The following is an 81,088-nucleotide window of genomic DNA, read 5'->3' as shown; positions in this document are numbered from 1 at the left end:
GGCCCGAGGCGATATTGATGATCACCCCGCCGCCGTTGTCCTTCATCGGCCCGCGCACTGCCTTCATGCCCAGAAACGAGCCGATGATGTTCACGTCGAGCATCCGGCGCATGAACGCAACGTCGGTGTTGTCGAAGGTGTCGGACTTGGTGAGGCCCGCATTGTTGACCAGAATGTCGATCTTTCCGAAGGTTGCCAGCGCCGTTTCGGTCACGCGGGTCCAGCCCGCTTCGTCCGCCACGTCATGTTCGATCGCGATGGCAGCGGGGCCGATTTCGGCGGCTAGTTGGCGGCACGCATCGCCGACGATGTCAGTGATGACCACCTTTGCGCCCTCTGCGGCAAACATGCGGGCTTCTTGAGCCCCCATGCCGCTGCCCGCGCCGGTGATGATCGCAACTTTGCCTGCAAGCTTCATTCCGGTGAACCTCTAATTGAGCGTGGCGTGCGAGCCGCCATCGACGCGGTAATTCGTGCCGGTGATGTACGAGGCGTGCGTGCTGGCGACGAAGCAGATCACGGCAGCGATTTCCTCGACCCGCCCGGTGCGGCTGACCAGGCTGCGCCACTGTTTGGCAAAGCGGCGTTCGAGCGCGGCCACATCGGTTTCTTCCCAGCCGTTGGCCTTGCCGATTATCGGCAGGTTGGAACGAAGCGCCTCGGTCAAGACATTGCCGGGACTGACCGTGTTCACGGTGATTCCGGTGTCAGCGAGCGATTTGGCAAGACCCACCGACAGGTTGACCAGCGCGGCCTTGGACGGGCCGTATGTCGGAAATTCGGGCGGCGGTTCGGTGTAGGCACCGCTCGCAATATTGATGATCCGCCCCCAGCCAGCAGCCTTCATGCCTTCCACACTGGCGCGGATCGTGCGCACTGCGGCGATGACATTGGCATCGTAAGTCGCGGCCCATTGTTCTGGCGTGGCGTCGGTCCACACCGGGGCGAAGGGTTCATACTGGCCAAGATTGTTGACCAGAATGTCGATCCCCCCGAACGCACCGTGGGCGGCATTCATAACCGCCTCAGCACCTTCATCGGTGGCAAGATCGCCCAGCGCGATGGCTGCCGCGCCGCCTGCTGCCATGATGGCACTGCGCACCTCCTCGGCCCGTTCGGCGTTGCGGCCGTTGATGATCACGGACACGCCCTCGGCTGCAAGCATCTTCACCGTTGCGGCACCGATGCCAGATGTGCTGCCGGTCACCAGCGCGCGTTTGCCTGCGATCCCCAGATCCATTCTGTCGTCCCAAAACTGCGGTTGCAAACAAGCGTGGTGGGATGTGAGCGCGTCTACGCCTATCCTTGGGCTGGCGGCCCTACTGCGCTGCGGTTCGGGCGGCCTCGGCATCGTTTGCGGCAGCTTCGGAAACGGCGGCGAGATGCTTGCACAGCGCTTCCTGTTCGCCGAACTGCACGATCTTCTTCGCGCCGCTTTCCATCACTTCCTGCTGCTGCACCAGCGCGAGATTGTCTTCCATCAGCGTATCGCGGTTGAGCGCGAGCGAATACTGCACCGCAAACTGGTTGCGCAGGGATTGCGGACGTTCAAAGTGGTAGACCGCTTCCCAATAGCACTTGTCGGATGCAATCGGCCAGAAGCGGTGCAGCCACCAGCCGCCCAGCGACATATGAAAGATGAAGTGCGGGTAGAGCACATACTGGTCGTTGCCCCAGACGTTCGACCGGATCGGGTTGATGTCGGGATGGCTTGCGAATGTCTCTTCCGGTTTTTCCTGCGCGCCGGTGTCGGCAATCACCATCTGCTGCGCATTCATGAACGAGAACGCCTGCACCAGCTTTTCAGGCGATAACGCGAAGTCCGGGTTGCGCGGAACCGAGTTCATCCGGTGCGCGCCAAGGAATTCCGTGTGCAGAGGATGAACATAGGGGTTTTCGGCCGAAGACAACATTTTGGAAACGGTGCGGGAATGGAGCGCGCGTACATGATACGCCTCGCACTGCGCCTCGATCGCCAGCTTCCAGTTTGCGTCAATCATCGACCCGACGCGCGCGGTATAGGGATAGCTGCCGAACGGCACGTCCTTCAGCCGCTGTGCCACCGGGCCAAGGAAGTCTGCCAGCGTCTGTGTGCCCTGCGCGTCAAGATTGACGAAGATCATGCCTTCCCAAGTGTCGCACCGCACCGGGGTGAGGCCGCTGGCCTGTTTGTCGACATGGGGGAAACAGCCTTCGTCGGGAATATGGCGGAGGTCGCCTGCGGAATCGAACATCCACGCGTGATATGGGCACGAGAATTTCCCTCCCCGCCCCTTGTCGTCCCACACCAGCTTCATGCCCCGGTGCGAACAGATATTGTGGAAGGCTCGGATGACCATGTCCTTGCCGCGCACGATCAGGATGGAGGAGGAGCGGACTTTCACATCGCGCACGACCCAATCACCCGCATTCGGGATTTCCGATGCTTCGGCGATGTTGAGCCACACGCGGCCAAAGATTTCGCGCTCTGCATCGAAGCGCTCCTTCGAGGTGTAGACCGTTAAATCGACCTGGCCGGTTTCCATGATGAAGGAATCGGGCATCAACGGGCCGGACCCGAGATCGAACGATTGCAGGGCTGATTGCTCCATACCCATCGAAATGCTCTCCAAAATACGCCACGTGCAGGGTGCATTCCCCAATGCGGGCAGCAAAGCACAAGCCTGCACCATTCTATGCATGGTTTCGTAGCGACCCGCGCATGATCTGCCCAACGATCAGCGTTGACGCGGCGTCAAACAGGAAACGGGAAAGGGAGCCTGGACAATCAGACCATGCCTTCTCCTGGCCGCCCCGCACGTTTCGTCAGCTGTGCGGTGTCGAAATACTCATCCCCGCGAATGATCAGGCCATCCTTGATCCGCGCGATGAAACAATAGGGCGACGAGATGGCCGTACCATCCAGAATGCCAGTCATCGTCGCCTGCAGCACGAAGCCATCTTCGGTGACGGTTATCTGCGCGTTTTCGTTCTTCTGGTTCTTGAACATCGCATGGGCAGATTTCAGCGTCTCGATAAATTCGGCGCGGGTCCGGTCTTGCGGATCGAAATTGTACCACATGACGAAATCATCGTGCAGCACGGTCTGGAATTTGTCCGTGTCGTGCTCTTCCGAAACAGTCGCCCAGAAGTGCCCAAGGCGCAACGCGTCTTCGCGATCAACAGCCACCATACGCTCCACTTTGTTGTTATAATTCGGTGGAACGAAGCTTCGATTGCAGCGCTGCGCCCGGCACCTTTCGCCGGACAGGTCAGCCGTTTCAGCCTTGCCCCGTCATGTCTGCGGCACGCTTGCGCGCCATGTCGATCCCGCGTGAAAGAGCCGTGGTATTGCCCGCTCCGGCGTAGAACAGCATCAGCAGTTTCATTTCTTCAAACTGCTCGTCAGTGATTTCATCGTTGAGGATAGCGCCCGCGATCTGGATTTCCAGCAGATCGGCGCGGCCCAGCATCGTCGTCGCGCCAATCACCATCAGGCGCTTGTCACGCATCGATAGCGCGCTGGTTGCCCATATGTCGCCAAACAGATGTTCCACTGTCTCATTCAAATACGGCGAACGCGGGGCCGATTCGACCATTGCCGACGATCCCTTGCCGTAAACGGCATCGAATACCTCGATACCCTTCGCCCACTTGTCGGTCATTCATACATCTCCCGTAAACGGCCTGACGGATCGGAGCACAAACCCCTGCACGATAGCCTCATTGCGCATCACTTCGTTCTATCAACCGCAATCGCCCCTGTCGAAAGATGGGTTTGTGCAGGGCCGTCCTTTCGTACCACTGCCATCGCAGCCACTGACGGGCGTTTGCGGAATTTGGATTATGCATGAAATGACGCATTGGCACGATCGTGCGCAACACAGCAGCAAAATTCGGCGAGCGCGATTGCTGTTTCGCGACGGTCAATGGCAGGATGCCGACAGTGTTCCACATGCACGATCACGCATCATCTCATTATGATCAAAGTTTCGGCATAGCATGTCTTAGAAACGGCGCAGACGGGGTTTGAGGTTTCTGTCCAACAGGCCTCTACGTCTGCCCAAATAAACTGCCGGACACACAATGTCCGTGCGAAAAATGGGAGGGAATATCATGAAGCGATTTTCGACTTTTAACCGAATTCTTCTGGCTACTGCAGCACCGGTTGCAGCTTTTGCGTTTTCTGGTGCAGCGCTGGCACAAGACAGTGCGCAGACACAGACCGACAGCGATCAAGCCAGCTCCGGCCTTGCCGACATCGTCGTTACCGCACGTCGTACCAGTGAAAACATCCAGACGGTCCCGGTTGCCGTTACCGCGTTGAGCGCAGAAACGCTGCAGCAACGTCAGGTACTGCAAGTCACCGACCTGGCACGCACAGCGCCAAGCCTTTCGATCGGCACCGGCGGCACCGGTCCTGCCACCATCGTTTACCTCGCCATTCGTGGTCAGGCGCAGAACAGCCCGAACTCGTATTCGGACGCTGCAGTCGGCATTTACATCGACGGCGTCTATGTGGCCCGTCCGATGGTCGGCAACCTTGGCTTCCTTGACGCTGCAGGCGCTGAAGTGCTTCGCGGCCCACAAGGCACACTGTTCGGCCGCAACACCACCGGTGGTGCGCTCAACCTGACCACCATGCAGCCACAACTGGATGCGACGGAAGGTTACCTCAAGGTCGGTTTCGGCAACTATTCGCAGAAGGTCACCGAAGGCGTTCTGAACGTGCCTTTGACCGACGAACTGGGCGTGCGCGTTGCTGGTCGTTACAACGATCGCAGCGGCTACTTCCCCAATCTCTCGACCGGCGGCGCCAACGGCGGAATCAAGGGCGAATACTACGCTCGTGGCTCGCTCAAGTGGGCACCAAATTCGGTTCCGCTGACGCTGAACCTGTCGGGCGACTACATGAACTATCGCGACACCGGCAACCCGGTTGCTGTTGCCGCAATCAACCCAGCTGGGCCGAACGCAGCGTTTTACGGCATTTCGCAGGGCGTTCGTTCGGGTGCCATTCCCGGCTCGGCTCTGATCCCGTTGTCAGCTACGGTCTCGGTGCCTGCTTCGCTTTTCACGAACTTCTCGAAAGGCCCGATCGGCCCGATCACGCAGTATCTGAACACCGAGTTCGCCACCGATGCACAGCAGGCTTCGCTGCTTTCGCGTGACTGGAGGGTCAACTACTCCGCACCATTCACTGGCGATCGTGCTATCGATGATAGCGGCACGTTCAACGAGGCCTACTCGCTGTCGGGCAACCTCTCGGTCGATGTTGGCGACATCACGATCAAGTCGATCACTGGCTATCGTAACTCCAACACCACCAGCAACCTCGATCTGCTGGGCACCAACACTGGCGCAGGCGCTTTCATCAGCACCTACAAGCAGCACCAGTTCAGCGAAGAACTGCAGTTCTCCGGTAATGCCGGCAAATTGCAGTACATCTTCGGCGGCATCTATTTCCGTGAATCTGGTACTGAACAGTCACGGTCGCAGATCTTCTATGCTTCGCCGGCCGCAAGCGGTGGCGATAACACCTTTGGCTCGTTCGTATCGACCTCAAAGGGTGTGTTCGCCCAGCTCTACTACAACGTGAACGACAACATCCGTCTTACCGGCGGCCTGCGTTACACGTGGGATACGCGCGAAATTGATCGTCAGGGCACCACGCCAAATGTGCCTCGTCCAGGCCAAGCTATCACTTGCCAGGCAGGCGTGAACCAGGGCAAGCCATCGCCAACCGGCCTTGCTGCTCCTAACAGCGGATGCCATGACGTCGGCACAGCAAAGTTCAAGTATCCAGCTTGGACTGCCGGTATCGACGTGAAGCTTACGCCTGACGTGTTCGTCTATCTGAAGACCAGCGGTGCTTCCAACTCGGGCGGCTTCAATGCACGCCCGGTTCCACCACCGAACTCCAGCTCGTTCAAGCCAGAAGACGTGCGTGACGTGGAAGGCGGCATCAAGGGCCAGTTCTTCAACAATCGCTTGCGTACCAATCTTGCCGTGTTCCACGCTTGGCAGTTTGACGTTCAGCGCATCATCAACACCACCTTCGTTGATGGCACGGGTGCTACGCGTCTGACGCAGTTCAACACCAATGCCGGCAAGGCCAAGACCTATGGCTTCGAATTCGAAGGCACCGTCATCCCCACGGATGGTCTGGAAATTGGCGGTAGTGTTGCTTACCTCAACGCGTCCTATGTCAAGGGCAGCCGTATTGAAGCGCAGTTGGTCAACGGCCAGATTGTCCAGGTCGATCGCTCGGGTGAACCGATCACTCAGGCACCGAAGTGGACAGCCAACGCTTCGATCACACAGACCTTCGAAATGGAAACCGGGAAACTGGTACTGCACGGCGATTATTCCTACATCGCTTCGCGCTACTTCGATTTCTTCACGACAGGAAATCCAGCGCTGGCGGCTGCAACGGCAATCGCCAACGAGGCGTCGCGCGTCCGTGCCTACGGTTTGATCAACCTTCAGGCGAGCTACACATTCAACGATCCTGCGATCGAAGTCACTGTGTGGGGCCGCAACGTCGGCAACAAGGCGAACTTCACCAACGTGTTCAACAGCTACACTGGCCTTGGTGCTACGGTGCAGTTCCAGGGTGCCCCGCGCACTTATGGTGCAACGGTCAAGTACAGCTTCTGATCTGAACGCACATAACTTCGAAGGACGGCGGTTGCGTAAAGCAGCCGCCGTTTTTTGTGTTTGTGTGACACGCGCATATTTGAAGCGTGCCGACCCAACAAAAAAAGGAGCCACCTTGCGGCGGCCCCTTTGGCATGGCGTCCGTTTTAAGGCGAGACGCGATCAGTGCGTGATTTGCGCTTTCATTGTTTTGGCGTCGGTCACGTAGGAAACCATTTCAAGGAAGCTGTACCACTTGCCGTCAACGCGGCGCATGCAATCGCTTTGCCGCAGGGCGACATTGCGCTTCGAACCGTCCTTCATCGTCAAGGTCAACTTCTGCGTATCGATCTGCACGCCGAACGAACCGTCGGAATCAACCTCGAACATTGGCATCGTCAGCGAGATCCCGGTATAGCTGCCCATGATCGGTGCATAGAAATCGGCGATTTCCTTTTTACCGATCACCGCTCTGGGGCTGAACGCATCATAAAGCAGGGTGTCATCGCCCGGCCCATAATAGTTCATCAGCTTTTCCAGCCCGACCGAAGCGCCGCCCACGTCCATGAACTCCTTGATTTCGGCCTTCGCCTTTTCAGGTGTGGTCGAAACCGGGGCGAGAGGCTGGGCCGACCATGTGATCGTGCGCGGCTGGATCGGTGCATTGGTCAGCGCGTTCATTGTCGCGGGATCGACCGGGAACGACAGATGCTGCTGCACCACGCGCCATTTGCCATCGATCTTCTTGAATGCATCGAGCACGCGCACGTTCATGGCAAACTTGGTGCCGTCCTTCATCTCGGTTTGATAGGCAACCTGGCTGGCGGCGCAGCCAAACGTGCCGTTGGTGGCCACGATCATTTCGGGCGTCGTCTTTTCCATCGACTTTATCGCACCCAGCTGCGGCGCAAACCCGGCGCGGATTTCCGCCTTCCCCCGGAACACTCCGGGAGCAAACAGATCGAGGACCGTGGCATCGTCGGCGTAGTGCGGCAGTATCTTGTCGACGTCGAGTTCGGTGGCGAGGATTTCCTCGACCTCCATGATGGCCGCCACGTCTGCGGGCGCATTGAAGGTGGTGTTTGGCGCAGTCTGCGCACAAGCACCCGTTGCTGCGATCATCGCCAAGCCTGCCGCCGTGGACAGGAACCGGATAGCTTTCATGGTGCGTTCTCTTTCACTGTCAGGAATTTGGGCCAATCAATGATAGGCCTGCATGAAGCCGCCATCGGCGACGATGTATTGACCCGCGATATAGCCAGCGTCCTGCGAACACAGAAACGCGACAAGCGAGCCAACTTCTTCGGGCTTGCCGAACCGGTTCGCAGGAATCCGGCGCAGAAACGCCTCCATGAAGGGTTCAAACTCCATACCCGCATCGGCGGCGCACTGTTCGAAGAACGCGCCATAGGCCTTGCCAGTATCGATGAAGCCGGGCGCCACGGTGTTGACGGTAATGCCGAACGGACCAAGTTCGTCGGCCAGACTGCGGCTGAGACCAAGGCCCGCTGGCCGCACGACATTGGCCAGCACATAATCGAAATTGAGCACCGATGCGCGTGCAGGCGATTTGGCCGCACCCGAGCCGATGGTCACGATCCGGCCCCAGCGGCGCTCTTTCATCGCCGGAACCACGGCGCGAGCGAAATGGCGGAAGGCCTTGACGATGTTGGCATAGGCCTCGTCGAAATCATTGTCGTCAAACGCATCAAACCCGCCTGAAGGCGGTGCAACTGGCGTGAAAATTGCGATGTCGGGTGCGGCGAATGCCTTGGCCGCTTCGGCGGCGATATAGGCGTAGGCTCCCAGATCGGTGAGATCGGCGCTGACGCCAACGGCCTCTCCGCCCTTGGCCACAATTGCGCCAACGGTGGCATCAAGCCCCGCTTGCCCGCGTGCGACGACGACCACTTTGGCACCATTTTCACCCAGCCGTTCGGCAACAACCCGGCCCATGCCCATCGTGCCACCGGTAACCAGCGCCACTTTGCCTTTGATTCCAAGATCCATCGCTTTGCTCACTTTTACAACGCGCGTTGTTCGCGCTTCATGGGCTGGCGGGCGCAGGCCCTTCGCTGCGCCCGCCCCAAGGACTTCAAGCGAAGGCCAGCGCAGGATCGCCCACGCGGTCCATCCGGCCATCAAGTAGCGGCTCTACCTTCATAAGCGCGAGGTGATCCTCTGCAGCGTCTGGCCCGGCGATGATCAGACACTGGCGCAGCAGGCGGCGGTGCATCAGGCGCAGCAGTTCGGCATCACGCTCTGGCCCGGCCGTGCGGATGAGATCTACCAGCAGCTTGTCGGCCTCGATCAGATCGGCGGGGCGCTTGCCCAGCACCACTGCGAGTTCATCAAGATCTGTGTCTTCGGCCCAGCGGCGGTAGCGCGCCTGATTCAGGAGGTATTCGGGCACGCTGGCAAGGATGCCCCGCTGCCAACTGGCGAAAGTCTCGCTTAACGGCAGGCGGTGGAGATCGGCGGCGAGCTTGCTCAGCGCCATTTCCTCAAGCGGTGACGGGCGCGGATCGGGCAGGGTCAGCTCGTCCAGCGCGATGCCTTCCACTTCAGCCAGCGCTTCGAGCATACGCCGCCCGATGAACGCGCATTGCACGGCGGCTTCCACCCAATCGCCACCGGCATCGGTGCGTGAAAGAGCGAACAGCGGGCCGAAGTAGCCGACGCCGAGGAACGCGACGGTGTGATAGGCGATCACGCCCAAGTCTAGCGGCTCGCCCAGCGCCTTTTCATAGTGGCGGAACAGCGATGGAAGATCGCCCATGTTTTCAACAGGATGCCGCCCACGGAAGCAGGCAAGATCGTGCAGGTGATCGCCCAAATGCCCGATTTCCACGTCGATCACGCACGTCAGATCAGGTCCGTCGGACAAGAACTGGCCGCAATCGCCGGTGACCAGCGATATGCGGCTGCGGTGCATCGGCACGTTGCGGCGCAGCCAGCGCGTGGCAAATTCCATCGGCGGATCGACGATGCCCTGTTCATCATACATCGCCTGAAAGCGTTCGTAGTGCTGCAGCGCCAGTTCGGTGGGGCCTTCGGGCTTGCTGCAACCGATGGCTTCCAGCGCTGGCACCGGAATTTTGTGCATGGCGGCCAGTTGCGCCATGTATTGCAGCGAAGCCGACCAGCGATCCGGCGTCATCGTCGATGCGGTTTCCACCGCTTCCATGACAAGGCCCGGATCGCGGCCACCACGCACCCAGTCCATCACGATGGCGGGCGGGTCATTGCAGAACCCACGCTGCGGCGGCACCGGAATATCGTGCGCAGCCAGCACGTTGAGCAGGTTCATTTCGTGGACATGGAGATAGGGATGCGCTGCCCAAACGCGATCAGCCTTGAACAGGTATTCGCGCTCCTGCCCGGCATCTTCCATGCTTACGCGCCACACCGGACGCCAGCGGCGCTGCCGTTCAACCCGCGTGACTTTGCCGCCAAGGTTGGCTTCGGCCCACAAGGTGATGCGTTCGAGTTGGTCGGCGCTTTCTGATGCGCCGCGATTTGTTGGATCTTGCGATTCAGCCATCATGCTCTCCATCATGTGGTGCCGGGCGGGATGTGTCGTCTCCCTGTCGGGCCGGAACCATCGTTATGACAAAGGGATACGCATGGTGGCCATGTGCGCTTCCTACCAAAGGGCGGGACATCGGCCCCAACCGGCGTGCCTTATTCAAAGCCGAGCGGATAATCTGCCCGACGCTGAAAACGGGCCGACCGGATTGGGAGAAACCTGATGGTGCCGAAATTTTGCCGCATGGCCTGGCGCGTTGACGATATGGGCAGCTTCACGCAGGAGATGGGCGCGCTGCTTGGTCTGAAATTCTTCACGCCGGGGATCATTGCCGAAATCTACCCCGACGCCGGGTTCAAGGTGATGTTCGGCGAACACGGGGTGGAGCCGATCCAGCCTGGTCCGGAAGGGCTGCCCTTCGCCGAGGGCGATCCGCTAATCGAAATCGCGATCGACGTGGCAGATGCAGAATCGGTGCTCGCGCGGATGACCGCAGCAGGGCATTTGCCGATCGCTACCAGCTATTTGCCGGTGCCCAAGGTCAACGAATACCTGTTCGGCCCCGATTTTCACGGCATCAAGTTCCTTGCCTGCACCGAAGGGGTGAACGAGGCGCAAGTACGGTCCGAACTGCCGTTCGACGCGCTTGACGACGCTGCCCCGCCCAAGATCGGCTGCATGACCGTGGTTTCCGCCAATATCGACGCGCTGGCCGCCGACCTGAACCGGTTCTTTGACATGGAATTTCAGGAAACCGATCCGGCAGGGCTTGGCGCGCGGGCGCTGTGCGGCACGCACCGCGTTCGCCTGATCGAAGGGCCGACCGCGCTGCTCGATGGCACCGAGGGCGCGCTGGCCTCGGTCGATATGATGCATGATGACGTAGAAGGCGCGCGCGCACGGCTGGAGGCGTCAGGATTTGCGGTGCGTCACACCCGCGCGCTCAAAACTGGCGGACACGCCTATTACTTCGGGCCGACAGTCGCGGGCCTCCCGCTCACGCTTTATCCAGAAGCGGCGGATGCGGAAATGCTCGGTCTGGCGTGACTGGCCGTGATCGGTAGAGCCTGGCGATCCAGACCGCCCGGCTCTGCCCCCATCAGAACACTTCGTGCGCCGAATAGACGTGAACGCGCGCCGCATTGGCGCGGGGCGATTGTTCCAGAAGGAACAGCACCGCGCCTGCAATATCGTCGGGGTCAAGCGCGGGGATATAGGTGTCCCACGCCGCCTTGCCATCGGCCTTCATCGGCTCGAAAATCTCGGTACTGGTGGTGCCCGGCGCAACCAGCCCGACTTTCACGCCGGTGCCGGCCAGCTCGATCCGCAGCGCATCGGTGAACATCTCCAACGCCTTTTTCAGCCCGCCATAGATGCCCGTGCCCACTGCCGTGATATTCGCGCCAAGGCTGGAAATGTTGACGATGTGGCCGCGACCTGCCGCCTTCATCGCGCGCGCAAACAGATAGCAACTGCGCACCACCGATTCGTAATTAATCGCGATCATCGGCTGAAGATGGGCAAGATCAAACTCGTCGATTGAACCCACATGCAGCACGGCCGCATTATGGACTACGATGTCCGGCGTGCCATAATGTGCCGTGACATGATCAAGCAGCGCCTGCGGGGCATCGGGCACCGCAAGGTCAATGGCGAAATATCCGGTTTTTCCGCCAAGCTGCTGTGCCAGTGCCGCAAGCCGGTCTTCGCGCCGCGCGGCCAGCACCACCGTGGCACCAGCAGCGGCAAGTCTGCGGGCAATCGCCTCGCCAATTCCGGCAGACGCACCGGTTACCACCGCAATCTTTCCGTCAAGCGATCCCATGTTTCCTGCCTCTCCGACTATCAGCCGCGCTTCACGCAGCGATGTCGGTAGACCACCAGCACAGGCTATCCACACCTTCCGAAATGCGGGCGAAGGCAGCATTTCTGGCCAGCGCGAACACCGCGGGATTCATTCCCAACCCGGCGAATGTGCAGGCCAGCATCTCGTCAATATAGGCACGCGGCGCTTCTGGCGCGCGGAGAAGGCGGCGGCGCGCCTCGACGGTCATCCCCACGATCAGATCCACCGCGACATCAAGCGAACCAAAGCGCATCTGACCGCTATCGCGCGCGGCGCACAAGGCATCGCGGACCAGCGTGTCCAGCGCGCTGGCCCGGGCGAAGTAATCGACATAATCCACGCGACATGTGAACCCGCCCCAGCGCGGATCGTGCCACGCCCGCAGCATGGTCATCGCCGAGCCACCGATAGCCAGCACCGCCGGATCGGGTTCTGCCGCGAACAAAGCTCGGAAATCGGCGACCATGCCACCCGCAAGGCTCTCTCCCAAAGCATCGACCGCCTGCTCGATCGAAGTGAAATACTTGTAGAACGTGCCGCGCGAAACACCGGCTGCACGGATCACATCATCGATCACCAGCGCGGCGCTATCGCGGCCCGGCTGATAGAGTTCGAGCACCGTTTCAAGCAGCCGCACCCGCATGCGATCCCGGCGTTCGGCGGCCACGCGCAGACGCCCGTTTGCGGGGCCTTGTAATGAACCGGTTGTCACGCCGCGCTGGCCCACGCCGGAACAGGGCTGATATCGGGCAATAGCCGCAGATTTGAAGGCTGGCCCGTAAGCGCGCGGCCATAGAGTTCGGTCGACAGGTGGCTGCTCAGCGCATTGTGGCGGCTGCCGACATTAAGGTCGCGCCAGAACCGCTGGAGCGGATTGTTGAGCGCAAAAGCGCCCGGCCCCGCCACGTCGAGCAGGCGGTTTCCGGCGGTGCGGAGCAAGCCCATCGCAAAACCGCAATCAGCCTGAATCTGCGCCTTGTCGAAGCCGGTCAGCGCGCGTTGATTGGCGGTATCGTCCATCATACCCACAGCGCGGCGAATGTGCATCCAAGCCGAATCGATTTCCAGCGCCGATTGCCCGATCATTGCGCTAAGCGTCTCTGACGAAGCCTGCGTCCCATAAGTCCAGCCGACCACGGGCCGAACGCCCGCCGAGCGCACGACTGCGTGCAGGATCGCGGTGGCAGCGCCGAGCATCGGAGGCAGCACGCCAAGCGGAAACAGCGATTCCATCGGCCAAAGATCGCGCGGCTCGAGGCCGGGGATGGTCAGCAACACTTCGGCAGGCGGCGTCTGCGCCGTGTGCAGGATCAGGGCTTCGGGCACGAACAGATCGTCCGCCACGATGGTGTTGCTGCCCGATCCGGCCATCCCCGCCACTTGCCAGTCGTCAAGAATCGCACAGGCGGGATCGCGCAAGTCGATGAATGCCATCGCCATTTCACTGACCGCGCCTGCTGCATCCAACAGCATGACGCCGTTCAACACCCAGTCTGCGTGGCAGCAACCCGAACCATAGCCCCATTTTCCGGTCACGCGGTAGCCGCCCGGCACCGGTGTTGCCTTGGCAGTCGGGGCAGAAGCGCTGCACAGCAGTTCATTGCCGGTGCGGAACACGATGTCGGTAACCGCCGCTGGAAAGCCGAGTACGGTGCCGGTGACGCCCGACAGCAGGCAATAGGCCCACGCCGTTCCGACGCAACCTTGCGCCAGTTGCGCCACCGTTTCGACGTGAGTGAGCAGCGTGCCGCCAGGTCCGCCAGCACGTTGTGGCGCGGTGATGTGGAACAGACCGGCGTCACGCAACGCGGCCATAACCGGGGGCTGAATTCGGCCTTCGCGTTCACATGCCTCGGCATGGGCAGACAGCAGCGGGACCAGCGATGTAGCTACCGGTACCGGGTTGGCAGTGCACGATACGGTGGCGCGGGTAACAAAATCAGCGTTCGATTGCATGGCGTTCTCTCTCCGGTCGTCAGGTTCCCCTACGATGAAATGACAATAATGTCATCCGAAGAGTTTTACAGCTGATCAGAGCTTTCAAGCATGGGCAGGCGCGCGGCTCGCAGCAATCAGGATGATCGCCGCGACAACTTCCGAGACGATCGATGCGGTCAGCAACGGATCGTATCCGTCCATCGCGATCGACACGATGCGGCCTGCGACGAAGCCAGCGAAGATCACGCCTACGGCCATCAGCACGGTCTGCCGGACGCGGGCATTGGCGAGTGCATAAAGGATCAGCCCGCCCATCGCCCAGAACGACCCGGCGTAGATCGACCTTGCCTCGTTCAGGCCAGCAACGCCCTGGGGCGCAAGGCCGGTCATGGCGGTTACGGTGGTGGTGGCGTAGATTGCGTAGAAGCCAAACGCGATCAGCGATATGCCGATCAGGCCGGAAAATCCCACCAGCAATTTGTTCATGCGATCTCTCCAATGTGTTCGCTGACTTGTGTGGTAGCCTTACAGACTTCGACCGGGATCCCGTTGAGCACGGCATTGCCGGAAATAGCATCGACGAGCATGCCCGGGCTGAGGACATTGGTATTCGTACCGGGGTGCGCCTGTGCCACCGCCATCCGTGTCTGCGGATCGGCATGGCCCCAGCCATGCGGCATCGAGACGACGCCGGGACGGATATCGTCGTCGATCTCAACCGGCACTTCGATCGTGCCCGACGCTGACGTTACCGCGACCAGATCGCCGCCCGTCAGCCCGCGCGCCAATGCATCGATGCTGTGCATCTGCAGTGTGCAGCGGTCCTTGCCCTTCACAAGCGTATCCACATTGTGCATCCAGCTGTTCATCGAGCGCAGATGGCGGCGACTGACCAGCACGAGCGCGGGATCGGCAGCGGCCATCGCTTGTTTAAGCCGGGGAATGTCCGACAAGATCAGTGCCGGAGCAATTTCGATCCTGCCTGAAGCGGTTGCAAAGCCTTCGTGTGCGCGCGGAATGGCAGGGCCGATGATCACGCCGTCGGACTTGCCTTCAAAGCTGGCAAGTGTCAGCCCGCCCTCGACAGCACCGAACCTGTCGCCGAAAGGCCCCGCGCGGATGGCAAGGTCGAGAATGCGCGCCGGGCCGCGTCCGGGCAGCGCGGAAATAGCGGTTTCGGCATCAATCCCACGACCCGTTGCCAGAGCACGGAAATAGCCGTCGTCCATCGCATCGATATCCGCATCCGGCATACCGCCGATGATCGCGCCGACGCGAGCGACGATGCGCCAGTGCTCGGGCCGGTCGGTCAGCGGAAATATGGCGGGCGAATAGTGGCCACCGCTGGTCAGACAGAAAATCCAGGACCACATGTCGTAATGCGCGCTTTCAAGGAAAGACGGGCTGGGCAGGATGACATGAGCGTGGCGCGTGGTTTCGTTGATATAGTTATCAAGGCTGACCATGCATTCCAGCAACGGCAGCGCCTGCGCCAGCTTGCCGGAATCCGGCGCGCTGAGTGCGGGATTGGCGGCGAAAGTCACCAGCCCCTTGATCTGTCCGGGGCCGGGCGTGGCGATTTCCTCGGCCATGCACGATGCGGGAAACTGCCCGAGCACCGCCGGCACGCCGCGCACCCGGCTTTTGCCCATGACCACCGGCATCCCATCAGGCAGCGTTGCCAGCATATCGACCAGCGATGCAACCGGGCGGCTCCACATGCTGCCGCCCCGCCTATCGAGATTGCCGGTCAGGATCGCCAGCACATCGATCATCCACGATGCCAGCGTGCCGAAGCTTTGCGTGCAAGTGCCGATGCGGCCATAGATCGCCGAACGGTCGGTGCGGATCAGTTCGTCGGCAAGGCCTTCGATAACTGCCGCTTCAATCCCGCAAAACGGCGCAACGGCCTGCGGGCTGAACCCGACTGCGACTTCGCGCAAAGGCCCAAGCCCTTCGATCAGACCGTCCAGATGGCGCAGCCGCACCATATCGCGGGCAAACAGAACATGGGCCACGCCCAACATGAACGCCGCGTCGGTTCCGGGCTTGAGGCCGATCCACTGGTCCGCCGCCTGCGCGGTTCTGGTGCGCACCGGATCGATCACGATAACCCGGCCACCCCGCGCGCGCAGATCGCGCATCGCGCCCATCACGTCGCGGTGCGAAAAGATGCTGCCCTTCGACGCCGCCGGATTGCCGCCGAAAATCACGAACAGATCGGTATTGTCGAGGTCGGGAATGGGTATTTTCCATTCGTTGCCGAACATCAGCATCGCCGAAAGGTTCTTCGGGTGCTGATCGACCGTGCCCGACGAATAGACTTGCTGGATGCCCGAAGTGGCCAGCATCAACCCCGAATAGCGCGATAACGTGGCGTCCTTGCCCGCCATGTTGCCGCCATAGGCCGCAAAGGCATGCGGGCCGTGGCGATCGCGCACGCCTTGCGCCAGTTCCTCCAACCGCTCCAGCGCTGCGTCCCATGAGGCCGATTTCCATTCGCTACCATCGCGCACCATTGCCGTGCGAAGCCGGTCGGGATCGTCATGGAGTGCGCCCAGCGTGGTGCCTTTGGGGCAAATGTGCCCAAGGCTCCAAACATCCTGCCGATTGGGGCGGACGGTGGCCACCTTCCCGCCTTCGACCGCCACGGTGACGCCGCACATCCCTTCGCACAAGGGGCAGGTGCGCTGATGAAGGCCATCGCGAAGCATCGCAGAACTCCTCATTTTGCAGTCCATCCGCCGTCAATCGGCAGGTTGTGGCCCGTGACCATTGCGGCATCGTCCGAACACAGCCAAACGATCCCAGCCGCCTGCTCATCGCAACCGATGGCGCGCTTTATCGGCTGGAACACCACTTGTTCGCCGATCAGAACCTTGGCGTAATCATCCCCAAACTTGTAATAGGCGCGGGTGGGCGTGACGCCGGGCGCAATGCAGTTCACGCGGATGCCGCGATCAGCATAGCTGACCGCGGCAAACTTGGTCAGCCGGATTACAGCCGCCTTGCCCGCGCCATAGCCGGCCCCGCCAAAGCCGTTGTAGATCATGCCCGCAAGCGACGTCACATTGCAGATCGCGCCGCCGCCATTTTCGACCATGTGCGCGATCTCGTGCTTCATGCAAAGGAACGTGGTGCGCAGGCACATGGTGATCGTGTGATCGAACGCCTCAACGGGCTGGTTGTGAAAGTCAGGCCCTGCTGAATCGGGGTGGGCATCGCCCACGACATTGGCAGCCAGATGCAATCCGCCGAACTGTTCGACGGTGTAGCGGACCAGCGCAGCCACTTGCGCTTCGTCGGTTGCGTCGGCGTGGATGTAGCGCGCCTGAAAACCTTCGGCGCGCAAGGCTTCCGCCCGTTCTTCGCCCAGCGCATCGTTGATGTCCGCCAAAACAACGCTGGCACCCTCGCTGGCAAAGGCGAGTGCGGTGGCGGCACCGATCCCGTCCGCGCCTGCGGTGACCAGCGCAACCTTCCCTGCAAAGCGTCCGGCCATATCCTGTCCCTCACGTTTTTGTCCGACCAAGCAATAATGCGTCGCGCATGTGGGCAACCGGCCAGTCGATAGGGGCCGCCGACAATCGCGCGCGGCAGCATTGCCGCTAGATCGAAAGGAATAGCGCGATGGCCAGCGGAACTTTGAGCCTGTTTGCCGTGGGTGACCTGCAACTGATGACCCGCGAACCGCCGGCCGATCTGTTCACGGCAGTGACGCCGGTGCTGACAGCCGCTGACGTGACGTTCGGCAATTGCGAATGGCCCTATGCCGAGGAGGCGGGCGATACCCACCCGGTCGAAGCGCACATCAACGATGATTTCGACCTTGGCGATCTGTTCGCGCCGGGCGCGCCTGAAAGCATCGCGATGATGGGCGCGGCGGGGTTCGACGTCATGTCCGTGGCCAACAACCACACCATGCACGGTGGCTATCGCGCGTTCCTGCGCACCATCGCGCTGCTGGAGGAATCGGGTATTGCCCCTGTCGGCGGCGGTGACACCATCGCTACCGCGCGCCAACCTGCCATTGTCGAACGGGGCGATCACAAGATCGGGTTCCTGGCCTGCACATCAAGCTTCCTGCCCGGAGCGCATGCCGGACGCCGCACGCCGGGAATCGTGCCACTTCGCCGACACACATATGCCGAAAACAACAGCTGGCACGATTGGGGGGTGGAGCCGGACACGCGCACGCTGATCAATCGCGATGATCTGGCCGCGATGATCGAAAGCATCACCGCATTGAAGGCACAGGTCGATGTGGTGGTGTTGAGCTGCCATTGGGGCATTCTGGAGCACGAATCCGCCATCGCGGACTATCAGCGCGAGGCTGCGCGGGCCATGATTGACGCGGGCGTTGACCTGATCGTCAGCCAGGGACCGCTACCGATCAAGGGTTTCGAAGTCTATCGTGGCAAGGCAATCCTGTATTGCATGGGCAAGTTCGCGATGATCTCGCCGTGGTCGCGCGATGAGACACCCTCGGGCATTTCAGCGCCGCTGCTCGATGAAACCAGCCGGGGCCTTGGCGCATCGGTGACGATCACCGACGGCGCGATCACCGGGGTGCAGATCGTGCCGGTCTATCTGGGCAGCAGCGGACGGCCGCAGATCCTGAACCCGGGCGAGCCGCACTATGACGCCATCCTTGGCGTGGTGGCTGAACGCACGATTGCAGCGAAGCTGAACGGTGCGATGGATGCCCAAGGCCGGATTGTGCTGGGCTAAGCTATGACCGAGGCAAACCCTACCATCCGCACAGACGATACTGCACAGCGCCTTGGTCCCTGGCTTTCGGCGCAGCTGCCCGGAGCGCCTCTGGTCACCATTACCGATGCGGTGGAACCGGCGCAGGGCTTTTCCAGCAGGACCATCCTGTTCACCGCGCGCTGGAAGGAAGAGGACAAGCCCATAGAGCGCCGCCTCGTTGCCCGGATCCAGCGTGATGTCGCCGTGCCAATGCTGTCAGACGTGTTCCATCAATACCGCGTGATGCGGGCCATTGCCGCCAATTCATCGGTAAAGGTGCCCAATATCGACTTCGCGGAAAGCGATCCAACAGTACTGGGCGCGCCGTTTTTCCTGATGGATCGGATCGACGGGCGGGTTCCGCCAGATTTCCCGAGCTACCATCAGGAAGGCTGGGTGGCCGAGCTTTCCACAGCCGATCGCACGCGCTGCTGGTGGAACGGCATTGAGGAAATGGCGCGGCTGCACCGGATCGACTGGCGTTGCTTTTCGTTTCTGGCCGACGGCACACGCAGGGCACCCGACGCAGTGTTCTACCTCGACCGGTTCGTAGGAAAGTGGTTCGACTGGGCGCGTAATGGCCAGTCGTTCCCGGTCATCACCCAAGCGCTGGCCACGCTGAAGGCGCATGCTCCGATTGCGATGCAGTCCGGGCTGGTATGGAACGATGCGCGGCTGGGGAATACGATGTACCATACGCAGAACGTGGAAGTCGCCTCACTGTTCGATTTCGAGGTGGCGACGCTCGGCCCTCCTGAAGTCGATTTGGCGCATTGGGTCTATCTTGACGAGGTGTTCAGCGAAAACTTTGGCGTGCCGCGCATCGACGGATTGCCGCGCGGGGCCGAAGCGGTGGCGGGATTCGAGCGGATATATGGCCGGCGAATGCCACATTTCAGCTACTACATGGCGGTGGCCGCGCTGAAAATCCTGATCCTGTCAGTCCGCAACTACGGCAATGACAAGGACACGGGCGCGCCTGCCGCGCTGCCCGATTTTCTGGTGAGCCGGTTGGCGCACTATCTTGCGGAATTCGAGGCGGGACGCTGAATTCACCAGCGTCCCGCCCTTGCATCAATCCTGCTTCAGCATCCCTGCCGATGAAAGCTTCATCACATCGGCAAACGGCGCTGCGTGCGACGTCATCCCGCCGTCAACCGCAAGCGTTGCGCCGGTGATGAACCGCGCAGTGTCGGACACAAGGAACGCAACCGGCCCGGCAATATCCTGGGGATCGGCAACGTAGGGCGTCAGGTGATGCGCGGTGAACAGCTCGATCATTTCTGGGCTGATCGAGGCCGCCAGCGGCGGGGTCATTACCATACCCACGACCACTGAATTGGCGCGAATGCCCTGCTTGCCGTACTGCGTGGCGACATTGAGTGCGAGGTTGATCAGCGCCGCCTTGGATGCGCCATAGGCCGGCATTCCCAGATCGCCCTGCACGCCGCGCCCTGATGCCACCATGACTATCGATCCGCCGCCGCGCGCGATCATGTGCGGGATCGCTGCCTTGCACAGCAGCGCTGGCGCAATCGTATTGACCCGCAGTGTGCGCTCCCACGTGGCCGCGTCCATATCGGCAATGTTGGCGTCCTTGGCAAGGGTGGCGGCATCGGTCACGGCTGCGTTGTTGATCAGGATGTCGACCCCGCCGAACGCTGCGATGGCGGCATCGACCAGCACTTGGGCGGTTGCCGGATCGGCCAGATCACCGAACGCCGAGGCAACTTGTCCGCCTGCGTCGCGTATCGATTGCGTGGTGCCCGCTGCGCTTTCTGCGCGGCTGGCACAGACAAGAACCCTGGCACCCTGCCGCGCCAGTTCATGCGCGATCTCGGCACCGATGCCTGAACCGGCCCCGGTCACGATCGCCACTTTTCCGTCCAGTCCGCCCATATTCATCTCTCTTTTCGCAATTTTATGGCGCCAGACTTTCATCGCTTTGCGCACAAGCGAGCCTATCGCTTTATAGGTGCCGGGTTTGCCTGACACATTCTCTGTGAGCCGCAAGAGTTCAGGAGAGAAACATGACCAAGCCCCTCGCCGACCGCGTCGCCATTGTCACTGGTGCGGGGCAAGGAATCGGTGCCGAAGTTGCCGCCGTGCTGGGGACGCGCGGCGCAACGGTGATCCTCAACGATATCATGGCCGACCGCGTGGAAGAAACCGCTGCCGCCCTGCGCACGCAAGGCTTCCGCGCCGAAGCATCGGTGTTCGACCTGACCGACGAGGATGACATCGCCCGCGCGGTTGGTGAAATTGCGGCGCGCCACGGCCGGATCGACATAGTCCACAATAACGCCGCATTTCAGACCAACGAACAGCGCGCGCGCGATCTCGACGTGATCAACCTGCCAGCCGATGCGTGGGACAAGGCCTTCGCGGTGAACGCACGCGGGCCTATGCTATTGTGCAAGCACGTCCTGCCCACGATGATCGCGGGCGGCGGCGGGTCGATCATCCATTCGGCCTCGGGCTTCGGCCTGCTGGGTGAAATGACGCTGACGGCCTATGGCGCGTCCAAGGCGGCCTTGATCAACCTTGGCCGGTTTATAGCTACCCAGTACGGCAAACAGGGTGTGCGGTCGAACGTGATCGCCATTGGCTTTGTGCTGAGCGAAAACGCGATCGAATCCACCCCGCAGGTGGTCAAGGATGTGCTGCTGGCGCACCACCTCAACCCTGAACTTGGCAGCCCGCGCGACATTGCCAACGTCGTCGCGTTTCTGGCGTCGGACGAATCCCGCTTTATCAATGGCGCGCTGATCCCGGTTGATGGCGGATTCACCGCGCATCAGGCCAGCATGGTCGACTTCCAGCGTCTGTTTGCGGAAGCTGGCAGCAACCAGCTTTAGTCCGCCGCTTCTTCCACCGGCGTCAGGTTGCGCATGAAATCACGGAAGTCACTCCCCAGCTCGGGCAGTGGCAGCCCGAGCTTCTCGGCAATATACAACGTCATCAGGTTGTTGTCGGCAGACGTGTTGGTCGCCTCGATATTGCCCAGCGACACCTGCCGATCAAACGCGCCCACGGCCACCAATGCCATCCGCAGGGCAACCACGACATCGTAGTAGTCCAGATTGCCGACTTTCCGTCCCGCCGCCTGCTCATAGATCGCCACGGTTTCATCGCGCGTCGGCAGGCCTTCTAGGCGGGTCACGCCAAAGCGGCGGCTGAACAGGTCATCGAAATAGAGCCACCACGCCAGATCCAGTTCGCGCGGGCCAAGTGCCGCCAGTTCCCAATCGATCAGTGCAGCAACGCTGCCATCGGGCCGCCACATCACGTTGGACGGCGTCGGATCGCCCCACAGCACGCAAGTATCAATATTGTCGGGGCGGTTTTCGAGCACCCACTGCATCGCGGTATCGACAATCGGCAGCTTGCGCCCCTGCCCGCGCGCGGCGTGCCAATCCACCAGATAGCCAAGATATTGCTCAAGCCCCGGCGCGCCCCGGTCAGGGCGGTTCAGGAAAGTGAAGCCATCCTGCCAATCAACCTCGTGCAGTTTTGCCAGTGCGGTCAGCGCGTTGGTGAAATGCACCATGCGTTCAGCAGGGCTGCGCTGCGTCAACCAGCCTTCGAGGTTGTAGTTCGGGCGCTGCGTTGCTGCCTGCCCGTCTACCCGGCCCATCACCAGAAACGGCGCGCCAAGGATCGACGGGTCGTCTTCCTTGCCCACCCACGGCGGTACCGGCAGATCGCCCCGCGCATCAAGCGCGGCCATCATATTGGCCTGAAGCTTCAGATCGCTTTCGAACACCACTTCAAACGTCTGTGGCTGGCGGCGCACCACCAGCGTGCGGTGATGGTGCTGGCCCTCCTCGGTGTAATCGACATCGACGAAGAAGATCTCGGCCGAAAAGCCGGACCCCAACACAACGTCCATAGGCGCGACGGTCAGCCCCTGCCACGAAGGTTTGATATGGCCCAGCCACGCAGTCAACCGATCGTGGACCGTCTTTGCGTCCAGCTTGACCGACATTTCCATTCTTCTCCTGTCAATTCCCTTCCCCAAGACGATGGCTTGCCCGTGCCATGACCTGTCTTCCGGAAGGAGCGCCGAAAAACCGACTGTCGCCATGATGCGGCAACGGCTGGTTTGCGCATGTCCGCATTCTGCCGAATGGAGGGCTTTAAGTGACCGAGGAAGCAGATGTCGTCATCGTTGGCGCAGGGCACAACGGCATGGCCGCAGCGGGCTATCTTAGCCGTGCCGGAAAGAGCGTGATCGTGGTCGAGCGGATGGCGAAAGTCGGCGGCATGACCAGTTCGGGCTACATGATCCCCGAAGCACCAAGCCATCTTGTCACCCCTTGCGCCGTCGAATTGCTGTTCGTGCGCGGCAGCGGGTTGATCGAGGAACTGGAGCTTGAAAAGCACGGGTTGCGCTGGGTAGACCCCGACCCGACGTATGCCTATCTCGATCCATCGGGTGCCAGCGTGTGCCTGTTCCGCGATCCGCAGCGCACTGCCGACGACATGAGCCGGCTGAACAAGCAGGATGGCAAGAACTACCTCAAGTTTCTTGAACTGCTCAACGCGCTGATGGACATTGGCTTCCCGATCATGAAGGCCGAACCGGGCCGCCCTGACCTGAAGAACGCGGGCAAACTGGGTCTCAGCCTGATCCGCAATGCCCGCCTCAAGAACGAATTGCAGATCCTTGCAGCGGGCACCGCCGACCAGATCGCGAGCGAATGGTTTCAACACCCCGCCAACATTGCGCTGCTGACCAACACCGCCGCAGGCGCAGGCCCGGTGGACGATGACGGCAACGGCGCTGCTTACATGATCCTTGCAGCATTGCACCGGTTGGGCACAGGCAAACCCATTGGCAGCCTGCAAAGCTTTGCCAATGCAATGGCCAGCAGCATCGAAGCATCGGGTGCCAAGATCATGCTCAACGCGCCGGTGGCCGAAATCATCATCGACGATGGCGCGGCGCGCGGCGTGCGGCTGGAAGATGGCCGGGTGATCAAGGCCAAGGCAGTCATCGCCAGCTGCGATCCGCGCACCGCCTTTGCCATGACCACGCCCGGCAAGGTCGACCGCCGCCTGCTAGAACGGATCAAGCACGCGCCGTCGAACCGTTCGAATGCTGCGCCGTTCCTTGCCAATATCGCGATGTCGAAACCGCTCACGCTCAAGCGCCATCAGGATTTGCGGCACGACGGGGCGGACCTGAACAAGGCCGTCGGCTATATCGGCACGCCCGAACAGGTCCGCGAAAGCTTTGCGGCCGCCCGGCGCGGGGATATTCCCAAGGAGCATGCGGTATCGGTTACGCCGCTGTCCAATTCCGACCCGTCACAGGCAACGCCGGGTGGCGGCCTTGCCTATATCTATGTGCCAGCAATGGCCGTCGATGCGCGCGAAGGATGGTCGCAGGAGATCAAGGACCGCACGATGCGTGACCTGATCGCGCAGATGTCGGAATTCTACGACGGGTTTGATTCCGAAGTGGGCCGCTTTGTGGAAACCGCGCGCGACCGGGAAAAGCGCCTGAACGCCACCAACGGCTGCGTCACGCACATCGATTTCGGATCGCTGCGCGCCGGACAGAACCGTCCGGCGACGGGATTCGGCGGGCCGAAGCCGGCGGTGCCCGGTCTTTATATCGGCGGCGCGGGCGCGCATCCGGGCGGCGGCATTTCCGGCCTGCCGGGCAAGATCGCTGCCAAGCGCATCCTGCGGACCATCAAGTGACCGGCAAGACATCCGCCTGAAGAGCCGAAACCTGCGCGGCCGGGCCAAGCAGCCCGGCCAGCAGCGTATCGGCAAATTCGGCAACGCGCTGCGGCACAGCCTCCGGATTCGCTTCCTCACCCACGCCGAGCGCTTCGAGCATCGGCACCGAGGCGAAATAGAACCCTACGCCCTGCACCAGCACCGCCATGAACGCCGACGAGGAAATAGTACGCATCGGGCGTGTGGCGAGAACCTCGGCAAACAGCGCATCAAGGCTCAGTTTGAAGGGCTGGATGTACAGGCCGACAAGATAATCGAGCCGCCACGTGCTGCGCCGTCCTTCGGCGTGACTGATGCTGATGAAGCTGGGATTTTCCGCCGCCCATCCGCAAAACCGGTGAACCAGCAGGCGCAACCTGCTTTCAGGGTCAAGATCGGTGCGGTCGAATACCGAAAACACCGGTTGGCCGAATTTTGCCACGCGCCAGTCCACCGCCTTGCGCCACAGATCTGCCTTGGACCCGAACCGCACATTCAGCAGATTATGGCTGACCCCCAGCCGCTTGGCCAGATCGCGCACCGTGGTGCCTTCGTACCCGGATTCGGCAAAGCTTTCAAAGGCCAGGTGGAGCACCCGCTCTTCCGGCACAGCGCTGGCAGCATCAGCAGGAGGCCTGCCCCGCCGCCGTGCGCCGGGCGCGTCCGCAGGATCGGATTTGGTCATGTCAGACGTGTTGACATTTAAATTGTCGTGTGTCAATTTGATGTTCGCTTGTGGAGAGTGGTGTAGAAAATATGGCGAGTCCCTGGTGGAAAGTTGCGCTGAGCGAGGAGGTCACCTCGACCAAGCCGTTGGCGGTCGATGTAGCCGATCAGCCGGTAGTGCTGTGGCGCGATGCTCAAGGCATTGCCCGCGCGCTGGAAGATCGCTGCCCCCACCGGCGCGCGCCGCTTTCGCGTGGTTGCGTGCGAGACAATGGCTGGATTCAGTGCGGCTATCATGGCTGGAGCTATGACGGTGAAACCGGCCGACTCAAAGACATTCCGAATATGAAGGACGAACAGAAGTTTCCGCCGGTGTACAAGGCTGCGGCCTTCGCTGTGTCGGAAAACGGCGGTTTCGTCTCGGTCAACTTGGACCAGAAGACCTTGCTGGCCCCGCCCGCTGTCCGCCACGACATGCCGCTGGGCGGCACCGCCCACGTCGCGCTTGGCCACGACCAGTGGATCAGCGCCCTGTTTGACGATCCTGGCCTTGTCCTGGACATCCGGTCTGTGCAGTTCACGCCCTATTTGATGTCTGACCTGCGCGAGGAAAACGGCCTGCTGGTGATGGAGCGGTTTTGCCAATGGGGCAAACTGCATTGGCCATCCTATGCCACGGCCGAATTCCCGATCACCTTGATCACGCGCACAGATCCCGAAACGGGCGAAACCGAAGCGGTTTTGCGCGATGACAGTTTTCGCACTCTGCTGACCGCGCAAGTGGCGCCGGTTCCCGCGGCGCGTGGCGTCACGCAAGTGCGCTGGCGTGCTTGCATTGGCGATGAATTGAAGGGCAGCCATGCCGTTGGGCTGCGTCACAAGGGATCGTTTGCGGTACGCGAAACGGTCGATGCCGCAGCACTGCGCGTGCTGATCCCATCGGCGTCACACCTTGCCAACAAGCTTCGTGAAGACATTCGCAGCGCAGCGCCCGCTGTGCCCTCATCCGTTTCGGCAGCCGCCTGAATTTCGCAGGAGATCCCCATGCTTGAAGTCGCCGATCGCTCCGCTTCGTCCGATACCGACCACTTCGATTCTGCTGCCCCTGCAGCGCCGAAGCGCGCCTCCGGCCCTTCGATGAACGCAGTCAACAACTGGGTTCCACACGATCTGGTCATGCGCGATTCATGGTTCCCGCTGGCCCACGATCATGCGGTGGGCAAGACGCCGGTACGCCGCGCGGTCTATTCCCACCCGTTCTACATCTGGCGCGAAGACGGCAAGGTCGTCGCCTCGGAATTTCACCCGCTCGAAATCGTCACGCGGGACAAAAGCCCCTATACCGACGCGCGTGGCCGCTATCCGGTGATCGAGCACTACGGTCTGATCTGGGGCTGGTTCGGCCGTCCCGAAGCCGCCGATCCGGCGCATCTGCCCAGCCTGCCCTTCCTCCCGCCAAAGGGCGGATTGCCCAAGCACATGACCGCCACGATCCGCTTCGATTGCTCGGCCCCGATCAGCCTTGAAAACCTCATCGACCTGACCCACGCAGACTTTCTTCATGCCGATGTGGTGGGCGATGAAAAGTCCGATAGCGAGGAAGTTGAAGTCTACTACGACAGCGAGACCATCACGATGGTCCGCACACTGGTGAACAAATCGGTCGCGCCGATCATGAAGTTCTTCAGCGGCATCCGCCAGCCCACGCAGAATGTGCGGCAGGTCATCCGCATCTACCTGCGCTCGCACTGCGCCATCGCCTATGGCCGCTTCTCGCCGGGTGACGATGTGCCGCTGTTCCACCCCTGCACACCCGAATCGCGCGATCGCACGCGCATGGAAATGGTGATGAACACCTCGAACGCAGGAACCATGTTCCGCCATGTCATGCCCAAGGCCGGGTACAAGGTTTCGCGGCAGGACAGTTCGATGACCAACCCGCAAAGCCCGCGTTACATGGACCTGTCCCCGCGCAAGGATCTGCATTCCAGGTTCGATCAGGCCGGGCAGCGTTACCGCCTGCTGATGATGGACCTCGCCGCGCGGCAGGACGCAGGCGATTTCGCCTATCGTGACAACGTCAGCGCCGATTGCAGCGACATCATTGGCCTGCGCAAGGAACTGTTCCAGTTCTGAATTGATCAGCCGTCGCGGTTGCCGGCCCGTTCGTGCGGACCGGCAACTTGCGCCGTCGCTCCACTTGAAGGCCAAACTCCATGTCAAAGACCAACGCCGTCGGCGGCCCGCGCCGTTTCTGGGGCACGATGCCGGTGCTGCCTGCCGCGCAACTGACCGAAACGTCGCGTTCGATGGAAGCGCTCGGCTTTGAAGGCGTGTTCGTACTGCAGATTTACGGCCCTCCGTTCGTGCCGCTCGCCGCCTCCGCCGCCGTCACCGAAACGCTCAAGCTTGGCACCGGCATCGCGATTGCGGGCACACGCAGCCCGGTGGAAACCGCGTTTGCGGCGATGGACGTTGACCGGATCAGCGGGGGCCGCTTTGTGCTGGGCCTTGGCAGCAGCATTCCATCGGCGGTCGAGGGCATGTACGGCATGCCAAAGGCCAAGCCGCTCGGCCACTTGCGCGAAACGGTTGACGTGGTGCGCTATATCATCGCCAACGCACACAAGGGCCTTGATCCTTATGACGGCCAGTATTTCAAGGCGGACTTCGAGGAGATGATGGTTACGGCGCCGCCGGTGCGCGAACGTATCCCCATCTGGATCGCCGCGCTCCAGGAAAAGATGACCGACCTCGCCATAGAAATCGGCGATGGGCTGATGGTTCATGCGCTGTGGTCGGCCGAATTCACGTCCAAGGTTCAGAAGCCGGTGATCGATGCCGCGCTGATCAAGCATGGCCGCAAGCGCGAGGACATCGAGATCAACGCCTGGCCGTGGATCGCGATAAATCCCGACAAACAGGAAGCGATCAACGACGCCCGCGCCACGGTTGCCGCCTATTCGGGCTACAAGCAGTACGAACCGTTCTTCGAAAAACAGGGCTTCGGCGATCAGGCGCGCGCGTGCCAGCTGGCGCTGGGCGATCACGGGGATGTTTCATCGGTGGCACACAATGTGCCCGACGAAATGGTGCTGGCCTTCTGCGCCTGCGGCCCGGTCGAGGAAGTGCTTGAACAGCTGGAGCCTTACTGGGACGTGGTTGATTCACTCGCCCCGATGACCCCGTACCGCGACCTCTCGATGGAAAAGCTGATGTATTATTACGGTGGGCTGTTCCAGCTCGTGGCGGCGGCGAAGGCGCAGGGCTAATAGAAACCCAACATTGCTCCCCCGCGCTGGCGGGGGAGCGGCTTTCGTCAGTAATATATCTCCATGCGTCCGCCATCGACGAGCATGTACTGGCCGGTGATATAGCTGGCACGGGCCGAGCACAGGAACGCGCAAAGGCTCGCCACTTCATCGGGATTGCCGAACCGCTTCATAGGAATGCGATCGATCAGCCCGGCCATGAACTGCTCGTATGTCTGATTTACCGCCTTGGCGCACTCGCGGAAAAACGCCTCATACTGCGCGCCGGTATCGATAAAGCCGGGGGGCACCGTATTCACGGTAATGCCGAACTCGGCCAGCTCGTCAGCGAGGCTACGGCTGAGGCCGAGCGCGGACGGACGCAATGTGTTGGCCAGAACGTAGTCGAAGCCGAGCGTCGCGCGGCGGCCCGGCAATCGGCCGTGACCCGATCCGACCGTGACGATACGGCCCCATTTGCGCTCCTTCATTGCGGGCGTCACCGCGCGCGCGAAGTGGGCGAACGCCTTGACCACATTGTCGAAGGTCGTCTGGAAATCCTCGTCGGCCATGTCCTGAAACCGGCCTGATGGCGGGCCTACGGGTGAGAAGATCGCGATGTCGGGCGCGTCGAACAGCGCAGTGGCCTCTGCCACCATGCGCGGATAGCTGTCCATCTGTGTCAGATCGGCGCTGACCCCGCCCGCCTTGCCGCCTGCATCGCAGATCGCAGCGATTGTCTCATCGATCCCCGCCTGCCCGCGCGCAACCACCACCACGTGGCACCCATTGCGCCCAAGTTCTTCGGCAATCGCGCGGCCGATGCCATGCGTGCCGCCGGTGACCAGCGCGGTCTTTCCTGCAATTCCCAGATCCATGCCGCTCTCCCTTGGTGATGTCGTTGCAGGCAGAGGGCGTCCGATGCCGATGCATCGCACCTGTCGCTGGTCAGGAGAGCGGCGGCGGGTGCGCGGTCATGCTCGCTTCAAACAGGGGAGCGATGAATGGAACACACCGAAACAGCCGACAAACTCGCCATCGCGCAGCAACTGTCCAACTATGCCCGCGCGATGGACCGAATCGACCGCGACCTGGGCTACGCCGTGTGGCACCCCGAAGGCACCGCCCGCTACGGCACGATGTTCGAAGGCACAGGCCGCGACTTCATCGATTGGGTCTGCAGCACCCACGCGCAGATGATCGCGCACATGCACCGCGTCACCAATATCCTGATCGTGCTGGATGGAGACCACGCCGCCAGCGAAGCCTATGTCCACGCCACGCTGCGCTTCGAACAGGATGGCGTGCTGCGGCAAGGCAACGCGCTGGGTCGCTACCTCGACCGCTGGTCGCGCCGCGAAGGCCGCTGGGCCATCGACCACCGCGAATATGTGCAGGACGTCGACGAGGTCGTGGATGCAGGCCCGCCGCTGGTGGGCGCTTTTGGCGGACGGAGGGACCGAGGTGATCCATCCTACGCGATGTTTGCGGGCGTGAAGGGCTAACCCGCCAGCGCCCGCTGCGCCGCCACGCCCTCACCCCAGTTGTGAATCCGCGCCCAGAACTGCGTGCGGGTGTGGGCAAAGTTGTGCATGTGCGCCATGCGCGGGCAGACGTAGAGTTGGATGTCGGTCGCGCTCTTGAACGCCTTGGGTTCGGCCCAGGGATCGGGAACCACATCGCGCTCACCCACGCCGATGAACACCGGGACGCGGATCGATGCCGCTTCCAGCGCCACCGCGCCCGGCGCAACCATAGTTATGCCGCAGGCCGGTGTGGTGGCAGAGCGCCATTCGGGCAAGGGATCGGCCAGCCCGGCCGAGGCCTTCATATCGAGCGACACAATGTCGGCAGGCTGATCGTCATAATGGAAAGACCACTGGAAGGGGTGTTCGCCCGCTTGCGCCGCAGCCTGCAACGCCGCTGCATCACCCAGTTGCGGGCCGGTGGATGCGGCCAGTTGGGCAAGATTGTAGATCTTGGGCGCGCCCGGTTTGCTTCGGCGCGAAACCCACGGCCATGCGGCTTCGGGCTGGCCGGGCCGCGTTGGCACCACGGTGTGAATCCCGCTGTAGCCCAGCACGCCCACGCCGTCGAACGTCTCATGATTGCCCTGCGCCACCACGGCGAAGCAACCGCCCATCGACTGGCCGATGCCAAGGCAGGTGGCATTGGCGATGGGCGGCAGACCATCAGTCAGCGTACCCGCCGCGATCCGCTCCATCACGTGCCGAACGGTCGCATCGTTGCCCGCCGCGATCACATCGAGATCGAGCAGGTCGTCCGGTGGAATGGTTGAATCGCCGAAACCGAGGTGATCGCAGGCGACGAAGATCCACCCGCGCGCGGTGTGGTATCCCGCCTCGCCCCCGCCCTGTCCGTCCGGCATGTCGAAGCTGTAATAGCGCCGGTTATAGCCGCCGCCCGGAAACGCGAAGCACACCACCGGCGGGTTGGCCAGCGCACCGTCGTCCGGCAGGAAAACCGTCACGGCGGTATGCGCGGGCATGCCGATGGCAATAGCCGCAGTTACGTCCACGGTCAGTTCGACAGGGGGCAGTTCGATGGGATGGGGCAAGGAAAATCTCCGGCAATTCAGGCGTTTGCAGGCGGGTACGTCGGCGTTGCGCCAAGGATCTGGGCGTATATTTCCGGCGACAGCCACACGTGCTCAACATAGTGCCCCAGCGTCCGACGCTCGTCGGTGTAGATGAACCGCATCATCTCACCCAAGGCGCCCTGAAACACGATCGGGTGGCGCTCGAAGTCCAGTGACGCGACGTGCGCATCCCAGTTTTCAAGCGGGCCATCGACCCGGAAGCAGACGTGGTGGAAGCGGATCGCAAGGTCATCCCCGCCCGGCAGCACGTCGCTGAACAGCGGCGCGGTATCGCCAATCGGTTCGATCAGTTCGATCTCCACCCCGCCCACGCGGGCCAGCGCGATCCGTAGTTGCTCGCCATTTTCATCCGAACCGGAATTGGCATTGGTGAAGACATAGAACCCCGGCGAATCGTATTCGCGGCGAAATGCCTCGATCGCGGCATCGAGATCATTGGTGACATAGGCCACCTGGCTGTGCTGGCTGTTCGGGCGTGCAAACATGATGGCGGTCCTTTCGGTTTCAGTTGGCGAACAGCTTGCCACCATCGATCACCAGCGTATCGCCGGTGTGATAGCGTGCCGCATCGCTGGCGAGGTAGACCGCCGCGCCTTCAATATCCTCGGGTTGGCCGATGCGGCCAAGCGGCACGCGCGCCGAAACGCCCGCCGCCATCATCGCGCCGACATCGGGATCGGCAAAGGTCATCTCGGTCTCGATGAAGCCTGGCGCGATCACGTTGCAGCGGATGCCGTGCGGCCCCAGTTCCGCCGCCAGCGCTTTGGCCAGTGAATTAAGCCCGCCCTTGGCGATACCGTAGTGCGCCAGGGTGGGCACGCCCTGCGCGATGGAACCGCTGCCACAGATGATCAGCGACCCCCCGGGATCTCCGGCTGCTGCGCGGTCCACCATGTGCTTGGCCACGGCGCGCAGCGTGAATACCGCGCCATCAAGGTTGACGTCGATCAGTTCGCGATAGGTGGTGCGGGTCATGTCGACGAACGGCACCTGCGTGGCGATTCCGGCGTTGGCCACCGCAATGTCGATCCGGCCAAGCTCTGCCACCGCGCGGTTGACCCCGGCGTCAATCGCCGCGTCATCGCGCACGTCGACACTATCGGTCATCACGCGCACACCCAAGGCACGCAGCTTTTCAGCGGCTTCCTCGTTCTTGTCGGCGCGGCGGCCCCAGATCACGATATCGGCACCGGCTTTTGCAAGGCCGCGCGCAAAGGCAAAGCCGAGGCCTGAATTGGCACCTGTAACCAATGCAACCTTACCGGAAAGGTCGAATACATTCGTGGCCAAAGCAGCCTCTCCTCTTGTTTTTAGACCGGGTCAGTCTGGCTGATCCCGGGTCGGGCAGCCAAGCGCGATCGTGCGCTCGACAAAGCCATTGCTATCGCCGGACTGCCGCGCAGCCGCTTCATTGCCAGACCGCCTGCCGAAAGGCCTTGGGTGTTACCCCGGCAGCCTTGCGGAAGGCTGCCGAAAATGCGGCGGGCGTTTCGAACCCGCACAGCCACGCAATCTCCTTGATCGGCGGGCGAGACTGCACCAGCAGAGCCTTGGCCCGCGCGATGCGGCGTTCGGCAGCAAACGTGGCAAGTGTCTGCCCGGTCGTGGCCTGAAAAAGCCGGAAAAAGTGCCGCGTACTGACATCGCACAGCAAGGCAAGTTCAGCCACGCCGGGCAGCTTTCCCGGTTGCTCGATGGCCTCTTCAATCCGGCGCATCTGGGCAGCGCCAAGGCGGGAAACACTCTCTCCGCCCCCGCTTTCACGCCCGCTGCGCTTGAAATAGCGGTATAGTTCCACCCCTGCTTGCGCAAGCAGCGCTTCGGCCAGCAGCACGCTGCCGAAGTCGGGACAGGCAATCTCGCGCGACAGACGCACCAGCGCGTCACGCACATGCGGGCTGCGTACGTCAAGCGAGGCATCAAGGCTGTGGCAATTCTCCATCAGATCATCCGCGCCGCCGACCAGCGCATCAAACCCGCAGCAGATCGACATTTGCTCACCCTCGCCCCAGCAGGTTTCCAGATCCTGCCCTGCCGGTATGCAGATGATGTCACCCATCGGCTGCGGCCCCTTCCCGGGAGAGGCCGTGTATTGCCCTTGCGGCGCGCCAGGGCGGCGGGACAAGGCAAGATCGAGGAACCCCCGACCGGAGCGGAACACGCCGCCTTGCGGCCCGGTGAAGCGATAGTGGTGCACCTCTACCGTTGCCTGCGGCAGCACCATGCGCCCCGCAACACGGCAATCCATGCCACCACTTTGCGGCACATCATAAACCGCCGAAACATTGGACCCGGATGTAGTGGGCATGACCTTGTTTCTCCCGGACCCGACCGCTCTCATGGCGATCTGACCGTTGCGCTGCGACCATAATGTCGCACAGCCAGCAAACCGTAAGTTGGCCGGCGCAACGCCCCCCTTTGGATAGGCGAGAATTTCGAATCGCTGTCCATCCTGCTGCAAAAGCAGGGCTACAGGCCCGCACATAACAAACCGCTGCCGGCAAACGGCGGGAACAAGGGATGAGAGCAATGGGCATCGAGGAAAACAAGGCCGTCGTGCGCAGTTGGTTCGAAGCGGTCAATCGCGGCGACGAAGCGGCAATCCTGGCAACCACCGCCGACGATTTCAACTTCATGACGATGGCACGCCAGCCCGAATGGCTGCTCTACAACTGGAACCGGGAGCAGTTCTCCAAGGTGCCGACCACAATGTCGACCGTGCTGAAATCGCCGATCCAGCTGACAGTTCTGGAAATGACCGCAGAAGGCGATCGGGTTGCCGTTGAAGCCGAAACCGACATGGAGATGCTCAACGGTCGGCGGTACAACAACGCCTATCATTTCGTGTTCAAACTGCGCGACGGGAAGTTCACCGAAGTGCGGGAATACAGCTGCAGCTTCCTTGCCCAAAGCTGCTTCGGCGCGGTGACCCCTGATGATCCTTCCGCCTCAAAGATGGCAGACGCCTGACCCCCGTTTTCCCAGGAGAAGTGCGATGCAAACGGACGCCTTGGACCTTTTACACCGGACGATGGAAGCGCAGCTTGTGCGCTCGGAACACCCGGCTGACTTCCCCTATCTGCCGCCTGTCCCGTCAAGCCGCTATACCGATCCCGGTTTCGCGCAGCTGGAGCATGACGGGTTGTGGATGAAGAACTGGTTATTGGCAGGCCATATTTCGGAACTGCCCGAAGCCGGGTCTTACTTCCTGTTCCAGCAGCTGGATCAATCCGTCATCATTTCGCGCGCCAAGGACGGCGCGATCAGGGCCTTTCACAATTCATGCCGTCATCGCGGATCGGCGCTGCTGCTCGAACAGAAGGGCAAGGCGATGCGGTTCGTATGCCCCTATCACGCATGGGGGTATTCGCTGGAAGGTGAGCTTAAATCCGTCCCCGACCTGCATGATTTCACCTGTCTGAACAAGGCAGACAACGGCCTCAAGTCAGTCCGGTGCGAGATCAACCGGGGCATGATCTTCATTAATTTCGATGAAGCTGCCGAACCGCTTGATGATTTTCTGGCCCCGCAATCGGCGCAGAAGGAAGGCTATCCGATCGAGAACATGGTGGTCAAAGATCGCCTGCTTGTGGAAATGGATTGCAACTGGAAGCTGGCGCTGCACAACTTCCTTGAAATCTATCACGTCGCGACTGTGCACGCCAAGACGCTCGCCCCCTATCTCAATTCGCAAAGCTTCGTGATCGCGCTGTTCGCCAACGGCCACATGCGGTTTGCCACGCGCAAGAAGAAGGGCGATTCGATTTTCGACCAGCAGTTGTACAAGCCGGACAATGTTGCAGACGTGTTCAGCGAATGCACGATTGCACTCCCGACCTTCCCCAACACCTTCTTCGCGCTCGATCCCGGCGGCTTTTCGCTGCAAAGCTTCTGGCCCGCAGGCCCAGACAAATCGATCATGGAAGTCCGTCTGATGGGCTGGGATGTCGACACCGAAGCCGACGCGCAGCACTGGCAGGCCATGAACGGCATTGTGCGCAACATTTTGTCCGAAGATCTGTGCCTGTTCCGGTCTATCCAGCGATCCCTGACGCAAGGCACGATTCCGCACCTGACCTTCGGGTATCAGGAGCGCGCGCTGTATTGGTTTGAAGAAGAACTGGATCGCCGCATCGGCATCACATCGATCCCCGAATCACAGCGTGTCACCCAAGTGCTGTCAGAGCAGATGGTGCGCTGAAAGTGGCCTTGGCTCCGGCGGCACTATGCCTGCCGGAGCCGGACCAGCTTCACGCTTCGACGATGGCAAGCGCTGCCTGCGGGCAGGCATCAGCGCCTTCGCGGGCGCGCTCTTCCAGGCCTTCGGGGACAAGTTCTTCGTCGACATAGACGATGCCGTTTTCGTCGAGCTTGTAAACTTCAGGGCAGATTTCGGCGCAGACGCCGTAGCCGCAGCATGCGGGCTTATCGATAACAACCTTCAAGCGGTTTGACATGGTTTTCTCCTCTCCGGGCACTAATTACAGGTTGAACACATTTCGTTCAACCTGTATAAGAGTCGCAACAGAATTTTTCGATAGATTCGATGGAGAGGATCATGCTTCAAAAAGCAACTTTCACGCTGTCTGACGGCGCGACACTCGATGATCTCGTCAAGCGTGACACGAACGAAGTCATGCTCCGCGTGATGAACGACGAAGAACTCTACAAGCTTGAGATGGAGCGCATTTTCGCCAAGACGTGGCTGCTCCTCGCCCACGATACCGAAATCCCGAAGGCCGGTGATTTCGTGGTGCGCGACATGGGCGAAGATCAGGTCATCGTGACCCGTGATCGCAACAACGAAATCCACGTTTCGCTCAATGTCTGCCCGCATCGCGGCATGAAAGTTTGCACGGCCGAAGCCGGCAACGCCCATGCCCACCGCTGCATCTACCACGGCTGGGCGTTCCGTCCCGATGGCAGCTTCATTGGCGCGCCGGTTGAAAAAGAACAGATGCACGGCAACCAGCTGGGCAAGGACCAGCTCGGCCTCCGGAAGGCGCGCGTGCAGGTCTATGGCGGCCTCATCTTCGCCACTTGGGACATCGAAGGCCCATCGTTCGACGAATACCTTGGCGACATGAAGTACTACCTCGACCAGCTGTTCTGCCGCACCGATTCCGGCCTTGAAATGCTCGGCCCCCCGCAGCGCTTCGTCCTGCCTTGCAACTGGAAGATCCCCGGCGAACAATCGGGTTCGGACGGGTTCCACACGCTCACGCTCCATCGCTCGCTGATGGAAGGCGGCGTGATGGGCGGCACGGCTGAATCGATCTACGATAACGCGCCCGGCATGTACGGCGTCGATGTCAGCTGCGAACAGGGGCACTCGCTGCGCTGCCTCGAAGCGGCACAGACCTTCAAGATGTTCTCGGACATGAGCTTTGAAGGCAAGACGGTCGAGGAACGGCTTGCGATGCTGCCGCCTCCGGGCATCACCAAGGAGTTGATCCCGCAGCTGTTCAAGAACCTGTCGGCCGATCAGGTCGAACAACTGGCCACGATCCCGCCGCAGGTTGGCGGCCTGTTCCCCAACATCCTGGTCGCGTTCATCTTTGCGCCACGCACGGATGGTGGCTCTTCTGGCGCGCTGGCCCTGCACACTTATGTGCCGCGCGGCCCGGACAAGGTGGAGTTCATCAACTTCATCTTCGCCGAAAAGGACGCTCCTGAGCAGGTCAAGCGCGACATGCTGCAGAACTCCATCCAGCAGACCGGCACATCGGGGATCATCGAACAGGATGATGCCGACACGTGGCCGCAGATCATGCGCAATGCGCGCGGCCCGATCAGCCGCGACATGACGCTGAAGTATCAGGCGCTGCACGGACACGAACGTCCCGAAGGCTGGAAGGGCGAAGGCCTGCTCTATCCCGGCTTCACCAAGGACGACACCCAGTGGAACTGGTGGATGGCCTATTACAACCTGATGGCTGAAGCCTGATTTCTGACAGTCTTGGAAGAGGACGTATCATGGTAAATTATGCGACCGCAGCTGTCGAAAAGGCAGGCGTGATGCGGGGACTGGTCTCCACGAACCGGGTGCCGCTAGGTTCCGAAATCTACAACCGCCTTCTCGAAACGCTTTATGACGAAGCCGCCGCTCTTGATGAACGACGGTTCGACGATTGGGTGGCGATGCTGGAAGCAGACCTGCTCTACACCGCCCCTGTCCGCTTGACACGCAACGGCCCGAACAAGGACCGTGACGTGATGCGCACGATGATGCATTTCGACGACAACTATGCGTCGATCCTGATGCGCACCGGGCGTCTTTCAAAAAGCGCGTGGGCCGAAGACCCGCCCTCGCGCACGCGGCGTTTCGTCACCAACACCCGCGTTGCCGAATGCGAGACGGCAGGGGAATACGAAGTGTCGAGTTATCTCTACGTTGAGCGCAGCCGCTTCGATGTTGCGCACAACGAGACGCTGAGCGCCGAACGCCGTGACATCTGGCGTCTGGTGGGCAGCGCCTACAAGCTGGCCCGCCGCGAAATTATCGTCGACCAGTCCACACTGGGCATGTCGAACCTGGCGATCTTCCTCTAATCCGATGACCGCTGGTGCGCCTCATGTCGTCGTAGTGGGAAGTGGCCTTGCAGGTTATGGCGTCCTGCGCGAGCTGCGAAAGCTTGCGCCGGACGCCCGCCTGACGCTTGTCACGCATGACGACGGGCACTTCTATTCCAAGCCTGCCCTCTCGACCGCACTGGCCAAGGGCAAGGTCGCCGATACGCTGGTGACCACGCCCGGCGAAAAGATGGCGGCGCAACTCAAGCTCAATCTGCGGTGCGGGCGCGAAGCCGAAGGCATAGATACCGGCGGCAAGGTATTGCTGACTACCGGCGGGCCGATCTTCTACGACAAGCTTGTCCTCGCGCTGGGTGCAGACCCGATCCGCCCGCCGATTGATGGCGACGCTGCTCATCTGGCGATCGCGGTCAATTCGCTCGATCATTACCGCGAATTCCGCGAAAAACTGCCCGATGGCGCGCGCGTCCTGATCATGGGTGCGGGACTGGTCGGCACGGAATTTGCCAATGACTTGATCACCAATGGCTACAAGCCCGTGGTGGTGGACATGCTCGGCCACCCGCTCGCACAGCTTATCCCGGCGCAAGTGGGCGACAAAGTTCGTGAGACTTTGGCCGGACATGGCGTGGAATGGCACCTTGGCCGCAAGGTCGTTTCGCTCGACAAGCTGCCTGAGGGCGGCTTTCGCGGAACGCTTGACGATGGCACGCAAATTGCCGCTGACGTGATCCTCTCCGCAGTCGGCCTGCGCCCCAACACCGATCTTGCCCGGGATGCCGGGCTGGACGTGGGGCGCGGGATCAAGGTTGACCAGACTGGCCGCACCAGCGATCCGTCGATCTATGCCATTGGCGATTGCGCGGAGTATCCGCATGGCCTTGCCGCCTATGTTACCCCGATCATGGCGGCGGCCCGCGCGATTGCGCCCAGCGTGCTGGGCACGCCGACGGACATCCGCTTCCCCACCCTGTCGGTGCAGGTGAAAACCACGACATACCCGATTGTCCTGCTTCCCAAGCCTGCCAATGTCGATGGACAGTGGGAACTGGCAGACGACGGGGAATCGGGCCTCAAATATCTGTTTGTCGATAATGAAGGCATGACGCGCGGCTATGTGCTGACGCGTGATCGCTGCCAGGAGAGAACCGAGTTGGACAGAATGCTGATTGAGCCGCTGCGCGAGAACGTCGCATGACCGGGTTGCTGCAGGGCAATGTGGCCATCGTCACCGGGGGTGCCAAAGGCCTTGGCTATGGCATTTCGCGGCGCATGGCGCGCGAAGGCTCGAACCTGCTGATCACCGGCCGCGATGGTGCCGCAACCGAACGCGTCGCCGCTGAAATCCGCGAAGAGTTTGGCGTGGGCGCGGTTGGCATCTCTGCCGATATGGCGGTGAAAGATCAGGTCACCGGCATGATCGACCGGGCTGTGGCCGAATTTGGCGGGCTGGACACGCTGGTGCTCAATGCATCGGCGCTGTCACCCAACATCCTGCTTGAACACAAGACCGACGAAATGCTTGAGGAAACGCTCAAGATCGGGACTTACGGCAGTTGGTGGGCGATGCGCGCCGCATTCCCGCACATGAAGGCGCGCGGCGGCGGCTCGATCGTCACGTTCTATTCGATCGACGCGCAGACCGGCGCATGGCTGCACAGCGATTACAACATGAACAAGGGCGCGATCCTTGGCCTGACGCGCTCTGCCGCTGTTGAATGGGGCCGCTACAACATCCGCACCAACGCTATTGCACCCACGGGCATGGGACAGGTCTTTGCCGATCTGGCAGAGAACGTCCCCGGGTTTCTTGAAATGGCCACCGCCAGCAATCCGCTGAAACGGGCTGGCGATCCCGAGAACGATATCGGCCCGGTGGTGGTGTTCCTTGCTTCGGAAATGTCGCGATTCGTGAATGGCGAACTGATCAACGTAGACGGCGGGCAGCATCTGCCCGGCTATGTCAGTGTACCGCACAATCTTGCAGAACTGGAGGCAGCCGGGTGAAACTTCTTCCGCAAGGTGAATGGGGCGGCACCGCCGTTGGCGACCAATATGCCAGCGTCCAGAAGATTCTGGATGGCACCTTGCGCGCGATCCAGACCTTGGGGGCACGGCGGCTTTCCATGCGCGACATCAGCGATGCCAGCGGCGTTTCACGCGGCACCTTGTATCGCTACTTCGCCTCGAAAGAAGACGTGCTGGCTGCGGTTTCCGAATATGTCTGCTCCAGCTTCGAGCAAGGCATACTGGAAGTGGCCGAAGCCATTGATGACCCGATGGACCGTTTTCGTGCGGTGATGCAGTTCTTTGCACACTTCACCATCGAGCGTTCGCCTGACCGGATTTTCGAAGTGGAGCCTGCCTTCCATCTCGAATTTCTGCGTACCCATTTCCCGCGTCACAAGGCGGCCGTGCGCGAAGCGCTGGAACCGACGCTGGACTATATCGAACACAAGGCCGGCTGCCCGATCAATCGGGACATCCTGATCGAATCGCTGGTCAGACTCCAGCTCAGCACGCTGATCGTCCCGGCGAGTGCGGATTGGATGAGAAGCTGGAATGAATCGCCCGAGCACATCCTGCAATGGGCACTGCAGACCGTCGGCTATCATGCCGTTACGATAGAAAGGACAAACTGATGGCTACCATTGCCAAACTCAACGTCGATAGCCAGCGCGCATTCGCGCCCAAGGATGTCGCGGACGGATTTGTCGAACTCGCCCGCAGCTTGCGCCCACTTCTGCAGAGCGAGGCACCCGAGGGTGAACGGCTCCGTGCGCCAACGCCGGCAGTTGACAAGGCGCTGAAGGAACATGGCCTGTTGCAGTTGCTCGTGCCCACGCGGCTCGGCGGCTATGGCTTGTCACCTACCGATTTCTGCCGGGTACAGATCGAAATTGCCAAGGGCGATCCGGCGGTAAGCTGGGTCATGCAGATCATCAACGGCACCAGCTGGATCACCAGCCTTGCGCCTGATGGCGTGCAGGATGCAGTTTTCGGCAAAGGCGCTCAACCAGTATGCGGGGCCTACAATCCTCCCGGCAAGGCGCGCAAGGTCGATGGTGGCTGGATCATCAACGGCAAGTGGCCCTACATGTCCGGCTCGCGCCAATCGACCTGGGCGCAGCAGGGCGTTGTGCTGGAAGACTATGATGGTCCGGTCGTTCCGGGCATCAACATGTGCTACCTGCCGATGGATTCCATGACCATCGTCGACAGCTGGTTCGTATCGGGCATGCAGGGCACAGGATCTGACACTGCAATTGCCGAAAATGTGTTCATCCCCGATGACCAGATGGTGTTGATGAGCGAGCGCGCCGGGCAGATCGACGATACCAAGCGCCACTTCGGTGCTCCGTCCGATTACCTCCCGGCTGTTCCAGTGGTCCGCACCACCGGCATTGCACAGCTGATCGGTGCAGTTGAAGCGATGGTCGAGATCGTCACCGCCGAAGCACCCAAGAAGCCGGTGCTGACCACGTTCATCCCCACGCGCACGCAATCTGGCGCATACATGCGCGATCTTGGTGAAGCCGCTGCGATGGTCAACACCGCCAAGCTGATCCTGTTCGATCTGACTGCCAAGCTTGACCGCGTGGGTCTGGGCGAGGAGTTCACGCTTGCGGAAAAGGCACAGCACCGCGCTGCGGGTGCGCAGATGATTGAACTGGTCCACGGTGCCAGTGAATCGCTGATGTTTCAGGCAGGCTCGTCGGCCTTCGCGCTCGACAAGCCGATCAACCGGTACTGGCGTGATGTTTCGATGGCCACGCGCCACATCCAGAACATCCCGACCATCGGTTACGAAATCTATGGTCGCAGCATGACCGGAGCCGACGGCATTTCGCCTCCCGGCGCATACTGATCCGGCCAAGCTTTCCAGGCCGCCCGCGCACCCCAGCGCGGGCGGCCATTTTCTTGCCAACAAGGAATTTCGCCCGATGAAGGCCGCAATCATCGCGCCAGATGGCAGCTTCACGCTGGCCGAACACCCCGCGCCGCAAACCACCGCCGAAGCGCACCTGATCACGGTCACCGCCGCCGGGATCGGCCCGACCGACCTGATGCGCGCCAAGGGCTTCTTCGGCCCTGTTGCTGCACCCTATGTCCCCGGTGGCGAAGGCGTTGGCACCTTGGCGGACGGCACCCGGGTTTATTTTGGCCACAGCATTGCCCCCTTCGGAGCAATGGCGGAACAGACCCTGGTGGCGGATGCCGAAGTCTGGCCCTGCCCCGCGCAGCTTGCCGACGATCAGGTTATCGCGCTCGCCATATCGGGCACGGGCGCACTCATCCCGCTGGAAGAAGCGCGCATCCAGCCCGGCGACAACGTCCTGATTCTGGGCGCGACCGGCCCCGTTGGGCAGATCGGACTGCAGATTGCACGGATAATGGGCGCAGGTCATGTCGTCGCCGCAGCGCGCAGCGCAGACAAGCTTGCCGCGTTGAAAGCGCGCGGTTTGGCCGATGCAACGGTCCAGCTTGGCACGGGCGATGACGAACAGGCGCTGAAAGCCGCGTCGAACGGCGGCTTCGATGTGGTGCTTGATGTGATCTACGGCCCACCGGCAGAGGCCGCGATGCGCGCTACGCGTCCCGGCGCGCGGATGATGAGCATTGGCGTTCAGGCGGGGCAGACCGTCGCGCTATCCTTGCGCGATCTGGTGTTCCGCAGCCATATCGGCGTGGGCACCGGACAACGCCCGGCCGCCGAACGCCGCGCTGCCTTCGAACGCCTGATGGCAATGGCTGCAGATGGCACGCTGGTCGTCGATACCGCCATCTACCCGTTCGAACGCGCAAATGAGGCGTGGGCCGCGCAGGCTGGAAGCCCGCACGCCAAAATCGTGATCCAGCGTTAGCGCAATTTCAAGCGATAGCGCCCACTGATCCCCCATCGACGCGCAAGGCCGCGCCGGTGATATAAGATGCACGTTCCGAAACGAGGAAGCACGCGGCATCGGCCAGTTCCTGTACCCGGCCCATCCGCGCCAAGGGAATGTTGGCTCTCCACACTTCGGCAATCACGCGAGCTTCAAGCGCGGCTCCGGTTTCCGTAAAGCCATGTGCGGCGGCGCTCTTGCTGATCGACGCGGTTGTGTTAGGCGTCAGCACCGGACCGGAGACCAGTGTGTTGACCAGCACGCCGCAATCGCCCAGTTCGGCTGAGAGCGACGCCGTTATCGAATGAAGCGCCAGCTTGGCTGCCGCATATTCGGGATGGTTGACCATCGCGCGGTAGGCCGCACCGCTGCTGACGTTGAGCACACGCCCCCAGCCCCGTGCGCGCATCGCAGGCACCAGAGCCTGAATCAATTGCACAGCGTAGAACGTCGACGTCTGAAACTGCCGCTGCCACGCATCGGCCGGGCTATCAAACCAGCGGTGCGAATCCGACGCTGCGCCCGCGCAGTTGATCAGAATATCGACCGGGCCGGTGGCTGACGCCGCACGCGCCAGCGCGGCCACATTGGCGGGATCATCAAGCGAGGCCAACAAGACAGCCGCCTTGCCGCCCGCCGCCGTGATCCCCTCGCACACATCTTGCGCGCTGTCGCGGTTTCTGCCGTGGATCAGCACGTCCACGCCTTCCCGCGCCAACGACGCAGCAATTGCCGCGCCGATCCCGCTGCTCGATCCGGCAATCAGTGCCCGCCGCCCGGAAATGCCAAGGTCCATCAGGCTTGTCCTTCTACCAACGGTGCCGCCATTGCGAACCGCGCAGACGCTTGCGCAACACCTCCTGACGTTGCTGCGGCGTCACCACCGGCGTATCGGCGGGAAGATGATCCCGCACGCTGCCAGCATCGACAATGCGCAGTCTCGGCACGGGGCCGTGGCTCGCCTGCGTCCAGCGCAGCATCAGCGATCCGGTCAGGTGTCCGCCCGGATCTTCCAGCGCGATTACCGCGCGGAACTGCCCGTCACTATCAAGCGTCACCTGCGCCGCGTTCAGGCTGCTTTGCCGGTTGAACCATTCGATGGAATTCCACAGCGGATCGTTCAACTGGATGTTCCAGTACCGCACCGTGTCAGGCACTTCGGTTTCAAGGATCATCGCCTGCCCCGGTTCAAGCGCAAAGATGCCCTGATAGTAGTGCTGCCCCGAAAGCCCGCCGCGCCCGGCCCAGTCGTCATGCTCCAGCCGGTTGACCACACCTTGCGCCCGCTGCCGCGCGCCATAACCCATTGCGAAGGTGACATACCGTTCAACAAAGCCGGAAAGCGCGGTCAGCCGCCGCGCGATTTCCGCCGCGTCCAGCCGCACAGGGCCAATCGGGCGATCCACGCGCTCTATCGCGATTTTTGCCTCTTCCTCCACACCCCAGTTGTAGTAGGCACGGCGAACAGCAATGTTGCAGGCGCGCGGATCAAGCTTGACCCAGTCGCCGGTGTGGCCTTCCGGTCGCTCGCCGCTGATCAGGATGTCAAAGCTGCCGTCCGGTCCAAGCGTACATTCGTCAAGATCAATAAAGCCGACCGACGGCCCGAACGTGTCGAGCACACCGATTGAGCCGGCATTGATGTCGAACAGGACGAACACACCGCCGCCACGCTTGCCGCTCAGCCGGTAAACCCCGTCGCCGCGGATCGAGGCTGAGCCATAGATGAAGTCGGGATTGACCCCGACGCTGTTCATCACATTGCTGACCGCACAGGTGAACTCCGGGTGATCCGGGTCGACGAAAGTGCTCTGGAATCCCGCTGCCAGCGCCATGAACATCAGCCGATAGGCTTCCTGCCGCGCCAGCGGATCGGAAGGGTCTGCCAACAGGTCCAGCACGCTGTCAGCCTTGGTCAGAAGGCCAAGGTAATCGGCCCACTGCGGCAGCCCATCTGCCTCAGGCGCAACCTCAGACGAAGTCACGATAAGTCTCGGTATAACGCGCAAAGCGGCTGCGCACGATCTGTTCGTCCAGCCCGAATTCTTCAAGGCTGTAGCTGCGCTTGCCGTGCTTGTCGGCGGGGTTTTCCGCCAGCCACTGCAGCACACCCGCCGCGCCCTCGTCGCTCAATTCGCGGCCGAATTGTGCATAGGCCTTGCGGATGGTACCCACCGGATCGGTGATCAGATCCTTGAAGCGCATATCGTGGATCGGAAGGTCCGGGTTGGCGTCGCGATAGTTCATCATCGCCTCGATCCCGTCGGACCACAGGTTCAGGAACTCCTGCCCGATCTTGTCCTTGCCCGGTTCGTCATAGGCAGGGCTGCGGATCACATACATCAGTTGAGAAATCGAGGCGACGACTTGCGCAGGGTCGCGGTGCGGCTGGATGAAGATTGCGTCAGGATAGACTGCACGCAGTTCCCGCATCTTGTACATATGCTCCTGAATCTTCAGCACCCAGTGCTTGCGCGGGTTTTTCCAGCTGAGTTGCTGCAACCACATCTTGTGCACTTCATACCGGAACGTGGCATCGACGCCCTGAAACCATTCATAGAAGCGCGGCAGGCGCTGCAACATGCACACGTTGCTGCTCTGGAACGAACTGGTCATAAACGATCCGCACTCCTGCGGAATCATTGCCCCGAGCGGATGGCCCTTGAGCAATTCCTTCGGATCACCGCCGAATGACTCCCATAAGTAAGCGTCATACTTCGCAATGCGCGGGTCGGTCCGTTCGGTCGCGCGTTCGGGCGGGGGTGATGGATAGGCGATTTCCCATTGCAGCGGCGCACGCACATCGGGATCTTCGTTGAGCAGCGCGTGCAACACGCTGGTCCCGCATCGCGGCAGGCCGACAATGAACAGCGGCTCGCGGATTTCAACTTCGGCGATTTCGGGATGGCGGGCGCGGTCATCGGCAATCTGCTTGAGCCGCCCCAGATCGTCATGGATGCCGAACAACAGGCGGGCACGCCCGTTGGCGTTCAAATCCGTCATCTCCGCAGCAGATGCCAGCAGCATCTCCAATCCTGGCCGAACATTCTCCCGCAAGTATTCCGGCAGTGGATATTCGTCCAACAGCCTGTCAGCATCGAGAGCCAAAACATCGGACTGTGAATTTGCTGCCATCTTTATGGTGCTCCTTGTGTCCGGTGGCCGCTTTCATGGCCGCCAAACAGTGCCCCGTCCAAACTGCGGGACCATGCCTGCATCCGATGCACACGATAAAGCCCTTCAGGAACCTACCTACAGATTGGTTTGGTGAAGCGGACTGTCATTTTGCAACGGGCTACCGAAAGGGCGCCCAAACCTTCGAGCTTCGGCACATCACCCCCGGTCAAGCGAGCCTGCCCTATCTTAACGCAGGTCAACCCGTTCGCGACGTTTGGAAAGGGGGCAACACAGTCCGCACCCTTGAAATCCTGTCGGACCGATGGTGTTGGCCGACTGGGCGTCAACGTGGTTTGGGCGCAAAGATCATGGAGTTTGCGGTTCAATGAGTGAAATGCGTATCGAAGCGGCGACGTTCCGCGAAGTGCTTGGCCATTACCCTACCGGTGTGTGCGTGATCACCGCGATAAACGCACAGGGCAGTCCCGTCGGGATGGTCGTCGGATCATTCAGTTCCGTCTCGCTGGATCCCCCACTGGTCGGCTTCTTTCCTGCTGCAAATTCCAGTTCATGGCCGCAGATCGAAATGGCCGGGCATTTCTGCGTCAATGTCCTCGCCAGCGATCAGACAGCCCTGTGCCGCCAGATTGCAGGTCCGGGCGACAAGTTCGCCGGTATCGAATTCAGCATATCGGAGCATGGCTTGCCGTTACTTGCAGGCGCGATGGCCTCTATTGAATGCCAACTGGAATCCGTGACAGCTGCAGGCGATCATTTCCTGGTGCTAGGCCGCGTGATCAAGCTGGAAGCGCACCGCCAGACTGATCCCATGCTGTTTTTCCGCGGCCGCTATGGTGGATTTGCAGACGCTGCGTAACGGTATCCCTAGCGCCGCCGAAGAACCACAGACGGGCTGACACTCACTTGCCGTCAGCCCATCTGTGCGGTCGTGCAGGTTGCTGTTGAACAGCAATAGCCCGCCCTAGGTGTCGTTCAGCGCCATTTCAAAGCTTGGCAGCGTCCAACCTTGGCGTGAGGAAATGCACCACGGCAAGCGCGGCGAAATAGGCGCTGGCGCAGATCGCAAACAGGATTTCATAGCTGCCAGTGCTGTCCAGAATATATCCGGTGAACAGCGCCATGCCCATACCGCCCAGCGCCCCCACCGTGCCGCCAATCCCGACGACCGAGCCAACGGCCCCGCGCGGGAACACGTCTGACGGCAAAGTGTAAAGGTTGGCCGAGAACGCTTGATGCGCAGCTGTGGCAAGGCCGATGATCAGCACCGCGCCCCACACGCTGTCGATGCTTTGCGCAAACCAGATCGGCGTGACCGCAAAAGCGCAAAGCAACATCGTGATTTTGCGCGCGAAGTTCGGCGTGCGCCCGGCCTTTATCAGGCGCGACGACATCCAGCCGCCGAAGATCGAGCCGCCATCGGAAATCAGGTAGATCGCCGCCAATGGCAGGCCGAACGTCTTGAGGTCCATGTCATAGCGTTCGAACAGATAGCCCGGCAGCCAGAACAGGAAGAACCACCAGATCGGGTCGATCAAGAACTTGCCGAGCGCATAGGCCCAAGTCTCACGCACGGTGAGCAGGCGGCTCCAACCGATGGCCTCGACCGGGTCTTCCGGGTCTTGCTGAATCCATGCGAGTTCGGCGGGGGAAACCTTCTTGTGCTCGCTGGGATGGCGATAAACGAGCCACCAGACCACCAGCCAGATCACGCCGAAGATACCGGTGACGAAAAACGCCGCGCGCCAACCGAACCACAGCACGAGCGCTGGCACCAGCAGCGGCGTGATGATCGCGCCGACATTCGCGCCTGCATTGAACAGGCCGATGGCATAGGCACGCTCACGCTGCGGGAACCAGTCGGTTACGGCGCGGATACCGGCGGGAAAGTTGCCGCTTTCCCCGATGCCAAGGCCGAAGCGCGCGGCGGCAAAGCTGGCAAGGCCGCTGGCAAAGCCGTGCGCCATGTGTCCTGCCGTCCAGACGATGATGGCGATGGTGTAGCCAAGCTTTGCGCCGACCACGTCGACAATCCGGCCAAAGCCAATGTAGCCGATGGCGTAAGCAACCTGGAACCAGAACACGATCTGGGCGAAGTCCGTCTCGGTCCAGCCAAATTCGGCGACCAGCGTGGGCTTCAACACGCCGATCATCTGCCGATCGATGTAATTGACCGCCGTTGCCGCAAAGAGCAGCGCGACGATCACCCACCGATAACGGCCTGCCTTGGCAGCGGCGGCATCGACAGCGGGACCGGGGGCGGGTGCGGAAACTTCGACCATCGTTACTCTCCCAAACGAGCGCCCGGCTTTGACCGGTGCGCTCCTTGACCTTTAGCGCGGGCTGGCGGCAATCACGCTGCAGCGCACTTCGCCGCAACCTTCGAACACGGCGCGGAACGACTGGCCAACCGCAATGCCATGCACGCCGGTGATCGCGCCCGAGGAGACCCACAGGCCACCCGACACGTCGAAGCCGCGTTCCATCAGATTGGCGAGCAGGAAGCGCACGGCACCGTATGGGCCATCAAGCATCGTGGCAGCAGTTGCCGCGCCCACTTCGACGCCATCGATTTCACTGCGCACGGTGATGGCGCACAGGTCCAGCCCTTGCCATCCCGCGAGCGTCACACCGCGCACAAGGCCCGCGTTGTTGCCGAAGTCTGAAACCGTGATCACTGGCCCGTCCGTATTGATGCCGGGATATGGCGAGCTGGCAATTTCGATGCCAAGGCGCACGTCATCAAGAATGGCAATGGTGCCTGCATCATCGGTGGGCACAGGGCCGGAAAAGCCGGGGGCGACGTGCAGCAGCATCTCCGCCTCGGCAGCGGCGAACCCGCCGACATAGACCGGCATTTGCGGCGCTTCATCGGCGGCGGCATCAACAATGCTGCCCGCAAAGATCGGGCCAGACAGACGGTTTGCGCCAAGCTCCGCGTCAAGCGGCGCGTTGATGCGGCCAACCTTCCAGCCTTCAACCACGCGCCCGTCGATCACGATGGCACGATCCTGAATGGCATAGGCGCTGGCAAGATCCTGCGGTGCTATGCCGGGGTAGATCGGCAATGCGCACGCAGCGTGGCGGGCACTGACAAAAGCCTTCGCGACATGATCCGCATTCTCGTTCAATTCAATCCCCATCCCTTGGTCCTTCGTTCGCCCGGCTGACTATAGGAAACCGGTGTCATTCGCAAGTGGCTGCGCTTTGGCAGCATGTGTGGTTAGAGCGTTACGCCCCTTTTCCAAATGGCTATGGCGCGCTGCCCGGCGCGTTCAGCGGCAGTTTTTCGCCCGCTGGCGATGGCGAGCAGCGTGTCGAGAAAGGCAGCGTCGGCGGCGTCCTGCCCTTCATCCAGCGCGCGTGATGCGTCAAAATCAATCCAGTGCGGCTTGGCCTGTGCCAGCGTGCGATTCGAGGCGACTTTGACCGTTGGTGCCGGAAAGCCCAACGGCGTGCCGCGCCCTGTGGTGAACAGCACCAGCGTGGCCCCGGCGGCGTTCAGCGCGGTGGACGACACCGCATCGTTGCCCGGCGCTTCCAGCAGGGCAAGGCCGGGCGCGGACGCCTGCTCGCCATAGGCCAGCACGCTACACAGCGGCGCGGTTCCGGCCTTTTGCACCGCGCCTGCGGACTTTTCCTCAAGCGTGGTGATGCCGCCCGCGATATTGCCGGGCGAAGGGTTTTCCGACACCGGCAGGCCTTGGTCGAGGTAGTAGCGCTTGAAGCCGTTGACCAGCGCGGCGGCGGCACCGAACGTCTGCGTATCGACCGCACGTTCAAGCAAGGCCTGCTCCGCGCCGAATATCTCGGGGATTTCGGTCAGGACTGGCGTGCCGCCTGCCGCAGCCAATGTCTCGCTGAAGCGCCCGAGCAGGGGGTTGGCGGTAAGACCGGAAAAGCCGTCCGACCCGCCGCATTTTAGGCCCACGGTCAGCATCCCAAGAGGGAGCGGTTGGCGCTGGGCGGCAGCGGCCAGCGCAACCAGTTCATCCACCAACGCCGCCGCCTCGGCCAATTCGTCGCCCGCACCTTGCGACGACAGCGTGCGAACTTTGCCGCGGTGTGATTCGGGAATCGCAGCAAGCAAGTCGGCCAGCTGGTTTGATTCACAACCCAGCCCCAGCAGCAGCACGCCCGCCGCGTTGGGATTGGCGGCAAGCCCAGCCAACAGGGCGCGCGTTCCACCCAGATCATCGCCCAGTTGCGAGCAGCCGTGCGGGTGCGAAAAGGCGAGGATGCCGTCGATCCGTCCTTCTGCAATCAGCGCCGCGTGGCGCACCTCGGCAGCGCGGGCAACTTGCTCAGACGTGAGGCCGACACAGCCGACCGTGGGGAGTATCCAGATTTCGTTGCGCGTGGCGGCGCGGCCATCGGCGCGGCGGTATCCCTGCCAGTGTGGGCCGCTGGCTGCCTGCGTCACCTGCACGGCAGTTGTCGCGGGGGCAACATATGCCACTTCGCCTTCGAGCGCGGTGGCAAGGTTGTGGACATGGACATGCTCGCCCGGCGCAATCGACTGCGTGGCGCGGCCGATGGGCAGGCCATATTTGACCACCGCTTCGCCGGGGGCATGGGCGCGCACTGCAAATTTGTGGCCCTGCGCAATGTCGTTGCAGAGCGTGATGGCCGTTCCGCCGACCGCGAGCACATCGCCCACCGCCAAAGGACGCAGCGCCACGGCCACGCCATCGGTGGCGTGAACCTGCAAAGCCTGTGGCATTGAAACGTCCTGCGAAAGCAAACGACTCTCCCTTATCGTTGCGCAATGGATAGCGCGTAGGTAACCGGTGTCAATTGCCGGAAAACGTGCGACCATTGCAAAGATCACCGCGATGTGGCTAGGACAGCGTGGTTGGTGACACCGGTGTAACTCACCGGCGGCGCAGCATCATTGATCGGGGACGGGCGTGAAAAAGGCAAAGGACGGCAAGCCGACGATCAACGACGTGGCACGCATCGCGGGCGTATCGAAGAAGACCGTCAGCCGCGTCATCAACCGTTCGCCCCTGCTGAACGGCGCGACACGTGAGAAGGTTGAGGCGGTGATCGCCGACCTTGGCTATGTGCCCAACCCGCAGGCCCGCGCGCTGGCATTGCGGCGTAATTTCCTGATCGGGCTGATCCACGACAACCCCAACGCGCAAATGGTGCTGGGTGTGCAGGAAGGCATTCTTTCCGCCATCCGCGACACCGAATTCGCGCTGGTAGTGCGCCCGGTAAACCGCCGGTCGCCCGATATGCTGGATGATGTGCGTACTTTCCTTGAACAGCAGCGCCTGTTCGGCGTGCTGCTCCTGCCGCCAATATCCGAAAACGATGCGCTGGCTGAACTGTGCGATGAACTGGGTGTGGCTTGGGTGCGGATGGGATCGGTAAAGCTGGACGAGGACCAGCATATGGTCGCTTCGAACGACCGTGAGGCCGTGGCCAAGGCAGTGGCTTATCTGATCGGGCGCGGCCATCGGCGGATCGGGTTTGTAGCTGGCCCGGAAGGCTTCCGCTCTGCCGCCGAACGCGCATTGGGGTATCGCGATGCTTTGGACAGCGCAGGGCTGGCGCTGGACATAGCGATCATGGCCGAAGGGAACTACACCTTTGAAACCGGGATAGCGGCCGGTGAGAAACTGTTGGCAACCACCCCTCGCCCTACGGCCATCTTTGCCAGCAACGATGAAATGGCCGCAGGCGTGCTGCACGCCGCGCGCAAGCAGGGGCTTTCGGTGCCCGAAGACCTCTCCATCGTAGGCTTCGACGACACTGCCATCGCCGCACACATCTGGCCGCCACTGACCACGGTGCGCTGGCCGATCCAAGCAATGGCCAAGGCGGCGGCGATCAAGCTGATTGATCCGGCAGAAGCGCGCCGGCAACCTTCGCACTTTCTTTCCGACCTGATCGAGCGCGCGTCGGTCGCTTCGGCGTGATGGGCTATGGTGCCAAACACCAAAAACCGGCTTGCGTGATTTTATGACACCGGTTACCTAGAGGACAGCTTACAGACAACAGCCCACCGGCCAAAACGCCGGAGCGAGAGGAAATTCCCATGAAGATCGCCCTCATCATCGAGAACAGTCAAGCCGCCAAGGCCAGCATCGTCCACGAATCGCTGACCGCCGTGGCTGTGCCGCTGGGCCATGAAGTGCATCATTACGGCATGTACACGCCCGAGGACAAAGCCTCGCTGACCTATGTGATGAACGGGCTGCTGACCGGCATTCTGCTCAATTCGGGCGCGGCTGACTTTGTTGTCACGGGCTGCGGCACCGGCATGGGATCGATGCTGGCAGCAAATTCCATGCCCGGCGTGTTCTGCGGTCTGGTGATCGATCCGACCGACGCTTTCCTGTTTGGCCAGATCAACGATGGCAACGCCATTTCGATGCCCTATTCCAAGGGCTTTGGCTGGGCGGCAGAGCTGAACCTGCAGGACGTTTACGCCAAGCTGTTCGATGGCGAGCGTGGCCTTGGCTACCCGCGTGAGCGTGCCGCGATCATGAAGACCAATCGCGGCATTCTGAAGGATCTGAAGAACGCTTCCTGCCGTGACATGCTGACCGTGCTTAAGACGGTCGATCAGGACTTGCTCAAGGCGACCGTTGCTGGCGAAAAGTTTGCCGAGCTGTTCTATCCCAACTGCAAGGATGAGGCGATTGCCGACTACTTGCGCGGCGTGACTGCGTAAGCATCCCGAACCGGGGAGAGGATTGGGGATGAGCGTTTTTGATCTTACCGGCCGCGTCGCGGTTGTCACCGGCGCGAACACCGGCATCGGACAGGGCATTGCAGTTGCCTTGGCCGAGGCCGGGGCAGACGTTGCCGCCGTAGGCCGCACGCCTGCAGAGGAAACCGCCGCAAAAGTACGCGCGCTGGGCCGCAAGTGCGAACTGGTGGGCGCGGACCTTTCCACCATTGCGCCGGTGCAAAGCGTGGTCGATCAGGTCCTGGCATCGCTTGGTGGACTGGATATCCTGATCAACAACGCCGGGATCATTCGCCGTGCCGATTCGGTAGACTTTACCGAGGAGGATTGGGACGCGGTCGTCGACACCAATCTCAAGTCGGTGTTCTTTCTCTCTCAGGCCGCCGGACGCCACATGATCGCCCATCGTGAGGCCACCGGGCGGCGCGGGAAGATCATCAACATCGCCTCAATGCTCAGCTTTCAGGGCGGCATTCGCGTGCCAAGCTATACCGCGAGCAAGAGCGGTGTGGCGGGGCTGACCAAGCTGCTGGCCTGCGAATGGGCGGCCAAGGGCGTGAACGTGAACGCCATCGCGCCGGGCTATATCGCCACCAACAATACCGCAGCGTTGCAGGAAGACGAAACGCGCAACCGCCAGATCATGGAGCGTATTCCCGAAGGCCGCTGGGGCGCGCCATCGGACATCGGCGGGGCCGCAGTGTTCCTTTCCAGCAGCGCGGCAGACTATGTGCAGGGGCACGTGCTGGCGGTAGACGGCGGGTGGCTGGCGCGCTGATGACTGGTCATGTCGTCTGCTTTGGCGAGATGCTGCTGCGGCTTTCGCCTCCCGGCGCAAGGCTGATGGTGCAGGCGCAGAGCCTCGACATGGTAGTCGGCGGAGCGGAAGCCAACGTTGCCGCTGCGCTGGCTGCGCTGGGGCATGAAACGCGCATGGTTACGCTGCTGCCCGCAACCCCGCTGGGAGACAAGGCGCGGGCGGAACTGGGTGCGGCAGGCGTGGATACGCGCTTTGTGGCTCGCGGGGCCGGACGCATGGGGCTGTATTTCATGGAGCCGGGCGCGGGGCTGCGGCCTTCGTCAATCACCTATGACCGGGCCAGGTCCGCCTTTGCGCTGGCCGATGCGGGAGCGTTTGATTTTGCAGGGGCGCTGGACAGGGCCGCCCTGCTGCACCTTTCCGGCATCACGCCAGCGCTGGGGCCGAATGGTGTTGCGCTGATCCGCGCGGCGGTATCGGCTGCGCAGGATGCGGGCGTGCCGATCTGCCTTGATGGCAATTACCGCGCGCAATTGTGGGAAAGCTGGGACAGTGATCCTCGCTCTGTGCTGACCGAACTGGTAAGCGCGGCAACGGTGCTGATCGGCAACCACCGCGACATTTCGCTGCTGCTGGGCAAGACATTTTCCGGCGATGGCGCGGAACGGCGGCGCGAGGCGGTGGACGCGGCGTTTGCGGCCTTTCCGAACCTTGAGCTGGTAGCATCAACCGCGCGGCATGTGGTTTCCAGCGATCATCACCGGATCGCGGCTCGGGTCGATACGCGCGCTTCCAAGCACCAGACTGCCGAAATTGACGTGTCCGGCATTGTCGACCGCATTGGCACGGGCGATGCTTATGCTGCAGGCGTGCTGCACCAGTTTCTGCGCGGTGGCGATGCGCAGACTATGGCAGAGTGTGGGTTGGCGCTGGCGGCGCTCAAACATTCGCTGCCGGGTGATTTCTGCCTGATCGGTGGGGGTGAGCTGGCTGCCTTCTCAACCGAAGGTGGCGATGTCCGCCGTTGAGCTGACGCGGCGCGCGCTGCTGGGTGGCAGCGCCGCACTGCTGGCCGCACCGGCGCTGGCCAAGACGCGCGATCCGCAAGTGGCGCGCTTTGCGGGCCTGCGCAAAGACGGGGTGCTGGCGTTCAAGGGCATTCGTTATGGCCGCGCGGCGCGGTTTGAGCGGGCGGTGGCGGAGCCTTGGAGCGGCGCGCGCACCAAGGCGCAGGCGTTTGCGCCCATCGCACCGCAGCGGGGCAATCCCGACATGGCGCAGGCAGAGGATTGCCTGTTCCTGAACGTCTGGACACCGGACGCAAACTCCAAAGCCGGCCGGGCGGTGGTGGTCTATTTTCACGGGGGGGCCTATGCCAACGGCACGGTGACCGACCCGTTGACGCATGGCGGAAAGCTGGCGGCGCAGGGCGATGTTGTGGTCGTTACGGTCAACCACCGGCTCAATGCGCTGGGCTATGCCTGGCTGAAACCGTTCGGTCCGCGCTATGCAGACAGCGGCAATCTGGGTCAGTTGGACCTGATCCTGGCGCTTGAATGGGTCCGGGCACATATTGCAGAGTTTGGCGGCGATCCGGCGCGGGTGATGGTGTTCGGCCAATCGGGCGGCGGGGCCAAGATTGCCACGCTGATGGCGATGCCAGCGGCCAAGGGCCTGTTCCATAGCGCCGCCACGATGAGCGGGCAGCAGGTTGTTGCCAGTGGGCCGGGCAATGCGTGGAAGCGAACGCAGGCGCTGTTTGCGGCGCTGAAGCTGCAACCGGGCGATGTGGATATGCTGCGCACAATGCCAGTGCAGCAATTGGTGGATGGGCTGACCGCGACCGACCCAGTGATCGGCGGCGGCCTGTATATGGGACCGGTGCTGGATATGACCAATCTGCCGCGCCACCCGTTCTGGCCGGACGCTGCGCCGCAATCGCTGCACATTCCGATGATCCTTGGCAACACGCGCGAGGAAACGCGGGCTTTCATCGATCCGCGCGGGACCAAGCTGCAAGGGCTGAATTGGGATAACCTCGCCGCGCGCATCGCCCCGGAAATCAAGATCGACCTCGATGTTGATTGGGTCGTGGCGCAATATCGCGCGCAATATCCGCAGTGGACGCCGCAACAAGTGTTCTATTCCGCCACCACCGCAGGCCGTTCATGGCCGGGGCAAGTGATCGAGGCGGATGAGCGCGCCAAGGCGGGGGCCGCAGCAACGTGGGTCTACCAGCTTGACCGCCCTTCCCCCATCGATCCCTTGCGCGGGGCGGCGCATACCGATGACATTCCCTATGTTTTCGGCACGCTGGATGCACCGGGCAGCATGAGTGGCACCGATGCGCAGGCACGGATGACGCGCGATCTGATGATGCGCGCCTTTACCGGCCTCGCCAAGACCGGCAAGCCGGGCCTTGCCGACTGGACGGCCTATACCCTGCAAGACCGCGCCACGCTGGTGGTGGGTGACGGCACGGTGGAAGCGGTCAACGATCCGCGCAGATGGGAGCGCGCGCTTTGGGCAACCGCGCCGTACATTCAGCCCGGCAGTTAGAGCACCTGCCCGGCAAACGGCACCGGCGCATTGCCGGTAACCCCGCCGCAATCCACTTCGAACAGCGCGCCATCAAATTCCGATGGTTCAAGCCCAGTTGCTGCCGAGGTCACGAACATGCGGTCCAACCCTTCACCAGCAAAGGCAATGTTGGTGATGCGCCGTGCGGGCAGTTCGATTGAACGATCCCGGCTGCCATCGGGCGCGAAGCGGGTGATGCGACCGCCATCCCAATGCGCCACCCAGACGAAGCCTTCGCTGTCGGTCGTCATTCCGTCCGGGTAACCATCGTCCTCGCCGAATTCGACAAAGACCCGGTCCTTGCGGGCTTGGCCATCATCAAGCGCGAAACGATAGATCAGCCGGCGACCGCTGTCGGTGTGGTACATCCACTGGCCGCAATGCGAGAAGGCCGGGCCATTGGGCACCAGATAGCCGATATCAACCATCCGCACCTCGCTATCCGGGCCGATGCGATAGAGCGAACCGCTGGCCTGCGTTTCGCTCATATCCATCGTGCCGCACCAGATCGCGCCGCTGGCGTCAGTCTTGCCGTCGTTCATTCGGTTGCCGGCCAAGTGCGCTTCTAACGCCTTGCGCGGGCCGATTTCCAGCGGATCGAGGCTGATCGTGGCGATGCCGGAGCGAAAGCCCCCGACAAGGCCGCCCTGTGCGCTTGTCACCACCCACCCCAGCGGTTCGGGCATATCCCAGCGCTCAATTGTGCCGGTGGCAAGTGTCAGCCGGTTGAGCGCCGGGGCGAGAATATCGACCCAGTAGAACGCCCCGTCACGCGGGCACCAAAGCGCGCCCTCGCCCAGCACATCGCGCTGTGCGCCGCGTTCAATCTTCGTCCAGAGTGTCATCTCACAGACTCAGTGATTATCGCGCGGCAACCCGCGCGTCTGGGCGATACGCTGATACTTTTCCGCGCCTTCAAGGATTGCGCCGGTGGAAAGCTGGCCCACGCGCTCACGCTGAATTTCCTGCCACGGTGTTTGCGATGCGGGATAGGGATAGCCGCCTGCCGCCTCCAGCGCCGCGCGGCGTTCGGCCAGTTCTGCATCAGAAATCAGCACATCCACGCGGCCCTGCTTCAGGTCAAGCCGCACGCGGTCTCCGGTCTTGAGCAGGGCAAGCCCGCCCATCGCGGCCGCTTCCGGGCTGGCGTTGAGGATCGAGGGGCTGCCGCTGGTGCCCGATTGGCGGCCATCGCCAATGCACGGCAGCGCGCTGACGCCTTCGGTGATGAGATAGGAAGGCGGGCGCATGTTGACCACTTCTGCCGCGCCGGGATAGCCGATTGGCCCCGCACCGCGCATGAACAACATGGTGTGCGACGTGATGCCAAGCGCCGGATCATCGATGCGGTGGTGGTAATCTTCCGGCCCATCGAACACGACAGCAGGGCCTTCAAACGCCTCGGGATCATCGGGGTTCGAAAGATAGCGTGCGCGGAATTCATCGCTGATGACGCTGGTTTTCATGATCGCGGCATCAAACAGGTTGCCCGACAGCACGAGGAACCCGGCTTCCTGAAGCAGCGGCTGTGCGAACGGGCGGATCACGCGCTCGTCCTCAATCTCAACGCCCCGGCAGTTTTCGCCAATCGTCTTGCCATTCACGGTCATCGCGTTCTCGGCAATCAGGCCTTGGGCCATAAGCTGCGCGACCACGGCGGGAACACCGCCTGCACGGTAATAATCCTCGCCCAGATATTCGCCCGCAGGTTGCAGGTTCACCAGCAGCGGCACCTTGTGGCCAAGGCGCTGCCAATCGGTCAGCGGCAGGTCCACGCCAATGTGGCGGGCAATCGCGGCAAGGTGGATCGGCGCGTTGGTCGATCCACCGATGGCCGAATTGACGACGATGGCATTGTGGAACGATTCCAGCGTCATGATGTCGGACGGCTTGAGGTCCTCATGCACCATGCCGACAATGCGCTTGCCAGTGTGATAGGCGCATTCCTGACGATCACGATAAGGCGCCGGAATCGCGGCCGAACCCGGGAGCATCATGCCCAGCGCTTCGGCCAGACTGTTCATCGTGGTGGCCGTGCCCATCGTGTTGCAATAGCCGGTAGACGGCGCGGAACTGGCAACGAGCTTGATGAAGCCATCGGCGTCCAGTTCGCCCTTGGCCATCAGTTCGCGGCCCTTCCACACGATGGTGCCGGATCCGGTGCGCTCACCCTTGTGCCAGCCATTCAGCATCGGGCCGACCGAGAGCGCGATGGCCGGGATGTTGACCGTGGCCGCCGCCATCAGCAGCGCAGGCGTGGTCTTGTCGCAACCTGTGGTCAGCACCACGCCATCGATGGGATAGCCATAGAGCGCCTCGACCAGCCCCAGATAGGCGAGGTTGCGGTCAAGCCCTGCGGTGGGGCGCTTGCCGGTCTCCTGAATGGGGTGGACCGGGATCTCCAGCGCAATGCCGCCTGCTTCGCGGATGCCTTCGCGCATCCGCTCTGCCAGCACGATATGATGGCGGTTGCAGGGCGAAAGGTCGCTGCCGGTCTGCGCGATGCCGATGATCGGCTTGCCCGAACGCAGCTCTTCAAGGCTCAACCCGAAGTTGAGATAGCGCTCAAGATAGAGCGAGGTCATGTCGATGTTGTCGGGATTGTCGAACCAGGCGCGCGAACGCAGCTTGGGCGTGGAAGGCTTGTCGGTCATGGCAGCTTTCGCTTGGAAATGAACAGGTTCAGCGCGTGGTGGACACGCGGTAGATCATGGTGTGGCGGTAAGGCTTACCCGGATCGACCCGGGCGGAAACGAACGCAGGCTGGTTCGGCGCATCGGGGAACTTCTGCGGTTCAAGCGCGATGCCATCACCCATGCGGTAAAGATGGCCCTGCTTTCCGATGAGCGTGCCATCAAGGAAATTGCCGGAGTAGAACTGGACGCCGGGTTCAGTGGTGAGCACTTCGAGCACGCGGCCCGAGGCAGGATCTTCAAGGCGGGCGGCCAGTTCGGGCTTGGCGGTCTGCCCCTTGTCGAGCGCGAAGTTGTGATCGTAACCGCGCCCGACCACGATCTGGCTGTCACGCCCATCGCGCAACCCATCGGCCACGCGGCGCGGGCGGCGGAAATCGAAGACGGAGCCTTCGACCGCGCGCAATTCGCCGGTGGGGATCAGCTTTTCATCTACCGGAGTGTAGGCAGCGGCTGGGATGGTCAGCAACTGGTCCATCGCGCCACCCGGCGCGCCTTCTCCGGCCATGTTGAAGATCGCATGGTTGGTCATGTTCACCACGGTGGGCTTGTCGGTCTTCGCCTCGAACACGATGGTGAGCGCGCCAGCTTCGTCGAGCGAATAGGTGACCGTGGTGGCCAGCTTGCCCGGATAGCCCGAATCGCCATCGGGGCTGACGTGCGACAGCACCACGCTGGCCACTGCGCCGGATTTGACCGAGACGACCTGCCACGCCTGCTTGTCAAAACCCTTGCCGCCGCCGTGGAGGCTGTTTGTGCCATCGTTCTGCGGGACGGAAAAAGCCTTGCCATCAATCGTGAAGCTGCCACCGGCAAGGCGATTGGCATAGCGGCCCACTGTGACGCCAAAATAGTTGGGATGGGCAACGTAGTCCTCAAGCTTGTCGTACCCCAGCGTCACATCGCGCAATTCGCCATGACGATCAGGGGCGACGAGCGATTGCAGTGTGGCACCATAGGTAAGGATGCGCGCCGAGACGCCGTTTCGGGCCTTGAGCGTGATCGCAGAGATTTGCGTGCCATCAGCCAGCTGGCCGGCCGATTCCTGGCTCGCCTCAACCGCAAGGGCAGCGGACGGGATCAATGCGGCAACACCCAGCGCCAGTGCGATCCCCTTTGCCTGTCTGCCAGCTTTGCCCATTCCCCAATCCTTTCCATTGCACCGGCCATTGACGGCGCGACGACACGTATATAGTCCGACAAATGGAATAAGTGCAAGCCAGATGCCGCATGACGGCGACGGCACGAGCAATTTGGCACTTGCAGTTTGAGAGGAACACGCCCGATGCCGCCAGTGATGTCTTCATCAGGAACACCGCCACACGGTGCGGGAAGCAGCGATCATGGTGCGGTCAAATACGGACCGGCGCTGGCGCTGCTGGCCAGCCTGTTCTTCATGTGGGGCTTCATCACGGTCATCAACAACACCCTGCTGCCGCACCTGCGCAGTGTGTTTGAACTCAACTATACGCAGACCACGCTGATCGAATCGGTGTGGTTCATCGCCTATTTCGTGGCTTCGATTCCCTCGGCCAAATTGATCGAGAAGATCGGCTATCAGAAGTCGCTGGTGATCGGGTTGCTGGTCATGGCGGCGGGTGCGCTGGGCATGATGCTGGCAGCCTCGATCCCGTCTTATGGCGTGACACTGGTCATGCTGTTCGTGATCGCCAGCGGCATCACCCTGCTGCAAGTGGCGGCCAACCCCTATGTCGCCGTGGTAGGCAAGCCCGAGACGGCATCGTCGCGCCTCAATCTGGTGCAGGCGATGAATTCCGCCGGGACTATGCTGGCCCCGATGTTCGGCGCGTACCTGATCCTTGGCCGGTCAAAGGGCGGCACCAGCGCGGCCGACACCGTGCTGACCCAAGCCGAACGCATGGCCGATGCGCAATCGGTGATCCTGCCATACGGGCTGGTCGCCGTGGTGCTGGTAGTCTTGGCGGTAGTGATCGCACGATTCCCGCTGCCCGCAATGGGCGCGGCCACGATGCGCCTTTCGCGTGAGGAGCGGGCCAAGCATTCGCTGTGGCAGCACCGCAATCTGGTGCTGGGTATCCCGGCCATCTTCATCTACCTGATTGCGGAAATCGGCGTTGCCAACCTGTTCGTCAACTTCGTCAGCCAGCCCGAAATCGCCAATCTGACGGCGGAACAGGCCGGGCATTACCTGACCTTCCTGTGGGGCGGGATGATGGTTGGGCGCTTTGCCGGATCGGCGCTGATGCAGAAAGTGGATGCAGGGCTGGTGTTGGCCGGATTTTCCATCGGCGCATTCGTGGTCATGCTGGTCACGGTGTTCACCACCGGGCCGGTGGCAATGTGGTCGCTGATTCTTGTGGGTCTGTTCCATTCGATCATGTTCCCCACGATCTTCACGTTGGGGATCAAGGGCCTCGGCCCGCTGACCGAAGAAGGATCGGGCCTGCTGATCATGGCGATTGCAGGGGGCGCGCTGGTGGTGGTGCAGGGCTGGATGGCCGATGCCTATGGCCTGCAGACGTCATTCCTGCTGACGGCGGCTTGTGAACTTTACATCCTGTTCTACGCGCTGTGGGGTTCGCGCCCCACACACGCGGTGGCAGAGCAGCAGCCGTAGGCTTAGGCCCGCTCTTCGCGCGGCCAGTGCTGCATCGAACTGCGCGTATCCTCCAGCGCGAGATCGACCAGCACGCCCATCGCTTCGGCGGCGGCATCGGCATCGCCAGCGGCAATCGCATCGAACACCCGCACGTGATCGGGGATGGGATTGCGCGGCAATTCGCGTGAGCGCTGCTTGAACTGCGTGGTCCAGTGAACCGCCGCGCCGATGCTGGCGCTGAGCACGAACATCGCCTGATTGCCGCTGGCGCGCAGGATGGCATCGTGGAAATCACGGTCCGCCGCCCGCCCCGCCTCGGTCGTCAAAGTATGGCGGCGCATCGCGGCCAGCGCATCGCGCATCACGCGCACATCGTCCTTGCTGCGGCGCATCGCGGCCAGACGCGCGGCGGCAGGTTCGATGATAGATCGCAGTTCGAACAGATCGCGCACGAAGCCCACATCAGGTTCCCCGGCAAAGGCCCAGGCCAGCACTTCGGGATCAAGCAGGTTCCACCGTTCACGCGGTAGAACGCGGGTGCCCGCCTTTGGCCGACTGGCGACGAGGCCTTTTGCGGTCAGCACCTGAATCGCCTCACGATAGGCGCTGCGTGAAACCTTCAGCTCTTCGGCAAAGGCAACTTCACCGGGAAGCACATCGCCGGGACCATATTGGCCTGACAAGATGGCAGTGCCCAGCTTGTGCGCCAGCGCGCCATGCAGCCGCCTGCCCGGCCCGTGCCCAGTGGCGGTTTTGGCCTTTGCGGCCTCAGGCTTTTGTTCGGCCAAGTCGCCAGTTTCCGAAGTTTTCAAGGTATCTCTCGCCTCCTGCCACGGGGTTTAGCAGCACTCCCCCGACGGCGAAATGTTTAAGTGAGACGCATGTTGCGTTTCGGGAATAATGATAATATGTCGGAGTAAATCAGGAGATACCCATGACCGAGTTCCGCTCCGTGGTTGCCGCCACGGGCCAGCCGCAAGGCCCTGCCTTCACCGTCCACGGACCTGCCGAAGTCGCTGCACTGTGCGCGGCGGCTGCCGATGCCTTTGACGCATACCGCGCCACCACGCGCGAAACCCGCGCGGCTTTCCTTGAAAAGATCACCGAGGAAATTCTGGGGATCGGTGACGAACTGATCGAAGCGGCGATGAGCGAAAGCGGGCTTCCGCGCGCCCGTCTTGAAGGCGAACGTGGCCGCACGATGGGCCAGTTGCGGCTGTTCGCCGATGTGGTGCGCAAGGGTGCGTGGCAGCAGTTGCGCATTGATCCCGCCCTGCCTGATCGCCAGCCCCTGCCTCGCCCCGACATCCGCCTGCGCATGATCCCGGTCGGCCCTGTCGCCGTGTTCGGCGCGTCAAACTTCCCGTTGGCCTTCTCCACCGCCGGTGGTGACACGGCATCGGCACTCGCTGCCGGTTGCCCGGTCGTGGTCAAGGGTCATCCGGCCCACCCGCGCACCGGCGAACTCGTGGCCGCTGCCATTGCCCGCTCCGTTGCGGCCTGTGGTTTGCCTGAAGGCGTGTTTGGCCACCTTGTTGGCCCTTCGAACGATCTGGGCGCAGCGCTTGTCCAAGACCCGCGCATCGCCGCAGTTGGCTTCACCGGATCGCGCGGGGGCGGCCTTGCATTGGCCAAGCTGGCGCAGGCGCGCGACGTGCCGATCGCGGTCTATGCCGAAATGTCGAGCATCAATCCCGTGCTGCTCCTGCCCGAAGCGCTGAAGGCACGCGGGGCCACGCTGGGCACCGCCTATGCCGGATCGCTCACAATGGGCGCGGGCCAGTTCTGCACCAACCCCGGCCTTGTTCTGGCGATTGAGGGCGAAGGCCTTGATGCCTTCATCGCCGCCGCTGCCGAAGCCGTGAGCGCGGCGGCTGCACAGACCATGCTGACCAGCGGGATCTCCACCGCCTATGCCTCAGGCGTTGCCGCGCTTGAGCAGACATCGGGCGTTGAAACCGTGGCAAAGGGCGCTGCCGGTGAACCCGCTCAAGGCAGCGCCGCGCTGTTCCGCACCACTGCAGCGGCCTTCCTTGCCGAACAGGCGATGGGCCACGAAGTGTTCGGCGCATCGTCCATCGTGGTCGTCTGCCGCGATGCTGATGAACTGCAATCCGTGCTGCGCAGCCTAGAAGGCCAGCTTACCGCAACGCTGCACATGGACGCCGCTGACGAGGCGTTGGCCGCCGCGCTGCTGCCGGTGCTGGAAGTGAAGGCCGGGCGCATCCTCGCCAATGGCTGGCCCACTGGCGTCGAAGTGTGCCACGCGATGGTCCACGGCGGTCCCTTCCCCGCCACGTCCGATCCGCGCACCACGTCTGTCGGCAGCATGGCCATCGACCGGTTCCTGCGCCCCGTAAGCTATCAGAACCTGACCGCCCCACTGCTGCCGCCCGAACTGCGCGATGATGCGTGCGGCGATGGCGCGCCGCGCCTGATCGACGGCGTGCTGACGCTTTAAGACCTTGTTGCATTGACCTGCGGCGGGCGAGCCGGCCCGCCGCATCAGGGAGAGTTTGAACGATGGCCCTTCGCCTGCTCCAGCACCGCGCGCCCGATGGCACGCGCTCGGTCGTTCTGGCCGACAATGATGCCGCCCACGTCGTGCCGGACGTGGCTTCCATCCGCGATCTTGCCGCGCGCGCCATTGCCGATGGCACCAGCCTTGCCGATGCGGCGCGTAGCTGCGGCACGGGCGCTGCGGTGGATCTTTCCGCCGAACTCGCCGCCGGAAACTTCATCGCGCCGATTGACCACGAAGACCCGGCGCACCTGATGCTGGCGGGCACTGGCCTCACCCACCTCGGCTCTGCCGAAGGGCGCGACAAGATGCACCGCGATGCCGCCGCTGCGGCGCACCAGACCGATTCCATGCGCATGTTCCTGGAAGGGCTGGAGGGCGGAAAACCGGCCGATGGCGTTATCGGCCAGCAGCCCGAATGGTTCTACAAGGGCGATGGATCGCAGCTTGTCGGGCCAACCGATGCGCTGGAAATGCCTGTCTTCGCGCAGGATGGTGGCGAGGAGCCGGAGCTGGCGGGCATCTACCTGATCGGGGCAGACGGCACGCCGTTCCGCCTTGGCTTTGCGCTGGCCAACGAATTCTCGGACCATGTGACCGAGCGCCACAACTACTTGTGGCTCGCCCATTCAAAGCTGCGCAAGGCATCGCTGGGGGCAGAACTGCTGATCGACGAGGTGCCGACCGATCTGCACGGCACCAGCCGCATCGTGCGCGATGGCAAAGTGCTGTGGGAAAAGCCTTTCCTTTCGGGCGAGGACAACATGAGCCACACGCTGTCCAACCTTGAACACCACCATTTCAAATATGCCCTGTTCCGCCGCCCCGGCGACGTTCACGTCCACTTCTTCGGCACCGCCACGCTTTCGTTCAGCGATGGCGTGCGCACGCAGGAAGGCGATGTGTTCGAAATCGAAGCTGCACCGTTCGCCCTGCCCTTGCGCAACCCGCTGACCCGCGCCGCCGGAACCGACGCGCCGGTTGCGGTCAAAGTGCTCTAGGCCGATGGACCCCATCCGCATCGCCGTGGTGGGCGTGGGCAAGATCGCGCGCGATCAGCACCTGCCCGCCATCGCCGGGAACCGGGCGTTCAGCCTTGCCGCCACGGTCAGCCCGCACGATCCGGGCGTGGCAGGCGTGCCGCATCTGGAAAGCCTTGAAAAGCTGCTGGAAGATGGCCCGGCGGTGGATGCGGTGGCGCTCTGCACCCCGCCCCAAGTCCGCTATGATCTGGCGGCAATGGCCCTGAAGCGCGGCATCCACGTGTTCCTTGAAAAGCCGCCGGGCGCTACGCTGGCCGAAGTGGCCGCGCTTGAGGCGCGGGCGGACAAGGTTGGCGCATCGCTGTTTGCGGCGTGGCATTCGCGCTTTGCCGCTGGCGTTGCTCCGGCGCGGGCGTGGCTGGCCGAACGCACGATCAAAAGCGTTGAGATCACCTGGCGCGAAGACGTGCGCGTGTGGCATCCGGGGCAGGCGTGGATCTGGGAGCCGGGCGGGCTGGGCGTGTTCGATCCGGGCATCAATGCCCTGTCCATCGTCACCCACATCCTGCCGCGCCCGTTCTTCCTGAAGCAGGCGCTGCTGGAAATCCCGGCAAACCGCGCCGCGCCCATCGCTGCGGACATGAGCTTTTGCGACACCGGCGGGGCCACGATCCACATGGATCTGGATTGGCGGCAAACCGGCCCGCAAAGCTGGGACATTGTGGTTGAAACCGATGCGGGCGCGCTGAAACTGACGCACGGCGGCGCGGTGCTGGTCCTGCCAAGCGGCACTGAACATGCCGAAGATCACGAATATCCCGGCCTCTACGCACGCTTCGCCACACTGATCCGATCAGGGCGCAGCGATGTGGATGTCGCGCCATTGCGGCTTGTCGCCGATGCGTTTCTGCGCGGACGGCGGCAGGCGACCGAAGCATTTCTGGACTGAAACACCTCTTGGGAGAGGTCACGATGACAAACACAATCCGCCGCACCGCCTTTGCTTTTCTGCTCGCCGCCAGTGCGCTGGCTACCCCTGCTCACGCCGACACCGGCGGCAAGCCGACCAGCGCCACCCTTCATGCGGACAAGCCGGGTCCGGTCTATGACAAGCGCATCTTCACGCAGTTTGCCGAACATCTGGGCAATGGCATCTATGGCGGGCTGTGGGTGGCCGGTGACAAATCGATCCCGCAGACCAACGGCTTTCGCAACGATGTGATCGCCGCGCTGAAAAACCTTTCGGTGCCGGTGATCCGCTGGCCCGGCGGCTGCTTTGCCGATGAATACCACTGGCGCGAAGGCATCGGGCCAAAGGCGCAGCGCCCGGTAAAGATCAACACCCACTGGGGCGGCGTGACCGAACCCAACACGGTTGGCACGCACGAGTTTTTCGAACTGCTCCGCCAGACCGGTGCAGAGGCCTATGTCGCGGGCAATGTCGGCAACGGCACGCCGCAGGAAATGGCTGAGTGGGTGGAATACATGACCGCACCCGCCGGAACGCTGGCCGATCTGCGCGCCAAGAACGGCCACAAGGAGCCGTGGGCCGTGCCATACTTTGGCGTGGGCAACGAATTGTGGGGCTGTGGCGGCAACATGCGGCCCGAATATGCCGCCGACCTGACGCGCCGCTATGCCACTTTCGTCAAGGCCCCCGCCGGAACGCGCGTCATGAAGATCGCCGCCGGTGCGAATGTCGATGACTTTGCCTGGACCGATGCAATGATGCGCGTGGCGGGCGATATGCTCGATGGCGTATCGCTGCACTACTATGTCCTGCCCGCAGGGGGCTGGCCCCCGCGCGCGCCAGCGGTCGATTTTGATGAGCATGGCTGGGCCGATGCGCTGGCAGGCGCGCGGCGCATGGACGATCTCATCACCAAGCACAGCGCGATCATGGACAAGTACGATCCGAAAAAGCGGATCTTCCTGGCCGTGGACGAATGGGGCGCGTGGTATGCGCAAGATCCCGGCACGCACCCCGGTTTCCTGCGCCAGCAGAACACTTTGCGTGACGCGCTGATCGCCTCGATCCATCTCGACATCTTCGCCCGCCACGCAGACCGCGTGCGGATGAGCGCTATCGCCCAGATGGTCAACGTGCTGCAGGCGATGATCCTGACCGAGGGCAAGAAGATGGTCCTCACCCCCACCTACCACGTGTTTGAAATGTACAAGCCGTGGCAGGATGGCACCGTGCTGCCCATCGATCTGGACACGCCGTGGTATGCCAAGGACCAGTTCACCATGCCCGCCGTCAGCGGATCGGCGGTGAAGGCGAAGGACGGCAAGACTTACGTTGCGCTGTCAAACCTTGATCCGAACCAGCCAAACACGGTCACGGTTAAGCTGGCTGGACTGCCTGCCAATCGCGTGACCGGGCGCGTGTTGACCGCGCCTGCCATCAATTCGCACAACACGTTCACCGCGCCCGATGTGGTGAAGCCCGTGCCCTTCACCGGCGCAAGCATCAGCGGCGGCACTCTGTCAGTAACGCTCCCGGCCAAGTCGGTCGTGGTGCTGACCCTGCAATGAGCGTGATGCGCGCCCTGACCCTGCTCGCCGCGATCCTGCCCCTGGCAGGCGCGGCGGCGCAGCCCGCGCCGCTGGCCGGAGACATTGCGGTCCACGATCCGGTGGTGATCCGGCAGGGGCAAACGTGGTATGTCTTCAACACCATCGGCAAATACATCGGCATCCGCACTTCGCCCGATCTGAAGACGTGGAAAGACGCAGGCGCAGTATTTGCCGAGATTCCGGCATGGGCAACCAAGGCGGTGCCGGGAACCGAAGGCATCTGGGCGCCCGACATTTCCTATGTAAACGGCCAATACCGGCTCTACTATTCGATCTCCACGTTCGGATCGAACCGGTCCGCCATCGGCCTTGCCACCAGCCCGACGCTGGACCCGAAGGCGAAGGACTATCGCTGGACCGACCGGGGCATGGTGGTGATGTCCACACCCGCCGATGATTTCAACGCCATCGATCCCAACTTCGTGGTCGATGCACAAGGGCGGCACTGGCTGTCGCTCGGCAGTTTCTGGAGCGGGATCAAGCTGCTCCCGCTCGATCCGCAAACCGGCAAGCCCGCGCCGGGGACCGAGCCTTATGCCATTGCCCGGCGTCCCGCGCCTGCTGGCGGACCTGCGCCGGTAGAGGCCCCCTTCATCGTGCCACACGGCGGGGCCTATTACCTGATCGTGTCCTACGACTATTGCTGCAAGGGCGTGAACAGCACCTACTACACCGTGGTTGGCCGCGCCGAGAAGATCACCGGTCCCTATCGCGGCAAGGACGGCAGCGAGATGATGCAAGGCGGCGGCACAATCCTGCTGCGCGCCGATCTGCAGGAAAAGCAGCGCTATCGCGGCCCCGGACACGCCGGTGCCTTCACCGATACCGATGGCACAACCACGCTGGTCTGGCACGCCTATGACCGGACGGCCAATGGCGCGCCGGTGCTGCGCGTGGCCCGGTTGCGCTGGGATGCAGACGGATGGCCCGTGGCCGAACCGATTGACTGACAGAACATAACTGAGAGGACTTGCGATGACCCTTTCGCTTTCGCGCCGCGCCTTTGTGGCCGGTTCCGCCCTGCTGCCGATGGCGTGCGGCCCCGTTGCGCGCAACCTTCCCGTCGCTGCCAGTGCGCCGCAAGGCCCGGCAAACCCGCTGGTGCGCCAGCGTGCCGACGCGCAGGTCTTCCGCCACGATGACGGCTTCTATTACATGACCGGCTCCGTGCCCGAGTACGACCGGTTGGTGCTGCGCCGTTCAAAAACCATCGCAGGCCTTGCCACCGCCGAAGAGCGCGTGTTGTGGCGGCACGAGGCGACCGGCCCGATGTCCGGTTTCCTCTGGGCACCCGAACTGCACCTGTTCGATGGCCGCTGGATCATCTATTTCGCCGCCGGGCCAAGCGGCGGCGGGGAAGACGTGTTCCGCATCCGCACTTATGCCGTGGTGTGCGACGGTCCGGACCCGATGACCGGAAACTGGACGGTGCTGGGCCAGTTTCAGACCCCGTGGGACAGCTTCAACCTCGATTCCTCAATCTTCGTCCATCGCGGCACCAGCTATTTTGCTTGGGCGCAGCGCGAGCCGGGGATTGAGACAAATTCGAACCTCTATATCGCGCCGATGGCAAGCCCGCTGACTTTGGCCGCAGCGCCTGCGCGGTTGACGGTGCCCACACTCGATTGGGAAGTGCGCGGCTTCAAGGTTGCCGAAGCGCCTGCCGTGCTGGCCCGCAATGGCCGCCTGTTCATGACCTATTCCGCCAGCGCCACCGACGCGCGCTATTGCCTTGGAATGCTGACGGCGGCAGACAATGCCAACATCATGGACCCGCGCGCCTGGACCAAATCAGACCAGCCAGTGTTCGTCACCAACCGCGAAACCGGCGTCTATGGCCCGGGCCACAACAGCTTCACCGTGGACGAGCAGGGGCGTGACATGCTGGTCTATCACGGGCGCGATTATGAGCAGATCGAGGGTGACCCCCTGTTCGATCCGAACCGCCACACGCGCGTGCAGCGGCTCTATTTCAAGGCGGACGGATCGCCCGATTTCGGCGTGCCGGTTGGCAATGGCCCGCTGCCAGTGCGGTTGCTGCGCGGTGCGGGCGGCCCTGCGCTGACCCATCGTGACTCCGCGCTTTCCCTGGGCGGCGGTGCCTTGGCGCAAAGCCAGTTCCGTATGATCCCCATTGGCGAAAGCGGCCCGATTGCGCTCGCGCCAATCCTGCGCCCTGCTGATCGCGTCACCGTTATGCCCGATGGCAGCCTTACGCTTGCCGCAGCTACCGATGGACCGGCGCAGACTTTCATCCCGGTCCAAGGCGCAGGCGGCGTTCGGCTTGAGTCGGCGCTGCGGAGCGGGCATGCGATTTCGGCCAATGGCAACGCACTTGCCCCGATGGCCGATTCCCCGCTTTGGCTGGTTGATTAGTCCTACAAACGTTTGCATTTGGGCAGGCATACTGGTCCGCAGGATCGCCAAACACCCAAAAGAACCGATTTGTTCGCAAAGGACAAAAAACTGCTTGCCAGCGATAACTCCGACAAATAATTAGTCTGACAAATGCGAGGCGCGGCAAGGGGGCCGTCCTCAGCTCAGGGAGAGAGAAACATGGCTATCCGGCCAGTTGCATTCACATCCGTATCGTTGCTCGCAATGTCCGTTGCAGGCGCATTCGTGCCTTCAATCGCCCATGCGCAAAGCAACGATGCGCCACAAGCCGTGGCCGAGGCAGATCTGCCCGCCGAAGAAGACGTGATCGTCGTCAGCGGCGTGCGCGCAGCCATCAGCAAGGCGCTCGACGTGCGCCGCACATCCACCCAGATCGTCGATTCGATCGTGGCCGAAGACGTGGGCAAGCTGCCCGACAATAACGTGATCGAAGCGTTGCAGCGCGTCACGGGCATCCAGGTGACGGATCGTTCGGGCGGTGAGGCAGCAGGCATCACCATTCGCGGCCTGTCCGATCCGCTGACCACGATGAACGGCCGCAACATCTTTACCGCAGCGGGCCAGTCATTCGCGTTGCAGGATATCTCGGCCAACCTGGTCAAGAGCGTCAACGTCTACAAGACCCGCTCGGCCGACCAGATCGAGACCGGTCTTGCCGGTCAGATCGATGTGCAGACGCGCCGCCCGTTCGATTTCAACGGCTTCAGCATCGCCGGCCTTGCGCGCGGGATCTACAACCAGCAGGCTGACAGCTATAACCCCAACGTGGCTTTGCTGGTCAGCGACCGCTGGGAAACCGGCATTGGCGAAATCGGCCTGCTGGTCGACGCCAGCTACAGCCGTACCAAATACCGCAACATGAGCACCACGGCAGGCGCATTCGTGCCTTTCGCCACCGAAAATCCGCCTGCCGGATCGGGCTTCACCCCGTTGCAGCGCATCTTCTCAGGCTGGACCGCCGGGCTGGACTACGGCCTGCCGACCGCCGCCGGATCGACGCTGAACATCAACGGCACCGAAGTTCCCTACTACCTCAGCCGCGACGCGGTGTTCAGTTCCGACCTGTATGGTGAGCGTGAACGCCCATCGGTTAACGTCGCGCTGCAGTGGGCACCCAACAGCAGTTCGGTCTACACCGCCGAAGTCTATTACTCTGGCTTCCGCGGTAACACCTTCAATTCGCTGCAGTTCAGCTTCGTCGATTGGTGGGGCAACCCCGGACCGTTCGAAGTTTATGACGGCACCAACATCATCAAATCGCGCACCGTCGATGATGTCTATGGCTTCAACAGCGGCGATTTTTCCACCAACCGCACCGACAGCATGGTCTATGCGCTGAATGGCACGTGGGATCTGGGTGATCGCGGCAAGATCGTCGGCGACGTAACCTACCAGAAGAGCACCAACCAATCGACCTTTCTGGCCATGCGCACCGATCGCGTAGCCAGCCAGATCACCGCCGATTTCAATGCCGGTGGCGGCGTGCCGTCGTTCCAGTTTGATGACAACGCCTTGCTGGCCGATCCCTCGGTCTGGAACGTGGCCGAGTTTTACGACAACGCCGACAAATCGCAGGGCGATGCCATCACCGGCATGCTTGATGGCTATTACACGTGGGACGAAGGCTTCCTGCGCCAGATCAAGGCCGGTGTCCGCCTTGATCGTCGCACCGCGCAAACCTTCACCCGCGCCCGCAGCGCGAATGCCCTTGGCCGCAGCCTTTCCACTTTCCCCACCGAAGCGCTGTTCACCAACAGCGGCTTCTTCGATGGCCGTGCCAATGTGCCGACCAGCTGGGTTCTGCCAAGCGGATACTGGATCAACGACAACGTAGATGCCGTGCGCGCCGACTTCGGCCTGTCTGCATCAGACACGCTTTCGCTTGAGCGCGTGTTCGGCATCGAGGAAACGAACCTTGCCGCCTATATCACTGCCGATACCGAAGTCAGCCTGTTTGGCCGCCCGCTGCAATTCCAGGCTGGCGTGCGCTATGTCGATGTCGATACCGACGCCAAGTTCTACAACCGGCTTCAGGGCGGCGCGCTGACGCAAAGCTCGAACCGCACCTCGCGCTGGCTGCCCAGCGCCACGCTGCGCTACGAACTGACCGACAACCTGCGTGTGCGCTTCAACTATGGCGAAACGCTGCGCCGCCCGAACTTTGGCGATATCAACCCGAACTACAATCTGACCGGCGATCTCACCGGCGTCGGCTTCGGTTCGGGCAGCGCAGGCACGGCCAACCTGCGCCCCACGCAATCGAAGAACTATGACCTTGCGGTTGAATGGTATTTCGATCGTGACAGCGCCATCTTCATCACCGGTTTCCGCCGTGAAATTGATGGACTGGTGGTGCCGCTGACCGTGCGCGAATTCATCCCTGATAACGACATCACCGCCGGGGCGACCGATTTCTTTGCGATCACTCGCCCGGTCAATGCCTCCAACGGCGTGCTTGAAGGCGTGGAAGTGGGCCTCACCTACTTCCCCGATTACCTGCCCGGCCCGCTTGATGGCCTTGGCTTCAACGGCAGCGTCACGATCCTTGATTCCAAGCAGAACATCCCGCTTTCGGACAGCACCGGCAACATCACCGGCGAGACGACATCGCAGTTCTTCAGCGTCTCCACACTGTCGTACAACGCAACGCTGGCCTATGACAAAGGCCCGCTCAATGCGCGCTTGTCTTATGTCTGGCGCAAGGAATTCCTCCGCAACAACGAAGCGCGGCTCTTTGCCAACCCCATCGGCGTATGGTTCCGCCCGGAACAGAGCCTCGATTTCCAGCTGACCTGGAACGTGACGAAGGACATTGGTGTCACCTTCGATGCGGTGAACCTCACCAATTCGAAGCAGCAGAACTACTACAAGTTCGACAATGTCGGCAACCCGGACCAGTTCAACCTTGGCACCACCCTGCTGGCGCGCACATTCGCGCTTGGCGTGCGCTTCAAGTTCGACTGAACCCACCGTGCTGCGCCGTCTCTCCGGTCCCTCCCGGACGAGACGGTGCATGCGCATCAGGGTTTGGGCGGAGCAGGTTCCTTCACCGGATAGCTGACGATCAAGGCCAGCGGCGCATCGCCCTTCTGCCAGATGCCCACCACTGCGCCTTCATAGAGATAGGCGGTCATGCCCTTGCGCAACTTGGCACGCTGGCCGTCCGAGACGACCTCGCCTTCACCTTCCAGCACATAGTACACCTCATCATGCGCAATTGGATGTTCACCAATCGCAGCACCCACATCAAGCGTGCGGCGGCGGAATTCCATGCGGCGCGGCTGCGGCGCAAAATCGCTGATGCGCCAAGCGGTGCTCATGCCGATGGCTCCGTGCGGTGGCGGTTCGCGCCGCACGGTATCGGCCTCGTCGATCACGGCCATCGGCGGAGCTGCCGCCATGAGTAGCGCGAGAACCGCGCTCATTGCGCACGCATCGCAGCATCGCGGGTGGAAAGCTTCTCTTGTGCGCCCGCTTTCTGGCCCGGATACCGACCGGACTTCGGTGTCATTGTGTCAAGGTTCCAGTCCGCCTCAACAAACGGCGCATTGGTCGGCACCGGATGCGGGTAACCGCCGACCGTGCTTTCATCATCGATGATATCTCCGCGCCCTTCGGCCACGAAGAACAGCACGCGGATATCATCGGGCGCGCGGTCCCAGGGCCGTGCCCCGGCGGTTTGTAACACCGACGTTTCAACATCGCCCGAAGGCAGCACGCTGTAGCGTGAAACGTCCGTCATTGGAGCCTTGGCGGTAATCAGCTTCGCCCGCGTCTCACCATAGCGGCCAAATTGCGGCAGCGGATTGCCGTGGCGGTCCACCGCACGGTTGTCTTTGCCGTAGTATTTCAGGTCACCATCGCCGCCCAGCATCAGGAAGGGCATGCCCGGATCGGTGTCATTCCCGCCGCGCATCACGTTGCCCACGGCGGTAATCTCGCCGGTCACATAATCCTGCCCCAGCCATTCCAGATTCATCAGGTTGTAATGCACCGCGCGGTGGCCGGGATTGTAGATCACGTTGTTGATCATCGTCACCTGCGCCCCACCCTTGACCAGTGGCGCGCGCTCTACATTGTGCGCCCAGACATTGCGGTAGAACGTTATATTTGTTGCATTATCGTGGATCAGTGATCCCTTGGAATGCTCGCCCTTCGGATGGCTCGAATCGGCAAGACCCTCCGCCGCGATATTGTCGCGGAACACCACGTCATGGCTTGTGCCTGCGCGCCATTCCGCCACGGTATTGCCAGTAAAGCGCGGGCCGGATGCGGACATGTTCTCGTCCAGCGCCCACATGAAGCTGCAATGTTCCACCACCACATTGTGCGCAGCAACGCCCGAAAACGCATCGGCTTCCCAACCCGAAAGCTTGGCTTGCCCATCGGCCCCGGTCATCACGCGCAAGTGCGATAACACCACGTCATGCGTCTTCAGGTCGATCCCGCCCTTGATGATCGTGATGCCCGGCGATGGCGCGGTCTGCCCCGCCACGGTCAGGTAGGGTTCGGTAATCGAAATCGAATCCCGGCCAAGGTCAATCACCCCGCCCACTTCGAACACCACGGTGCGCGGCCCCTTGGCGGAAAGCGCCTCTGCCAGCGATCCCGGCCCGGTCTTGGCCAACGTGGTAACGCGAATGATTCGCCCGCCTGCGCCGCCCTTGGTTGGGTCAGAGGGGTGAGGCTCAGCCCATGCTGCGCCACAGGCCAGCATGCTCAAGGTGGCGGAAATGGTGGCTTTTTGCAGTAGCTTGCGCATTGTCGACTCTCCCATTGCCTTGGTTATTGACAGAGCGCCGCGACGAGGGCAATAAATAATGACACCGGTTACCGCATCGACAGCGCCGCATTGGCAAGCCTGATCGATGAGAGCCGGAACTCGTGCCGGCGCCCTGCGGGTCGCAACGTCGGCGTGTGGGAGTAGTGGTGCAACGGAAGGTTTGGCGCACATGCGTCTTCCCCTTTGACACCGGTAGCAATGGCCCTGAAAAGGGCGATGAGGGGATTAGGCATGGGTATTTCCGTTTCGCGCATTTCGCTGTTCAGGATGGCCCTGCTCGCTGGCGGCGCGCTCGCCGCAGCAAGCACGGCACAGGCGCAAGACGCCGCAGCAGAGCCGCAGATTGCAGCTGAAGACAGCGTCCCCGAAGACGCAATCGTCGTCACCGGCTTCCGCCAGTCGCTGCAGGCCGCGATCAACGTGAAGAAGAACGCGGTCGGCGCGGTCGATGCCATCGTGGCCGAAGACATCGCCAAGTTCCCCGATCAGAACCTTGCGGAATCGCTGCAGCGCATCCCCGGCATTTCGATCACGCGTGATGCCGGCGAAGGCCGCTCGATCACCGTGCGCGGCCTGTCCAGCCAATTCACCCGCGTCCGCGTCAATGGCCTCGAAACCGTTGCCACATCCACCGATGGCGCTTCGGCCAACCGTGATCGCGCGTTCGATTTCAACGTCTTCGCCTCGGAACTGTTCAGCTCCATCGTCGTCCACAAGACCGCCGAAGCCAGCCTCGATGAAGGTTCGCTGGGCGCAGTGGTCGATCTGAACACCGGCAACCCGCTGGCAGGCAAGGCCGGTTTCACCGCCGTCGCCTCGGTCGTCGGCACCTACAACGACCTGTCCGATTACGTCGGCCCGCGCCTTGCCGGGCTGGTCAGCTGGCGCAACGATGCCGGCACATTCGGCGCATCGATTTCCGCCGCCTACCAGAAGACGCAAGTGCTGGAGCTTGGCAACAACACGGTGCGCTGGTCGCAGGCCCGCTTCGATTCCGTCGATGGCACCAACTGCTTCACCACCCCCAACAGCGGCGGCAGCTATCGCCCCAGCGCTGCGTGCGACAAGGCCGCGCTCGCCTTCCACCCACGCATTCCGCGCTACGGTACGATCCAGCATGATCGCGAACGCCTTGGGCTAACGGGATCGGTGCAGTTCGCACCGACGGATTCGAGCAAGTTCTCAATCGATGGCCTTTTTTCACGTTTCAATGCTCTACGTGATGAGCAATACGGCGAAGTTTTGCTGCGCAGCAACGAGCGATCGATAAACGTGGTGAACCCCGTCTACGACGCTAACAACACAATGGTTTCGGCCACCCTCAACGATGCATGGGTGCGGACCGAGCATTACTACCGCAAGAGCAAGACCGAGTTCTATCAGGTCGGCGGTACATGGGATCAGGACGTGTCGGACAGCTTGCGCTTCACGCTGCTCGGTGGCTTCTCGAAGTCCAACGCCGACATTCCGATCGAAACCACAATGATTTTTGATGATCGCGACGCTCAGGGCTACAGCTTCGACTATACTGACATGAAGTACCCGAAGCTTACATTCGGCACGAGCGTCACGGATCCAGCCAATTTCCAGCTCGCAGAAATTCGCGACCGCCCGTCGAGCACCGAAAACCGCTTCAAGACCGTGCAGTTCCGCACCGAATGGGACGTGACTGAAGGCTTCACCATCAAAGCTGGTGCCGTGTGGCGTCGGTTCAACTTCGATGCCGAAGCCTATCAGCGCGACACTGCCGTATGCGGCAATGGCGGGCTTGATCGCGTACTGGGCACAATCACATGTTCGCCATCTTCGGCTTTTGGCGCCAGCGCTGTGTACGGTATTCCGGTTACTGCCGCGATGGGCCAGTTGCTAAACATTGGCAATGCCGGTCAGCCGGCAGGAACGACAACATCCATTCTGGTACCTAACCTTGATGCCACCACGGCCCTGACCAAGCTTTACGACCGCGCGCTGCTGCCTGATGCGGGCAACATCCGCGGCGTGCAGGAAACCACGAAGGGTGGATACCTTCAGTTCGATGGCAACGGTGAGTTGCTCGGGCTACGCTACGCGCTCAATGCCGGGATCCGCTATGTCAAGACCGAGCAGTCGTCCTATGGTTTGGTCAGCGGAGTGCAGGCAACCGTGGAGCGGGCATATGATGACTGGCTCCCTTCGGCCAATATCGCATTTTACCCGACCGAGGATCTGATTGTTCGCGCTGCCGTTGCGGAGGTCATTACCCGCCCCACCCTGGGCTCACTTACCCCTGGCGGCTCGGCTGACGGTTTCAACTTCCGTGTCACCAGCGGTAATCCCTTCCTTGAGCCGTTCCGTGCCACCAATTACGATGTTGCGGTCGAATGGTACTTCGCTCCGCAGGCGTTGATCTCCGTGGCTGGTTTTATCAAAGACGTGGCAAGCTTCACGCAGTCCTCTGCCATTTCAGAAGCTACCTTCGCCCAGACCGGCTTGCCCGTGTCGGTACTCACGCCGTCATCACCCGCCGCATTGAACCCAGCGCTGCTTTCACAGCCAATCTGGACATTGAGCACGACTGTCAACGGTACAGGCGCCAAACTGAAGGGCGTGGAAATCGCCGCGCAGATTCCGTTCAAGATATTCACCGAAGGTTTCCTTGGCAACTTCGGGATCATTGCCAATGCCACCTTTATCGACAGCAATGCCGACTACACGGTGCAAGGTCCGGCTACGGTGCCCGGCGGCGCTCTGGTGAATCTCGTTCGCTCAGCCACGCTCGCCAACGTATCGAAGCAGGCTTACAACGGCACTTTCTACTATGATGATGGTCGCTTTTCGGCACGCGTCATGGGCACCTATCGCAGCGACTACCATGAAGGCGCTAGCGGCACCGGTAACGTGCTCGAAGGCTATGGCTCGATGTTCAACCTCGATGCCTCGATGCGCTTCAAGCTGACGGACTGGGTGGAGCTTTCGGTTGAAGGCAACAACCTGCTCGACACCTATCGCTATCGCTACACCGATATCGACGCAAAGCGGAACTACGAGAACAATCACTACGGCCGCAACATCCTTGTTGGTGCGCGCTTCAAGTATTGACCCCCACTGGCCGGGCACCTCCCTCCCAATGCCCGGCCAAACCAAGATGGAGCCGCCATGACTATCGATCGCCGGTGTTTCATGGCGGCTTCGCTGGTTTCTGCGGGACTGGCAGCGCGCGCCGTGGCGCAAACTGCCGTTCCTGCCGTACCGAACGGCCCGCTGCCGCCCGGTTTGCCGCAGCCGACTGAAACCATCGACCTCTGGCCAAACGGAGCACCGGGCAAACCTGCCAAGGCGCTGGCCGAAACCGTGCAGGAACGTTCGACCGACCGCCTCGTCACCGACCGCGCGGTGTTCGGGATAACCGCCCCGCGCATGGCGGTGTTCCGGCCCGACCGGCCCAATGGCGCGGCCGTCCTGATCACACCCGGCGGCGGGTACAAGTGGGTGGTGGTGGACAAGGAAGGCTATGAAATGGCTCGCTGGCTGGCGGCGCGCGGCTTTACTGCTTTCGTCCTGTTCTATCGCCTGCCCGGCGAAGGCTGGGCGGCGGGGCCAGACGTTGCCCTGTCAGACGCGCAGCGCGCCATGCGCCTGATCCGCCACCGCGCGCGCGATTTCGCGGTGGACCCGGAGCGTGTTTCCGCGATGGGCTTTTCCGCAGGCGGCCACCTCTGCGCCGATCTCGCCACGCGCTTTGCCACGAAGACTTACACGCCCGTCGATGCGGCAGACGCGCTTTCGGCCAAACCCCACTCTGCCGCGCCGATCTACCCGGTGGTGTCGATGAGTGCGCCGGATGCACACGCCGGTTCGCGCGAATTGCTGGTCGGCAAAACCGCTCCGCCCGCGCTGGAAGCCGCGCATTCCCCGCACCGCACTGTGCCAAAGGACGCTCCGCCGTTTTTCCTCCTCCATGCCGAGGATGACGACGCCGTGCCCGTCAACAACACCCTGTTGCTGCGCGCCGCGCTGAAGGAACAAGCCATCCGCACCGAAACGCACCTGTTCGAATATGGCGGCCACGGCTTCGGCCTGCGCAAGGCCATTGGCAAGCCGGTGGAAGCATGGCCAGAACTCTGGCGCGCATGGGCGCGCACCACGGGGCTGGCACTGTGAGAAGTAACCGCCGCGATGCGATAAAGGGCACGGCATTGGCCACGCTTGGCCTTGCCACCCCCTTCCCCGCCAGCGGCGCACCCGCCGCCGCGCCCCTCCCAGAGTTCCGCCGGGGCTTCGACAACCAGCGCATTGCCGATCTAGGCGATGGCACATTCCGCAACCCGGTGCTGTCAGGCGACCGGCCCGATCCCGCAATCCTCAAGGATGGCGAGGACTACTACCTCACCTTCTCCAGCTTCGAGAGCTACCCCGGCCTGTTGATCTGGCATTCGCGCGATCTGGTGAACTGGCAACCGCGCAAACCCGCGTTGCACAGGAACATCGGCTCGGTCTGGGCGGTCAGCCTCGAAAAGCACAATGGCCGCTACTTCCTCTACATCCCGGTCAAGGCGTCGCCCCGAAACGACATCTTCGTGATCTGGGCCGACCATATCGACGGCCCGTGGAGCGATCCGGTCCCGCTCGGCCTGCACGCCCATATCGACCCGTGCCATGCCGTGGGCGAAGACGGTTCGCGCTGGCTGTTCCTTTCCGGCGGAGATCGCGTGCGCCTGTCAGACGACGGCATGAATGTCACCGGGCCGGTCGAACACGTCTATGATCCGTGGCGCTACCCCGATGAATGGGACGTCGAAGGCTTCTCGCCCGAAGGCCCCAAGATCCACCGCGTGGGCCAATGGTTCTATATGATCACCGCCGTCGGCGGCACAGCAGGCCCGCCCACCGGCCACATGGTCATCGCCGCGCGGTCAAAATCGATCCACGGCCCGTGGGAACAGCACCCCGGCAACCCGCTGGTGCGCACGACCGACATTCGCGAGGCTTGGTGGTCGCGCGGCCACGCCAGCCTTGTTCAGGCGCCCGACGGTTCGTGGTGGAGCCTCTACCACGGCTTTGAAAACGGCTACTGGACGCTGGGCCGCCAGTGCCTGCTCGATCCCGTGGAATGGCCAAAGGACGGAACAGCCGATGGCTGGTTCCGCATGACCGGCGGCGATCTGGCCGCGCCCCTGCCCAAGCCAAACGGCGGCGCAGCCTTCCCCCACGGCATGCCGCTGTCCGACGATTTCGCCACGCTGCAACTCGGCACCAAATGGTCGTTCTTCCGCCCCGCACCCGATGAGGCGAACCGCGTGCGCGTGGCAGGCAACACCCTGTTCTTCAAAGGCAAAGGCCTCGCCCCCTCCACCGGCTCGCCGCTCCTGCTGATTGCGGGCGACACGTCCTACCAGTTCGAATGCGACATCGATCTGGCCCCCGGCGCCACCGCCGGCGTGGTGCTATTCTATGACGACAAGCTCTATGCCGGCCTCGGCTTCGACAAGGACCGCTTCGTCACCCATCAGTACGGCATGGAACGCGGCCGTCCCGCCAATCCGCACGGTTCCGCCATGCGCATCCGTGTGGTCAATCGCCGCCACATTATCAGCTATTACACCTCCGGCGACGGCGGGAAAACATGGGCGAAGTTTGATCGCGGCATGGAAGTGTCGGGCTATCACCACAACGTGCGCGGCGGCTTCCTGATGCTTCGCCCGGGCCTCTACGCTGCTGGCCCGGGCGAAACCAAATTCCGCAACTTCAAATTCACCGCACTGGAAGACTAATGCCCCGCAATCTGGACTTACACCCCGACCGGTTGCTCCCGGTCGAACCCTCGGTGCGTGCGCTGGCACGGGAGCTTTATGCTTCGGTCAAAGGCCTGCCGATCATCAGCCCGCACGGCCACACCGATCCGCGCTGGTTTGCGGGCAACGAGACGTTCGGCAACGCCACGGACCTGTTGCTGGTGCCCGATCACTACGTCTTCCGCATGCTCTATTCGCAGGGCGTGGCGATGGAAGACCTTGGCGTGCGCAACAAGACCGTCGATCCGCGCGCGGCGTGGCGCTTGTTCGCCGAACGCTACTGGCTGTTCCGGGGCACGCCTTCGCGCATGTGGCTCGATTGGGTGTTCGCCGAGGCGTTTGGCATGGGCGTGCAGCTTTGTGCGGAGACGTCAGACCTCTATTTCGACACGATCACCGAGATGCTGGCCACCGACAACTTCCGCCCGCGCGCGCTGTTTGATCGATACAATCTGGAAGTGCTGGCCACCACCGAAAGCCCCATCGATACGCTGGAGCACCACGTGGCGATCCGAGCGGAAAACGGGAAAGCGGCAGGCTGGAAGGGCCGCGTCATCACCGCCTACCGCCCCGATCCGGTGGTGGACCCGGAGTTTGAAGGCTTCCGTGCGAACCTCGACACGCTGACCGAGCTGACCGGCGAGGATTGCCTGACGTGGCGCGGATACCTCGCCGCGCACCGCACCCGCCGCGCGTTCTTCAAAAGCATGGGCGCGACCAGCACCGACCACGGCCACCCCACTGCCGCCACCGCCAACCTCTCGCCTGCTGAAGCCGAAGCGCTGTTTGGCCGCGTCGTCTCAGGCGGTTGCTCTGCCGCCGACGCCGAACTGTTCCGCGCCCAGATGCTGACCGAGATGGCGGGCATGAGCATCGACGATGGCCTCGTCATGCAGATCCACCCCGGATCGTTCCGCAACCACAACGCCGCCGTCTTCGAACGCTTCGGCCGAGACAAGGGCGCAGACATCCCCACCCGCACCGATTTTGTCCACGCGCTCAAGCCGCTGCTCGACCGTTACGGCAACGAGCGCAACCTCTCGATCATCCTGTTCACGCTGGATGAAAGCGCCTACGCCCGCGAACTCGCCCCGCTCGCAGGGCACTACCCCTGCCTCAAGCTCGGCCCGGCATGGTGGTTCCATGACAGCCCCGAGGGCATGAAGCGCTTCCGCCACATGACCACCGAGACGGCGGGCTTCTACAACACCGTCGGCTTCAACGACGA

The 81,088-nt window shown here is 62.2% G+C and carries 72 protein-coding genes; 37 read left to right on the top strand and 35 right to left on the bottom strand.

Translation table 11 applies throughout. The features are described from left to right. The 5 genes from Q8R81_RS02910 to Q8R81_RS02890 all read right to left on the bottom strand — a co-directional run. Positions 1–418: SDR family NAD(P)-dependent oxidoreductase (locus Q8R81_RS02910; protein WP_305615942.1), on the bottom strand; the 418-nt coding region annotated here is incomplete at its 3' end. Positions 419–430: 12 nt separating this feature from the next. Next, on the bottom strand, positions 431–1,240 hold the full coding sequence (locus Q8R81_RS02905; protein ID WP_305615941.1) for an SDR family NAD(P)-dependent oxidoreductase: 810 nt from the start codon (positions 1,238–1,240) through the stop codon (positions 431–433). Between the two features lie 79 nt (positions 1,241–1,319). Next, positions 1,320–2,597, bottom strand: a complete 1,278-nt coding sequence (locus Q8R81_RS02900; protein WP_305615940.1) for an aromatic ring-hydroxylating dioxygenase subunit alpha — start codon at positions 2,595–2,597, stop codon at positions 1,320–1,322. Between the two features lie 170 nt (positions 2,598–2,767). Further along, positions 2,768–3,169, bottom strand: a complete 402-nt coding sequence (locus Q8R81_RS02895; RefSeq protein WP_305615939.1) for a nuclear transport factor 2 family protein — start codon at positions 3,167–3,169, stop codon at positions 2,768–2,770. Positions 3,170–3,260: 91 nt separating this feature from the next. Then, positions 3,261–3,644, bottom strand: coding sequence for a carboxymuconolactone decarboxylase family protein (locus tag Q8R81_RS02890; protein WP_305615938.1), 384 nt, complete (start codon positions 3,642–3,644; stop codon positions 3,261–3,263). A gap of 451 nt (positions 3,645–4,095) precedes the next feature. Between Q8R81_RS02890 and Q8R81_RS02885 the strand changes: the two genes are divergently transcribed. Beyond that, positions 4,096–6,639: a TonB-dependent receptor gene (locus Q8R81_RS02885; protein ID WP_305615937.1), complete on the top strand. Its 2,544-nt coding sequence runs from the start codon at positions 4,096–4,098 to the stop codon at positions 6,637–6,639. A gap of 162 nt (positions 6,640–6,801) precedes the next feature. Here the strand turns inward: Q8R81_RS02885 and Q8R81_RS02880 are convergent, their stop codons facing one another. From Q8R81_RS02880 to Q8R81_RS02870, 3 genes are all read right to left on the bottom strand, one after another. Beyond that, positions 6,802–7,782 carry a nuclear transport factor 2 family protein gene (locus tag Q8R81_RS02880; RefSeq protein WP_305615936.1) on the bottom strand — a complete coding sequence of 327 codons (981 nt, stop codon included), beginning with the start codon at positions 7,780–7,782 and terminating at the stop codon, positions 6,802–6,804. 36 nt (positions 7,783–7,818) lie between these two features. Next, positions 7,819–8,628: an SDR family oxidoreductase gene (locus Q8R81_RS02875; RefSeq protein ID WP_305615935.1), complete on the bottom strand. Its 810-nt coding sequence runs from the start codon at positions 8,626–8,628 to the stop codon at positions 7,819–7,821. 85 nt (positions 8,629–8,713) lie between these two features. Beyond that, complete coding sequence (locus tag Q8R81_RS02870) at positions 8,714–10,162, bottom strand: hypothetical protein (RefSeq protein WP_305615934.1); 1,449 nt, start codon at positions 10,160–10,162, stop codon at positions 8,714–8,716. A 228-nt stretch (positions 10,163–10,390) separates the two neighbouring features. Here Q8R81_RS02870 and Q8R81_RS02865 point away from each other — a divergent pair, with 228 nt between their 5' ends. Beyond that, a complete protein-coding gene (locus Q8R81_RS02865) occupies positions 10,391–11,194 on the top strand; it encodes a hypothetical protein (protein WP_305615933.1) in 804 nt (267 codons plus the stop codon). 52 nt (positions 11,195–11,246) lie between these two features. Here Q8R81_RS02865 and Q8R81_RS02860 read toward each other — a convergent pair whose 3' ends face one another. The 6 genes from Q8R81_RS02860 to Q8R81_RS02835 all read right to left on the bottom strand — a co-directional run bounded on the left by Q8R81_RS02860 (position 11,247) and on the right by Q8R81_RS02835 (position 17,433). Further along, a complete protein-coding gene (locus Q8R81_RS02860; RefSeq protein ID WP_305615932.1) occupies positions 11,247–11,972 on the bottom strand; it encodes an SDR family oxidoreductase in 726 nt (241 codons plus the stop codon). Positions 11,973–12,003: 31 nt separating this feature from the next. After that, a complete protein-coding gene (locus tag Q8R81_RS02855) occupies positions 12,004–12,660 on the bottom strand; it encodes a TetR/AcrR family transcriptional regulator (protein ID WP_305615931.1) in 657 nt (218 codons plus the stop codon). Between the two features lie 41 nt (positions 12,661–12,701). Beyond that, positions 12,702–13,949, bottom strand: a complete 1,248-nt coding sequence (locus Q8R81_RS02850; protein WP_305615930.1) for an acyl-CoA dehydrogenase family protein — start codon at positions 13,947–13,949, stop codon at positions 12,702–12,704. 84 nt (positions 13,950–14,033) lie between these two features. Beyond that, complete coding sequence (locus tag Q8R81_RS02845; protein WP_305615929.1) at positions 14,034–14,417, bottom strand: DUF4345 family protein; 384 nt, start codon at positions 14,415–14,417, stop codon at positions 14,034–14,036. After that, on the bottom strand, positions 14,414–16,645 hold the full coding sequence (locus Q8R81_RS02840) for a molybdopterin-dependent oxidoreductase (protein ID WP_305615928.1): 2,232 nt from the start codon (positions 16,643–16,645) through the stop codon (positions 14,414–14,416). The genes Q8R81_RS02845 and Q8R81_RS02840 overlap by 4 nt, the downstream gene beginning before the upstream one ends. Positions 16,646–16,656: 11 nt before the next feature. Further along, positions 16,657–17,433 (bottom strand): SDR family NAD(P)-dependent oxidoreductase, encoded by a 777-nt coding sequence (locus tag Q8R81_RS02835; RefSeq protein WP_305615927.1) that lies wholly within the window; start codon positions 17,431–17,433, stop codon positions 16,657–16,659. Between the two features lie 128 nt (positions 17,434–17,561). Between Q8R81_RS02835 and Q8R81_RS02830 the strand changes: the two genes are divergently transcribed. Together Q8R81_RS02830 and Q8R81_RS02825 are read left to right on the top strand one after the other, a co-directional pair. Next, on the top strand, positions 17,562–18,662 hold the full coding sequence (locus tag Q8R81_RS02830) for a CapA family protein (RefSeq protein ID WP_305615926.1): 1,101 nt from the start codon (positions 17,562–17,564) through the stop codon (positions 18,660–18,662). Between the two features lie 3 nt (positions 18,663–18,665). After that, positions 18,666–19,733: a phosphotransferase family protein gene (locus Q8R81_RS02825; RefSeq protein ID WP_305615925.1), complete on the top strand. Its 1,068-nt coding sequence runs from the start codon at positions 18,666–18,668 to the stop codon at positions 19,731–19,733. A gap of 24 nt (positions 19,734–19,757) precedes the next feature. On the opposite strand, the gene Q8R81_RS02820 is transcribed toward Q8R81_RS02825, so the two are convergent. Next, positions 19,758–20,588, bottom strand: coding sequence for an SDR family NAD(P)-dependent oxidoreductase (locus Q8R81_RS02820; protein ID WP_305615924.1), 831 nt, complete (start codon positions 20,586–20,588; stop codon positions 19,758–19,760). Between the two features lie 125 nt (positions 20,589–20,713). Between Q8R81_RS02820 and Q8R81_RS02815 the strand changes: the two genes are divergently transcribed. After that, positions 20,714–21,541 (top strand): SDR family NAD(P)-dependent oxidoreductase, encoded by an 828-nt coding sequence (locus Q8R81_RS02815; protein ID WP_305615923.1) that lies wholly within the window; start codon positions 20,714–20,716, stop codon positions 21,539–21,541. Here the strand turns inward: Q8R81_RS02815 and Q8R81_RS02810 are convergent. Beyond that, the gene (locus Q8R81_RS02810) at positions 21,538–22,671 is read right to left on the bottom strand and encodes a phosphotransferase family protein (RefSeq protein ID WP_305615922.1); all 1,134 of its coding nucleotides are present in this window, start codon (positions 22,669–22,671) and stop codon (positions 21,538–21,540) included. The genes Q8R81_RS02815 and Q8R81_RS02810 overlap by 4 nt on opposite strands. Before the next feature lie 155 nt (positions 22,672–22,826). Here Q8R81_RS02810 and Q8R81_RS02805 point away from each other — a divergent pair, with 155 nt between their 5' ends. Continuing rightward, positions 22,827–24,395 carry an NAD(P)/FAD-dependent oxidoreductase gene (locus tag Q8R81_RS02805; RefSeq protein WP_305615921.1) on the top strand — a complete coding sequence of 523 codons (1,569 nt, stop codon included), beginning with the start codon at positions 22,827–22,829 and terminating at the stop codon, positions 24,393–24,395. On the opposite strand, the gene Q8R81_RS02800 is transcribed toward Q8R81_RS02805, so the two are convergent. Next, positions 24,388–25,101, bottom strand: a complete 714-nt coding sequence (locus Q8R81_RS02800) for a TetR/AcrR family transcriptional regulator (RefSeq protein WP_305615920.1) — start codon at positions 25,099–25,101, stop codon at positions 24,388–24,390. The genes Q8R81_RS02805 and Q8R81_RS02800 overlap by 8 nt on opposite strands. 71 nt (positions 25,102–25,172) lie before the next feature. On the opposite strand from Q8R81_RS02800, the gene Q8R81_RS02795 reads away from it, so the two are divergent. The 3 genes from Q8R81_RS02795 (at position 25,173) to Q8R81_RS02785 (ending at position 28,354) form a co-directional block, all read left to right on the top strand. Continuing rightward, positions 25,173–26,108 carry a Rieske (2Fe-2S) protein gene (locus Q8R81_RS02795; protein WP_305615919.1) on the top strand — a complete coding sequence of 312 codons (936 nt, stop codon included), beginning with the start codon at positions 25,173–25,175 and terminating at the stop codon, positions 26,106–26,108. Positions 26,109–26,126: 18 nt separating this feature from the next. Beyond that, positions 26,127–27,218 (top strand): oxygenase, encoded by a 1,092-nt coding sequence (locus tag Q8R81_RS02790; protein ID WP_305615918.1) that lies wholly within the window; start codon positions 26,127–26,129, stop codon positions 27,216–27,218. Positions 27,219–27,298: 80 nt separating this feature from the next. After that, positions 27,299–28,354: an LLM class flavin-dependent oxidoreductase gene (locus tag Q8R81_RS02785; protein ID WP_305615917.1), complete on the top strand. Its 1,056-nt coding sequence runs from the start codon at positions 27,299–27,301 to the stop codon at positions 28,352–28,354. 47 nt (positions 28,355–28,401) lie between these two features. Here the strand turns inward: Q8R81_RS02785 and Q8R81_RS02780 are convergent, their stop codons facing one another. After that, positions 28,402–29,211 carry an SDR family oxidoreductase gene (locus tag Q8R81_RS02780; protein ID WP_305615916.1) on the bottom strand — a complete coding sequence of 270 codons (810 nt, stop codon included), beginning with the start codon at positions 29,209–29,211 and terminating at the stop codon, positions 28,402–28,404. Between the two features lie 126 nt (positions 29,212–29,337). Here Q8R81_RS02780 and Q8R81_RS02775 point away from each other — a divergent pair, with 126 nt between their 5' ends. Then, positions 29,338–29,838 carry a nuclear transport factor 2 family protein gene (locus tag Q8R81_RS02775; protein WP_305615915.1) on the top strand — a complete coding sequence of 167 codons (501 nt, stop codon included), beginning with the start codon at positions 29,338–29,340 and terminating at the stop codon, positions 29,836–29,838. On the opposite strand, the gene Q8R81_RS02770 is transcribed toward Q8R81_RS02775, so the two are convergent. From Q8R81_RS02770 to Q8R81_RS02755, 4 genes are all read right to left on the bottom strand, one after another. After that, on the bottom strand, positions 29,835–30,911 hold the full coding sequence (locus tag Q8R81_RS02770; RefSeq protein WP_305615914.1) for an alpha/beta hydrolase: 1,077 nt from the start codon (positions 30,909–30,911) through the stop codon (positions 29,835–29,837). The genes Q8R81_RS02775 and Q8R81_RS02770 overlap by 4 nt on opposite strands. A gap of 17 nt (positions 30,912–30,928) precedes the next feature. Beyond that, positions 30,929–31,438 (bottom strand): VOC family protein, encoded by a 510-nt coding sequence (locus Q8R81_RS02765; RefSeq protein WP_305615913.1) that lies wholly within the window; start codon positions 31,436–31,438, stop codon positions 30,929–30,931. A gap of 19 nt (positions 31,439–31,457) precedes the next feature. Continuing rightward, positions 31,458–32,243, bottom strand: coding sequence for an SDR family NAD(P)-dependent oxidoreductase (locus Q8R81_RS02760; protein WP_305615912.1), 786 nt, complete (start codon positions 32,241–32,243; stop codon positions 31,458–31,460). Between the two features lie 118 nt (positions 32,244–32,361). Then, positions 32,362–33,261: an AraC family transcriptional regulator gene (locus Q8R81_RS02755; protein ID WP_305615911.1), complete on the bottom strand. Its 900-nt coding sequence runs from the start codon at positions 33,259–33,261 to the stop codon at positions 32,362–32,364. 212 nt (positions 33,262–33,473) lie between these two features. Between Q8R81_RS02755 and Q8R81_RS02750 the strand changes: the two genes are divergently transcribed. Together Q8R81_RS02750 and Q8R81_RS02745 are read left to right on the top strand one after the other, a co-directional pair. Then, on the top strand, positions 33,474–33,923 hold the full coding sequence (locus Q8R81_RS02750; RefSeq protein WP_305615910.1) for a nuclear transport factor 2 family protein: 450 nt from the start codon (positions 33,474–33,476) through the stop codon (positions 33,921–33,923). A 61-nt stretch (positions 33,924–33,984) separates the two neighbouring features. Beyond that, the gene (locus Q8R81_RS02745) at positions 33,985–35,154 is read left to right on the top strand and encodes an aromatic ring-hydroxylating dioxygenase subunit alpha (protein ID WP_305615909.1); all 1,170 of its coding nucleotides are present in this window, start codon (positions 33,985–33,987) and stop codon (positions 35,152–35,154) included. 49 nt (positions 35,155–35,203) lie between these two features. Here Q8R81_RS02745 and Q8R81_RS02740 read toward each other — a convergent pair whose 3' ends face one another. Beyond that, the gene (locus tag Q8R81_RS02740) at positions 35,204–35,410 is read right to left on the bottom strand and encodes a ferredoxin (RefSeq protein ID WP_305615908.1); all 207 of its coding nucleotides are present in this window, start codon (positions 35,408–35,410) and stop codon (positions 35,204–35,206) included. Between the two features lie 101 nt (positions 35,411–35,511). Here Q8R81_RS02740 and Q8R81_RS02735 point away from each other — a divergent pair, with 101 nt between their 5' ends. The 7 genes from Q8R81_RS02735 to Q8R81_RS02705 all read left to right on the top strand — a co-directional run bounded on the left by Q8R81_RS02735 (position 35,512) and on the right by Q8R81_RS02705 (position 42,352). Continuing rightward, positions 35,512–36,900 carry an aromatic ring-hydroxylating dioxygenase subunit alpha gene (locus Q8R81_RS02735; protein WP_305615907.1) on the top strand — a complete coding sequence of 463 codons (1,389 nt, stop codon included), beginning with the start codon at positions 35,512–35,514 and terminating at the stop codon, positions 36,898–36,900. 29 nt (positions 36,901–36,929) lie between these two features. Continuing rightward, the gene (locus tag Q8R81_RS02730; RefSeq protein WP_305615906.1) at positions 36,930–37,505 is read left to right on the top strand and encodes a 3-phenylpropionate/cinnamic acid dioxygenase subunit beta; all 576 of its coding nucleotides are present in this window, start codon (positions 36,930–36,932) and stop codon (positions 37,503–37,505) included. 4 nt (positions 37,506–37,509) lie between these two features. Beyond that, positions 37,510–38,685 carry an NAD(P)/FAD-dependent oxidoreductase gene (locus Q8R81_RS02725; protein WP_305615905.1) on the top strand — a complete coding sequence of 392 codons (1,176 nt, stop codon included), beginning with the start codon at positions 37,510–37,512 and terminating at the stop codon, positions 38,683–38,685. Beyond that, a complete protein-coding gene (locus Q8R81_RS02720) occupies positions 38,682–39,494 on the top strand; it encodes an SDR family NAD(P)-dependent oxidoreductase (protein ID WP_305615904.1) in 813 nt (270 codons plus the stop codon). The genes Q8R81_RS02725 and Q8R81_RS02720 overlap by 4 nt, the downstream gene beginning before the upstream one ends. Continuing rightward, positions 39,491–40,129, top strand: a complete 639-nt coding sequence (locus Q8R81_RS02715) for a TetR/AcrR family transcriptional regulator (protein WP_305615903.1) — start codon at positions 39,491–39,493, stop codon at positions 40,127–40,129. Before Q8R81_RS02720 ends, Q8R81_RS02715 begins: the two co-directional genes overlap by 4 nt. Then, positions 40,129–41,355, top strand: a complete 1,227-nt coding sequence (locus Q8R81_RS02710; RefSeq protein ID WP_305615902.1) for an acyl-CoA dehydrogenase family protein — start codon at positions 40,129–40,131, stop codon at positions 41,353–41,355. The genes Q8R81_RS02715 and Q8R81_RS02710 overlap by 1 nt, the downstream gene beginning before the upstream one ends. Positions 41,356–41,431: 76 nt before the next feature. Beyond that, positions 41,432–42,352, top strand: coding sequence for a zinc-binding dehydrogenase (locus tag Q8R81_RS02705; protein ID WP_305615901.1), 921 nt, complete (start codon positions 41,432–41,434; stop codon positions 42,350–42,352). A 7-nt stretch (positions 42,353–42,359) separates the two neighbouring features. On the opposite strand, the gene Q8R81_RS02700 is transcribed toward Q8R81_RS02705, so the two are convergent. Genes Q8R81_RS02700 through Q8R81_RS02690 form a run of 3 tightly spaced genes read right to left on the bottom strand, consistent with a single transcriptional unit; the run spans position 42,360 to position 45,508 of the window. Further along, positions 42,360–43,169 (bottom strand): SDR family NAD(P)-dependent oxidoreductase, encoded by an 810-nt coding sequence (locus Q8R81_RS02700; RefSeq protein WP_305615900.1) that lies wholly within the window; start codon positions 43,167–43,169, stop codon positions 42,360–42,362. A 13-nt stretch (positions 43,170–43,182) separates the two neighbouring features. Further along, positions 43,183–44,358, bottom strand: coding sequence for a hypothetical protein (locus tag Q8R81_RS02695; protein ID WP_305615899.1), 1,176 nt, complete (start codon positions 44,356–44,358; stop codon positions 43,183–43,185). Beyond that, on the bottom strand, positions 44,345–45,508 hold the full coding sequence (locus Q8R81_RS02690; RefSeq protein WP_305615898.1) for a sulfotransferase: 1,164 nt from the start codon (positions 45,506–45,508) through the stop codon (positions 44,345–44,347). Before Q8R81_RS02690 ends, Q8R81_RS02695 begins: the two co-directional genes overlap by 14 nt. Positions 45,509–45,875: 367 nt before the next feature. On the opposite strand from Q8R81_RS02690, the gene Q8R81_RS02685 reads away from it, so the two are divergent. Beyond that, positions 45,876–46,367, top strand: coding sequence for a flavin reductase family protein (locus Q8R81_RS02685; RefSeq protein WP_305615897.1), 492 nt, complete (start codon positions 45,876–45,878; stop codon positions 46,365–46,367). Positions 46,368–46,494: 127 nt separating this feature from the next. Here Q8R81_RS02685 and Q8R81_RS02680 read toward each other — a convergent pair whose 3' ends face one another. From Q8R81_RS02680 to Q8R81_RS02670, 3 genes are all read right to left on the bottom strand, one after another. Continuing rightward, on the bottom strand, positions 46,495–47,790 hold the full coding sequence (locus Q8R81_RS02680) for an MFS transporter (RefSeq protein WP_305615896.1): 1,296 nt from the start codon (positions 47,788–47,790) through the stop codon (positions 46,495–46,497). Positions 47,791–47,841: 51 nt separating this feature from the next. After that, positions 47,842–48,651, bottom strand: coding sequence for a 2-keto-4-pentenoate hydratase (locus Q8R81_RS02675; RefSeq protein WP_305615895.1), 810 nt, complete (start codon positions 48,649–48,651; stop codon positions 47,842–47,844). Between the two features lie 80 nt (positions 48,652–48,731). Beyond that, positions 48,732–50,231 (bottom strand): UxaA family hydrolase, encoded by a 1,500-nt coding sequence (locus Q8R81_RS02670; protein WP_305615894.1) that lies wholly within the window; start codon positions 50,229–50,231, stop codon positions 48,732–48,734. 187 nt (positions 50,232–50,418) lie between these two features. On the opposite strand from Q8R81_RS02670, the gene Q8R81_RS02665 reads away from it, so the two are divergent. The 5 genes from Q8R81_RS02665 (at position 50,419) to Q8R81_RS02645 (ending at position 55,530) form a co-directional block, all read left to right on the top strand. Beyond that, positions 50,419–51,435, top strand: a complete 1,017-nt coding sequence (locus Q8R81_RS02665) for a LacI family DNA-binding transcriptional regulator (protein ID WP_305615893.1) — start codon at positions 50,419–50,421, stop codon at positions 51,433–51,435. Between the two features lie 119 nt (positions 51,436–51,554). Then, on the top strand, positions 51,555–52,193 hold the full coding sequence (locus Q8R81_RS02660; RefSeq protein WP_305615892.1) for an RpiB/LacA/LacB family sugar-phosphate isomerase: 639 nt from the start codon (positions 51,555–51,557) through the stop codon (positions 52,191–52,193). Positions 52,194–52,221: 28 nt separating this feature from the next. Beyond that, the gene (kduD, locus tag Q8R81_RS02655) at positions 52,222–52,989 is read left to right on the top strand and encodes a 2-dehydro-3-deoxy-D-gluconate 5-dehydrogenase KduD (RefSeq protein ID WP_305615891.1); all 768 of its coding nucleotides are present in this window, start codon (positions 52,222–52,224) and stop codon (positions 52,987–52,989) included. Continuing rightward, a complete protein-coding gene (locus Q8R81_RS02650) occupies positions 52,989–53,999 on the top strand; it encodes a sugar kinase (protein WP_305615889.1) in 1,011 nt (336 codons plus the stop codon). The genes kduD and Q8R81_RS02650 overlap by 1 nt, the downstream gene beginning before the upstream one ends. Then, on the top strand, positions 53,986–55,530 hold the full coding sequence (locus Q8R81_RS02645) for a carboxylesterase/lipase family protein (protein WP_305615887.1): 1,545 nt from the start codon (positions 53,986–53,988) through the stop codon (positions 55,528–55,530). The genes Q8R81_RS02650 and Q8R81_RS02645 overlap by 14 nt, the downstream gene beginning before the upstream one ends. Here Q8R81_RS02645 and Q8R81_RS02640 read toward each other — a convergent pair. From Q8R81_RS02640 to Q8R81_RS02630, 3 genes are read right to left on the bottom strand one after another with little or no spacing between them, the layout of a single operon-like run. Then, positions 55,527–56,396: an SMP-30/gluconolactonase/LRE family protein gene (locus Q8R81_RS02640; protein WP_305615885.1), complete on the bottom strand. Its 870-nt coding sequence runs from the start codon at positions 56,394–56,396 to the stop codon at positions 55,527–55,529. The two genes, Q8R81_RS02645 and Q8R81_RS02640, sit on opposite strands and share 4 nt — an antisense overlap. Positions 56,397–56,405: 9 nt before the next feature. Further along, positions 56,406–58,205: an IlvD/Edd family dehydratase gene (locus Q8R81_RS02635; protein ID WP_305615883.1), complete on the bottom strand. Its 1,800-nt coding sequence runs from the start codon at positions 58,203–58,205 to the stop codon at positions 56,406–56,408. Positions 58,206–58,233: 28 nt separating this feature from the next. Further along, positions 58,234–59,385, bottom strand: coding sequence for an aldose epimerase family protein (locus Q8R81_RS02630; protein ID WP_305615881.1), 1,152 nt, complete (start codon positions 59,383–59,385; stop codon positions 58,234–58,236). 156 nt (positions 59,386–59,541) lie between these two features. On the opposite strand from Q8R81_RS02630, the gene Q8R81_RS02625 reads away from it, so the two are divergent. Next, positions 59,542–60,843, top strand: a complete 1,302-nt coding sequence (locus Q8R81_RS02625) for a sugar MFS transporter (RefSeq protein ID WP_305615879.1) — start codon at positions 59,542–59,544, stop codon at positions 60,841–60,843. A 2-nt stretch (positions 60,844–60,845) separates the two neighbouring features. Here Q8R81_RS02625 and Q8R81_RS02620 read toward each other — a convergent pair whose 3' ends face one another. Continuing rightward, positions 60,846–61,613: a FadR/GntR family transcriptional regulator gene (locus tag Q8R81_RS02620; protein WP_305615877.1), complete on the bottom strand. Its 768-nt coding sequence runs from the start codon at positions 61,611–61,613 to the stop codon at positions 60,846–60,848. A 146-nt stretch (positions 61,614–61,759) separates the two neighbouring features. Here Q8R81_RS02620 and Q8R81_RS02615 point away from each other — a divergent pair, with 146 nt between their 5' ends. From Q8R81_RS02615 to Q8R81_RS02585, 7 genes are all read left to right on the top strand, one after another. After that, the gene (locus tag Q8R81_RS02615) at positions 61,760–63,286 is read left to right on the top strand and encodes an aldehyde dehydrogenase (NADP(+)) (RefSeq protein ID WP_305615875.1); all 1,527 of its coding nucleotides are present in this window, start codon (positions 61,760–61,762) and stop codon (positions 63,284–63,286) included. Between the two features lie 62 nt (positions 63,287–63,348). Further along, positions 63,349–64,347: an AraD1 family protein gene (gene araD1, locus Q8R81_RS02610; protein ID WP_305615873.1), complete on the top strand. Its 999-nt coding sequence runs from the start codon at positions 63,349–63,351 to the stop codon at positions 64,345–64,347. 4 nt (positions 64,348–64,351) lie between these two features. Continuing rightward, complete coding sequence (locus tag Q8R81_RS02605; protein ID WP_305615872.1) at positions 64,352–65,278, top strand: Gfo/Idh/MocA family protein; 927 nt, start codon at positions 64,352–64,354, stop codon at positions 65,276–65,278. Between the two features lie 23 nt (positions 65,279–65,301). After that, positions 65,302–66,867, top strand: coding sequence for an alpha-N-arabinofuranosidase (locus tag Q8R81_RS02600; protein ID WP_305615871.1), 1,566 nt, complete (start codon positions 65,302–65,304; stop codon positions 66,865–66,867). Positions 66,868–66,869: 2 nt separating this feature from the next. Then, entirely contained in the window at positions 66,870–67,859 is a 990-nt protein-coding gene (locus Q8R81_RS02595) for an arabinan endo-1,5-alpha-L-arabinosidase (protein WP_371135297.1), read from the top strand. 25 nt (positions 67,860–67,884) lie between these two features. Then, positions 67,885–69,285 carry a glycoside hydrolase family 43 protein gene (locus Q8R81_RS02590; protein WP_305615870.1) on the top strand — a complete coding sequence of 467 codons (1,401 nt, stop codon included), beginning with the start codon at positions 67,885–67,887 and terminating at the stop codon, positions 69,283–69,285. 180 nt (positions 69,286–69,465) lie between these two features. Then, positions 69,466–72,270 carry a TonB-dependent receptor gene (locus tag Q8R81_RS02585; RefSeq protein ID WP_305615869.1) on the top strand — a complete coding sequence of 935 codons (2,805 nt, stop codon included), beginning with the start codon at positions 69,466–69,468 and terminating at the stop codon, positions 72,268–72,270. A gap of 56 nt (positions 72,271–72,326) precedes the next feature. On the opposite strand, the gene Q8R81_RS02580 is transcribed toward Q8R81_RS02585, so the two are convergent. After that, complete coding sequence (locus Q8R81_RS02580; RefSeq protein WP_305615868.1) at positions 72,327–72,731, bottom strand: cupin domain-containing protein; 405 nt, start codon at positions 72,729–72,731, stop codon at positions 72,327–72,329. Next, positions 72,728–74,068 carry a polysaccharide lyase family 1 protein gene (locus tag Q8R81_RS02575; protein ID WP_371135295.1) on the bottom strand — a complete coding sequence of 447 codons (1,341 nt, stop codon included), beginning with the start codon at positions 74,066–74,068 and terminating at the stop codon, positions 72,728–72,730. Before Q8R81_RS02575 ends, Q8R81_RS02580 begins: the two co-directional genes overlap by 4 nt. 252 nt (positions 74,069–74,320) lie before the next feature. On the opposite strand from Q8R81_RS02575, the gene Q8R81_RS02570 reads away from it, so the two are divergent. From Q8R81_RS02570 to uxaC, 4 genes are all read left to right on the top strand, one after another. Beyond that, entirely contained in the window at positions 74,321–77,167 is a 2,847-nt protein-coding gene (locus Q8R81_RS02570) for a TonB-dependent receptor (RefSeq protein ID WP_305615867.1), read from the top strand. Between the two features lie 57 nt (positions 77,168–77,224). Beyond that, the gene (locus Q8R81_RS02565; RefSeq protein ID WP_305615866.1) at positions 77,225–78,229 is read left to right on the top strand and encodes an alpha/beta hydrolase; all 1,005 of its coding nucleotides are present in this window, start codon (positions 77,225–77,227) and stop codon (positions 78,227–78,229) included. Further along, complete coding sequence (locus Q8R81_RS02560) at positions 78,178–79,839, top strand: family 43 glycosylhydrolase (protein WP_305615865.1); 1,662 nt, start codon at positions 78,178–78,180, stop codon at positions 79,837–79,839. The genes Q8R81_RS02565 and Q8R81_RS02560 overlap by 52 nt, the downstream gene beginning before the upstream one ends. Beyond that, positions 79,839–81,088 (top strand): glucuronate isomerase (uxaC, locus tag Q8R81_RS02555; protein WP_305615864.1); only part of this gene is annotated, 1,250 nt, incomplete at its 3' end. The genes Q8R81_RS02560 and uxaC, both read left to right, overlap by 1 nt.

The sequence above is a fragment of the Novosphingobium sp. genome, from assembly GCF_030696665.1.
Taxonomy (GTDB): domain Bacteria; phylum Pseudomonadota; class Alphaproteobacteria; order Sphingomonadales; family Sphingomonadaceae; genus Novosphingobium.
The sequence above is the reverse complement of the archived record's forward strand: the minus strand, read 5'-3'. Positions and strand labels throughout refer to the sequence as shown.

Excerpts from the sequence above, each read along its gene's own strand:
- Q8R81_RS02700 (WP_305615900.1), bottom strand. The coding sequence starts at position 43,169 with ATGGACCTTGGCATTTCCGGGCGGCGGGCACTGATTGCCGGATCGAGC.
- Q8R81_RS02875 (WP_305615935.1), bottom strand. The coding sequence starts at position 8,628 with ATGGATCTTGGAATCAAAGGCAAAGTGGCGCTGGTTACCGGTGGCACG.
- Q8R81_RS02685 (WP_305615897.1), top strand. The coding sequence starts at position 45,876 with ATGAGTGAAATGCGTATCGAAGCGGCGACGTTCCGCGAAGTGCTTGGC.
- Q8R81_RS02790 (WP_305615918.1), top strand. The coding sequence starts at position 26,127 with ATGCTTGAAGTCGCCGATCGCTCCGCTTCGTCCGATACCGACCACTTC.
- Q8R81_RS02860 (WP_305615932.1), bottom strand. The coding sequence starts at position 11,972 with ATGGGATCGCTTGACGGAAAGATTGCGGTGGTAACCGGTGCGTCTGCC.
- Q8R81_RS02640 (WP_305615885.1), bottom strand. The coding sequence starts at position 56,396 with ATGACACTCTGGACGAAGATTGAACGCGGCGCACAGCGCGATGTGCTG.
- Q8R81_RS02880 (WP_305615936.1), bottom strand. The coding sequence starts at position 7,782 with ATGAAAGCTATCCGGTTCCTGTCCACGGCGGCAGGCTTGGCGATGATC.
- Q8R81_RS02585 (WP_305615869.1), top strand. The coding sequence starts at position 69,466 with ATGGCTATCCGGCCAGTTGCATTCACATCCGTATCGTTGCTCGCAATG.
- kduD (WP_305615891.1), top strand. The coding sequence starts at position 52,222 with ATGAGCGTTTTTGATCTTACCGGCCGCGTCGCGGTTGTCACCGGCGCG.
- Q8R81_RS02600 (WP_305615871.1), top strand. The coding sequence starts at position 65,302 with ATGACAAACACAATCCGCCGCACCGCCTTTGCTTTTCTGCTCGCCGCC.
- araD1 (WP_305615873.1), top strand. The coding sequence starts at position 63,349 with ATGGCCCTTCGCCTGCTCCAGCACCGCGCGCCCGATGGCACGCGCTCG.
- Q8R81_RS02845 (WP_305615929.1), bottom strand. The coding sequence starts at position 14,417 with ATGAACAAATTGCTGGTGGGATTTTCCGGCCTGATCGGCATATCGCTG.
- Q8R81_RS02675 (WP_305615895.1), bottom strand. The coding sequence starts at position 48,651 with ATGGGGATTGAATTGAACGAGAATGCGGATCATGTCGCGAAGGCTTTT.
- Q8R81_RS02840 (WP_305615928.1), bottom strand. The coding sequence starts at position 16,645 with ATGCTTCGCGATGGCCTTCATCAGCGCACCTGCCCCTTGTGCGAAGGG.
- Q8R81_RS02625 (WP_305615879.1), top strand. The coding sequence starts at position 59,542 with ATGTCTTCATCAGGAACACCGCCACACGGTGCGGGAAGCAGCGATCAT.
- Q8R81_RS02815 (WP_305615923.1), top strand. The coding sequence starts at position 20,714 with ATGACCAAGCCCCTCGCCGACCGCGTCGCCATTGTCACTGGTGCGGGG.
- Q8R81_RS02660 (WP_305615892.1), top strand. The coding sequence starts at position 51,555 with ATGAAGATCGCCCTCATCATCGAGAACAGTCAAGCCGCCAAGGCCAGC.
- Q8R81_RS02850 (WP_305615930.1), bottom strand. The coding sequence starts at position 13,949 with ATGCAATCGAACGCTGATTTTGTTACCCGCGCCACCGTATCGTGCACT.
- Q8R81_RS02870 (WP_305615934.1), bottom strand. The coding sequence starts at position 10,162 with ATGGCTGAATCGCAAGATCCAACAAATCGCGGCGCATCAGAAAGCGCC.
- Q8R81_RS02570 (WP_305615867.1), top strand. The coding sequence starts at position 74,321 with ATGGGTATTTCCGTTTCGCGCATTTCGCTGTTCAGGATGGCCCTGCTC.
- Q8R81_RS02775 (WP_305615915.1), top strand. The coding sequence starts at position 29,338 with ATGGAACACACCGAAACAGCCGACAAACTCGCCATCGCGCAGCAACTG.
- Q8R81_RS02580 (WP_305615868.1), bottom strand. The coding sequence starts at position 72,731 with ATGAGCGCGGTTCTCGCGCTACTCATGGCGGCAGCTCCGCCGATGGCC.
- Q8R81_RS02905 (WP_305615941.1), bottom strand. The coding sequence starts at position 1,240 with ATGGATCTGGGGATCGCAGGCAAACGCGCGCTGGTGACCGGCAGCACA.
- Q8R81_RS02750 (WP_305615910.1), top strand. The coding sequence starts at position 33,474 with ATGAGAGCAATGGGCATCGAGGAAAACAAGGCCGTCGTGCGCAGTTGG.
- Q8R81_RS02810 (WP_305615922.1), bottom strand. The coding sequence starts at position 22,671 with ATGTCGGTCAAGCTGGACGCAAAGACGGTCCACGATCGGTTGACTGCG.
- Q8R81_RS02820 (WP_305615924.1), bottom strand. The coding sequence starts at position 20,588 with ATGAATATGGGCGGACTGGACGGAAAAGTGGCGATCGTGACCGGGGCC.
- Q8R81_RS02650 (WP_305615889.1), top strand. The coding sequence starts at position 52,989 with ATGACTGGTCATGTCGTCTGCTTTGGCGAGATGCTGCTGCGGCTTTCG.
- Q8R81_RS02800 (WP_305615920.1), bottom strand. The coding sequence starts at position 25,101 with ATGACCAAATCCGATCCTGCGGACGCGCCCGGCGCACGGCGGCGGGGC.
- Q8R81_RS02865 (WP_305615933.1), top strand. The coding sequence starts at position 10,391 with ATGGCCTGGCGCGTTGACGATATGGGCAGCTTCACGCAGGAGATGGGC.
- Q8R81_RS02795 (WP_305615919.1), top strand. The coding sequence starts at position 25,173 with ATGGCGAGTCCCTGGTGGAAAGTTGCGCTGAGCGAGGAGGTCACCTCG.
- Q8R81_RS02560 (WP_305615865.1), top strand. The coding sequence starts at position 78,178 with ATGGCCAGAACTCTGGCGCGCATGGGCGCGCACCACGGGGCTGGCACT.
- Q8R81_RS02710 (WP_305615902.1), top strand. The coding sequence starts at position 40,129 with ATGGCTACCATTGCCAAACTCAACGTCGATAGCCAGCGCGCATTCGCG.
- Q8R81_RS02590 (WP_305615870.1), top strand. The coding sequence starts at position 67,885 with ATGACCCTTTCGCTTTCGCGCCGCGCCTTTGTGGCCGGTTCCGCCCTG.
- Q8R81_RS02605 (WP_305615872.1), top strand. The coding sequence starts at position 64,352 with ATGGACCCCATCCGCATCGCCGTGGTGGGCGTGGGCAAGATCGCGCGC.
- Q8R81_RS02830 (WP_305615926.1), top strand. The coding sequence starts at position 17,562 with ATGGCCAGCGGAACTTTGAGCCTGTTTGCCGTGGGTGACCTGCAACTG.
- Q8R81_RS02785 (WP_305615917.1), top strand. The coding sequence starts at position 27,299 with ATGTCAAAGACCAACGCCGTCGGCGGCCCGCGCCGTTTCTGGGGCACG.
- Q8R81_RS02725 (WP_305615905.1), top strand. The coding sequence starts at position 37,510 with ATGACCGCTGGTGCGCCTCATGTCGTCGTAGTGGGAAGTGGCCTTGCA.
- Q8R81_RS02765 (WP_305615913.1), bottom strand. The coding sequence starts at position 31,438 with ATGTTTGCACGCCCGAACAGCCAGCACAGCCAGGTGGCCTATGTCACC.
- Q8R81_RS02900 (WP_305615940.1), bottom strand. The coding sequence starts at position 2,597 with ATGGGTATGGAGCAATCAGCCCTGCAATCGTTCGATCTCGGGTCCGGC.
- Q8R81_RS02720 (WP_305615904.1), top strand. The coding sequence starts at position 38,682 with ATGACCGGGTTGCTGCAGGGCAATGTGGCCATCGTCACCGGGGGTGCC.
- Q8R81_RS02885 (WP_305615937.1), top strand. The coding sequence starts at position 4,096 with ATGAAGCGATTTTCGACTTTTAACCGAATTCTTCTGGCTACTGCAGCA.
- Q8R81_RS02680 (WP_305615896.1), bottom strand. The coding sequence starts at position 47,790 with ATGGTCGAAGTTTCCGCACCCGCCCCCGGTCCCGCTGTCGATGCCGCC.
- Q8R81_RS02670 (WP_305615894.1), bottom strand. The coding sequence starts at position 50,231 with ATGCCACAGGCTTTGCAGGTTCACGCCACCGATGGCGTGGCCGTGGCG.
- Q8R81_RS02755 (WP_305615911.1), bottom strand. The coding sequence starts at position 33,261 with ATGCCCACTACATCCGGGTCCAATGTTTCGGCGGTTTATGATGTGCCG.
- Q8R81_RS02825 (WP_305615925.1), top strand. The coding sequence starts at position 18,666 with ATGACCGAGGCAAACCCTACCATCCGCACAGACGATACTGCACAGCGC.
- Q8R81_RS02730 (WP_305615906.1), top strand. The coding sequence starts at position 36,930 with ATGGTAAATTATGCGACCGCAGCTGTCGAAAAGGCAGGCGTGATGCGG.
- Q8R81_RS02630 (WP_305615881.1), bottom strand. The coding sequence starts at position 59,385 with ATGGGCAAAGCTGGCAGACAGGCAAAGGGGATCGCACTGGCGCTGGGT.
- Q8R81_RS02645 (WP_305615887.1), top strand. The coding sequence starts at position 53,986 with ATGTCCGCCGTTGAGCTGACGCGGCGCGCGCTGCTGGGTGGCAGCGCC.
- Q8R81_RS02745 (WP_305615909.1), top strand. The coding sequence starts at position 33,985 with ATGGAAGCGCAGCTTGTGCGCTCGGAACACCCGGCTGACTTCCCCTAT.
- Q8R81_RS02615 (WP_305615875.1), top strand. The coding sequence starts at position 61,760 with ATGACCGAGTTCCGCTCCGTGGTTGCCGCCACGGGCCAGCCGCAAGGC.
- Q8R81_RS02575 (WP_371135295.1), bottom strand. The coding sequence starts at position 74,068 with ATGCGCAAGCTACTGCAAAAAGCCACCATTTCCGCCACCTTGAGCATG.
- Q8R81_RS02835 (WP_305615927.1), bottom strand. The coding sequence starts at position 17,433 with ATGGCCGGACGCTTTGCAGGGAAGGTTGCGCTGGTCACCGCAGGCGCG.
- Q8R81_RS02705 (WP_305615901.1), top strand. The coding sequence starts at position 41,432 with ATGAAGGCCGCAATCATCGCGCCAGATGGCAGCTTCACGCTGGCCGAA.
- Q8R81_RS02565 (WP_305615866.1), top strand. The coding sequence starts at position 77,225 with ATGACTATCGATCGCCGGTGTTTCATGGCGGCTTCGCTGGTTTCTGCG.
- Q8R81_RS02890 (WP_305615938.1), bottom strand. The coding sequence starts at position 3,644 with ATGACCGACAAGTGGGCGAAGGGTATCGAGGTATTCGATGCCGTTTAC.
- Q8R81_RS02635 (WP_305615883.1), bottom strand. The coding sequence starts at position 58,205 with ATGACCGACAAGCCTTCCACGCCCAAGCTGCGTTCGCGCGCCTGGTTC.
- Q8R81_RS02780 (WP_305615916.1), bottom strand. The coding sequence starts at position 29,211 with ATGGATCTGGGAATTGCAGGAAAGACCGCGCTGGTCACCGGCGGCACG.
- Q8R81_RS02735 (WP_305615907.1), top strand. The coding sequence starts at position 35,512 with ATGCTTCAAAAAGCAACTTTCACGCTGTCTGACGGCGCGACACTCGAT.
- Q8R81_RS02740 (WP_305615908.1), bottom strand. The coding sequence starts at position 35,410 with ATGTCAAACCGCTTGAAGGTTGTTATCGATAAGCCCGCATGCTGCGGC.
- Q8R81_RS02690 (WP_305615898.1), bottom strand. The coding sequence starts at position 45,508 with ATGGCAGCAAATTCACAGTCCGATGTTTTGGCTCTCGATGCTGACAGG.